Origin of the sequence: Acinetobacter lwoffii (assembly GCF_024129435.1) — a bacterium.
GTDB lineage: Bacteria > Pseudomonadota > Gammaproteobacteria > Pseudomonadales > Moraxellaceae > Acinetobacter > Acinetobacter lwoffii_F.
The window spans coordinates 1-115,343 of record NZ_JAMXXN010000008.1 but is presented as its reverse complement, the minus strand read 5'-3'; the positions used below and the strand labels follow the sequence as shown (position 1 = coordinate 115,343).

Sequence of the window (115,343 nt, the reverse complement as noted above, 5' to 3'; positions counted from 1 at the left end):
TGCGCTGGCCGGACTGTTTGGTTTTATAACGTTCAGCATAGCGTTGAATCAGATGGGCAATCGCCAGGTTATAAAAGTCACGAATCTGAACCTGGCGGTTATCAAAAATACGCTCTTGCGGCGCACGCTCGGTTTTAAATAGATAGGCATAGCTATAACGAATGCTTTTATCCAGCATAGTGAGCTGCTGATCCAGACATTTCTGGATATTCTGCTTGTGTTGTTGCTGTTTTTCCGGTGATCGGGTTTTGTTTAAAACACCTGTGTTGCATTCGGCAGACTTGGCATTTTGTAAGGAGTTGGCTAGATATAATTCACTTGCTGTAGAAAGCAATTGTTCATCTAAAATCTGGGGAATACTTTTCAGATCTTCCACACATTCTTCGGGCTGATCAATACAGATCTGAGCTTCACGACCTGTCATGGACAACACATTCAGACTGGCTTCGCTAAGCTTGTCGCGGGTCAAGATGCTGTCACGCTCATTGTTCAGCGTGACATTAATGGCCTGTTCCTTAACACTGACCACCTGACAGCCGCTGAGTACGCTGGTGATGAGTAAAGTGCACAGCATTAATCTTTTATTTATTTTTTCGTGCATAAAACTTTTCACTGAATTCAAGTTATAAAGCGGGATAATGTTTTGTATTTTACTAATTTTTTCCCATAAAAATAGACCGCCGTAGCAGTCTATTTGTAATCAAATTGAAGCGAATCTTGATTATGGGGTTACCGGTGCTGTTGCTGGGTCTGTAGCCGGAGCGGGTGTTGATGTTTGCAGAATTTGCCAAACATTCCAGCGGCCATTTTTTTCAATTTCCTGAATCAGACGGTCGGCTACTTCAGCTTCTTGCGGATATTTCACCTTATAGTTCGCCAAGGTTTGAGTGGCATTTTTTTTCTGTTCTAATGCAATATAGTTATTGGCTGCAGAAAGATAAGCCTCCTGAACCCCGGCTTTCATGGCTTTGTCCAGATAAGCGATGGCTTCACGTTGACCACCGCCTTCAGACAGACCAAAACCAAACCAGAAGTTGACTTCAGGATCATCCGGGTTAATTTTGAGAATGCGCTGGGCATAGGTCAGGGAATTGGTGGTATAAACTGAACCCAGATCCAGGTTACGTGCCATCACGCTGGCTTTAAAAGCACGCATCAACACATCAAAAGAGGCATTTGGACGGGCTGCTAAAGTATCCAGTTGTCGGGTGACTTCACGCAATTTGACTTCAAAGCCACGGCGTTCCTGACGATCGCTGAAACGTGGTGGATAATGACGTGCCTTACCTTCGACCATTTGCAGGAAATCGTCAATTTCGGTGATATCGATTTCATTTGAATTGGCAAGTGCTGCATAACGCATTGCACGGGTATTGCTATCTACCACTGGAATAATCAGTTTATTCACATCCAGGGTCAATTGCTTGGATGGATCATTAGGATCCGTCACCACCATCTTGGTTACAGGCTGGGCCGCAGCCTTTTTCAAATGCACTTCAAATTCAGGCGGTTCATTATAATTGAATGGATTTAAAGCATAAAATGGTGGGGACAGTTCAGGCTCTACAAAAACCACTTGGTCTACAGGTTTCTCAGCAGATTTCTGAGGAGTGATCGAACACGCAGTAATTGTGAATGCTAAGCAAGCAAGTGCCAAGGGCTTAAAGGTCATAATAGTCATCCATTCTGTTATTTTTAAAACATCTATTCAAAAATTGCATGATCGTCAGTCTATGAAAACTATAACCATCATGCAAGTAAACCCGTGTTACAGAGTGAAGTGTGATATTCAGGCCTTGGATTGGCTGGTTTGCGCTTCACATTCACGGCGCGCTTCTTCCAGAATCTCTAACTCTTTTTTACTCAAAGGCTGGCCATCCTGTTGCTGCTTGTTAAAGGTCGGATCTAACAAAGAAAGACGATTGCACAAGTTGTTCATGCGTTTTTCATTTTGCTGAATGCGATCCAGCAGAATCCGCATGCCTTCCAAAATCGGATCGGACTGGTCTTCAGTTGCGGCATAGGGCTGGAAACCGATACTTTCTGCATAGTCACGACGACGCGCTTCAGCATCATCTTTGGGTTTGTCTTTGGTGATAAAACGTGCCGGGTTGCCCACAGCTGTGGCGTTCTCAGGAACCGCTTTGGTGACGACCGCATTAGAACCGACTTTGGCATTTTTACCCACGGTAAATGGCCCTAGAATCTTGGCACCAGCACCGACCACCACGCCATCTTCTAGGGTCGGATGACGTTTACCTTTATTCCAGGTCGTTCCACCCAAAGTCACGCCGTGATAAAGCGTCACGTCATCGCCAATTTCAGCAGTTTCGCCAATTACGACACCCATACCGTGATCGATAAAGAAACGGCGGCCAATTTTTGCGCCGGGATGAATTTCAATGCCGGTGGCAAAGCGGCTAAACGAAGACAACGCACGCGCAGTTCCTTTACAGTCTTTGTTCCATAGCTCATGTGCCATGCGATGCATGATCAGCGCATGAATGCCAGGATAAGTGGTTAAGACTTCTAAGGTATTGCGTGCTGCAGGATCGCGCGCAAAGACAGCTTGTATATCTTCTTTGAGCTGTTTTAGCATTAGATTTGATCCTCGTCCTGTGATGATGTGTGTGAAGATTTTTTCCAGGTGCCGTTGTTCAATGCCTGAACACGGCTAAAAATACCACGAAGTAAGTGATATTCCATACGATCTAATTGTATACGTCCAAAGAGACGACGCAAGCGTAAAGGCAATAATCTTGGATTTTTTGGGTCCATAAATTCAATTTCTGCCAGCATTTTTTCCAAGTGCGGGTAGAACTGTTCCATCTGGGCATGGTTGACCAAAGGTTCATCCCATTCCATTTCAATGCCATCAATGACTTGCATGGTCGCTTTAGCATCACGTGGCTGTTCAATTTGACTCATCGTCGCCATGCGCATTTCATAGCAGATCACCTGAATCGCCTGAGCCACATTCAATACGCCATAGTCAGTATTTACAGGAATAGTCAGATGATAATTGGCCATCGCCAGTTCTTCATTGGTCAGACCACGGTCTTCACGGCCAAATAGAATCGCGACTTCCTGCTGATCTTGTACCACGGCGGTCATGGCTTTTTCAGCGGCAGGGCGCACATCTAACAGCGGCCAGGGAATGGTACGGCTGCGTGCGCTAGTACCGAATACAATCTGACAGTCTTTAATGGCATCTTCAAGTGTTTCTACAATCTCGATCTGCTCGATCAGGTCAGTTGCACCCGCGGCCAGCGCATCAATATCCGGATGTGGATAGGTTTTCGGTGCCACCAGAACCAGCTTAGACAAGCCCATGGTTTTCATGGCACGTAGGGCACTGCCGATATTGGCAGGTAAAGTGGTATTGACCATGACAATACGCACATGGGAGAGATGTGCTGAAACAGCAGCATTGTCAATTTGACTCATGAGGATTCCAATTTTAAGGTGTTTTAAAGATCAGGATTTATGAATATTGCGGCTGGGATTCAGCCTGATACAGTTTCAGTGCATCATCCATGCTCATGCCCACAGGCGGCGGAGGAATATCCACCGGCTTGGCCTGTTCATAGGACACGGCTTTGGCAGCTTTGGACTTGACCTGATACTCAATATGCAAGGCTTCTTTACCAAAATAATCACGCAATTTGGCTAGGAGCTCATCCAGTGGGGCGACTTTCCAGTTGAGACCCAGATGCAGTTCAGTCGTGGCATACGGGTAATCCAGATATAGAATCACCGGAATATGTGCCGACATATCGACATTGCAATAAGGAGTCAGAATCTGCTGCAAGTCACGGCTCAAGCTCTTGCTGAAATGCTCGGCTCTGAGGATAATCTTGATGCTATTGGCACGTTTCTGACGAATTTCATTCAGGCTAAATGCTTTGGTGAGACGTCCCATCGGACGGTCAAAGCCTTCACGCTCATAGATTTCGCCTTCAATCACCACCACTTTATCGAGCTGGATAATCTCTTTAAAGCGGTTGAAGCGTTCGTGATTGGCCGAAATCTCAATCCGTGCCGTACCATCATCCAGGGTCATCATCATTCGGTTCGGGAAATTGGCAATATCCACCACCAGTCCTGCAAACACGGTGGTCACGCCACGGCGGGTCGGCGTCAGCTCATTGATCTGACAAGGCACAAAGGCTTTCAGCTCATTGCGATACACATCAATCGGGTGGCCAGTCAGATACAGGCCAAGCGTGTCTTTTTCACCTTTCAGGCGAACTTCATCCGCCCATGGCTTGACCGGTTTAGATGGCTTGCGCTGAACTTCTTCAACTTCGCCAAACAGGTCCATGATGCCGGTTTCACGATTGGAACGTGCCTGTTCCGCAGCTTGAACCGCTTCAGGCAGTTGCGCCATCAGGTCGGCGCGGTCAATGCCTAAGCAATCCAGTGCGCCTGAACGAATCAGTGCTTCCAGAGTACGCTTATTGATTTTTTTCAGATCAATACGGTGACAGAAATCAAACAAGTCACGGAATGGACCTTCTTGCGCACGCGAGTCAATCACCGACTGCATCGCCGCTTCACCGACGCCTTTGATCGCACCCAGACCATAGACAATGGTTTGCTCATCGATAGCATGGAATTGATACAGCGACATATTCACTGACGGTGGTAAAACTTCCAGATTATTCTTGCGACAGTCATCAATCAGGAATACCACGTTATCGGTGTTCTGCATCTCCGAGGTCAATACCGCAGACAGGAATTCCGCCGGATAATGTGCTTTCAGCCATGCGGTCTGGTAGGCAACCAAAGCATAGGCAGCAGCATGCGATTTGTTAAAACCATAGCCGGCGAACTTTTCCATATAGTCGAAGATATGGTTGGCCGTGGCTTCATCAATGTCTTTTTTCGATGCACCTTCAATAAAGATCTGGCGCTGTTTGACCATTTCTTCCGGTTTTTTCTTACCCATGGCACGACGTAACAAGTCCGCGCCACCAAGGGTATAGCCGGCACAGTACTGTGCAGCCTGCATTACCTGTTCCTGATACACCATAATCCCGTACGTGGGTTCTAGCACGCCTTCAAGCAATGGATGCAGATATTCAAAATCGCCACCATGCATCCGGTGGATAAAGTCAGGAATCAGATCCATCGGGCCTGGACGGTATAGTGACACGAAGGCAATAATTTCTTCAAACTTGCTCGGGCGTGCCTCTTTCAGCATCTTCTTCATGCCCACGGATTCAAACTGGAATACCGCAGTAGTGTTGGCATTGGCGAAGACCAGATATGCGTCTTTATCTTCAAGCGGGATATAAGCAATATCTAAAGGTTTATCCGCTTTGATGCGTTTATTAATATTTTTAACCGCATCTTCAATCACGGTCAGGTTACGCAGACCCAAGAAGTCAAACTTCACCAGACCTGCAGATTCGACATCGTCTTTATCGAACTGTGCCACGCGTCCGGTACCATCGGCATCACACATGACCGCAGAGAAATCGGTAATTTTGGTTGGCGAGATCACCACACCACCAGCATGTTTACCGGTGTTTCGGGTAATACCTTCCAGTTTTAGTGCCATTTCCCAGATTTCGGCTGCATCGTCATGATCTGGATTGGATGGATTGGTGACGATATCTTTAAGCTGAGGTTCAGCTTCCAGCGACTCAAGCAGGCTTAGACCTAAAGGCTTGGTCGGGATCATTTTCGAAATACGATCCGCCAGACCATAAGATTTACCCAAAACGCGGGCAACATCACGAATCGCACCTTTGGCCGCCATGGTACCGAAGGTTGCAATCTGGGAGACCGCATCACGACCATAGGTACGTGCTACATAGTCAATTACGCGGTCACGGCCTGCGATACAGAAATCGACGTCAAAGTCGGGCATCGAGACACGTTCCGGGTTCAAGAAACGTTCAAACAGCAGTTCATAACGCAGCGGGTCAAGATCGGTAATTTTTAAGCTGTAGGCCACCAGTGAGCCTGCACCTGAACCACGCCCCGGACCTACCGGAACGCCGTTACTTTTCGACCACTGAATGAAGTCCATGACGATCAGGAAGTAGCCCGGGAATCCCATCGAGTTAATGATATTGATCTCGTATTCGATACGCTCATCATAAGGCTTGCGAATGTCCGGCCAGTCTTCATCACGTTGTTCAGGCGGATACAGGAAATTCAGGCGTTCTTCCAGACCTTCTTTGGATAAGTGTGCAAAGAAGGTGTCAATGGTATGACCTTCAGGAATTGGGTAATCTGGTAGGAAGTATTTACCCAGTTGCAGTGTCACATTACAGCGTTTGGCAATGTGATAGGTGTTCTCAATCGCAGATGGAATATCCGAGAACAGCGCCGTCATTTCTTCAGCAGATTTGAAATATTGTTCAGGTGAATAGGTTTTAGGGCGGCGGTTGTCACCGAGCACATAACCATCGGCAATACATACCCGTGCTTCATGCGCTTCATAATCTTCACGGGTCATGAAATGCACATCATTATGTGCGACCACACCGATATTATATTTTTTTGCCAGCTTAACGGCTTCCAGAATGAAGTTATCCTCATTCGGACGATTGGTACGGGTCAGGGCGAGATAAACACGATTGCCAAATTTTTCGACCCACTCTTCCAGCAGCGGTTCGGCTTTTTGCGGATTTGAACTCATCAGCATTTTGCCGACATCGGAGTGCATACCGAGCAGGGCAATCATGTCCTCAGGCTGATTTAAAATCCATTGTTTTTGAACGCAGGGGATATCCAGTTGCTGACCACTGATAAAGCCTTCAGATACCAGTTCAGTCAAATTACGCCAGCCGGTATTGGTCATGGCCAATAAGGTCATGCGATGTTCGGCATCATTCAGGCGAATTTCGGAACCCAGAATCGGCTTGATGCCTTTGCCCAGACATTTGCCATAGAACTTGACGGCAGCATGCAGGTTAGAAAGATCCGTGAGCGCAAGGGCAGGCATCTGTTCTTTTTCGGCAGCTTTGACCAAGTCAGGTATCCGTACGATGGATTCAGTAATCGAAAATTCTGTATGAATACCAAGATGAACAAAGTGCATAGATGAGTCCCTGCTAAAACCATTGAATAGTTTAACATGGGATTTATTGTTTCAGTTTGAAATTGAGGGGAAATGGCTAACTTTTAGGTCAAGTTTGAATTTGATTTTTTAAGCTGATTATTTAGTTAGTTGTTAGAAGATATTTTCTTTTACTTTTGACGGGACAAAAGTAACAAAACCCCTTTGTTGATCTGATGGCACTTCCATGTGCCACAAATCAACGGGCGACTTCCTGTCGCCGTGGCACGTATCAAATAGTTGCAGGACTTTACTTTGAAATAATGAGAAAGGGATCGTAAGTATTAAAAACAATAAAACCCTCTTTTTAGAGGGCTTTATTCATACATAAAAACTAGCTTAACGAAGTCGGGATAACCAGTCACCGAGGCTTTGTACAATCTGCACTAGAATCAGTAATACAATCACCGTCATGATGACTACAGAGGTATCAAAACGCTGATAACCATAAGAAATCGCTAAGTCACCAATACCACCCGCACCGACAGCACCGGCCATTGCCGTGGCACCAATCAAACTGATGGTGGCGGTGGTCAGGTTAAGAATCAGGGAACTACGCGCTTCCGGCAGAATAAACTTAAATATAATCTGCATTGGCGTCGCGCCCATGGCTTGGGCAGATTCGATAATACCTTCATTCACTTCGAGTAAAGATGTTTCAATCAGGCGACCAATGTATGGGCCGACATAAATGGTTAATGGAACAATCGCTGCCCATGTACCAATCGATGTACCAACGATTAACTTGGTCAGTGGAATGACTGCAATTAGCAGAATAATAAACGGCAGCGAACGCAGCGCATTCACAATCGGATTGAGACCGTGATAAATCACACGATTCGGCAGAATTCCATTCGGACGGGTCACCAGTAGAGTAATCGCCTGAATGAAGCCCCAGATACAGCCAAACAGCATCGCGAAGAACACCATATGAAAGGTTTCTTGCAATGCTGTCACAAACTGATCTATCGACAGGGAGCTTTTCCAGAACGGCGCAGTGATCGTTGTCAGCCACTGTACAATTAAATCTCTCATGCCTGTACTCCCGCCTGATCGACTTGTACGCCGTGTTGTTCAAGGAATTTTATTGCTGCTTGAATTTCTTGTGCATCACCCAGTAGCTGAATAAACATCTGGCCAATCACCGTGCCATTAATTTCGGTCATGTTTGCAAACAGAATATTTAAACTGATATCAAACTGTTTAATCACCGCTTGAATCACGGTTTCCTGTGCCGAGCTACCAAGGAATTTCAGGCAATAAATACTGTTGTGATTCTGGTTTTCCAGATTATTCAGAATATTGACTGGTAAATGCTGCTGTAATACGGTCTGAATAAAATTCTTGGTCGTCGGATGTTGCGGTTGGCTAAATATTTGTAAGGTGCTGCCGGTCTCAATTACGTCACCTTTTTCCATCACAGCGACATAATCACACAAGGTTTCAATTACATCCATTTCATGGGTAACCATAACAATGGTGATGCCTTGTTCTTCGTTAATTTTTTTAAGTAGCTGTAGAACAGATTTGGTGGTTTGTGGATCAAGTGCAGAAGTCGCTTCATCACAGAGTAAAATTTTTGGATGATTGGCAAGGGCACGAGCGATCCCGACACGCTGCTTTTGACCGCCAGACAATTCATCTGGAAATGCATGACGTTTATGTTTCAGGTCAATAAAGTCTAATAATTCTTCGAGGCGTTTTTCTCGTTCTGCCTTGCTCCAGCCCAGGAGTTTCATTGGCATTTCGATATTGGCTGCCACGGTTTTGGTTTGCATTAAATTGAAATGCTGGAAAATCATCCCGATGCTGGCACGTTCTTGACGCAATGCTTTGGCATCAAGTGCGGTAAAGTCTGTTCCGTTAATGATAATCCGGCCTGAGCTTGGGCGCTCAAGCAGGTTGATCAGACGGATGAGGGTGCTTTTACCGGCACCACTATAACCGATGATGCCAAAAATACTGCCGGTTGGAATCTGAAGATTAATCTGATTCAAGGCATGCAAGGTTTGACCCTTAAGCTCATACTGTTTTGAAATATCTTTAAATTCAATCATAGTGTCAAAAACTGCATCACGGATAAAAAAACAGGCAAGAAATCGTCCTTGCCTGTTCTAAAAGTCTATTATAGTACTATTTTGATTCAGTTAAATACGTCACCGGTTTGTTTACCGCAACTTTCGTACCACCAAAATGTTCATCAACATATGCTTTTACTGCTGGCGTATGATACAACGCACCTACTTTTTGCAGGACTGGATCGTTTTGACGGTCTGCTGCAACCGCTAATACGTTGACGTTCATTTTTGTGCTTTGATCAATTGGCTCATAGTAAATCGCATCTTTTAATACGTTTAAACCACCTTCCATTGCCAGGGTATTGCCCAGCACAATCGCATCCACTTCGTCTTTTACGCGTACTGCAGTCGCCATTTGAATCGGCTTAATCACGATTTGTTTTGCATTTTCGGTCACATCAGACGTTGTGCCTTTGACATTGTCAAAACCAGCTTTTAACTTAACCAGACCTGCCGATTGTAAAAGCAATAATGCACGTGATTCGTTTGCGCCGTCATTCGGAATGGCAATGGTCGCACCGGTTTTAAACTCGTTTAAAGATTTTACTTTGCTTGAGTAAATACCCATCGGCTCTAAATAAGTGGTAGATAGAGGTGCAATTTTGGCTGTGTTGGCATCGTTGTAAGCAACCATATAGGCATAAGACTGGAATGCATTCACATCGATTTCTTTGTTGGCTACTGCCGTGTTCATTGACACGTAGTCAGTGAAATTTTTCACATCAAGTTTGATGCCAGCTGCTTTGGTTTCAGGCAGTGTTGCGATATAACGCCATACGTCTGCATCTGAACCGGTCGACGCCATAGTTACAGTTTGAAGACCATTTGCATCTTTAGTTTGTGCTGCATCAGTAGCAGGCGCTTCCTGTTTACCACACCCAGTTAAACTCAATACAGAGGCACTCAAGATAACGCCAAGTAACTTTTTCATGAAATTGTCCTAATTCTATTCTTGCCTAGAGTATAAGCATTTTTAAATCGTGTTAAATAAGAGTTTTATTACGATCTAAGTAGATAGCTTGATCATGGTTGAAGAAAGCTTGAAGTCGAAAGCTGCAAGCGTGCAACACCAATTCTGGTGAACTTGATCAAGTCAGAGGCAGCCCAAATCTGATGTATTTAATCTATTTGGAGAGAGAAAATAGATATTTTATAAGTACATGGCAAGGTTTGAGTACTCTGAAGTTGCGGATATCATAGCAATAAATCTATATTCGATATACTGGATAAAAAAGCCTTGCTTATCTCTTTAGTCGAATATAAAAAAGATCTTTTAAACAAAATGTTAATTAAAACAATATATTATTTATATTGAAAATATAGTTTTAATGGATGTGTTTAAATAGTGATCTTTATAAGATTTTGTAAGATAGAAATATAAAAAATGCATATAGATAAATATAAAAAAATATCTGATTTTTTGGGAAATGAAGAAAATTTGATCATTAACGAGATAAATCTTTCCTTTATATTAACTAAGCGAGTCAGTATCTGATCTTGGTTTCCTCAGGTCATGATACTGCAAGCTTGTTTTAACAAAAGGGAATATACAGATAATCCGAACGCTGTTTTTCATAGAGTACGTGTCTACACAAGATATGATCGGCAGGTACAAGCGGATGGTCAAACTCTCCTACTTTTTCTAAGCCAATATTTTGCATGACACGTTCTGATGGTGTGTTGATGCAGGCAGTAAAAGAAATGACTTTCTCTAGGCGCAGGGTTCTAAAGGCATATTTCAGTACCGCTTTGGCTCCTTCAGTTGCATAGCCTTGGTTCCAGTATTGCGGTAACAAGCGCCAGCCAATTTCAGGGGCATCGGCAATTTTAAGCTCAGGTGGATGCACTTGTAAGCCAATAAAACCGATGAATTCGCCTGTAGCTTTGAGTTCTACGGCAAGGAGTCCCCAACCACGTGTATCAATAGCATTACGAATACGTTCAAGAAAAGCAGTTGCCTCAGCCGCATCGAGTTTTTTAGGGAAGTAGCGCATGACCTCGTCATCTGCACACATTTGGATAAATGGGGCAGTGTCGGAATCTTGCCATTGGCGTAGGATGAGGCGAGGGGTTTGAAGGTGAATAGTCATTAGGTATCTTAATTTGGTTACGATTTTTTAGTTTCGTTTAGGGATTTGCTCTTTAAACTCATTAAACTGTTTCGTTTTATAGTCCAAAGATATTATATCCTCGACTACGTCTAAAAATGTTTTTACCATTTCCTCTTCAGGTCTAAAGCCTCTATGGTTAGAAGCATTTCCACCCTCAATAATCGTATTTAATATTTCATATTGTGTCTTACTAATATGTTTGTCCTCTAACATTTTTTTGAGCTTTCTTTCAAATCCTCCTATATCGCCTACTTTTTTTACTAAGTATCTATCTATTAGAGTTCGAATTCCTGAAAGAGCTAAAATAAATAATCCTTTTTCGTAGGCTGAAATGACTTCAAAGAAGAGCAACAGATCATCTTTAGGTAGATCGAAAGACCATTTTTTTTCATGCAATAATGATTTGTTGAATCTGGGAAAACTCGTACTTGATATCTAATAAGATTCGCATTTCCCTAAGTTCTCTAAATCAGATTTTATTGAAGCCCATTTTTGGCTAGTGTTCTCATCAATATCTTTTACATGAAATGAGTCTAAATGTAATGATGGCGCATTACATTTTTGACATTGGGTGAACTGGTAGGCATCAATGCTGTAAGTCCATAGTGAGGTTGCTTGATCAGTCGTTATATTTTTTGAAAAACCTTCGATAACTCTTGGGTGGATTGTTAAATTCAATCTATTTTGTGGAGTATCGTGCTTACATTCCCAGCAATATTTCCAAATATACATATATTCAACTTCTTATTTTAGTGATGTGCAAAAGAGTAAATTATTTATAGGCGTATGAATAGTTCTGTGGATTGTATAAGCAAATAAAAAACCCCGAAAGAATCGGGGTTTTTTATACTTAAATAAAATTAAGCATTTTCACGCGCAATCGCACGGTAACCAATGTCTTTACGATATTGAACGCCGTCGAACGTTACTTTTTGGCAAAGTTCTAAAGCTTTTGCTTGTGCTTCACCAATGGTATTACCCAGTGCAGTCACGCAAAGTACACGACCACCAGCAGTGACGATATCGCCATTTTCATTGGCTTTAGTACCTGCATGGAACACTTTCGCATCAGTCATTTCAGTGTCTAAGCCTGAAATCACATCACCATTGCTTGAAGTTTCTGGGTAGCCTTTTGACGCTAAAACGATACCAACAGTCTTGCGCTCATCCCATTCAGCTTCAGCAGGTAAGTTACCTGCAATACCAGCTTCAACGAGATCCACCAAAGATGATTTTAAACGCATCATGATCGGTTGAGTTTCAGGGTCACCAAAACGACAGTTAAACTCGATTACTTTTGGTTGACCTTTGTCGTCAATCATCAAGCCAGCGTATAAGAAACCAGTGTAAACGTGACCGTCTTTTTTCATACCTTCAACGGTAGGACGCATCACTTCATTCATGGTTTTTTCAAACACATCAGCAGTCACAACAGGTGCAGGAGAGTAAGCACCCATACCGCCGGTGTTCGGACCTTGGTCGCCTTCAAAAATACGCTTATGGTCTTGCGATGTTGCCATTGGCAAGATGTTGTCGCCATCAATCATACAAATGAAAGATGCTTCTTCACCCGCAAGGAATTCTTCGATCACAACGCGAGAACCTGCATCGCCAAACTTGTTACCTGCAAGCATGTCATCAATTGCTGCAAATGCTTCTTGATTGGTCATGGCAACGATTACGCCTTTACCTGCAGCAAGACCATCAGCCTTGATCACGATTGGCGCACCATTTTTCTCAACAAATGCTTTCGCAGCATCTACTTCAGTAAATACGTCATAGAAAGCCGTTGGAATGTTATGGCGTTTAAGGAAGTGTTTAGCGAATGCTTTAGAGCCTTCAAGCTGCGCAGCAAATTGAGTTGGACCCCAAATTTTAACGCCAGCTTCACGGCATGCATCTACAACACCATTTACAAGTGGTGCTTCAGGACCAACAACCACTAAATCAACCGCATTGCTTTTTGCAAAGTCGATAATCGCAGCATTGTCTAAAATATTTAAGGCAACATTTTCGCATTTATTTTCTGTTGCTGTACCTGCATTACCCGGTGCTACAAATACTTTTGCGACTTTATCATCTTGCGCGATTTTCCATGCAAGTGCATGTTCACGACCGCCATTACCCAAAACTAAAATATTCATCGGTTCATACTCCATGAATCGAAAATGACATAAAGTCCTCAACCTGAAAATAGGAGAGGACTTTATGCAAGATTAGAAATCTATTTTACTCAGCATAATTAACTGAATATACATCATGAGCTTCGTCAAAACTTAGTGACGGAAGTGACGCATACCAGTGAAGACCATTGCAATACCCGCTTCATCAGCAGCCGCAATCGTTTCTTCATCACGCATAGAACCACCCGGTTGGATAATGCATTTGATACCCGCTTTCGCAGCGTTATCAATACCATCACGGAATGGGAAGAATGCGTCAGATGCCATTACCGCACCTTCAACTACTAAGCCAGCATGTTCAGCTTTGATTGCAGCAATACGAGCTGAGTTTACACGGCTCATTTGGCCAGCGCCGACACCAATGGTTTGACGGTTTTTAGCATACACAATCGCGTTAGATTTTACGTATTTCGCTACTTTCCAAGCGAAGATCATGTCATCGATTTCTTGTTCAGTCGGCGCACGTTTGGTGACTACTTTAAGATCATCTTTAGTGATCATGCCCAAGTCTTGATCTTGAACTAACAAACCACCGTTTACGCGTTTGTAGTCAAGTTGCGATTGACGCGCATCGATTGCTGGAAGTTCGCCACATACCAATACGCGTACGTTTTTCTTCGCGCCTGTTACTTCAAGAACGCCTTCAGCAACGCTCGGTGCAATGATCACTTCAACGAATTGACGATCTACAATCGCTTGTGCAGTTGCAACGTCTAATTCACGGTTGAATGCAATGATGCCACCGAAAGCAGATTCAGGATCTGTTGCGTATGCAAGATCATAAGCTGCTTGAATACCGTCTAGAGAAACTGCAACGCCACATGGGTTTGCGTGTTTAACGATCACACAGGCAGGCTTCGCAAATGATTTCACACATTCAAGTGCTGCATCAGTGTCTGCAATGTTGTTGTAAGAGAGTTCTTTACCTTGAAGCTGTTTCGCTGTTGAAACAGAAGCTTCAGTCGCTGTGTCTTCTACATAGAATGCAGCAGCTTGATGCGGGTTTTCACCGTAACGAAGGTCTTGAACTTTGTTCAATTGAGTATTGAAAGTACGTGCAAATTTGTCTGCCTGACCTTCTTCTTTACCTACGCGAGCGCCTAAGTAAGATGCGATCATGCCGTCATATTGAGCAGTATGTTCAAATGCTTTTACTGCTAGGTCAAAACGAGTTGCATGAGATAAAGCACCCTCAGCTTTAAGCTCGGCAACGACAGTTGCATAGTCAGAAGCATTTACGATGATACCTACAGATGCATGGTTTTTTGCTGCAGCACGAACCATGGTAGGACCACCGATGTCGATGTTTTCGATAGCATCAGCAAGTGAACAGTTTGGTTTTGCTACCGTTGCAGCAAATGGATAAAGGTTTACAACGACTAAATCAATAGCATCAATGTTGTGTTCAGCCATCACAGCTTCGTCTAGACCACGACGAGCCAGGATACCCCCATGAATTTTTGGATGTAGTGTTTTTACACGGCCGTCCATCATCTCTGGAAAACCTGTATGCTCCGAAACTTCAACTACAGCCACATTATTGTCTTTCAACAATTTGTAGGTACCACCTGTAGATAAAATTTCTACCCCTAGAGCAGCAAGTTCTTGTGCAAATTCAACAATACCAGTCTTGTCAGACACAGAGATTAAAGCGCGTTTAATAGTCATGATCTTCGTCACAGTTTTCAAGGAACAGAATAAAACAAAATCAGCAATTTACAGGTTAAAAAAAATGCCTGCGGAAGCCGCAAGCATTTTATCATTTATTCACTCATTAAACCGTGAGCTTTTAACTTTTTACGTAAAGTACCACGGTTGAGTCCGAGAATCTCGGCAGCACGTGTTTGGTTACCACGTGTATATTCTAGAACTACAGATAGAAGAGGTTTCTCCATTTCTGCTAGCACCATGTCGTATACCTGAGATGGTTGCTCGCCCTGCAGTTGTGCAAAATAGTGGCGAACTGCGCGATCTACGTGGATACGTAAAGCAACATCAGATTGTGCAGTAAAAATAGGAGATTTGCTATTCATGCGAATTAATCCGAAAAACAAATATCACTTGGGTAAAGTGATATATAAAAGTGGTCTAGAAATTGAAATGAACTCCATTTTAGATCCTAAAACGGAAGTTCTAAAACTTAGTCATTACATTGAGCCTGTAGCTTGACACATCTCTGCGATTTGGTCGAAAAATAAGCGTAACAATAGTTAAAGTTTTGTTACTGACCAAAATCAAAACAAAAAAATCTGCACGATACGCAATAAATTTTATAGCGCATTAGGCAAGACTGTATTTGTTGTGAAAAAGTCGCGAGGAGTTGCAGCACATAGCTTTCGTGGCGCGTATCATACCATTGTCTAAGCAAAAGTGAGCAAGAAAACTGCATTTTTTTTAACTTTTTTTAATTTTTTAATGCTTTCTCAGCAGATTAGGGGCGAATTATTTCCAAAGTATAGCGATCAAAGCTTTTACGATCGACTGGAAGCTTAAATTTGAATTTAAACGGGCTGTTTTTTGGGATACGCTGAATATTGACCAGACTTTCAATCAGGTACTCTTCGGAGGACAGGTTATAAGTTGCAATCACTTCACCGCGATGTTTCAGATTGATTCTTAAAATCGGTAAGGCTAGGCTACGGTCATGAAAGTTGATCAGCTCACCGCTAAACTCAGCTTCATTATTACCGGTTGCCTTGATTTTGACTTTATTGGCCTGAATTAGTGTGTAGTATTTTTCCAGATTGGAACAATTAAACACTTCACAGGCACTGTTAAAGGCCAGACTCATGACGTGACTGTTTTTGATGTATTGCGGATTGAACCAAAAAAATTGAAACAGCAGCAGGCTAAACAGCGACAGATTGAGTAAACTCCAGCCTATATAGTACATTGGCCCGCGCTTAGCCTGCTTTTCTGCCTGATCTTCCCAGTTCATGCTCGGTAGGACTGAAATCGGTTCGGTACTGAAATAATTCAAGTTATTTAAATAGGTTTCCAGATCAATATTGGAATGTTCAACTTTTTGGTCAAAAATCTGTAGCAGGCTATGACGATGCTGCTGATCCGTGTGATAAACACCTGGTCTATTTTGAGCATCAGTTTTGCTGAATTCGCTGGAGCTCGACTGAGCGTGAGACATTGAGGCGGTGACCGAATTCCGGGTTTCGGTCACCAAATGCGATAAGGCATTAAATGAGGTGGTACATTTGGGACAGCAAACCATACCCTGCGCAACGGTGAGTTGAGCAACTGTGACCTTATAGGTGGTGGAACAGGTAGGGCAATGGGTTCTTTTGTCACTCATGGATTATTTATAGGCTCATTCATTCTTATGGCGTTTACCCGAGATACGGCACCAGTGCTCATCTCGTTTTTCTACTTCTAATATATCAAAATAATTTGAGTAAATGCTAGTAACATCAGCAACTTGCTCTTCAATTACTCCGGCAAGTGCGAACTGTCCCTCAGATTTAATTAAAGTAGCGAACTCAGGAGCCAGCATCATCAGTGGTGCTGCCAGAATATTGGCAACAAATACGTCAGCTTTGGTATTGCCGAGTTCATCTCTAAATTCTTCTGGCAGTCCGACATAAAGCTTGTCCAGTACGCCATTCAGTTCAGCGTTTTGCTGGGTGGCCAGTACAGCTTGTGGATCGATATCCGTGGCATATGCTTTTTTCGCACCTAATAAGAGTGCAGCTACCGCGAGAATGCCTGAGCCACAGCCATAATCGATGACAATTTTATCTTTCACATCAATCTTGCCGAGCCATTGTAAGCACAGGAAAGTTGAAGCATGGTTGCCTGTTCCGAAAGCCAGACCTGGATCAAGCTTGATGTTTACCGCATCGGCATCAGGTGCTTCCATCCACTCCGGTACGATCCAGTATTTATCAGCAATCTGAATGGGCTCATAGGCATCCATCCAGGTACGTTCCCAAGCCTGATCTTCAATCAACTCATGACGGATCGGAGCATCTGGCATTTGTGCACGAATAAAGGTTTCTAGTGCGGTAACATCAATTTCTTCGCCTTCTTCCTGCGCATAAATACCAGTCACAATCACTTTATTCCAGAGTGGTGTTTCACCTGGAAGTGGTTCCAGCAAATCCTGGTTTTCAGCATCATCCAGAGTCACACTCACTGCGCCTAGCGAGCTGAGTAATGTCTCAGTAAAATCAACCTGAGCCTGTTCAACCGTAATATGAATTTGTAACCACTTCACAGAAATAACCTTTATACATTTTTCAAAAAGCTATTGTAACGGAAGTTCAGACTCAGCGCTGCTATCTTCTTGATCCATTCCCAAAATAAAAAGGATGCCTGAGGCATCCTTTAAATATCTTCAGATGTTGTCTAATCCAGATTTGTTAGGGGTGTTTGCGCCGGGAGTGGTGCAAGCCGATTCAACAAGCTGCCAAAAATTGCAGCAAAAATATACATAAAAATAGAATAAACCGCAGCCGGCATTGCCACAGCAGCACTGCCAATCACGGTCAGGGCAATAGTCATGGCGAGGGTACTGTTATGAATGCCAATCTCAAATGCGCTGGCACGGGCTTGAGCGCTATTAATATTCAGTAGTCGCGGAATCAGATAACCAATACTCAGACTTAGTATGCAGAACAAGGCAGTGGCCAGACCCACCTGGGTTAGATATTCACCGATATTTGTGCGTTCTTTAATAAGTGTGGCAATAATAATCAGCACCAAAAAGCCAATGGAAAAAATCCGCAGCGGCCGATTCAGTTTTGCGGTCACGCTTGGAGCATAGCGCCGAATTAACATGCCAATGCCCACTGGAATCAGGATGATCGCGAAGACTTGTAAAATCTTGCCGAATTGCAGGCCAACTTGCTGGCTATCCTGCATAAAATGCATGATCGAAAAATTAATAATTAAAGGTAGGGTAATCGCTGCAATGACTGAGTTGATAGCAGTCAGCGTGATATTGAGGGCTAAGTCACCTTTAAACAGGTAGCTAAACAGGTTGGCCGTTGCACCCCCTGGCGAAGCCGCCAAGAGCATCAATCCGACTGAGAGTAATGGGGTTAAAGCGAATAGCTTGCAAAGCAAAAAGGCAATGCCAACCAGAATAACCAGTTGGCAGAACAATGCTATAAATACGGCTTTGGGGTGACGAGTGACACGGCTAAAGTCCCGAGGTGTCAGTTCAAGGCCAAGTCCCATCATGATGATTGCAAGTGCCAGCGGCAGTAATATCGTTATAAGGCCAGAATCCATCTGTATGCTCCTTGTCGAAAATTGTTTTAATACTTCTGATTTTCTTTGGAAAAGCATACAGCCTTATAGCAAAATCAGCCAAATAAATTACAAATCTGATAAACGACTTTTATTACTATATACCACTTGCTGGCGGCTAATTAGCACACCGAAAATGGTCGCGAAACTGTACATGAAAATTGTATAAATGCCTGCTGGAATGGCCATCGTGACATTATTCAGAACCGAAATCGCAATGGTTAGGGCAATGGCTGTGTTATGAATGCCGATTTCAAAGGTACAAGCACGTGCCATTTTCTCTGGAATGCCCATGAGTAGAGGGATGCAATAGCCAATAAACAGGCTGGAAAAACATAAAATCGCAGTTGCTGTACCAATATTGGCAAAGTATTCGACCAAATTCGAACGTTCTCTGAAAATGGCGAATATGAATAGGATGGTTAGAAAACCGATAGAGAGTAAGCGCATGGGCCTGCTGACAGTAATCGACAGGTTTGGAAATTTGGCTCGAAGCAGCATACCCATGATCACGGGAATCAAGGTAATTAAAAACACTTGTACAATCTTTTCAACTGGAAAAGTCACGTTTGAGTCATGACTCATAAAGTAGTGTAAGGACAGATTGACAATAAAGGGCAAGGTAAAAATAGAGATGATGGTATTAATGGCGGTTAGAGTAATATTCAGTGCCACATCACCTTTATATATGTAGCTAAACAGGTTTGCGGTTGGACCACCGGGCGAGGCGGCCAGCAGCATCAGACCTACAGCAAGCAAAGCGGGCAAGTCCAAAATCAGACAAATAAAAAAAGCAATGCTGGGTAATAGGACTAACTGCGCAAATAAAGTAATAAAAATGACTTTAGGATAGCGACTTAAGCGCAGGAAATCTTTGATGGTGAGTTCTAGCCCCAGCCCCATCATCATAATTGCCAATGTAATTGGCAAAAAAACGCTAAAAAACCCCGAATCCATGAATTTGCCTTTTTATTATACATTTATAGGTATATTTCCAGTTTAGCCTAGATGAATAAATAAGCAATAAAAAACGGGCAAAATGCAGTCACTTTGCCCGTCAAAGCTTTTACTTGAAATCTAAACTATTTAGATATATATCGGCTACATACCTGGCTGGCCTTGCATTGGTGAATCAGGCTGTGCTGGCTGGTTCATCTGATGCTGCATAGGCTGGTTTTGCATATGTGGCTGCATAGGCTGACTTTGCATTTGCGGCTGCATTGGTTGGCTTTGCATCTGAGATTGTCCCTGAGGGCGTGGTGGCATAAAGCCTAATGCGCATTTACCTTTGACTTCGGCACCATTAATGGTGGCGGTGGTTGCACCACTGTTGCCGCTACAGGTACTCATGAGTTCGGCTTCATCGCCTTTGATTGAAGCGTTTTTGGATGAAGCAAAAAACTGCGGCTCACAGGTACCATTCCAGATAATGCCACGATAGGCAAAACTGACTTGTGCACCTTGGGATTTGCCTTTACAAACCTGTTGGTACTTTTGTGCATTATAAATGGTTTCGACCTTATCATTTGCTGATGCAGCAAATGGCGCAAAACATAAACCACATAGAACGGTTGAGAGGAAAATATTCTTATTCATCTTTTATACCTTTGTTTGTAATGTAACCAACATATAGATTAAAAAATGCGCGAGATTAAACAATGCAAATCGAGTAAATTTCTCAGCTTATATGTTTAATTTATATAGTTCCTCTGCAAAGTTAAATTACAGTGCTTTATTGTTATGCGAGTTAAGTGCGATTTATCTCAGGATAAATTCAACTGAATTTGTCTACTTTAGAGTGAAATTTGCTATAATGCTCAGCTATTCTTTTTTATCTCTCAATTACCACTATGCATTATCCTAAAGTATACGATGTCATTGTTATCGGTGGCGGTCACGCCGGTACGGAAGCGGCTCTGGCTGCAGCGCGTATGGGTCGACAGACTTTACTCTTAACTCATAACATTGAGACTTTAGGGCAGATGAGCTGTAACCCGGCCATCGGTGGTATTGGTAAATCGCATTTGGTGCGTGAAATTGATGCCTTGGGCGGTGCGATGGCACTGGCTGCCGATAAAGGCGGTATTCAATTCCGTATTTTGAACTCGCGTAAAGGTGCTGCAGTACGTGCAACACGTGCGCAGGCGGACCGTGTACGTTATAAAGCGGCTATTCGCGAAACATTAGAAAACCAAGCAAACCTTGATATTTTTCAGCAAGCCGCAGATGACCTGATTGTTGAAGGCGATACCGTTAAAGGTGTGGTTACCCAAATGGGTATCCGTTTTGATGCGAAAACTGTGGTGCTGACAGCAGGTACATTCTTAGGTGGTGTCATCCACGTTGGTCTGGAGAAATCTAGCGGTGGTCGTGCTGGTGATCCGCCATCTATTTCACTTGCACATCGTTTGCGTGAATTAAACTTGCCAGTAGGTCGTTTAAAAACAGGTACACCACCACGTATTGACGCGCGTTCAGTGGATTTCTCTGTGATGACACCACAGCCGGGTGATTTCCCATCTCCGATCATGTCATTCATGGGGGATGTGTCTATGCATCCTGAGCAGGTAAATTGCTATATCACGCATACCAATGAACGCACGCATGAAATCATTCGTGGCGGTTTAGACCGTTCACCGATGTACACGGGTGTGATCGAAGGTGTTGGACCACGTTATTGCCCATCGATTGAAGATAAGATTCACCGTTTTGCCGATAAAGATTCTCACCAAGTCTTCTTGGAGCCCGAAGGCTTGGATACACATGAGCTTTATCCAAATGGTATTTCGACTTCTTTACCGTTCGACGTTCAGTTTGAACTGGTTCGCTCGATCCGTGGTATGGAAAATGCGCACATTCTTCGTCCGGGCTATGCCATTGAATACGATTACTTCAACCCACAAGCGTTGAAATTTACCCTTGAAACCAAAGCAATTAATAACTTGTATTTCGCCGGTCAAATCAACGGCACAACCGGTTATGAAGAAGCGGGTGCGCAGGGTTTGCTTGCAGGCTTGAACGCTGCACGTCGTGCATGGGATCAAGAACAATGGACACCAAAACGTGATGAAGCATACATGGGCGTACTTGTGGATGACTTGATCACTTTAGGTACTAAAGAACCGTACCGTATGTTCACTTCACGTGCGGAATACCGTTTGATGTTGCGTGAAGATAATGCGGATCAGCGTTTAACACCAATCGGTCGTGAAATGGGTCTGGTTGATGACGAACGTTGGGCAGCTTACTGTGAAAAAATGGAAGCTGTAGAGAAAGAAACAGGTCGTTTGCAACACCTTTGGGCTGCACCAAACAATCCAATGGGTAAAAAATTCGTAGAAATGACGGGTGCGGATCTTTCTAAAGAATGTTCTGCAATTGATTTGTTAAAACGTCCAAACATCACCTTTGCTCAAATTGCAGAGCTCACAGGTTCTGAAGTTTCACCACAAGTGGGTGATCAAATTGAGATTGCGGTGAAATATGCGGGTTATATTAATCGTCAGCATGAAGACGTCGCACAAATGAAACGTCTTGAAGAAACCCGTATTCCTGCGGATTTTGATTATGACATCGTGTCGGGTCTTTCACGTGAAATTACCCTGAAACTGAAAGATGTTCGTCCTGAAACATTGGCGCAAGCCAGCCGTATTCCGGGTGTAACGCCTGCAGCAGTTCAACTGGTGATGATTACAATTCGTAAGAATGCACAAGCAAAGAAATCTGCTTAAGATTTTGAGCTAGAAAAGCCCGCGTTAAGCGGGCTTTTTATCGACTTATAGTTTTGTATAAGTTTTGACTATCGTTGAATTAAAAATAACTACTATTAAATTAAGTTGTTGATAAATATATATAATGAATATTATTAAGATGTATTAAGTCTAGAAATACAATCTTTTAAGTCTAATTTAGATGATATTTACACATGCTGATGTGCTTAAACCCGACTATTGTCGTGCTATTTCTCTATCAAGATTAGGTTAAGAATAATGCAACGGATCGTCAGACTATCAAACGGTTTGTGAATTATTGATGGAGATCAGTCATGGCACAGCCATATAGCGGAAAAGCCCAAAAAATATTAACGATATTCTTATGTTTCTGGGTCGCATTTTTTTAAGGTTTTGACCTTCAAGCTCCCGGGATTGCAGCGAAAGAAATTGCAACAAGCTTTGGTTTAGATCAAATCCAAATGGGCTATGTATTTAGTCTGGGTGTCTTTGGAATGCTGTTTGGTGCATTCTTTGGCGGACGTATCGCAGATTATCTAGGACAAAAGAAAGTCCTGATGCTCTCTGTGACTATTTTTGGTCTGTTCATGTCGTTGACTGCAATTGCGCCAAGCATCGAAGTTTTATATGCAGCGCGTTTCTTTACTGGTCTGGGTTTAGGTGCGGCAATGCCAACCATGATTTCAGTCGTCGGTGATGAAGCAACCGAAGCCAACCGTGGCAAGCTAAATAGTCTAATGTATTGTGGTTTACCGGTAGGTGCGATCTTTGTTGCCGGTCTGGCCATGTTGCTTCCAGAGATTCAATGGCAAACCTTGTTCCTGATTGGGGGATTAACGCCTTTAGTATTGATTCCATTGATGGCGTTTATTCTTAAAGATAAGCCTAAAGTGAATGCGGAGGTACAAGTCTCTGGCGAAGCTGTGCCGGGCATGGCTGAAGTTTTGTTCAAGCAGCGCCAGTATAAAAATACAGTACCTCTTTGGGTTGGTTTCTTTTTTACCTTGATGATTAATTATATTTTGATTAGCTGGTTGCCAAATTTACTTATGGAACAAGGTTTACAGAAACAACAGGCATTTCTGGTGATGTTGGTGTTCCAGGTGGGCGCTGTCATTGGAACCTTGAGTCTGGGTTATTTGCTGGACCGTTTAAAGCTCTGGCAAATGGCAACCATCATTTATAGTGGCTTGTTTGTTGCCTTGGTATTGTTATTCACCACAACTTCTATTCCGTTATTAATTTTGGCGGGAGTCATGGGTGGTATTTTCTCTACAGGTGGTCAATCTATTCTGTATGGGATCTCACCAATTTTTTATTCAGGCGCAGGCAAAGTGACAGGCGTGGGGAGTGCGATCTCTCTAGGGCGTTTAGGAGCGATGACTGGACCATTATTAACTGGAAAAATTCTGGCATTAGGTTTGGGAACGACGGGCATTCTTGTAGCAAGTTTGCCAGCAGTGGTCGTATCGGTAGCTGTCACCGCACTATCACGTTATAAGGCTACTCATAAGTAATAGATTATTGAGATCTATCAATACAAAAAGGGAATCTGAAAATTCCCTTTTTTATCGTCGAGACTTTTAATTGAATAAAGTCAGTCCATAAAATTTGCTAAAATATACGAATAGCAAACAGATTGATTTTTATATGGCTTATCAACTTATTCCACTCTCGATTCAGGCCACCGATAATATTGCTTGTCCGCATTGTCAGCACAACGTGATTGATTGGGCAGAAGAGCAATATGTGCAACCTTGTGAACATACCCTGTTTATTGCCATGGATATTGGCTTTGAATATATGACCGATGAATTCGAGCACAGCATGCCGCGTTCTGTAGATGATCTGCATGCCAATGATGATCAGGTGAATATGCTGGATGAAATCACCCAAGCGACTTATTCAAATTATGTGATCTATAAGTCTGATCTGGGCATAGATGGGTATTTCCGCTATGTGGGTTTTACTGCATAAATTATCATTAACAAAAAAGCGCCAATCGGCGCTTTTTTATATGGAAAGATTAACTTTCTATTTCTTCTTCGATTTCATCATCCGTAGTATCCATGCCCAATTCTTTAAGCTTGCGCGTTAAAGTGTTGCGACCCCAACCTAAAAGTTCTGCGGCATGACGTTTACGGCCACGGGTTTGTTGCAAGGCTGCATTGATCAAGGTGCGTTCAAACATCGGCGTCGCAACATCCAGAAGTTTCATTTCACCATTTTTGAGTTTCTGCATCGCCCATTGACCCAGCAATTCATCCCAGTGATGCGGTGCGATCTGGTTCAGCGTTGGAATTGGCGCACCCGGATCCTGCTGATGAATTGGAATCTGTTTCAGCTCAGGTGGCAAGTCTTCAGGATAGACTTCACGACCTGTGATCATGACAGTCAGCCAGCGACAGGTATTTTCAAGTTGACGCACATTACCTTGCCATGGCAATTTCTGCATATATTCTTGGGTTTCAGGACGCAGAATCTTTGGATTGACCCCAAGTTCCTTCCCGGCACGTGCCAGAAAATGCTGCGCCAACATCGGAATATCTTCACTGCGATGTGCCAGTTTTGGAATATGAATACGAATTACATTCAGTCGATGATACAAGTCTTCACGGAAGCGACCATCATGAACCAGTTTTTCCAGATCCTGATGTGTCGCAGCCACGATACGCACATCGACTTTAACCGGAATATGACCGCCAACTCGGTAGAACTCACCGTCTGCGAGTACACGCAATAAACGGGTCTGGGTTTCAAATGGCATATCGCCAATTTCATCTAAAAACAGCGTGCCGCCATTGGCCTGTTCAAAACGACCTTGGCGCTGAGTGTTAGCGCCGGTAAATGCACCTTTCTCATGGCCGAAAAGTTCAGTTTCGATCAGGTCTTTTGGAATCGCCGCCATATTCAGTGCAATAAAAGGTTTTGAACTGCGTGGTGAATGACGATGCAGGGCATGTGCAACCAGTTCCTTGCCTGTACCAGACTCACCATTAATCAACACGGTAATATGTGATTGTGATAAACGGCCAATGGCACGAAACACTTCCTGCATTGCAGGCGACTCACCAATAATCTCGGTGGATTGAATTGGTGGAACCGCTTTTGCCGATTCTTGTTGCTGTAGTTTGGTGATATGTAAAATCGCACGATTTACCAGCGCCAGTGCTTCATCAATATCAAAAGGCTTAGGTAAATATTCAAAAGCACCGGTTTGATAACTGGATACAGCCGACTCTAAGTCTGAATGTGCCGTCATAATAATCACAGGCAAGTCAGGATAATTGTGTTTGACCTTGCCCAGGAAAGTAAGACCATCAATTCCTGGCATACGGATGTCGGTCAGAATCACATCGGGTGCTTCCAGACTCAGTTGATCCAGTGCAGATTGTGCTTCTTCAAAACTGGTGACGTCCAGACCTTCTTCTTTAAAGGTTTTTTCCAGTACCCAGCGCATGGCGCGATCGTCATCAATCACCCATATTTTATTTCGCGACATGATTCGACTCCCAAGGTAAATATAAGCTAAAGACGGTTTTTCCAGCTACAGACTGGCACTCGATCATGCCGTTGTGCTGATGAATAATATTTTGAGCAATACTGAGGCCCAGTCCGGTCCCTTTGGCACGGCTGGTGACCAGCGGATAAAACACCGATTCGATAATCTCTTCTGGAACCCCTGGGCCATTGTCTTCAATATCAATCCGTACCACAGAGCGGTGAATCACCCCGTTAATGGTAAAAAGACGCTGAATCCGGGTTCTTAAAATCAGTTCCGGTTGATGTTCGACAAAGAACTCCTTGTTCTCAGTCATGGCCTGTACGGCATTGGCGCAAATATTCAAAATGACTTGAATTAATTGGTCGCGGTCTGCCAGAACTTCCGGTAAGGACAGGTCGTAATCCCGTGTAATCTTGATTTTCTTTTTGGTCTGATTGGCAATCAGTGAACGCACCCGTTCCAGAGGTTCATGCACATTGACCAGTTCATAGCTCGGAAGCTGGCGTGAGCCGAGCATGGTATCGGCCAGATTTCTCAGTCGATCCACTTCGCTAATAATAATGTCGGTAAATTCTTTGTATTGTGGATCATTCAAACTGCGTGCCAGGAGTTGAGTCGCCCCGCGAATACCACCGAGTGGATTCTTGATTTCATGCGCAACACCGCGAATCAGTTGACGCGCTACTTGATGCTGTTGCAGCAGATTTTCTTCACGCGAGATTTTTAACATACGATCGCGAGGATTGAGTTCAATGAGCAGCAACGGATGATAAGGTTTGCCGAGGTTCAATTGAGAAACGGTGTAGTCGACATGAATGTCTTTAAAGTTGACCAGAATAGTGGCTTCGCGGCGTGTATAAGGTTGTCCCGTAGTTAAAGTATTATTCAGGGCTTCTTCGGTATTGAACTCATCTGTCGGGTTTTGCAAAATATTGAGCACAGATGTGCCGCTCGCGCGGAATAAGCTCACATCAAATAAGGCTTCACAGGCAGAATTCAGATAATAAATATTAAGATCGCGGTCTATCAATAAGATACACGTGGTCATATTGTCCACTAAAGCACGATAGTCGATCGGAATAATTTGATCCATTCGCGGGTTTGTTCCTGTATTAAAATGGCGCAATGGCATCTTCATAAAGCAATTTAATCAATTTTAAGTTCTGATTTGATGCAAGATGCACGCCAACTTTTATGAGTAGAGTTTATTTATTGCGATGAAATGTAGAAATGTGACAGAGCAACACAATTCATCTTAGATATAGCGGATTAAATTGAGGCTGTAAATCTAAAATGGTTCATTTTGGTGCATTGGTGAGTATGTTGAATATTTTATGGCAATATTTTAGTGCATGATGCAAAGAGTCAGGTTTTCAACTATTTTTATGATGCGAAAAGACATACAATACGCGCATTCTAGTAGAGCGAAAATTCATGAAGTCCCCCAAAGTCGGTTTTGTATCTTTAGGTTGTCCTAAGGCATTGGTAGATTCTGAACGTATTTTAACCCAGTTAAAGACTGAAGGTTATGACGTCGCTTCGGATTATGACGGTGCTGATTTAGTTGTAGTAAATACCTGTGGTTTTATTGAATCCGCAGTGCAAGAATCGCTAGATGCGATTGGTGAGGCGATGAGCGCGAATGGTCGCGTGATCGTAACAGGTTGTCTAGGTAAAGACGAAGACAAGATTCGCCAGATGCATCCGAATGTCCTGAAAGTGACAGGTGCAGCGGCATATAAAGAAGTTATGGATGCGGTTCATCAATACGTGCCTGAGCCGCCAAAACACAATCCATTTATTGATCTGGTTCCAGAGCAAGGCATCCGCCTGACGCCAAAACACTATGCTTATCTGAAAATATCTGAAGGCTGCAACCATCGTTGTACTTTCTGTATTATTCCAAGCATGCGTGGCGATCTGGTTTCACGTCCAGTTGGTTCTGTGCTTGAAGAAGCTGCAGCGCTGAAACGTGCCGGTGTAAAAGAAGTACTCGTCATCTCCCAGGATACTTCTGCTTATGGCCTGGACACGAAATACAAGCTGGATTTCTGGAATGGCCAGCCGGTTAAAACCAAATTCTATGATATGTGTGAAGCATTAGGGCAGTTGGGAATCTGGGTACGTTTGCACTATGTTTACCCATATCCGCATGTGGATGCTGTGATTGACCTGATGGCACAAGGCAAAATCCTGCCTTATCTGGATATTCCATTCCAGCACGCGAGTCCAAAAATTCTCAAACTGATGAAACGACCTGCGCACAGTGAAAATACACTGGAGCGTTTGAAAATCTGGCGCGAGAAATGTCCTGATCTGGTGTTGCGTTCAACATTTGTGGTGGGCTTCCCGGGCGAAACTGAAGAAGACTTCCAGATGTTACTGGACTGGCTGAAAGAAGCCCAGCTGGATCGTGTGGGATGTTTTACCTATTCGCCAGTTGAAGGTGCGACAGCAAATGATTTGCCAGATCACGTTCCTGAAGAAATTAAACAAGAGCGTTATGAGCGTTTCATGCAGGTTCAGCAAGAAATCTCGGCAGCCAAACTCCAAAAACGTATCGGTCAGATCATGACTGTGCTGGTAGATGACCTGGAAGATGAATTCCCGGTAGCGGTTGCGCGTTCTTATGCAGATGCACCTGAAATTGATGGTAATGTTTTTGTTGAAGATATCGATAAAAGCGTCATCAAGGCGGGGGATTTACTTGAAGTCGAAATTACTGATGCAGATGAATACGATCTGTATGCAAAACTCATTTCAGTCAAGTCTGCTTAAGATTTTGAATTAAAAAAATTTAAATTGAATACTTTGGAGTTTGATGATGTTGGATTCTAAAAAGCCACGCTTTGGTCGCATCCTGTTAAAGCTTTCTGGTGAAGCGCTGGCAGGCAATAAAGACATGGGGATCGATGCACAAGTGCTCGATCAGATGTCACTTTCTATTGCGCACCTCGTGGGTTTAGGCGTACAAGTAGGTATTGTTGTGGGTGGTGGTAACCTGTATCGCGGTAGCCAGCTACAAAAAGATGGTCTAGTTGGTCGTGTAACTGGCGACCAGATGGGTATGCTAGCAACAGTCATGAACGGTTTGGCACTTCGCGACGCTTTGGTGCGCCGTAATATTAAAACCCGTTTAATGTCTGCATTGCCAATTGGTGCCGTGGTTGAGTCTTACTCAAGCCGTGATGCAATCCGTCACCTGACTCAGGGTGAAGTGTGTGTATTCGTGGCAGGTACAGGTAATCCGTTCTTTACGACAGATACAGCTGCCTGTTTACGTGGTATTGAAATCGAATCAGACTTGATCTTGAAAGCGACCAAAGTTGATGGCGTATATAATAAAGATCCAAGCAAATATGATGATGCGGTTAAATATGACACATTGACTTTTGACCAAGTTCTGGACGAAAAGCTGGGTGTGATGGACTTAACTGCAATCTGTTTATGTCGTGATCACAATGTGCCGCTACAAGTATTCGATATGAATAAATCTGGCGCATTGCTTTCCGTTGTGATGGGTGAAAAAGAAGGGACTCACGTTACCAATTAATGACGTGAGCACCAAAGCACTTTATACTACACGCTAATTTAGTAATAACCTCTTTTCAAGAATTAAGTAAGGAAGATCATATGATTAACGATCTTAAAAAAGACAGCGAAGACCGTATGAACAAAACTCTAGAATCTCTAGAGCATGGTTTTGCAAAAGTTCGTACCGGTCGTGCGCATCCATCAATTTTAAATAACGTGATGGTTTCTTACTATGGTTCAGACGTTCCATTGAACCAGGTGGCAAACGTAGGTGTTGAAGATTCACGTACTTTGTTAATCCAGCCTTTCGAACGTTCAATGGTTTCTGCAATTGATAAAGCGATTCGTGAATCTGATTTGGGTCTAAACCCAATTACAGCAGATGCGATTCGTGTACCGATGGCTGCGTTGACTGAAGAAACGCGTCGTGACATGCAAAAAGTTGCGCGTAATGAAGCAGAAAATGCCAAAGTAGCGATCCGTAACATTCGTCGTGATGTATTGGGCGATATCAAAGCTTTGTTGAAAGAAAAAGAAATTTCTGAAGATGAAGAGCGTCGTGCTGCTGACGAAATCCAGAAAATTACCGACAAATTTGTTGCTGAAGTTGACAAGCGCTTGGCTGCGAAAGAAGCTGAATTGATGAAGGTCTAATTCATCGATGACCGTTGCTGAAGAAAATCCACGTCTTCCGAAACATGTTGCCATCATCATGGATGGCAACAATCGTTTTGCCAAAAAAAATCAGATGCAAAAAGGTGATGGACACCGTGAAGGAAAAACGGTTCTGGATCCGATTGTTGAACACTGTAAAAAAAGAAATATCCAGGCTTTAACTGTATTTGCCTTTTCAAGTGAAAACTGGAATCGTCCACAGTTTGAAGTTGAATTGCTCATGAAATTGCTGGTTGATACCATTCATGAACAATTGCCCCGCATGGAAAAATTCAATATTGCTTTACGCTTTATCGGTGATCGCAGCCGTTTGTCCCCAGAATTACAGGGACTTATGTTGCATGCCGAAGAAAGGACTGCTAATTTCAATAGTATGACACTCACTATTGCAATCAGTTATGGTGGTATGTGGGATATGGCACAAGCTGCACAGCGAATTGCCAGCGATGTTTTAACAAATAAATTAGATCTTGATGCAATTAATACTGATGTATTTGGTCAATATGTCAGCCTCGGTGATTTACCTGCAGTTGATCTGCTGATTCGTACGGGTGGAGATTTCCGTCTTTCGAATTTCCTGTTATGGCAGGCAGCCTATGCAGAGCTTTATTTCACTGAGACGCTATGGCCAGAATTTACCGTTGAAGAACTTGATGATGCACTTGCCGTATTTGGTGGGCGTGAACGTCGTTTTGGTAAAACATCAGAACAGATTCATCAGGAAAAACTTGAGAATTAATACATGTTTGAGCGGATTATAACCGCATTGGTGTTGGTAGCAGTTGTACTGAGCTGTATGTTTGCTACTGAATCACATTATCCAATGTTTGTATTGATGGTTCTTGCTGCTGGGGTGGCCGGTTATGAGTGGTTTAAACTCATGCCGCGAAAATTTAAATATGTCATCAAACCTGTTGCTTGGGGATATGGAGTGCTCACTGCAGCACTTTCAGCTTTGGCATTGTATTTTGCCGAAGTTGCCTTATTGTTATGGGTAGCTTCTATAATTACTTGGTTGCTCAGCATTTACTGGGTTAAAACCTATCCTGAATATGATGGCTGGTACAACGCCAGCCTGCACGGAATCGGCGTAGTTCTGATCTCTGCTGCGGTTACTGCAATTTTCTCTGTCTGGCAAAGTTCACCGTGGTGGCTGATGTACCTGTTTTTACTGGTATGGGGCGCAGATAGTGGTGCGTATTTTGTGGGTCGTAAATTTGGCAAGAAAAAGTTGGCGCCGAATGTTAGTCCTAATAAATCTGTGGAAGGGCTGTATGGTGGTATTGTTACTTCAATGCTGATTGTAACGGCAGTTGCCTTACTTTATCTGGATATGACCTGGCCAGAACTGATTTTATTCCTGATTCTCTCTGTGGTTACAGTATTTAGTTCGGTACTGGGTGACCTGTTTGAATCCATGATCAAACGTCGTGCCGGTATTAAGGATTCAGGTCGAATTTTGCCAGGACATGGCGGAGTACTGGATCGTATTGATTCTTTGCTTGCTGCAGCTCCAATCTTTGCAGCAGGTATGGCTGTTTTAAAACTTATTGGTGTAGATTTATAAATGTCACAAGCAGTTTGTATACTGGGTGCTACAGGTTCCATTGGTCAAAGTACTTTAAAAATCTTGCAGCGACATCCTGAAGCATACTCGGTTTTTGCTGTGACCGCGCAAAGTCGTATCGAGGAGCTGGTTGAAATTTGCCGGCAATACCGTCCTAAAGTGGCGGTGGTGCCGGCTGAAAAAGTAGATGAACTCTCAAAACGACTCCAGCAACATCATTTGGCTAATATTGAAATTCTGCAAGATGAAGCCGGTTTAATTGCTGTGGCTGAACACGCTGATGTTGATATTGTGATGGCAGCAATCGTTGGTGCTGCAGGCTTGTTGCCGACATTGGCTGCAGTGAAAGCGGGTAAACGCGTACTGCTGGCCAATAAAGAAGCCTTGGTGATGTCAGGTGACATCATGATGCAGGCAGCGCGCGATCATGGTGCCTTATTGCTTCCCGTTGACTCCGAACATAACGCGATTTTCCAATGTCTGCCACCGCATTATTTTGAGGCAGAGCGTCATGGCAAGCCCAAACTGGGTGTATCCCAGATTCTGCTGACCGCGTCGGGTGGGCCGTTTCTGAACCACAGCATACAGCAACTTGAAGAGGTCACACCTGCCCAAGCTTGCAAGCATCCTAACTGGTCCATGGGTCAAAAAATTTCAGTCGATTCTGCTACCTTGATGAATAAAGGCTTAGAATTGATCGAAGCCTGTCATTTGTTTGCAGTTCAAGAACAATTTGTTACAGTTGTTGTGCATCCACAGAGTATTATTCACTCCATGGTTCAATACGTTGATGGTTCGACTTTGGCACAAATGGGTAATCCGGATATGGGCACGCCTATTGCACATGCTTTGGCATGGCCTGAGCGTATTAGTACGCATGTGGCGCCACTGGATCTGTTTATGCATTCACAACTTAATTTTCAAGAACCGGATATGCTCCGTTTCCCTGCATTAAAATTGGCCCGTCAGGCCATGCAGAGTGGCGGAATTGCACCGACAATTTTAAATGCGGCCAATGAAATTGCAGTTGCTGCATTTTTAAATCAACAGATCAGATTTACCCAAATTCCTCAGGTAGTTGAGCACGTCCTAAATCAGATGGACAATCAACCCGCACATGATCTGGAGGCTATCTTGCAAGCAGATCAAATGGCGCGAGGTTTATCACAGCAATATGTTGTGAATAAAGGAACTTAAGATATGAATGCCTTGTTTATGATTGCCGCTGCAATTCTCTTACTCGGTCCCTTAATTGCGATTCATGAGTTCGGTCACTATATTGTGGCGCGTAAACTGGGCGTTAAAGTATTGGTCTATTCCATTGGATTTGGGCCAACATTATTAAAATGGACCTCGAGAAAATCCGGAATTCAGTATCAATTGTCTGCCTTGCCTTTGGGTGGCTATGTCAAGATGCTGGATGAACGTGAAGGCAATGTTGCTGAAGAAGACTTACCCAAAGCCTTCAATCGTCAGCATCCGTGGAAACGGATCGCCATCGTGGCAGCAGGCCCATTAATTAACCTGATTTTTGCAGTTCTTCTATTCTGGGTGTTATTTTTACCGGCACAAGAACAGCTCAATACCCGGGTGGGCAAAGTTTTACCAAATACACCTGCTGCCACCGTACAAATGCAGCCGGGCGACAAAATTGTGGCCGTGGATGGTACTCAGGTGGAAACTTGGGAAAAACTCAGTTATGCCTTGGTAGATCGTGTTGGTGAAACTGGCGTGGTTTCTATTCAGGCAGATCGCGCTGGTGAAAACAAACTGTTTCAGTTGCCGATTCAAAACTATTTAAAAGATCAAAGTCAATCGCCACTGGAAAGTCTGGGTTTCTTACCTTATCGACCGGAAATTCCGGCAGTGATCAGCAAACTGAGTGAAGATGGTGCAGCCATCCGTCAAGGTCTGAAAGAAGGTGACAAGATTCTGGCTATTGACGGCGTTCAGATGAAAGACTGGTTTGATGTGGTGCAGGTGGTACAGGCATCTCCAGAAAAATTACTCAAAATGGATGTTCTACGCGCAAATCAGGTGGTTCAGCTAGAAGTCATGCCACAAGGTAAACGTGACAATATGGGCAATGTGACCGGTATGCTGGGTGTACAAAGTGATCCGGGTAAAATGACCATTCCTGCAGAATATAAACAGACCATTCATTACTCGCCAGGCGAAGCACTGGTAATGGCATTTGATAAAACAGCACATTTATCTTCGATGATTCTGAACTCGATTGTCAAAATGGTACGTGGCTTGATTGGCCTGGATAATTTATCAGGTCCAATTACCATTGCCAAAGTAGCAGGACAGAGTGCGGAAATGGGTTGGGAAACTTTTATTTCCTTTATGGCGCTAATGAGTGTAAGTTTAGGAATATTAAATCTACTGCCTATTCCAATGCTTGATGGCGGACATCTGGTTTACTATTTTGTTGAATTAATTCGTGGTAAACCTGTTTCCGAACAAATACAATTGGTTGGACTAAAAATTGGTATGGTACTGCTCGGCAGTATGATGCTTCTGGCATTATTTAATGATTTTATGCGTTTATAACAACGTAAATGGAATAAATTAACAGCGGAAAAGACTGGCATGCAGCACACACATTTATTTATGCCTCTGGCACTCGTTAGTGCAATGGCAGTAGCACAACAAGTATATGCAGCAGATGAATTCATTGTACAAGATATAAAATTTGATGGATTAGTACGTTTAACTCCTGACAATGTGTATGGCCTAGTGCCAATTAACAGTGGTGATCGGGTCAATGATCCAATCATTGCCAATGCAATTCGTAGCATGTATGCATCAGGCCTGTTTGATGACATTAAAGCCGTTCAGCAGGGCAATACCTTGGTTTTTCAAGTTGTTGAACGCCCGATTATTTCGAAAATCGAATTGAAAGGCAATAAGCTGATTCCTAAGGAAGCGCTTGAGGAAGGCCTGAAAAAAATGGGTTTGGCTGAAGGTGAAGTGCTGAAAAAATCAGCGCTGCAAACCATTGAAACTGAACTTGAGCAGCAATACATGCAGCAAGGTCGTTATGATGCTGATATTACGGTCACTACCACGCCTCGACCAAATAACCGTGTTGAATTGCTGATTGATTTTATTGAAGGTAAAGCGGCCAAAGTTTTTGATATTAATATTATCGGGAATACTGTATTTAAAGAATCTGATATCAAGCAGGCCTTTGCAGTAAAAGAAAGTGGCTGGAGTTCAGTCATTTCGCGTAATGACCGTTATGCACGTGAAAAGATGGCGGCAAGTCTTGAAGCTTTGCGTGCCATGTATCTGAATCGCGGTTACATCAACTTTAATATTACCAATTCCAGTCTGAACTTGAGTGAAGATAAAAAGAATGTCTTCATCGAAGTATCTGTGGATGAAGGTGAGCAATTTAAATTTGGTCAAACCAAATATTTAGGTGACGCGCTTTATAAGACTGAAGAATTACAGGCTTTACAAATTTTCAAAGAAGGCGAAATTTATTCGCAGGAAAAAGTCAACGCGGTTAAGCAGTTATTGCAGCGTAAGTATGGTAATGCAGGTTATTACTATGCAGAAGTCAATATTGTTCCTCAAATTAACAACGAAACCAAACTGGTTGATCTAAATTATTATATTAATCCGGGTCAGCAAGTCACGGTGCGACGTATTAATTTCACTGGTAATACGAAAACTGCAGATGAAGTACTACGTCGTGAAATGCGCCAAATGGAAGGTGCACTTGCTAGTAATGAAAAGATTGACCTGTCTAAGGTCCGTCTGGAGCGTACCGGGTTCTTTAAAACTGTCGATATCAAACCTGCACGTATTCCAGGTGCACCAGATCAGGTGGACTTGAATGTTGCCGTTGAAGAGCAGCATTCAGGGACCAGTACTCTTGCAGTTGGTTTCTCACAAAGCGGTGGTGTAACTTTCCAGGCAGGTTTAAGTCAGACCAACTTCCTGGGTACAGGTAATAGTGTTTCAATCGATTTGTCGCGTTCTGAAACCCAAGATTATTATAACTTGAGCGTGATGGACCCGTACTTCACCATTGATGGTGTGCGTCGCGGCTATAACATGTATTACCGTAAAACCAAGCTGGATGATGATTATAACGTCAATAACTATGTGACAGACAGTTTCGGTGGTGGGATTAACTTTGGTTATCCAATTGATGAAAACCAGAGTGTTAGCCTAGGCCTGAACATTGATCAGACCGATGTGACCACTGGTCCATATGTGTCGACTTATGTTGCTGATTATTTGGAACGTAATGGCGGAAAAGAAACAAAAAGTGGTGAGTATTGTCCTCAAGCATTAGTTCCAATTAAAGATTCTGCTGGGAATGTTACTGGTTACCAGCCTTGCCCTAATCCAGTTCCATATGGTCAAGAATTCCAGGGTGATTTTTTGACTTATAACCTTAATTTAGGTTGGTCTTATAATACCTTAAATAGACCGATGTTCCCGACAACGGGTATGTCACATCGTGTCAATGCTGAAATTGCCTTGCCAGGTAGTGATGTCGAGTATCAAAAAGTCACTTATGACGCTCAGGCATTTTTCCCATTAGGCAAAGATTTTGTCCTGCGCGGTTATGGTAAGTTGGGTTATGGTAATGACTTGCCATTCTACAAGAATTTCTATGCAGGTGGTTTTGGTTCGGTTCGTGGTTATGAAAATAGTACATTAGGTCCTAAATATCCAGGTGTATATTTCTCTGATACAGGTCAAACGGATCCTTCTCCTGAGGAAGTAGGTGGTAATGCACTAATTCAATTTGGTACCGAATTAGTGCTTCCAGTACCATTTAAAGGGGATTGGGCACGTCAGGTTCGTCCAGTCATCTTTGCTGAAGGTGCACAAGTGTTTGATACCCAATGTGATGTATCAAATGAAAATATTTTCGTTAATGGCACTTCAGTAAATGGAAAGCAGTACTGTAAAGATAACTTCGGTTTCGATGCAGATAATATGCGCTATAGCGTGGGTGCAGGTTTCACCTGGATCACTATGATTGGACCATTATCACTTAGCTATGCTTATCCGTTGAATAAAAAAGACGGTGATGATACTAAAAACATCCAGTTCGAAATTGGACGTACTTTCTAAAATCGTTTTGACCTAGAAACTAAATTTTGCTCATAAAGCCTGCAGGTTTTGTGAGCAAATTTTTTTGAATGAGTAATAATATGAAAAAAATGATTATGGCAATGAGCCTGGCTTTGGCAAGTGTTGCTCCTTTGACTCAAGCGGCTAGTATGGGGGTAATTGACTTGGAGCGTGTGGTTGAAGGTAGTACTTATCTGAAACAACAAAACACGATATTCCAGCAAAAAATTCAGCCACAAACCACTAAGATTGAGCAACTCAGCAAAGAGCTGGAAACTTTGCAGCAACGTGCTCAATCCAATACCAAGCTCAGTGAGACTGAAAAACAGAAAATGTCTGCGCAATATCAGGCTAAGTTGCAAGAATTGAATCAGTTACAGCAATCTGTACAGACGAATGTCCAAAGCTCGATTCAGCAGATCCGAATTGTATTTGATGCACGGGTAAAGCAAATTGCTGAACAATTGCGTAGAGAAAACAACCTGGATGTGGTTTTAAATAAAAATTCAGCGCTTGCTTATGATGCTAAATATGATTTAACTGATAAAATGATTCAAAAGGTTAATGCAATTAAATAATCAATGAATCATCAACAGCTTCAGTTAGCTGATCTCGCTCGCCTGGTTCAGGGCGAGTGCATAGGTCAGACAGATTTACGTTTGAGCGCTTTGGCCAGTCTTGAACAGGCAACTTCACACGATCTGGCATTTGTGAATGCCGATAAATATGTAGAGCAGGCCAATCAAAGTCAGGCAGGTGCTTTAATTGTCACGGCTGAACTAAAACAACAGATAACTTCACATCAAAACTTTATTGTTGTGGCAAATCCCTATCTGGCTTTTGCGATTCTGACGCATGTCTTTGAGAAAAAACATCGCCAGCGTGGCATTGAGAGTACTGCTCAAATTCACCCGTCGGCAGTGATTGCGGACGATGCTTATATTGGTCATTACGCGGTGATTGGTGAGCATTGTGTCGTAGGTGCGAATACGATTGTTCAGGCGCATGTGCAGATCGATGATGATGTCGAGATCGGTCAGGACTGTTTTATTGACTCACATGTGACCCTCACCGGCGCAGCAAAAATTGGTAATCGGGTGCGCATTCATGCCAATAGCGTGATTGGTAGCGAAGGGTTTGGTTTTGCACCTTATCAGGGTAAATGGCACCGTATTGCGCAATTAGGTTCTGTATGCATTGAGGATGATGTGCGTATTGGGTCAAATTGTAGCGTAGACCGTGGTGCACTGGATGATACGATTTTGCAACAGGGTGTGATCATTGATAATCTTGTGCAAATCGCGCATAACGTTAAAATTGGTGCACATACCGCGATTGCTGCAAAAACTGCCGTTGCAGGAAGTGTTTCAATTGGCAAAAACTGTATCATTGGTGGAGCCTCTGCGATTTCTGGACACTTGAATATTGCCGATAATGTGACGTTGACCGGAATGTCAATGGTGACAAATAATATTTCTGAAGCTGGAAAATATTCATCCGGGATTGGTCTGTTTGAAAACCAGAAATGGAAACGTACCGTGGTTCGCCTCAGACAATTAGCAGATGTGCCATTGACCCAGGTGATCAAACGACTAGATCATATGCAATCTCAGATTGAGTCCATTGAATCAACATTTAAGTTGCGTAAATAATTATGATGACAGAGTCGAATTTGCCTACATTCACGAAGCCTGAATTGCCAATGAATATTCAAAAGATTCGTGAATATTTGCCCCATCGCTATCCATTTTTATTGGTTGATCGCGTCGTCGAAATTACCGATAATGGCATTGTTGGTTATAAAAACGTCTCAATTAATGAAGAGTTTTTACAAGGCCATTTTCCGAATTATCCAATTATGCCAGGTGTACTGATTGTTGAGGCACTGGCACAAATCTCTGGAATTCTGGGTTTTGTGATGAATAACGAAGTACCAAGTGAAGGTTCTTTGTTCCTGTTTGCCGGTGCGGAAAAAGTTAGATTTAAAAAACAGGTGGTTGCAGGTGACCAATTGGTTTTAAAATCTGAATTAGTGATGCAAAAGCGGGGCATTTACAAATATAATTGTATTGCCACTGTAGATGGCGTCGTCGCAACAACCGCGGAAATTATGGTTTCGCATCAAAAAGTCGAGCAGGCATGAGCAATAATCCCCTTATTCATCCAACTGCCATTATTGACCCATCAGCAGTCATTGCTGCTGATGTAGAAATTGGCCCATATTGTATTATCGGGCCAAATGTCACTATTGGTGCGGGTAGCAAACTTCATTCACACGTGGTGGTGGGTGGCTATACGCGTATAGGTGAATATAATGAAATTTTCCAGTTCGCCAGTGTAGGTGAGGTGTGTCAGGATCTTAAGTATGCCGGTGAAGAAACCTGGCTTGAGATTGGCGATCACAACAAGATTCGTGAGCATTGCAGTCTGCATCGTGGCACGGTTCAGGACCAGAGCCTGACCAAGATCGGTAGTCATAACCTGCTCATGGTGAATACGCATATTGCACATGACTGTATGGTCGGAGATTACAATATCTTTGCTAATAACGTCGGTGTGGCTGGACATGTCCATGTCGGGGACTACGTCGTCATTGGCGGAAACTCGGGCATTCATCAGTTCTGTAAGATTGATTCTTATAGCATGATTGGTGGGGCATCACTGATTCTGAAAGATGTACCGGCCTATGTAATGGTTTCAGGTAATCCTGCGCATGCATTTGCTATGAACATTGAAGGTATGCGTCGTAAAGGCTGGTCAAAGACCGTAATCAGCGGTTTACGTGATGCCTTTAAACTGATTTATAAATCAGGTTTAACGACTCAGGAAGCAATCGAGCAGATCCGTACAGGAATTTTGCCTGAAGTGGCTGAGGTACAGCGTTTAATCGATTCTCTTGAACAGTCGAAACGTGGTATTGTGCGCTAAAAGTTTAATATAATAAAAAAGACACCTGAAGGTGTCTTTTTTATTTTGGGAATTTCTATTTTACTTAAGAAATTTAATTTCCTCAGCTTTCGGATAATTCTTCAATAGCTTTGTTTTGTATTGCGAAGCAAGCGTAGCATTCTTTTCAACATCTTTGCTGATGTTATAAAGCTGATACAGGGCAGTGGAGGCTTTCGCAGAATTTGGATAGCGGTCAACGACAATCAGATAATTGCGTTTCGCTTCATCAAATTTTGGTGGGTCAATCGCCAGATTGAATTCCGCTAACCAGAAATAAGCATTGCTGATATAAACGCTATTCGGATTGTTTTTAATAAAGTTTTGCATCGGTGCAATGGCTTTGGCTGCACCGCCATTTTTATAAGCATCTAAAGCCACGGTATAAGCTGCTTTTTCAAGATCAGCAGGTTGCTGTCCGCTGCTTGCTGTATTGACCTTATTTGTGTTTAGGCTGGGTGCAGTATCCTGTGGGTTTTCCTCCGTTGGATTGTCCTCAGCAGGTTCAATTTTTTGTTGCAATAGTTCAAGGCGCTGATCAAGATCGGCATAACGATTGGTCAGTTCATTTTTGAGCCGTTCAATCTCATTTTCCTGTTCTTCCATTTTACCGCGCAAAATCCGCAGGTCATTCTCGAGCTGCTGGTTCTTTTGCATGATTTGCCAGCTGGTATTGGTTTGAACGGCTGGAGTTGCACCAGCCGCAATTGCCGCTGGAGTATTCACTGCGGTCTGATTCGTAGCTTGGCTCAAGCCGCGCGATTCAATCGGAATATTGGCAAATAGAGGCATGGTAAAGAGTGCTGTCACTGCACACAATACGGTCTTTTTAAACATCATAAAATTTCCATAATTCTTTGTGAGATGCGGATCCGCTGCTCATCTTTTCAAAGTAGATCATTCATATACATTGCACACATTAAAAACGGCATTTTTAGAAAATGCAACAAGGTTTTACAAAGATCATGTGAATCTGAGTGTTGATGGATTGATTGTGAAGATCCCTTAAAAATCAGCAGAAATATCAATATTGTTTTTAAAATAATCAAACGGATAGCTTGAAGGATGATTTTAGGAAACAAGGCTTGCAACTTGATTAAAAATCTCTATACTCTGTTTTTGTAATGGTAGCCCTGCTGGTTACTTCGCAATTGTACTCTATGAACCCCGCCAGGACCGGAAGGTAGCAACGGTAATAGAACTATGATGTGCCGGAGCTTTGCTGGTAGGGTTGCCACCATATTCTTATTATTATAATAACAATGCGAATTCGCAGTTTTCTATTCTCAAATATCATTCCTTTTTCAATGTCATCAAACAGCACTATCTTATTATTTTAATGATTCAGATCATTATTATTTTATGTCGTGCTTTATTTTGCAGCTAATATTGAATTAAATATCCAATATGTTTATACGTGTATTAAGGCTTTCAAAGAATATAAGACTTAGTCTTCTGCTTTACGGTTAATCGCCTTGATAATCGCATCCATTTCAAAACCACGATACATTAAAAAACGGATCTGTTTGGCTTTGAGCTTGGGGTCTTTAGTAACTTCAGTCCCATATTTTTTGACTTTTAGTTCATAGGCTTGCTGCACCCAATCAGTTTCCTTGAGTTCTTCTGAAATCAGGGCAGCATCAATCTTTTTGCTCTTGAGTTTCATTTTAATTTGATTGGGACCTTTACCTTTACGCTTTTGACTCGACAACATGGTTTCCGCCACGCGCTGATCACTTTGATAGTTCTCACGGGACAGTTCTTCAACCAGGTTAATAACTTCATCACGATGCTCTGCATAGAGGGCTAGTTTCTCTATCAGTTCGGCTTTGGAATATTCCTTGCGCGTCAGTACGGCAAAGGCATAAGAACGTAAGCGTGAGCCTGTCAGTCCCGGTTTTTTCTCATCCTGAGTTGGGGTAGAGGAAAATAAACGCTCTTCGGGATCAAATTCAGGAGCGTCTTGGATCGCAGTTTTTGCAGGTTGAGCTTGATCTTCAGCATCACCAAATTGCTGTTTTAAAGTTTCATAATCGAGCAGTTTGCTGAATTTCACGTCTGACATGATTCTCTCGGATGTTACGTTCCCTATATAATAACAAAACGCCCCGGAGGGCGCTGTGTCTTGACGTTTAAAGATGACGCATCTAATAAGATCATGCATCTAAAAAGTCAGGTTCTTCCTTGCTATCGTCTTCTTCAACAACCACTGCTTTAGTCAGAAGCTGGTCGCGAATCAGTTTTTCAATCGTCTGAGCCATTTCTTTATGCTCTTCCAGATAACGGATGGTGTTGTTCTTACCTTGGCCAATTTTGTCGCCTTGATAAGAATACCACGCACCAGCTTTCTGCACGATTTCTTGCTGTACAGCAAGGTCGATCAATTCACCTAGATGGTTAACACCTTTGCCATAAAGAATCTGGAATAAAGCTTCTTTAAACGGAGGTGCCATTTTGTTTTTCACGACTTTGACTTTGGTTTCAGAACCAACAATCTCGTCACCTTCCTTCACTTGTCCAATACGACGAATATCCAGACGTACAGATGCATAGAATTTCAGTGCATTACCACCAGTCGTGGTTTCCGGGCTACCAAACATGACACCAATCTTCATACGAATCTGGTTAATGAAGATCACCATACAGTTTGAGCGTTTGGCATTACCAGTAATTTTACGCAGTGCCTGGCTCATCAAACGGGCTTGCAGACCCATATGCGAGTCACCCATTTCGCCTTCAATTTCGGCACGTGGTGTCAATGCAGCAACAGAATCGACAACGATCATGTCGATCGCGCCAGAACGTACCAGCATGTCTGCAATTTCAAGTGCCTGTTCACCGTGATCCGGTTGCGATACCAGTAGATTGTCGATATCTACACCCAGCTTGCGTGCATATTGAGGGTCAAGCGCGTGTTCGGCATCGATGAATGCACATGTACCGCCTGCTTTTTGACACTCTGCAATTGCTTGCAATGTCATTGTGGTTTTACCTGAAGATTCAGGACCATAGATCTCGACGATACGACCTTTAGGTAAACCACCAATACCGAGTGCAATATCCAGCGTTAAAGAGCCTGTAGACACAGCTTCAACTGCCTGAACGGTATTGTCACCAAGACGCATAACTGTATTTTTACCAAACTGTTTTTCAATCTGGCTTAAGGCAGCGTTGAGCGCCTTGTTTTTATTCTCATCCATCTTACAACCTCAATACGATGTCACTAAGTTAGTACTCAAGTGGATGTCTTAAATTAGAGCTTTGTTCCACAGGTGTATAGTGACAGAATTTTCCTTAGTGTTCTATAAAAGTCAGCGCATGTACGACATATTCTGACGCTTAAATTTAATCGTCATTATAGGACCATGACTGATCGAAATTCTGACTATTTTCATTTTTAAATCTACTGATATCACGACGATCCTTCTTGCTTGGACGATGGTCGGGACGAGCTAGATTATGCAACTTTCTTTGTGATGTAATCAATTCCCGGCGTGCAATACTGACTTCGGTTTCTTCATACAGTTTTTGTGCCACGGGTGCAGGTCCACGAACATCAGAAAGTTCCTTAACCAGCACGGTTTTTTTGTCGATGCCTTGCTGAATCGTCAGTTCCATACCAACACGGACTTCGCGCGATACCTTGACACGTTCACCATTGTGATGGACTTTGCCACCTTCAATCGCATGTTTGGCAATCGAGCGGGTTTTAAAAAACCGTGCTGCCCACAGCCATTTGTCTATACGCATGCCTACCGCATCTTCGGGTAAAGACGATTTACGCATATTTTTTTTCTACCTCAGCCTGATTTAAATGAGTGATTAAATCTGTTAATTGGTGCAGCATCGGGTAATTACAAGTCTGACGTGCTACTTTGGCTGAAGAGGGCTGCTGGATGCTGAACAGGTTCTGAATGCCATAGGCTTGAGCCCCATTCAGGACTTTTTCAGTATCATCAATAAAATAAGCATGTGCAGGATCAAATGGATGCAGTTCATTCAGGCCTTGCCAGAACTCGATAAATTCTTTGGCATGTCCGATCGTTTCTGAACTGACAATCACATCGAAATAATCTCTTAAATTCAAATGATCCAGTTTAAATGCTAGACCCGCACAGTCAGCATTGGTGGCCAGCCAGATGGGATAGCCATTATTTTTAAGATAATCGAGCAATTCGAGACAATGCGGGCGTAAGGCCACTTTATCTTTATGTTCAATTTGCATCGCCAGAACATCGACTTCGACTTTAGCCGTCCAGAAGCGTGAAGAGTACCAGTTTAAGGTATGATTATGTTCCTGATAGAATGCATAGAGTGTCGCCTGGCTGTGTTCCAGGCTACAGCCATGTGTGGCAGCATAACGCACAGGCAATAACTCGTTCCAGATGAAATCATCGTAGGCAAGATCAAGTAAAGTGCCATCCATATCGAAAATTATGGTAGGTTTTTCAGAGCATTTTGACATATTTAGGTTTTCTATGTTTAAAGCAACAGCAGCACCACAAGATCCAATGATTTTGCAGTTTGTGCCCATTTTGACACAAGCCTGTGAAATTTTGCGAGAAGAATATCAGCGTTATTGTTCTGGTGCAGCTTTTGATGTCATCAAAAAAAATGATAATTCTCCGGTGACTCAGGCAGATTTTCGGGTTAATACTTATCTGACCCAAGCTTTGGCAGAGATTTCCAGCTTGCCTTTACTGTCTGAAGAAGGACAGGAACATGAACGCCGCTCATGGTCAGAATTCTGGTTACTGGATCCGTTAGATGGCACTAAAGAGTTTTTGCACCAGCGCCCCGAATTTACCATTAATTTGAGTCTGGTCAGAGGCAGTTTGACCACTTTTGCCATATTGGCGGTTCCAGAGCAGCAACTGATTTATTTCTGTCCTGAGCAGGGCTTGCCTTATAAATATGATATTCAAACTAGAACATGGTTTGCTTATGCAATGTCTTCGACATCTAAAATGATTGCTGTGGGACTGAGCCAAAGTAGCCAGCAGAAACCAAAATATCTGGAGTATTTGCAAAGTTTGGCCAAGCTCACGCAATACACTGAATTTAAAGCGGGCAGTGCCTATAAATTTTGCATGATGCTAGAAGATCAGGTGGATATCTATCCACGGTTTCATCCGACCTCGGAATGGGATACCAGCGCTGGTCAATGTATGCTCGAACGGATTGGTGGTGGTCTGGTCGATTTAGAAGGTCGTCCATTTATTTATAATCATCGGGATACCTTGCTGAATGGCGGATTCATTGCTTATAAGAATAATGATATGAAAATTATTGCATTGCAGGCAGTGTCTGACATGCAGGCCGAGCATTGAGCAAAATTCTGAGCGTGTTATAGTGGTGCTTAACCTATTACCAATCCAGAGTTGGCTGTAACGTGTCCCTGAAACTGCTTCCACCGAGTATGTTGAGTGCAATTGATTTATTGCCCGATGTACAAACGCCTGTCACCTTATTCACACGGCATTCGATTCGTGAGGAGGTTCCGGGTCAAGGTTTGGCAGGCTATGATCTGCAACTGACCAATCAGGGACGGGATCTGGCGCAAGAGTGGGGTGCTTATCTGGCTGATCAAACTGATCGTGTGATTCATCACTGTATTTCAAGTCCGATTCAGCGTTGTATTGATACCGCTGCATTGATGATTGAGGGGGCAGATGCGGTTACCCCTGAGCAGAATACCCATCGTATTGAAATTATTGAACAGGGACTTCTAGTGGAGCCTGGCAGTTTTGTGCTGGATATTCAAAAAGCCGGGCCTTATTTTGCCAAGCAGGGTGCGCTCGGTTTCATTAACAGTTTTGTCAATAATGCCTTGCCAGGGATGAAACAGCCGATTCATGGTGTGGTGGATGTGCTGGAACTGATTTACAACACTCATCCGCAAAATAAATATGGATTGAGTCTGGCCGTCAGCCACGACACCATTTTGGCAGCAATGATTGCGGTGATGTCGGGACGTCAGGATGTCAGTCGGGAAGACTGGCCAAAAATGATGGAAGGTCTGTTTGTCTGGTTTGAAGGTGATGTATTTTTAGAATCCAAGCTGAAATGGATCTGGCGCGGACAGGTGCATGAACTGGATATTGCCGATTTTAAACGTTCCCAACTTTCTTAAATCAAATTGATCTATTCAAAACTCAATTGTTCGCAGCAATTGAGTTTTTTATTGGGGGGTAGAAATTATGAAGATCGTATGGCCTTTCATATTGATCATTCAATAAAAGTCAGGCTAAAACGATAAAAATAAGTTTTAAACTGCATCTTTTACATTTATAGGGTGAAAGTTCAATAATGTAAGTATAAAAATTATCTATGCTTAATAAATATAGAAATATTCATCTTGAGGAAAAACCATGAAAATTATTACAATTTTTAGCCTGATCGCGATTCTGGGTTTAACCGCATGTCAAAAGCGGGATTCTGACACTACGCAACAGGATAAAACTACTTCGCCATCCTCTATGGATAAAGATCAATAATCTAAAAGAGGCGGATTCAGGTTTTTATCTCATCGTATCGGCTATATGAGGGGCGTCTAAACGGATTATTTTTCTGAATGAATCGTTATATTTTTCTGATTTCTTTAAATTCAGGCACAAAAAAAGCCCTAAAAAGGGCTTTTTTCATTTGCGATTAGTTAGAAGCTAGTGCTTTAACTTGCGCGTTCAAGCGGCTCTTATGACGAGCTGCTTTGTTTTTATGGATGATGCCTTTGTCAGCCATACGGTCGATTACTGGAACAAGCGATTTGTACGCTTCAGTAGCAACAGCATAGTCATTAGTGCTGATAGCAGCTAATGTACGTTTAAGATAGGTACGAACCATAGAACGCAAGCTTGCGTTGTGTTTGCGTGCTTTAACGTTTTGACGAGCACGTTTTTTAGCTTGAGCAGAGTTTGCCACTCGTGCACTCCTTGAAATAGATTGGTCTGGGCGGGCTGAAACTCAACTGAAAACCAACATCAGAGGAATTATCACCAGCCCGTAAACAAGTGCCATATTTTGATTAAACTAAGCACCGAAGTCAAGTCTTGACATGCTTTGACAACATTTTAGATGCAGAAAAATTCTAAAGAAAACGTTAGATTAGTATTCCACCTAGGAGATCGTATAAAAAATGACTAAATCACTGACTCATCCCATCGTGATAGGTGCCACCGGCTTGGTGGGAAAACAACTGATAAAACGTTTGCAAGCTGAGCCGACTTGCCAGCAGATTACTGCAGTGGTCAGAAAACATCAAAATGATCTGGATGCTTTGGATAAAGTTCAACAACTGGTACTGGAAGATTTCCTGATGTTGAATGATCAGGATGTCAGCAAGCATAGCCATGGTTTTAGCTGCCTGGGCAGCACCATGAAAAAAGCCGGATCCAAACAGGCATTTTATAGTATTGATTATACCATAAATGCTCACTTTGCAGAGCTATTACAGCAAACCTCAGCCCATTATCTTTTGCTAAGCGCAATGGGTGCGGATTCCCAATCGCATTTTTACTATAATCGGGTCAAAGGTGAGCTGGAAGAATATGTGCAAACATTGTCCTTGGACAGAATCAGCCTGATTCGACCTTCATTACTCATTGGTGCACGTCCAGAGCAGCGCTTTTTGGAAGATATCGCGCAGCAGGTTTACCACAAAGTATCGCGTTTTATTCCAGATAGTTTTGCGTATAAGCCAGTGACAGCCGATCAGGTGGCTCATACTATGGTCGAGGCCGCGCTAACTCAGACGGTAAAATTTGAAATTTATGATAATTTACGCATACAAAAAATGAAATGAGGGGAAAACACCGTGTCTACAGCAGCATTTGTCACCTGTGACTTGTTAGATGATCATCCAGAACTAGAACTTCAGGTAGTTACACCTTGCCTGGACGGTAAATTTTTCAAGAGTTATGGGGCGCGCAAAACCTTTGGCGGTCAGATTGTGACAGTAAAGTGTTTTGAAGATAACTCACGGGTCAAAGAATTATTGGCCACAGATGGAACAGGCAAGGTCTTGGTCGTAGATGGCGGTGCATCCATGCGCTGTGCCTTGATGGGTGACCTGATTGCAGAATCAGCGGTAAAAAATCACTGGAATGGCGTAATTATTTATGGTTGCGTTCGTGATGTCGATGCGATTGCTGAACTTGATCTTGGTGTGCATGCATTGGCGGCTATTCCGCAAAAGAGCAACCGCAAGGGTGTGGGTGAAGTTGATATCTCTCTCTGTTTTGGTGGTGTCACGTTTAATGCAGGCGAGTATGTTTATGCAGACAATAATGGTATTGTGCTGTCTAAAACAGCATTAGTGGCTTAATCGGCTGAAATCTGCATTTCTGCATGCAAGAATAACAACAAAACTCATCTGTACCCTGAAAGACAGGATGCCTAGATTCTGTCTTTCATTCATATAAAAAAAAATAGGAAAATACTATGTTGAGTCATCAAATTAAAGTCGCACAAGCCTTAGCCTCTTCAGTCGCCCAAGGGGGACGTGGCATGGTCGGAACGCCATTTCCGAATCAGCCTGAAAAATCAATCAAGCTCTATGAATTTGAAGGTTCACCTTTTTGTCGTCGAGTGCGTGAAGTGCTGACCTTACTCAATCTGGATTATGAAGTCTATCCGTGCCCTAAGGGTGGTACGAAATATCGTCCGGCCGTAAAACAGTTGGGCGGCAAGACCCGCTTTCCATTTTTAGTAGATGAAAATACAGGCGATCAGATGTATGAGTCGCAGGATATTATCCATCATTTATTCAAGCATTATGGCAAAAGTGGCAAAACGCCAAAGAAATATGCAACTTATCCGAAAATTCCAGTCGCTGCTTTTGCCGGAACAATTATTAATGGTGCGCGCGGAGTCTGGATCAATAAACAGGTGCTTGATCGTCCGGCACCGGACCAGCTATTGGAATTATGGGGTTTTGAAGCCAGTCCTTTTGTTCGGGTGGTACGTGGTGTTCTCTCAGAGCTTGAAATTCCCTTTGTTTTTCATAATGTGGCCAAAGAACGTTGGCAGGATTATGGACCAGCCAAGTTGCGTTTAAAGCCGGGGAAATATGAACCGCTTGCGGGTGGTAAGCGTGAACAGCTGTTTAAGATGATGGGAAATACGATTCAGTTGCCTTATCTGATCGATCCAAATACAGGGGTGAGCATGTTTGAATCGGCGGAGATTGTGAAATATTTAAAACAGCAATATGGTACTGCTTAAAGTAGGAAGCTTGTATAACTTCAAATATTTTCTATCTAGAACTGCCATCTTATCAACGGATGGCATTTTTTTATTTGTGTTTAGTGCGAGAGAGATTATGTATCGCTAAGGAGCATAAAACCCAATCTTATAAATAAATGAAAAAAATCATGATTTTTAGATCTTTTTTGTTTATATTTTAATCTTCAAGGGGACATAACAATAAATATAAGGGGCGTGCTTATGACAGCACCAGAGGCAGTCTTGCCAGTACCTGTATTAATCGTTGAAGATGAATATGTCATTCAGCGCCGTTTAAAAATTATATTAACCAATCTGGGTTATAACGAAGACGTTCTGCTATTTGCCAATACGGTTAAAGAAGCATATTCCATAGTTCAGCAACAACCGATTGCACTGGCCTTAGTAGATTTGGGGTTGCCAGATGGAAGTGGGATTTCAATTATTGAAAAAATCCGCGAACAGGACGCACAAGCTCTGATTCTGGTGGTATCTGCCTGGAGTACCCAAGATAGTCTGTTTAGCGCAATTCAGGCTGGTGCGACCGGTTATGTGCTTAAAGAGCGGGATGATATTGAAGTCGCCTTGGCCATCCGCAGTATTTTGCGTGGCGGTGCACCGATTGATCCCTTTATTGCCCGTGAAATTTTAAAACAGATTTCTACTCCCACCATTTCAGCAACAGTAGAGCAGAACAGGTCAGCTGCGGATCAGGAAACGCTCACACACCGGGAGCAGGAAATCCTGTCCTTGGTTGCGCAAGGTCTGAGTAATCGTGAAATTGCCGAGCAGCTCTGTGTGTCACGCTATACCGTCGAAAGTCATATCAAGCATATTTACCGCAAACTCTCGGTCAGTAAACGTACTAAGGCGGTCAGTACCGCACGGCACTTGGGAATTCTGTAATGTCATCTGCCTGTTCTAGAAGCATCGAACGGCAGCGACTGAAATGGATCTGCATTTTTGTCCTATTTAGCTGGCTTTGCTTGTTCTGTAGGATGAGTCAGGCACAAAGCCATTTTCAGATTAATGATCTTTGTCAGGTGAAGATCGACTATATTCAGAAGGTTCAGGCTCAGGGTCCTACCGAGATGCCGAAATCGGGCTGGCAAAGCGTACGTTTGCCGGATAACTGGCAGAACAACTGGAAGAGTTATCATGGGGGTGCCTGGTACAAGATCGTCTGGCGCTGGTCATGTCAGGACAATATTCGTCTTGCAGAACCGGTTGCCTTTTCTATTGATTATATTAATTCAGCAGGTGCCGTGTTTTTGAATGGTGACTTGCTTTGGTCTGACCAGAACTTGCAAGAACCTTTATCGAAAAGCTGGAATATGCCGCGTTACTGGGTTTTCCCGATTAGTGGTTTGCGTAAAGACAGTAATGAAATCCTAATTTATGTAAATGGCTACAGTTTCCAAAGCGCGGGCCTAGGCAATATTCAATTTAATAATGTACTGGTCAATAGCCAGCAGTATCTAGGCAAAATCTGGGATCGTCGTACTGTATTCCAGATTAATATGATTTTCTCTGCCACGATTGGGCTGATCTGTTTCATTATCTGGTTATTCCGGCATTCAGAAACCACTTTTGGCTGGCTAGCACTCAGTTCACTGTTGTGGATTCTGTTTATTTCCAATGTGTTGACTACAGAAAATTTTCCATTTCGCTCCACGATTTCGGCAGCTAAAGCCAATATGCTTTTTTTCATTGCCTATATCCATTGTTTTTGTCTGTATCTGATCCGCTTTGTAAAACAGAAATTTAAGCAGCTAGAACGAGGATTTATTCTAGTCAGCGTTCTATCCAGCCTACTGGTTATGATCAGTCCCTTGGATTATCTGGAGCAGGTACTGGGCGGAGTGTTTATCATCTATGTATTGCTCTTTGTTAGTTGTACTGTGTATATCAGCTATCAGGCCATCAAAACCCGAAATGGAGAATATCTCTTCCTGACGTTATGTCTTTGGGGGATTCTGCTGTGTGTAGTTATCGACCTGATCATGTTGAGCCAAACCACGGTCAATGAGTTTTCACCTTTATCTCCCTATACCTCACCGATTATTACCTTGTTTGTCGTGCTCATTATGGGTACACGCTTAAATCGTAATGTCAGGAAAATCGAAAAATTTAATAGCCAGTTAGAACGTAAAGTCCAACAGGTCAGTGCCGACCTGAATAAAAGCCTGAGCGATAAACACCAACTGGAGCTGACGAATGTTCGTCTGCAAGAGCGGATTAATCTGTCTCATGAACTGCATGACGGGTTGGGAGGGTCTATTGTCCGATCTATGATTCTGGTGGATCAAAGTAGCGAAACAGTTTCTAAACAGCAGTTTCTATCCATGCTGAAATTGCTCAGAGATGATCTCAGGCAAATCATTGATAGTGGTTCATCTATTGAAAATAAAGTCCCACAAACGCCGGTACTCTGGATTGCACCGGTGCGCTATCGCTTTACCCAGCTGATGGAAGAAATGGAGATTGAAGTTGAATGGTCATTTCCAAAAGTCTGGCAGCGTGAACCGACTGCATTACAGTGTTTGACCTTGATCCGAGTAGTCGAAGAAAGTCTGACCAATATCATTAAGCACAGTCAGGCCAGTCAGGTGAAAGTCAGTCTGGAATATTCACAGCCGCATCAGCTTACCCTGAGTATTCAGGATAATGGCATCGGTTTCGATGCTGACATGGTGCAAAAAAATGGCCTGAGTATTGGAATGCGCAGCATGAAAATGCGGGTTGAGCGTATGGGAGGATTGTTCCAGATTGAATCTGAACAAGGAAATACGCTGATTCGTGTTGTATTAGAGCTGTATCAACCTTAAGTGCTTAGAATTCTATACTTTAAAAATAAAAAGAGGATCATGTGATCCTCTTAAAATTATCGCTTAAATAGACCTGTGAAAAGCTTACTCATCTTCTGCTGGTGGAACCAGCATCAACACGGCTTCATTTAATAATGCCGCAACATCTTCCAGAATCTCTTCATCAGTGAAGTCTTCACCGAAAAATAGCGCTTCACCATCTGCAAGCTGTTTGAGTTTTGCGGTAAATGCCTCCGAAATACAGACACCTTCACCATTGGCCCAGAACAAAACATCGCCGTCCGTTTCAGTATAAAGCAGGCGTGAAGCTGGCTCGAGCATCAGGCTATAGCCTTGATCCAGTGCTTCTTCCAGATCACCTGTACCGATTTCTTCTGCTTCAGGCAGGTTTTCAGGATATTTAGGTTCGGACATCAAGCTCATGATGGCATCTTCGAGAACATTCGAGTTATGCAGTTGCTGCATGATGTGTTCTTTCAGATATTCTAGCTCATTGCTGCGCACTTCACCGATAGTACCCACTTGATCTCGGATGATATCCAGCAGCGGGTTGCGTAGCGTTTCATTTTCAGAGAATTTATCCCCGACACGATCCATCATGTCACTGATATTCGGCATGCGGAAACCGAATGAATAAGTCAGGCAGTCATCTTCAGCTACGCCGTAGTGAGCCAGACCGGGCGGTACATAGAGCAAGTCGCCAGGTGCCAGCACTTCATCAAAGTGGACATCAATTTCAGGCAGTAACTTAAGCGGTTGGCCCGGAACGAAAGCGGTTTCAGCATCACACATTTGCCCGAGCTGCCAGCGACGATGACCATGGCCTTGTACCAGAAATACATCATAGAAATCGAAATGTTTGCCCACTGAGCCGCCTTGCGGTGCATAAGACACCATGATGTCATCGCGACGCCATTGTGGAATAAATGGGAGTTTTTTCCAAAGTGCCGATAGGTCAAATGAATAGTGATCTACAGCCTGAACCAAAAGCGTCCAGAGCTTGGGCATCTTCTGGAAATCGGCCTTAAGCAAAGGCGAAGATTTTACGCTCCACTGATTCGGATCACGGTCTTTTTGCTTGATGAGACGGGCAGTGACATGTTCTTCAAGCGCAAGCTCCATCACATCATTGGGTTCAAGCAAACTGGCGATTTCAGGCATCGCATTACGCACCAGTAAAGGTTTCTTTTGCCAGTATTCGCTAAGGAATTGTTCAGCGGTCATACCGCCTAATACGTCTAAAGGTTGAGACATAGAGTACAGCCTGAATTTAAAGGGAGAGATTAAGGAACCAAAATTTTTAATTCACGAAGAATATGACAGAGCTTGATCATCGGCATGCCCATCAGCGTAGTCTGATCTTGTCCGATCATTTCTTCAAACAGGCTGATACCGAGGCTTTCGCACTTAAAGCTGCCTGCACATTGCAAGGGTTGTTCAATTTCGATATAGCGCTCGATTTCGGCCTGAGACAGTTTGCGAAACTTGACTTTATAGTGTTCGACCAGACTTTGTTCAAAACCGGTCGATAGCTGCTGCACACTGAGCGCCGTACTGAAATAGACAATCTTGTCCGAGTTGGCTTGCAGCTGGCGAATAGCTTTTTCAGTCGTTAAGGGTTTGCCGATAAAAATATCCGGTGCACCTTCACGCCATGCCACCTGATCTGAGCCGATTACAATCGCTTCTGGATTTTGTTCGGCAATATATCTGGCTTTTTCGAAAGCCAGTCGTTGTGCCAGATCATCTGCGTGATTTTCCCCGCGAGGAGATTCATCAATATCCGGTACCATGGAAACGTAATCAATATGCAGACGATCCATCAGCGCTTTGCGGGTTTGACTGGATGATGCCAAAATAATCTGTACAGAACTCATTAGACAGCATATTCCTCAAGAATATTTAATGGTACATAAGCCAGAACAGCTTTGTGACAGGCTTGCAGCTTGATTGGAGGTGCTTGACCTGCTTCATAGGCTTCGACCCAGCGCGTCACACAGATACACCAGAAATCGCCCGGTTGCAGGCCCGGGAAGTCCAGCTCAGGCAAAGGCGTAATCAGGTCATTACCGACTTTTTGGGAAAAATTCAGAAATTCTGAAGTCATTTGCGCGCAAACCGTGTGCTGGCCCAGATCAGTGGTCGCAGTATGGCAAAAGCCATTGCGGAAATAACCGGTAATCGGATCGAAGCAACAGCTGGACAAAGGCTCACCTAACACGTTCAAACGGTTAAGATTTGGATCAGGATGTATCGACATAGGGACTGAATCTAAAAGAGGCTTTTTTCTATCATAACAAAACTTTGGCATTCATAATGTTTTCTGCAAAAGATGCTAACCTTTTTCTGCATAATCATTTAAAATCGCCTGGTTTTAATATCTATAAAGTGAGCTCTACATGAACTTTCAGCGTATGACTGACCTCGATTTAGCAGGTAAACGTGTTCTGATCCGTGAAGATTTAAACGTTCCTGTTAAAAATGGTGTGATCACCAGCGATGCGCGTCTTCGTGCAGCATTGCCAACGATTAAAGCAGCATTAGAAAAAGGCGCTGCAGTAATGGTGTATTCTCATCTGGGTCGTCCGGTTGAAGGTGAGCCTAAAGTTGAACAGTCACTTGCTCCTGTAGCGGCTTACTTGACTGAAGCTTTGGGTCAAGAAGTGAAACTGTTTACTGACTATTTAGATGGCGTTGATGTTCAGCCAGGCCAGGTGGTTCTGCTTGAAAACTGTCGTTTTAACGTCGGTGAGAAGAAAAATAATCCTGAACTTGCGGCAAAATATGCAGCGCTGTGTGATGTATTTGTAATGGATGCCTTTGGTACAGCGCACCGTGCTGAAGCCTCTACTGAAGGTGTAGCACGTTTAGCGAAAGTTGCAGCAGCAGGTCCTTTATTGGCAGCTGAACTTGATGCGCTTGGCCGTGCACTGAAAACTCCAGAAAAGCCGATGGTGGCAATTGTTGCGGGTTCTAAAGTTTCTACCAAACTTGACGTTTTGACTTCACTTTCTGATATCTGTGATCAATTGATCGTGGGTGGTGGTATTGCTAATACGTTCCTTGCTGCAGCAGGTTATAACGTGGGCAAATCACTGTGTGAAAAAGATCTGATCGATACAGCAAAAGCCATTGCTGCAAAAGTATCAGTTCCGCTTCCTACTGATGTTGTGGTTGCAGATGCCTCTGAAATCAACTTTGAAGATTTCCTGGGTTCATTGGCTGCTGCGAAAGCAACGGTGAAAAACGTTGCAGATGTTGCTGATAACGACATGATTCTAGACGTTGGTCCGGAAACTGCGAAAGCATTTGCAGAAATCCTGAAAACCTCTAAAACCATTCTTTGGAATGGCCCGGTAGGCGTATTTGAAGTAGATCAATTCGGTGAAGGGACTAAAACTTTATCTTTAGCGATTGCTGAATCGGAAGGTTTCTCGATCGCGGGTGGTGGTGACACGCTTGCTGCGATTGATAAATATGAAGTAGCTGACAAGATTGGCTATATCTCGACGGGTGGCGGTGCATTCCTTGAATTCGTTGAAGGCAAAACCCTGCCGGCGGTTGCAGTACTTCTAGAACGTGCTTAATTGCATGTCTTGAGCTAAAAAAGCTGGCCCAGTGCCAGCTTTTTTTTATGTCATTTTTTTGACAGTGAAAATTTACCCTTCATGGCTTCGTCATTAAAATGCAATAAATCTGTCATAAGATGCAGTCATTAAATCACCAAATGACGAGAATACGTGATGAAGAAACAGTTAACTCTAGCAGTATTATTAGCCGCATCTTTAGCCCTCACTGCTTGTGCCAAACAGGAAAGTGCACCAGAAGCTGAAGCAGAAAGCTCGGCAGCAGTGGCAGATCAGGCTGTAACTCCAGAACAGCAAGCCGCCATTGATGCCATTGACCAGCCAGTTTTAGATGAAAAGAATACCGATATTCCAGCTGAAATTGCCAATGCACCAGCAGATGCAGCCACTGCAGATGCGTCAGTTGCAGCGACTTCCGAGCCTGTAGCACCTTAATCCAGTCCATGTGACACAAAATCCCTGCAAAAGCAGGGATTTTTTTTAAATAGTGTTATTTGTTGCTGAATTGAAACCTTTGAACATGTAGAATATGTGGCATTCACTGGGAGGATATTATGGCTCTTATTTCATTGCGCCAGCTCTTGGATCACGCCGGCGAACATGCTTACGGCGTACCAGCATTTAACGTAAACAACTTAGAACAAATGCGTGCAATTATGCTTGCAGCAGATGCAACCAATTCACCTGTAATCGTACAAGCATCTGCGGGTGCGCGTAAATATGCAGGCGCTCCGTTCTTGCGTCACCTTATTCTGGCTGCAATTGAAGAATGGCCACATATTCCAGTGGTAATGCACCAAGATCACGGAACCAGCCCTGACATTTGCCAGCGTTCAATCCAGCTTGGTTTTTCATCAGTCATGATGGACGGCTCGCTTGGTGAAGATGGCAAAACCCCAACTTCATACGAATATAACGTTGATGTAACTCGCCGTACAGTTCAAATGGCACATGCGTGTGGCGTATCTGTTGAAGGTGAAATCGGTTGTTTGGGTAGCCTTGAAACAGGTATGGCGGGTGAAGAAGATGGCGTAGGCGCAGAAGGCGTACTGGATCATTCTCAACTCCTGACTTCAGTTGAAGAAGCGCGTAGCTTCGTTGCTGATACCAATGTTGATGCGCTTGCAATTGCAGTAGGTACTTCACACGGTGCGTACAAGTTCACGCGCCCACCTACAGGTGATATTCTGGCGATTGACCGCATTAAAGAAATTCACGCAGCACTTCCAAACACGCATCTTGTCATGCACGGTTCAAGCTCTGTGCCACAAGAATGGTTGGCAGTGATTAACCAGTATGGCGGCGATATCAAGGAAACTTATGGTGTTCCTGTTGAGCAGCTGGTTGAAGCGATCAAACACGGCGTGCGCAAGATCAACATCGATACTGACTTGCGTTTAGCATCTACCGGTGCAATGCGTCGTATGATGGCAGAAAAACCAAGCGAATTCGATCCACGTAAATTCTTCAGCGCAACTGTAGAAGCAATGAAGCAAATCTGTATCGATCGTTACGAAGCTTTTGGTACTGCAGGTAATGCAGACAAGATTCGCCCAATTTCTTTAGAGAAAATGGTGTCACACTATAAATAATTCCCAGTGAATCATTTATAAAAAAAGCCCACTGCAAATGTGGGCTTTTTTGTAGACTCATAAATATCAAGAATAAGAGCAGCATATGGAACTGATTTTCGCAGCAGCGCTATGCAGCGTTGCGGTCTCAATATTATTAAAAGTCGCCAAAAATAAGGGCTTGAGTCCGATACACATGATTAGCTGGAACTATATGACAGCCAGTCTCTTGTGTTTTTTCTGGTTTAAGCCTGATATTCAGCATATTTCAATGTCTCAGACGCCTTGGTTGCTTATTCTGGCTCTGGGTATTTTGCTTCCGAGCGTATTTCTGTTTTTGGCCAAGGCTTTGCAAACGGCTGGAATTTTAAAAACCGAAATTGCCCAGCGACTTTCTGTAGTTTTGTCACTGGCTGCAGCCTATTTCATTTTTCAGGAACAGTTTAATCAGCTGAAAATACTTGGGATCGCTTTAGGTATTGGAGCAGTGCTGTGCATCCTGTTTTCACATCGACAAAGTACAGGACAGGGCAGTCAGGGAATGTTGTATCTGGGCTTGGTCTGGGTCGGTTATGCACTGATTGATGTATTGTTGAAATATACAACCAGTCTGGGCCTCCAATTCGCGGTGGCGCTGAATCTAATGTTTGTTTGTGCCCTGATCATTTCGATGGGCTATCTGTTAATCAAATATAAAAGCTTGGGCTCGATGCAGAATATCGGCGCTGGTCTGTTATTGGGTTTCCTGAATTTTGCCAATATTGCTTTCTATGTCAAAGCCCATATGCTGCTTAAGGATTCACCTGCGATCGTCTTTGCTGGCATGAATATTCTGGTGGTGGTATTTGGTGTGATAGCAGGTCTGGTATTCTTTAAAGAACGGCTCAAACCTGCAAGTACTCTAGGATTACTGCTAGGCTTGACTAGTGTGATTTGCCTAGCTTATGCAATGTCTGCTTGACATAAGAGGATGCAAATTCAATCGGATGTCGGAGCAGGTCACCTGCTTCGGCCAGTCCAAGCAATAAACCGGACTGTTGGCAGTCTGGACAGTGCGGATAACGATGCTGTTGCTCTTTATAGTGCTGGAGATAAATTTTATCGCAATGATGGCATTCAAATTTCAGGGATTTGGATGTAAGGAGCGACATAGATGACCTCTATTGTTATTCTATTAGATGTAAATTAAATAAAGCAAAAAATAGGCCCGAATTGACATGGAAAGGGGCGCTTGACCCCTTTTATAGCATAAATTCCTTACAGTTTGGTGAAAATATCTTCAGCGGCAAGACGTGATTTAGGGAGTTTGGCATTGAAATCATTTTCACTGCGATAGCCTAAAGTCAGCAATACAGAAGGGATCAAACCCTGTTCTGCAAGTTGTAATTCTTCACTAATCATCTCTTCGTCAAAGCCGCCAATTGGTGTGGCATCAACCCCTTCAATTCCGGCAGCCAAGAGCATTTGACCGAGTGCAATGAAGGTCTGGTTTTCAGCCCAACGCTGAATATCACCTTTTTCATTACGATAATAATGAATATAACCTGCACGGGTATTTTTCTGACCTTCTTTGGCTGATTCATCTTTAAAACGGCCACTGAGATCATCGCGGTTCAATAAGTTTTCTAGATGCAACTCATTAATATCGGCTTTGGTGCAGAATAAAATGGTATGTGAAGAATCCAGAACTTTGGGTGCATTGTAGGCATAAGTACCAACCAAGGCTTTGGCAATGCGCTGTTTGGCGGCATCATGATCGGCAATAAAAAAATGCCAAGGCTGAATATTGATCGAAGAGGGTGCCAGACGCAAAATTTCTAACAAGCGTTCAAACTGTTCTGCTGGGATTTTCTTGCTAGGATCATAGGCTTTAGTGGTATAGCGGGTCTGTGTGATCTTGAGTAAATCCATCAATGGACTCCAATCTTTTTAAATAAACAGCGAGTAGAAGTTTTAAATATATACATTTTTCACATCCCCTGATTATTACAATAAAAAAGCATCAGGCAAAGCCTGTTCTGAAATGATCTTGAGCTGGATTCAAGCAAAACTTAGAGTTAAATCAGATTAAAACCCAGTTTTTGTCTATTGGCACTTTTAAGCGAGAAGCGTTTAATAAGAGACATCGCCGGCAACATGCAAATAGGTTAGCGGATGCAAGTCACCAATTACTTTAAACACAAACTGAAAACCCAGCAGCAAATCGGCTTATGGATTGGACTGGCCGATGCCTATGGAACCGAGATTGCGGCAAATGCAGGCTATGACTGGCTACTGATTGATGGTGAACATGCGCCTAGCGATTTGAGAACGACTTTGTCGCAACTGCAAAGTATTGCTGCTTATCCCTCGCAAGCAGTGGTACGACCGCCTATTGGCAGCGTGCAATTGATCAAGCAGCTCCTCGATATCGGTGCACAAACGCTGTTGATTCCGATGGTAGAAACCGTGGAACAGGCCGAACTTATGGTCAAGGCAGTCCGTTATCCGCCTGAAGGAATTCGTGGCGTTGGTGCTGCACTGGCACGTGCCACCCGCTGGAACAGCATTCCAAATTATTATCAGACGGCACATGAAGAAATCTGTTTATTAATCCAGATTGAATCGGTCACAGGACTTGAAAATCTGGATGCTATTCTTCAGATCGACGGGATTGATGGCGTGTTTATTGGCGCCGTTGATCTATCTGCCACTATGGGTTATCAAGGTGATCCGAATCATCCTGAAGTACAAAAAGCTGTAATTGATGCAATCCAGCGGATTCGTTCTGCAGGCAAAGCTGCAGGAATTCTGTCAACCCAGCATGAAGTGACGCAAAAATATATCGAACTTGGCACTGAGTTTGTAGCAGTGGGCGTAGATACCAGTGTTTTGATGAATTCCTTGCGTGATCTATTGGGGAAATATAAAAAGGATATCAATGTGATTAATCCGACTAGCGGTTATTAATCAACAAGAGATTCTGAATGAATAGCTTGCTTAGATTTTTAGTTTATTTTTAACCGGAAATTCTTTAGATGAGCTATTCATTCAGCCATAAGAAAATCATAATGAACCTTCAAGATGCAGAACAATTTTTACAAGAACAGCAGAACATCTTAGAGAACCAACGTCAGCAAAAAACTAGACGAGTGCAACAAGCCTTTTTTATGATTCACGTACTGTTTGTAGCCTTAAATGCTATTCTCTTGATCCTAAATTATCAAAAGACGGGAGAGTGGAACTTGCTGTACCTCGGGCTGAGTTTCATGTCTCTAATATTGATTTTAAGGTATTTAAAGACAGGTTTTGTTTATCAACGGAAATGAAGTAACGTTAAAATGAATTTTAGATCATAAAAATCAAAAGCCTAATAATTAACAAAGCATGAAAAAAGTTCTTAAAAATCCCATTCTATTGTCATTACAATGTAATTTTGCTTTTGCTGGATAAATAGCTTACACTGGTTGCACTTCAAGCAAGTACTGTTCTTGCTTCTATTATTATTTTAAGCTGATTGTGATGTACTTTTTAGTTCAAGTATTTGAACTCAAATAAGATCTACTAACCATAGAACTATTATGTAAACTAGGTTGTTATTAATCTCTCTCCATATAGTCACAAAAAGCTCATATCGTGTGAGTAAATATTTTGATCAAAATCAATGAATGGCATATTGCCACTGCCGCTGATGGCAATGAAATTAACGTGAAACTGGTTCCATTAAAGCGCAAGCAAAATACAATGGACGGTTTTATCTGGGTTGAGGTCGGTAAAATGATTCAATTGCCAACGGGTGAGGAATTTCAGTTCAATCTCGATGGTAAAAGTTTCTATACTGGGGTAAACCAGCTTTATCGTCTGTGTTAAGCAAATCAATATCGTAAAAAGTGGCTGATTAATATCGCCACTTTTTTAGTTTCAGGGTATCAAAACTTTGATCTTCCTGAATTTCCAGAATCTCTGCACTGTCTTCTTTCCAGTCGCCTAGTACAATTCTTCTTTTCTGGGCTAACTGATGAATGGCTGCGCGATGCGTATGACCATGGATCAGTACATCTACATCCTGTAATGCCAGCTCAACTGCATGTGGGTTGACGTCCATCACTTCATAGCTTTTAAACTGTTGTGCCTGATGGCTTTGTTGACGAAAGCGGTTGGCTAGTCTGGTTCGAAATGAGAGAGGGGTTTTTCTTAAGAAGCCAAGTAGCCAGGGATGACGAATAATCTTTTTAAAACGCTGATAGGAGACGTCATCGGTACATAGGGCATCGCCATGTTCCAGGCGAAAATGTGTTCCGGCAATGATTAGCTGATCGATTTCGGGAAGAAGCTGCCCGCCAAATCGAGCTAAAAATTTACTTCCTAAGACAAAATCCCGGTTGCCGGCCTGAAAATAGACTTGATTCCCAGCCTGAGTAAACTGTTTTAATCCAGTGACAATCTCGTCCAGCCACGGAGACGTATAATCATCACCAATCCAGGCATTGAACCAGTCACCCAAAATATACAGTTGGGTATTTTGATCTTGATACTCAGTTAATAAATCTAAAAACCCCCGAACAAGTCGAGGGTGATCAGGTGACAAATGTAAATCTGAGATAAACAGATAGATCACGAATCTTTCCCTTGTTTAATTTAATCCCTCCCGACCTCCCTTTGAAAAAGGGAGGAAAACCTTATTTTGATAAAAGGTGATTCCCTCCTTTATTAAAGGAGGGTTAGGGAGGATTTAAACTTATTCAGAAATGATTTTTGCAGATTCGATTACTACATTTTCTAGAGGAACGTCAGCGTGGTAGCCACGGTTGCCAGTACGTACGTTTTTGATTTCGTTCACAACGTCCATACCTTCAACCACTTTACCAAATACCGCATAACCCCAACCTTGAGCAGTTTTGCCAGAGTGGTTAAGGAATGAGTTGTTTTTCACGTTAATGAAGAACTGAGCAGAAGCAGAGTGCGGTGCCTGAGTACGCGCCATTGCAATCGTACCTTCGTCATTGGTCAAGCCGTTGTCTGCTTCGTTTTCGATTGCATCACGTGTTGCTTTTTCCTTGAAGTTTTCATCCATGCCGCCGCCTTGGATCATGAAACCATCAATAACACGGTGGAAAATTACGCCGTCATAAAAACCGTCACGTACGTATTCTAAAAAGTTAGCTACGGTTTTAGGTGCTTTTTCAGCATTGAGTTCTAGAACAATACGACCTTTATTGGTGTTTAATTCGACTTGAGGAAAACTCATTGTGTAATCTCCTGATCATGGACGAGTGCCATGGTTTTTTCTGAATGAGTGAAGCATAAGCAAACTACATTCGACAAGGCAAGTAAAAACATTATTTTCTTTGTTAAAAGCATAAAAATAATACCTTATTTATACGTTGATTTATCAAGGCATTTCAATTGCTGCCAGACAGGGCGTTATATTTCGGGTTAGGTACAAATTGAATCATTTTCCAGTTTCGTAAAGTGTTGATATTTTAGTTTTGGGCAGCTTGCTGTATTTTCACTTTTTAAAATGAGTGAATTGAAATCAAATACCGTAGTTAGCGGTTGAGAGATTAATCACCTATAGTTAAACTAAGGAACTTTGATAATGAATATACGTACAACTTGTACGATGAAATATTCGTTAATCCCTTTTTAACTTTAGAAGTGAATGATTGATCATGAAGCCAAATGATGTTGTGACATCTCTGCCCGAGAACCCGACCCAAAAGAACAATGCAGTCGATTCAGTGCAGCAGCAAGAACAACAACCAGGCTTGGACTTTGTACGTCAGGTCATTACTGATGATTTAGCCGCTGGTCGTACTCAACAGGTGGTGACGCGTTTTCCGCCTGAGCCGAATGGCTATTTACATATTGGCCATGTGAAAGCAATTTGCTTGAACTTTGGTATTGCTGAAGAATTTAAAGGTGTGTGTAACCTGCGTTTTGATGATACCAACCCAGATGCCGAAGAGCAGGAGTATGTGGATGGTATTGCCAATGATGTGAAATGGCTGGGTTTCCAGTGGGAAGGTGAGCCGCGTTATGCATCAAGCTATTTTGATCAACTTTATACCTGGGCAGTTCAGCTGATTGAGCAGGGCGATGCCTATGTGGATTTGCAAAGTCCGGAAGAGATTCGTTTAAACCGTGGTAATTTCGTTGAGCCAGGTAAAAACTCGCCACAACGCGATGCAACGGTTGCAGAAAACCTGGAGCGTTTTGAGAAAATGCGCAGCGGTGAATATGCAGAAGGTCAGGCAGTTTTACGTGCCAAGATCGATATGACTTCACCGAACGTGCATATGCGTGATCCGATTTTGTACCGTATCCTGCATTCAGCGCATCATCAGACTGGCGATAAATGGAAAATTTATCCAATGTATGACTATGCGCATCCACTTTCTGATGCGATTGAAGGCATTACGCATTCACTCTGTACTTTGGAATTCCAGGATCACCGTCCGTTCTATGATTGGGTAGTGGCAAAAGTTAAATCACCATCCGTGCCACGTCAGTACGAATCTAGCCGTTTAAATGTGGACTATACCATCACCTCAAAACGCAAATTGCGTAAGCTGGTTGAAGGTGGCTATGTTCAGGGCTGGGATGATCCACGTATGCCAACTGTAGTGGGTATGCGCCGTCGTGGTTTCACGCCTGAAGGTCTGCGTGATTTCTGTCAACGTGTTGGTGTATCGAAAGTTGATGGCAGTATCGTCGATGTAGCCATGCTGGAATACTGTATTCGCCAGTCTCTGGAAAATACCGCAGCTCGTGGTATGGCGGTGTTAAATCCATTAAAAGTGACTTTAACCAACTTGCCAGCCGATATGGACCTGACCCATTCACGTCATCCGAATGTCGATATGGGCGAGCGCGTTATTCCATTGACGACTGAGCTGTATATTGACCGTAAAGACTTTGAAGAAGAGCCACCAAAAGGCTTTAAACGTTTGATTCCAGGTGGTGAAGTCCGTTTACGTCATGCCTATGTGATCAAATGCGACGAAGTCATTAAAGATGAAAATGGCGAAGTGGTTGAGCTGAAATGTTCGATTGATCCTGAAACTTTGGGTAAAAATCCTGAAGGTCGTAAGGTCAAAGGTGTGATTCACTGGGTATCTGCGACAAAAGGCGTTCCTGCAGAAGTGCGTATTTACGACCGTCTGTTTACGGAGTCTGATCCAGAAGTGGGTGATGACTTCTTGGCAAACCTGAACCCTGAATCATTGAAGGTGGTTCAGGCCGTGATTGAGCCTGCATTAGCGCAAGCTCAGCCGGAGGATCGTTTCCAGTTTGAGCGTGAAGGTTATTTCGTGGCAGATCAATATGATCATTCCAGCGAAAAACCGGTATTTAACCGTATTCTGGATCTTAAGGACAGCTTTAAACCAGGCAAATAAGCTGGTTTAAGTCAGAATGTAAAAAGCCCAACTCTGGTTGGGCTTTTTCAATACAGCAGGGAAAATTGCATGATTGTGCGTGATAAGAATAATAGTTTGGGGTTACTGTTTGCCTGGCAGGGAACGATTCTGCCCAAGGTGCTGCCCGCATTAATCTTGGTGGTTTTTATTTCCGCTTTGCTGGTGTATTTGAGTCAGGCGCATTTCGTGAGCCTTCCTGCTGTCCCGGCAATTGGCTTTACCATCTTTGGTGTCATTCTCTCGATCTTTCTGAGTTTTAGAAATACGGCCTGCTATGATCGCTGGTGGGAAGGGCGCAAGCTTTGGGGTGCGTTGATTGCAACCACGCGTCATTTATGCCGTGACAGCCATGTGCTAGATGAGCAAACCCGTGAAATCTTATTGTATCGCATGATGCTGTTTACTTATCTATTGCGGGACCGGCTGAGACAGCAAACGCCTAGCATTCAGGCTTATAAAGCCACGACCGGTTTTGCACCCAAGTCATTTGAGCAATTGCCCATGCAAATCAATCCATCACAATGGGTGCTGGAACAGATGCAAAAAGAACTGGTACAGCAATATAAACAGGGCAAGATCAGCGATATTATTTATAATAACCTGAATCAGCATACTGTGGCCTTGGGAGATATTCAGGCCGGTTGTGACCGGATTTTGTCAACGCCATTACCATTTTCTTATTCGGTGCTGTTGCATCGTGCGGTTTATTCTTTTTGCTTTATCTTACCTTTCAGTTTACAGGCGAATTTGGGACTGTGGACACCAATTTTAGTGGGATTGATTGCTTATATGCTACTCGGGCTGGATGAGCTTAGTGCGGAGCTGGAAGAACCCTTTGGTCTACAAGACAATGATCTGCCGCTAGATTCAATTGTACGACTGGTAGAGCGGGAAACCCTAAGCTCTTTAGGCAAAGCACTACCTGAAGCGATTCAAGCCAAAAAAGGCTATTTAACCTAATTCCTTATCGACATCATCAAAATGTAAACACGGCCTCAACCTTTCCTGCTCATCATTTATCGGTAGACTAGGCTTTGAATTAACGATGTTTAAAATTAGTCAGGTCTGACACTTTAGTTTTAGCCTGATCTTGCAATTCACGGTATTGTTGCAAACGCAGATTGGCTTTATCTCTGAGCTTCTTCTTGATGTACAGCGCCAATGCGAAACTGGTGGTGGTCAGGGTCAGGAACATGCTGTTCATAAAACTCATCATCGAGCTGATATAACCAATCGTGGTCAGACGATTCATCATATAAATCACTTGCGGGCTGCTTTCTACGCCGGTAATGGCCCAGGTACACAAATGTTCGCAATTATTAATAATCAGATGATAGTTATTTTCATGCATTCTGGACCGCATGCGGCGCACCACTTTACGACCTTTATATTTTGCCGAGTCATAATGCTGCATATGAATCGGTTTGCCATGACTGAATTTTTCAATCGAGGTGATTTCAATGGGGCGTTTCTTGAATAAATGCGCAAAGCCGGAATAATGAATGACACGACCACGTCCGGCGTAAATCCCATGATGGGTATAACCGAAATGTTTAACCATAAGGTGTGCGCCTATGGGAAACCGTTTAGTCTGTTGCATATCAGAATTAAGCCATTTAAAAAGCATTGTCGTTTAATAGGAAGTGTACTGTGTTTTGCTAAATTAATCGATGCCTTGCCTGAGTTTCAGATCAGAATTGAAGAGTTATTAAGCCAAATTTAAAGGGATTTAAAGAAAGCAGAATTTAGAACATATTCTTCTGATAAAGGTTTTAAATAGCCTAAGCAAGCCTTAACATTTCTTCAAATCAAAGGGGATCAAATGAGTTGTTTAGAGTTTTCCTGCCTGATCTCTGAAGTTTTAAAGTTGGAGTTAATAAACTATGCTGAAATAGAGAAGACCAAACCCTTCAACTATAAACTTTCAAGCATAAAAAAAGCACCTGACTACGCAAGTGCTTTCTTTATACGGCTGTAACCTTGGCCGATTACTGCAATGGCAAGTGCTGAAGTTCATTCAGTTCTTTACGGCTATAGCCGCGAGATACCAGAACCTTTTTAATTCCGATGATGATTTCTTCATCAGTGGCTTTAGAAAGTGCTTCAAGAAGCTGTTCATTTGTCTTGCAAGAGCAATCATTTTCAACACAAGCAATTTGATTCTTGTGTTCATTGTGTTGTTCATTAGAAAACAACTTTTGCCAAAAACTCATAGAGCCTTCATACAACAACCTAACATAGAGTGAAATATAGCCAATTAAATAAATAAAGCAATAGGACCTATGTGATAAAAGCAGCAGTCAGGCTAGAAAATTTCCGATTGAAGCCCGAAGGTCTAACGATATTTCTTGCTGTACAAGTCAATATTCATTATTAAATACATGATTTGTAATATAAAAAATGGAGCTTCAAAAAGCTCCATTTTTGTAACAATATAATAAATTGAAACAAAGTCTTTATACTTTTTCCAATAAGACACCCGTCTCAACATGGTGCGTATACGGGAACTGGTCAAACATGGCGAACTTGCTGATTCTATGCGTTTGAGACAACTGTTTCAGATTGTCATATAAGGTATCTGGATTACAAGAAATGTAAATAATACGCTGGAAACGCTGTAACAGTTTCAAGGTTTCATCATCAATACCAGCACGCGGTGGATCGACAAATACCGTATCAAAATCATAAGTCGAAATGTCAATTTGTGCTTCCTGCAAACGACGGAAAACACGTTCGCCATTATAGGCTTGAGTGAATTCTTCGGCAGACAGACGCGCAACCTGAATATTTTCAATCTGGTTCTGCTCAATATTCCACTCAGCTGCATAAACTGAAGATTTGGCTAATTCAGTGGCCAAAACACGGCGGAATTTGGTCGAAAGCGGCAGGGTAAAGTTCCCATTGCCACAGTAGAGTTCCAGCAAATCTTTATCTGATTGTTCCGCTGCATCACATGCCCATTCCAGCATTTTTTGACAAACTTGTGCATTCGGCTGAGTGAAGCTGCTTTCGATCTGCTTGTATTTATAGCGACGATCAAAGACCGATAGCTCTTCCACCACATATTCATCAGTCAGGACGAATTTCTGGCCCCGGCTTCGGCCAATCAGTTTAATATTCAGTTTTTCCGCCAGTGCTTTTGCTGCAGGTTCCCAGCTTTCATCCAGCTTGCGGTGATAAATCAGGGATACCAGAACCTGACCACTTAACGTCGCCAGAAAATGGACTTCAAATAAACGATGACCCAGATTGGCATCTGCCTTGAATGCTGCCAGTAGTTGCGGCATCAAGTCATTAATACTGCGGTCTGCAATTGGAAACTCATCAATCCGAATCACTTTTTTATTGTTGTTCTCGTCACGTTCAAACATGGCATAAAACAGATCATCTTCAGTATGCCAGATCCGGAATTCAGCACGCATGCGGAAATATTTTTCAGGAGACTGGAATACTTCTAAAGCAGGTGGTTGATATTCGGCAAACTGAGCGCTGATGCGTTCAATTTTGGCTTCAAGTTGTTGCTGATAAGATGAAGTCATATGCAGTAAGAAATCGCAAATATTTTAAAGCGCAAATGGTAGCAAAAAATTGCCGATCTGCCTAAGCCTATTGTAGTTGAGTCGCTTTAAAAGCTACATAAAAAAGACCAAACCTTCTGAGGAGAGAGGTTTGGCCATCAAGAGGAAAGATTTAAGCTAAAAATGATGAGATGATTGGACTGATTTAGAGATTATCCATCGTCATCAAGCTGGCATTTCCGCCTGCCGCCGCCGTGTTGATACTGATCGCGCGTTCAATCACAAATCGCTCGACCGGAATATCATAGTTGCCCGAAGTTAAATGGGTGATACCAATAATTGGACCTTGGCGTGTTGCAATGCGTTTCTGCAAGTCAATCAGTTCAGTAGTGTCACCATGATGCAGGACGGCCTCAAATACACCTGTTTCAATATCCCGGACCACTTTAAATTGCTTGCTAACCGCGGCTGGCATGGTTGGTAAATATTTCAGAATAAAAGTATTGTTTGCCAGTACCGCAGGACGACTGCCAACCGATAAAATCGCCAGAATTTGCTGAATCTGGTCTTGATCCCTATGTGCTAAGGAGAGAACGCTTTCACGTGGCAAGATCATGTATTGATTTTCCTCGCCAGTTGGGCCTTGCAGGCTAAAGCTTTGACCAGTCGCAATTTGCATAGGCGCTTTTAAAGATAAAGTTGGGAAAGTTTTAGCTACCCAGGCTTTAAACTCCTGAACAAGTTTATGTTCAACAAGTGCTGGCTCAGCTTGAGCTGCATAAGGCTGAGCCAGTTTTTTCTCGGATACTTGATGCATTAAACGATAGATATACAACGGGCCACCCGCTTTCGGGCCGGTGCCGGACAGACCTTCACCACCAAAGGGCTGGACGCCCACGACCGCACCAACGATATTGCGGTTAATATACAGGTTGCCGACTTCGGCCTGTGCAATCACGGTTTGCATGGTTTCATCAATACGCGTATGCAAGCCCATGGTCAGGCCATAGCCTTTACTGTTGATCTGATCTAACAACTGTTCCAGTTCACCATATTTATAACTAATTAGATGCAGCACCGGACCAAATACTTCACGTTCTAGATCGTCCAGATTTGGCAGTTCAATCAGGGTCGGCGCAATGAATGTTCCTGGAGTTAATTCAGTCTGGTCCTGATTAAACATCAACTGATGAACTTTATGACCTTTGCTGCGCATCTGCTCAATATGCTTTTGGATATTTTGCTGGGCTTCTGCATCAATCACTGGACCAATATCGGTTTTAAGCAAAACCGGATTGCCAACGCGCAACTGTTGCATGGCACCTTTGAGCATATTGCGAACAGCCTCCAGATTATCTTCCTGAACACAGAGGACACGCAGGGCAGAACAACGTTGACCGGCACTGTCATAGGCAGAGCTCACCACATCCAGCACTACTTGTTCAGTCAGGGCGGATGAATCCACAATCATGGCATTTTGACCACCGGTTTCAGCAATCAGGGTGACGCTTTCTCCAAACTGGTTTATTCGTTCTGCCACGGTTTTTTGTAGAATTTGGGCGACCTCGGTGGAACCGGTAAACATGATGCCCTGAATACGTGGATCTGCACTGAGCTGTGCACCAATGGTTTCACCACGGCCCGGCAATAGCTGTAACACATCCTGCGGAATGCCGGCTTCCCATAAAATCTGTACGGCTTGTGCTGCAATGAGCGGTGTTTGTTCAGCCGGTTTGGCAATCACGGTATTGCCAGCGACCAGCGCTGCTGAAATCTGACCGGTAAAAATCGCCAGCGGGAAGTTCCATGGACTGATACATAGTACAGTACCTAAAGGCTGGATCTGTACATTGTCACTGAGATCCAAAACTTGAGCTGCATAGTAACGCAAGAAATCTACCGCCTCACGTACTTCGGCAATCGCATTGGCATAGGTTTTACCTGCTTCGCGAGAAAGAAGAACCATGAGCGGAAGCAAACGCTGTTCCATCAGTTCTGCGGCTTTATTCAGGCAGGCAGCACGCTCATTTTTTGGCAGATTGGCCCAGAAACTTTGTGCATTAACTGCTTGAGTGAGTGCAATTTCGGCCTGTTCAGAAGTTGCTTCATAGACCGTACCGACCACATCCTGATGGTGTGCTGGATTAATGATTTGCACTACGTTGCTTGTATCGATAACTGTAAACGCCGTTCCCATAGCAGCTGCCTGAAATTGCGTATTTGCCAGACTGGAGGCGACTTCATTTAAAACACGGAGTTCAGCATCATTGGCCAAATCGAGTCCTGAAGAGTTAATGCGTGCATCGGCATAAAGATCTTGCGGATATGGAATATGAGGATGCTTGGCTCCCAATACGTTTTCCTGTTTTGATGCCTTTAAAATCGTTTGTTGAGGATTTTCAATCAAATCCTCAATGTTTAAAGTCTTGTCGGCAATACGATTGACGAAGGAGGTATTAGCACCATTTTCCAGTAAACGGCGCACCAGATAAGCCAGCAAAGTTTCATGATTACCGACTGGCGCATAGATCCGGCAGGGTATACCCAGTTTATTTTTCGATGGATCGCCCACGACATTTTCATACAGCGGTTCGCCCATGCCATGCAGACATTGAAACTCATATTGACCGGCATAATACTGCTCAGGTTGCGCCAGTTGATAGATCGTCGCTACTGTTTGTGCATTGTGTGTGGCAAATTGCGGGTAGATATAATCCGGTTCAGCCAAAAGCTTACGCGCACAGGCAATATAAGACAGATCGGTATGCACCTTACGGGTAAATACTGGATAATCCGACATTCCATCAATCTGGGCTTTTTTGATTTCGCTATCCCAATATGCGCCTTTGACCAGACGAATCATCAGGCGTTTCTGGCTGCATTTCGCCAGATCAATGATGTAATCCACGACATAGAAGCAGCGTTTCTGATAGGCTTGAATCACAAAGCCAATGCCTTTCCAGTCCTGCAATTGCGGTTCAAAACACAGGCGTTCTAATAGTTCCAGCGAAATTTCAAGGCGATCGCTTTCTTCAGCATCGATATTTAAACCAATATTGTATTGCTTGGACAAGACCGCGAGTTTCAGTACTTTTGCATAGAGCTCATCATGCATGCGATCCATTTGTGAGCGCTGATAACGTGGATGCAGCGCAGAGAGTTTGATAGAAATGCCAGGCCCGTCATAAACATCCTTATCCTGCGAAGATTGACCAATGGCATGAATGGCTTGCTGATAATCCTGATAATAACGTTCAGCATCCGGATCGGTCAGTGCTGCTTCACCCAGCATGTCATAGGAATAGCGAAAGCCTTTTTCTTCCAACGGTTCGGCATTTTTCAGGGCTTCATCAATGGTTTCACCCGTGACAAACTGCTCGCCCATCATGCGCATGGCAACATCCACGGCCTTACGGATAATCCTGCGGCCACTGCGTGCCAAAAGACCAGTCAACAAGCTATACAGGCTCTTTTGCTGCGGGGTTTCCATCAGCTTGCCAGTCAGCATCAATCCCCAGGCGGCTGCATTTACAAACATCAGCTGGCTCTGGCCCAAATGTTCTTTCCAGTTACCTTGATTGATTTTGTCTCGGATCAGCAGGTCACGTGTGGCTTTGTCCGGAATCCGCAGCAAGGCTTCTGCCAGACACATCAGAGCAATGCCTTCCTGAGAAGATAAAGAAAATTCCTGCAATAAGCCCTGTACGATACCGGCTTTCCCAGTGGAACTTTTGCGCTCACGCAAGGAATGTGCGAGATCAAAGGCAAGCGCCTGAATCTTGTCACTCATCTCGGAAGAAATTTCACTATGGGCCAATAACTCTTCGACGCATTCAGTTTCAGCACGACGCCATGCCGTATTAATACGTTCTTCGTATTGGTTTTTATGTTTAAATTCAGTAATATAATTCGAGTGCTGGGCCGCATCTAAAATTGAATCGGGGCGGAGAGTGGTTGGCATAGTGACTTCCTGTACTGCGTCAATCAGTTCTTTGAGGTGAATGAGTTTTAATCTATAATCACAGAATATTTGACGAATATATCACTATAGTTTTCGCTTTTTTTAGAGAATAATTTTAATGCCAAGTCCTTATTTGAACCTTGACCGTATAGATATTCGTATACTGGGTTTATTGCAATCCGATGCCAAGCTCTCCAATATCAAACTGGCTGAACTGGTCAATCTGTCGCCTACGGCAGCCTTGGCGCGTGTACAAAAGCTGACCCGGGAAGGTTTTATTGTGGGCTATGAAGCGCGCCTCAATCCAATAATGTTGAATAATGGTTTTGTGGTCTTTGTTGAAATTTTACTGGATAAAACCACACCGAATGTTTTAGATGAATTTTCCCATGCAGTTCGGCAGATTCCTGAGATTATCGAGTGTCATATGATCAGTGGCGGTTTTGATTTTGTGGTGAAAATCCGCTGTGCCAATATGGACGAGTTCCGGAAAATTTCAGGTCAGATCTTGTGGCAATTGCCCGGAATTAAAGAAACGCGCAGTTATCCGGTGATGGAAGTAATTAAAGAAAGTCAGCAGATCCATCTGAAAATGCCGGGAAAAGCTAAATAATTCGCAACCGCTTCATCCGAAAAGATAAAAATATAAAAGGGACAATTCAGTCCCTTTTATATTCAAGTAAGAAGATGATTATTTTTCCATTTCTGCCATTTCTTTTTGATACTCGGCTTTAGCCATTTCAAAACGATGTACTACATCTTCACTAGGTGCTTTATCCAGCAGACTGACGATGATAATGCTGAGGGTAGCCAGAATAAAGCCCGGAATAATCTCATACAGACCGGTATCACCCATGTAATTTTTCCAGACAATTACAGTCACGGCACCGACCACCATACCGACAATCGCGCCGTTGAGGGTCATTCGTTTCCAGAATAGCGACAAGATAATCAGTGGGCCAAATGCGGCACCAAAACCTGCCCAGGCATAAGCCACCAGTCCTAAAACCTTACTATTCGGATTAATCGCCAGTGAAATGGCAATCAGGGCAATCACCAAGACCATGCCACGACCGACCCAGATCAGTTCTTTCTGTGAGGCATTTTTACGCAGGAAACTCTTATATAAATCTTCGGTCAAGGTCGTTGAACAGACTAGAAGCTGACAGCTTAAGGTACTCATGATTGCTGCCAGAATAGCAGCCAGAATGATTCCGGCAATCCACGGATTAAACAGGATTTTGGTCAACTCCATAAATACCGTTTCAGGGTTTTGATTCACCACCGAGGCCAATGTGGGATTGACACTGAAGTAGGCAATACCGATATAACCGGCAGCCACTGCACCGCCTAGGCATAGAATCATCCAGGTCATGCCAATACGGCGCGCAGCAGGAATGGTTTTGACCGAATCTGCTGCCATAAAACGCACCAGAATATGCGGCTGACCAAAATAACCCAAGCCCCAGGCCAGACTGGAAATAATCGCAACGGTGCTTAAACCTTCAAGCATACTGGAGGCATGTGGGCGAGCCGATTCAAGGATGACACTCACTTGCTGGCTGTTGTCGCCCAGGGCCAAGAAGGTAATGATCGGAGTCAGCAATAAGGCAAAAATCATCAAACCGGCCTGGAATGTATCGGTCCAGCTGATCGCCAAAAAGCCACCAATACAAACATAGAGAATCGTCGCCATCGCACCAATCACAAGCGCTGTGGTGTAATCCCAGCCAAACAGGCTTTCAAACAGACGTGCACCTGCGACCATGCCCGAAGCACAATAAATCGCAAAGAACACCAGAATCACCAAGGCAGACAAAACCCGTAAAATGCGTTTACGGTCGGAAAAACGGCTGGTGAAATAATCCGGTAAGGTTAGGGCATTGTTTTGATATTCAGTATGGGCACGCAGTCGACCTGCTACGAGTAACCAGTTCAGCCATGCACCGATAATCAAACCGATCGCAATCCAGACTTCTGACAGGCCAGACAGGTAAATGGCTCCCGGAAGACCCATCAACAGCCAGCCACTCATATCCGATGCGCCCGCCGAAAGTGCAGTAACGACACTGCCCAGACTCCGTCCACCTAGAATATATTCGTCAAAATTGGAGGTGACACGATAAGCATATAAACCGATTGCAATCATGGCGATAATATAAAACATGAAGGTAATCAGGGTGGGGTTTAAATAAGTCATAGGCAGGTCATCCTGTAAATATGGAAATCATCGTCCAAGATGATTTTTTGTACTGAGATTGCAAGGAGGTGATTCAAGCATGGTTTAAAAATTACACTCTGTAACAATTGCACAGCTTTTATGTGTGCTTATTGTAAACATAATGGTAATCCACTGAAATTGAATCAGGAATAACTTGAGCGGATAAAAGGCAATACGACGTCGGATTCAGGGGGAAAGTGGAAATTTTGAATAAATAATTAAAATATTTGAATTTTAGCCAGTTACTTACACAATTTTACAAAACTCACAGCTTTAGCGTATTGGTAATAAATCGTAGCAAATCTAGGTTAAAGTCTTTCTATTAGGCCTGTATTTGTTTGCTCATATTAATGTCACACCAAATACGGTGCATCGCCAAGAGTATTTTTTAGTGGACAATATGCTTCAAATCGAACCGACCCGCATTGAACGTGATTTATTGGGGGAAAAACAAATCTCGTTGCATAGCTATTATGGGATTCATACCTTACGTGCCATCGAAAATTTTAAGATTTCCGGATTGGCGGTGGGGCAACAAACGCATTTTATTCGTGCTTTGGCCCAAGTGAAAAAAGCCTCGGCACAGGCCAATCTACATTTTCAAAAACTGTCCGAGCAGACCAGTCATGCCATTCAAAATGCCTGTGATGAATTGATTCAGCATCCGGAAGCGTGGCAAGCGGCATTTCCACTCGATCCTTATCAGGGCGGTGCCGGAACCTCCATCAATATGAATGCCAATGAGGTGATCGCCAATATTACCCTTGAAATGTCGGGCCATCAGAAAGGTGATTATCACATTCTGCATCCAAATGATCATGTCAATACCTCGCAATCGACCAATGATGTCTATCCAACGGCTTTGCGTCTGTCGACCTATAGCAGTCTGGATGAATTATTGAGTGTGCTCAAGGCGCTGATAGATTGTATCGATCATAAAGCTGCCGAATTTGAATATGTCATCAAGATGGGACGTACCCAGTTACAAGATGCAGTTCCGATGACCATGGAACAGGAATTCCGGGCATTTGCCACCTTATTAAAAGAAGACCTGAAGCTGATTGGTCAGATGCGACAGTTATTGCTAGAAGTCAATTTAGGCGCCACTGCTATTGGGACCGGAGTGAATACACCGCCGGGCTATGCCAATCGGGTAGTGGAAATCTTGGCACACCTGACAGGTCTACCTTTAAAAGGAGCGGCAGATTATGTCGAGGCGACCAGCGATTGTGGCGTCTTTATTATTTTGTCGAGCAGTTTAAAACGTCTGGCAGTGAAACTGTCCAAAATCTGTAATGACTTGCGCTTGCTCAGCTCAGGGCCGCGTACAGGTCTGGCTGAAATCCGTTTACCTGAATTACAGGCAGGTTCTTCGATCATGCCGGCAAAAATCAATCCGGTGATTCCGGAAGTGGTCAATCAGATTGCCTTTCGGGTGATTGGTAATGATTTAACCATTACTATGGCTGCGGAAGCCGGGCAGTTACAATTGAATGTTATGGAGCCTGTGATTGCCGTGGCGATGAATGAATCGATTCAATTATTGACCCAAGGCATGCAAACCCTGAATCAGAAATGTATTGCTGGCATTCAGGCCAATGAACAGATTTGTTTAAGTTCGGTCATGCGCAGTGTCGGGATCGTAACCTTGCTTGAACCGATATTGGGACATGCCAAATGCGATGAAATCGGCAAACAATGTATGCGGGAAAATAAAACCGTGCCGCAAGTAGTATTAGAGTTGGGCTTATTGAGTGAAGCGCAATTAGAAGAGATTTTTGCATTTGAAAATCTGGTGTCTGAAATCCCTTCAGCAGAGAATCAGCTCGAACAGGTTTCTTAACAGAGCCAGAGACTTTAAATCGTCTGAAACAGCGAATCGCTGCTATTTTGATAATTTGCCTCAAGTTCAGGATGTGGATTTGAGGCATTTTCATCTAGACTAGAGCCTGAACTATATTTGGCTGGGTAAATGGCGATGTTTGATAAAATCAGTGCATTATTTAAAAGTAATAAACCGACTGCTGCACAGCTATATTTAGAAGAGCAGAATATTCAGTATGTAGAAGGTACAGGCTATATCGTCGATGGTATTCAACTCAATCAGGAATTAGGTGCACGATTAGAGTATTTGTCCAATCGCCGTTTAAAACAGTTTGATGATTTAAAAGCGTTATATGATACCGCGATGCTGATCAATGAAAAAATTGATCTGGAAATTGCCCATCAGCGTTTTAATGCGACTTTAGGCAATACCGAAGAGAACCTGCTGCAATTTAAAATGATCCTTAAGAAGTTAAATGATTATTATCGTAACTTTCTGCGCGATCAAAAATAAGCTGCAAAAGTGGCTTAAAATCGAAGTATATGGATGTGGCAAGACTGCATAAAAATAACAAAATATCCTGAGATCATCGTGCTAGTATAAGCCTCAGGTTATTTAGACTTTAAAGCTATATCCATGTTCCAGCAAGAAATTTCCCAACTCAATTTACCACAGCTCAAAGCAGGCGAGAAACGCTGGTTAGGCAATCTGCAAGGTTCCTCAACTGCATTATTGCTTAAAGAAATCGTGCAGCAGCAATCGCGCTTGTTCATCGTGATTGCACGTAATAATCAGCATTTGGGTCAACTGGAAAGTGAACTGGAATTTTATGGGATTAAACCCACGATTTTTCCGGATTGGGAAATCTTGCCTTATGATCGTCTCTCCCCACATCAGGATATTGTCTCGGAACGTCTGGCAATCTTATCCAATATGCCCAAAACTGGTGTACTGTTGTTGTCCGCCTCAACTTTGGCACAACGTGTGGCGCCAACCTCATGGATTCTGGGTGAGCATTTCGATATTCATGTCAGTCAGAAATTTGATCTGGAACAACAAAAGAAAAAGTTGATTCAGGCCGGTTATCATCTGGTCGATACCGTCTATGATCCAGGTGAATTCGCGGTACGCGGCAGTATCATGGATATCTACGCATCGGGACAGGAAGCACCGATTCGGATTGACCTGTTTGATGATGAAATTGAAAGCCTGAAATTTTTCGATGCCGAAACTCAGCGCACCACGCAAAGTTTGCAGCAGTTTACCGTATTGCCGGCACAGGAATTTCCGCTCAAGGAAGGTCGTGCCACTTTCCGTGACCGCTATGCCGAATTTTTCCCGACCGCGAATCCAAAGAAAAACCCGATCTATCAGGATGTGATGGATGGCATAGTCTCGCCGGGAATCGAGTTTTATTTGCCCTTGTTTTTCAGCGCTGAAGCAATGCAAGGCCAAAGTTCACTGATTTCGTACCTACCGAAGAATGGCATTGTCATTACAGATAAGGCTCTGGACGAAAGTCTCAGCCAGTTTTGGCAAGATGTGGTGCGCCGTTATGAAGATCGTCGCCACAATGTCGACCAACCGATCATGCCGCCTGAAAGCCTGTTTTTTCAGACCAATCAAGTGCTGGAGCAGCTGAACCAGTTTGCACGCATCATTGCCGCACAAACATCTTTTGATCAAAAAGCTGGGGTATTGAATCTTGATACCCAGTTGCCACCGCGTCTGCCCGTAGATCCGAAACGTGAAAAACCGTTTCATGAAGTCAAAAAATATATTGATCAGGCTAATCATCCGGTACTGCTGGTGGCTGAAAGTGCTGGACGCCGTGAAAGTCTTAAAGATGCATTAAGACCAAGTCTGGGTGATATCCCCACGGTTGAAAATTTTGATAGTTTTATTCAATCTCTGTATGCAATTGCCATTACCAATGCGCCTTTAGAGCGTGGTCTGGTATTGACCGATCGTGTCAGCGTAATTTCTGAAAATCAGCTGTATGAACATCGCGTGGTACAGCGCCGTCGCAAACGTCAACAGGAAGTTTCCGAAGAGTTTCTGATCCGAAGTCTAACTGAGCTGACCATGGGCGCGCCTGTGGTGCATATCGATTATGGGGTCGGACGTTATGCTGGTCTGGTCACCTTAAGTATTGATGATCAGGATCACGAATTTTTGCAGCTGGATTATGCGGATGCCGCCAAAGTGTATGTGCCGGTGACCAATCTGCATTTAATCAGCCGGTATAGTGGTGGTGATCCGGATCTGGCACCGTTACATAAGCTCGGTACAGATGCTTGGAATAAAGCCAAACGTAAAGCACTGGAACAGATTCACGATGTCGCGGCCGAATTGCTGCATATTCAGGCACGGCGTTCTTCCAAACCTGGAATCAGTTTTGAAGTCGATCAAAGCCTGTATATGCAATTTTCTAGTGGCTTTGCCTATGAAGAAACACTGGATCAGGCCAATGCGATTGAAGCCACACTGCATGACATGCAGCAGGCCAAGCCGATGGATCGACTGGTGTGTGGTGATGTGGGTTTCGGCAAGACAGAAGTCGCGATGCGTGCCGCATTTGTTGCAGTGCAGAATAATCGGCAGGTGGCGATTCTGGTACCAACCACCTTGCTGGCACAGCAGCATTATGATTCATTCAAAGACCGCTTTGCCGACTGGCCGGTCCGGATTGAAGTGCTGTCACGTTTCGGTTCTTCCAAAGCACATACTAAGACCATTGACGACCTCATTGAAGGTAAAGTCGATATTGTGATTGGTACACATAAGATTTTGCAGGAAAATGTCCAGTTTAAGAATCTCGGTCTGATGATTGTCGATGAAGAGCATCGTTTCGGTGTGCGCGACAAGGAGCGAATCAAGGCCATGCGTGCCGATGTTGATATGCTGACACTGACTGCGACTCCAATTCCACGTACGCTGAATATGGCCTTTAGTGGCATGCGTGATCTGTCGATTATCGCCACACCGCCGGCACGCCGTCTTGCGGTGAAAACCTTTGTGCAGGAACATACCGATGACACCATTAAAGAAGCGATTCTGCGTGAATTGCTGCGCGGTGGTCAGGTTTATTTTCTGCATAATGAAGTTGATACAATCGATCGTGCCGCCGAGCATATCCGTAAACTGGTGCCGGAAGCGCGGGTGATTGTGGCCCACGGACAGATGCGTGAACGTGAACTGGAGCAGGTGATGCAGCAGTTCTATCACAAGGAATACAATGTTCTGGTATGTTCGACCATTATTGAAACCGGGATTGATGTTCCGAATGCCAACACCATTCTGATTGAACGTGCCGACAAACTGGGCCTGGCGCAATTACATCAGCTACGCGGACGTGTAGGGCGCTCACATCATCAGGCTTATGCATATTTGATGGTACCGTCATTAAAAGCCTTAAAAGGTGATGCAGAAAAACGTCTGGATGCCATTCAGCGTGCTTCAACTTTGGGTGCCGGTTTTATGCTGGCAACTGAAGATCTGGAAATTCGCGGCGCAGGTGAATTACTCGGTGAACAGCAGAGTGGTTCGATGCAGGCGATTGGTTATAGCCTGTATATGGAAATGCTGGAAAAAGCCACCAAAGCCATTCAAAAAGGTAAAACGCCAAACTTCGACGCACCATTGTCATTGACTGCCGAAATTACCCTGCATATGCCAGCACTGATTCCGGATGAATATCTGGGTGATGTGCATCAACGTCTGTTGTTCTATAAACGCATCAGTAATACCGATACCCAGGAAAAGCTGGATAATATCCGGATGGAATTGATTGATCGTTTTGGTATACCGCCGCAACCGGTCAAACAGCTCTTTGCTGTACATCAGATTCGATTGAAAGCCGAGCAGCTTGGTATTACTAAAATTGATATCAGCAGTCAGGGTGGGCATATTGAATTTGCACCGGATACTCCGGTTCAAGCCATGACGATTATCCAGATGATGCAGAAACATCCGACCTATTTCCGGATGGATGGCGGTCAACGTCTAAAAGTCATGGTCATGCTGGAAGACTATCAAAAGCGGATTCAGTTTATACAGGATTTACTGGACAGTCTGCTTAAAGAATTGCACTGATTTTATTCGATTAAATCAGCCTGAAAATTCAGTTTGGATTTCATTTTCCAATGAAGTTTGCAGGAACAACAGGCTTGATTTTTTTAATGAATTGTTTACAGTAATTGTTGTGATGTGCTTCGCAACAAATCATGAGAATTTGTCTTTAAACACATTGCTTTCAATATTCAGCTTCAGTTGGATATGTTAGTATTAGCCATCATTCTAATTTTGCATCATTTATAAAGATATGTTTAGTTTGCATCCACAACTTGCTCAAGATACGTTTTTTGTAGGCGACTTTCCTTTGTCAACATGTCGTTTGATGAATGATATGCAATTTCCCTGGCTCATTCTGATTCCACGTGTGCCGGGTGTCTCTGAATTATATGAATTGAGCCAAGCTGACCAAGAGCAGTTTTTAAGAGAGTCAAGCTGGTTATCAAGCCAGCTGGCACGTGTTTTCCGTGCGGATAAAATGAATGTAGCAGCGCTGGGTAATATGGTGCCGCAATTGCATTTTCATCATGTAGTCCGTTATCAGAACGATGTTGCATGGCCGAAGCCGGTTTGGGGTACACCTGCTGTTCCTTATAGCAGTGAAGTACTGGCACATATGCGTCAAACCTTAATGCTGGCTTTGCGTGGTCAGGGCGATATGCCATTTGACTGGCGCATGGACTAATTAGCCAAGGCATTCCGAGAACCATGGACAGTTGCGGACTTCAGGGAGTGAGTGAGTGCAATTAGACGACTGGACTCAAAAAGAACCCCATCAGTTTGAATATTTCCATCGCATGATGGGATACATCATGCTGTCTCTGGTTCTGGTCGTCTTTCATTACACTGAACCAGATACCCAGTATCAGCTTTTTGTTCCATTTTTTCTGTTTCTGGTTTTGCTAATTACACCGAAACTATCTCGCTGGCTGATCTATCGTCATGATTATCACATTCGGCGTAATATTCTTTTCCTGATCGATGTCATTGTCATTTCGGTGGTTTTGGCGGCCGTGCATCTGGACTTGGTCTTGTCCTTGCTGGGTCTGATCGCAGTACTCTATACCGCGATCAGCAATAAAATTTCATTTATGATGGCCTGTCTGGCCAGCCTGATCGGGATTACGCTTTTTTATCTGGCCAATATTCTGGTCTTTGGGTTTAATAATTATTTCGAACCGACCAGCAGTGAGTTGACCGTTTTAGGCTTTATCTGTCTGATTACCTATTTTGGTGTCGGAAGTTTTTATCAAAGTGGTCGTGTGAAATACATGACCCAGAAAAAAGACCATTATTTCGAACAGATGAATCGTTATATGGAATTTGCCAATCAACTGAGTCGCTATGCGCCCGTGCAGTTATGGCAATCCATTATGAAAGGTGAATCTGAAGCCAAAATTGAATATAAACGTAAAAAGTTGACGATCTTTTTCTCTGATATTCAAGGCTTTACAGAGTTATCTGAAACCCTGATTCCAGATGATTTAGCATTCCTGTTGAATGACTATCTGCGGCATATGACCGAAATCGCTAAAAATTATGAAGCGACTGTTGATAAATTCATGGGTGATGCCATCTTGATTTTCTTTGGTGATCCGAACTCTGAAGGTGTGGAACGGGATGCCAAGAACTGCATGGAAATGGCATTGGCGATGCGTCAGCAAATGAAATTGCTGCGTGAGCGCTGGATTAAAATGGGTTATCCGCCACTGCATATTCGTATGGGGATTTCAACCGGTTATTGCCACGTAGGGAATTATGGGGCAACGCATCGTATGGCTTATACTATTGTGGGGCGTGATGCTAACCTGGCAGCACGTTTGCAAAGTGCGGCGGAAGTTGATGAAATCCTGATTTCAGAAGATACCCATAATCTGATCAAAGATGATTATCTTTGTGCACCGAAAAAGCCGATTTTCCTGAAAGGCATTAAAGCACCTGTAAGAACCTGGCAGGTCATGGAAAAATACGCGTCTCAGAAAGTCGAGTATCAGCGCTGGTTCGATTATGAATATAAGGGCTTTCATTTATTGCTGAATCTGGATGAAGTGCAAAACTTTGAATATCCTGAGCTGATTCATGTGCTGGAAAAAATGATTAAACGCATTGAAACTCAGCAGAAAATGACCAATTCACAAGGCATTGTCAAACTGAAGCTGGAAGATGAAGTGATTGAACATATTTAAAATTTATCTAAATTAACTCAAGCCAAATAAAAAAATTTGATTAAAAATGCTTATATTTAAATAGAAAAAACCACGCCTGAGCGTGGTTTTTTATTTTAGCCTGCAAGGAAAATCTTAGTGGTTTTCTGAAGCATGGTTAATCGTGTATTTTGGAATTTCGATTTCCAGATCTTCATCGTCCAGTTTAACCTGACAAGAAAGACGTGAATCAGGTTCTAGACCCCAAGCACGATCGAGTAAGTCAGCTTCAACATCATCCATTTCTTCCAGACTGTCAAAACCTTTGCGTACTACCACATGACAGGTCGTACACGCTGCTGACATATCGCAGGCATGTTCGATTTTAATGCCATTTTTCAGTAGGCTTTCACAAAGATTGGCATTTTGTTCGACTTCAAACTCAGCACCTTTGGGGCAAATCTGCGCATGTGGAAGAACTTTAATACGTGGCATAGTCGTTACCTTAAATTAGTTTGAGTTTGACCAGTCGTCGAGTTTAGTGCCCTTAAGAGCTGCATCAATATGTTGATTCATACGTGCTGCTGCAAAAGCATCACTATGTATTTTAAGCTGTTCAACGGCAGATTCAATCGCTTTGATATCTGAACCCTGAAGCTGAGTTTCAAGTTGTGCTTGCGCAGTTTGCAGTGCTGCAAGCTGTTCCTCAGTCAAAAGACCGGCATCCGCTTTGAGTGCCTGAACCAGTGCTTCCAGTTCACGCTGTGCTTCAACTTTGGTTTCATTCAAATGACGAAGATTCTTATCTTCTTCAGCGAATTTATAACCGTCTAGTAATAGGCGTTCAGTATCTTCACCAGACAAACCATAAGATGGTTTGATATCGATTTGAGCCGTCACGCCAGAGGTGGTTTCTTTCGCAGATACAGTCAGCAAGCCATCAGCATCGACCTGGAACGTTACTTCAATACGTGCCTGACCGGCAGTCATTGGCAGAATGCCATGCAGCACAAATCGGCCCAGACTACGGCAATGTTCAACCAGATCACGTTCACCTTGAACCACATGAATTAACATGGCAGTCTGGCCATCTTGATAAGTGGTAAATTCCTGACGACGAGCGACTGGAATCGCAGTATTACGCGAAATTAATCGTTCAACCAGTCCGCCCATGGTTTCAAGACCAAGAGACAGAGGCGTCACGTCTAATAACAATGAGCCATCAGTCGAGTTGCCAATCAATTGGTTCGCAGTAATTGATGCGCCAATCGCAACCACTTCATCCGGGTTAATGGTGCAAAGTGGTTCTTGGTTGAACACTTCACGCACGGCTTTTTGTACTGCATAAGAACGTGTCGAGCCACCGACCAAAACGACATTCTGAATGTCATTTAGTTCAAGCTTGGCATCACGCATCACACGCTTACATACGCTGATGGTTTTATCCAAAGCAACTTTAATGATCTCTTCAAATGTCGGACGGTCAAGCGTCAATACCTGATCAAGCAATTTGAGTTGAACTGAATCTGCATCAGACAAAGCTTCTTTGGCTTTGCGTGCCGCAACGACAAAATGTGCATATTCTGCATCATTCAAAGTGTCGATATTCAGCTGTTTCTTGGCCCATTTCAGGATCAAACGATCCAGGTCATCCCCACCGAGAGCGGTGTGGCCACCGGTTGCCAGAACTTCAAACACACCTTGAGAGAAGCGCAGGATCGAAACGTCAAAGGTACCGCCGCCCAAGTCATAAATTACATAGTTACGATCTGTACTCAGATTGCTTTCTTGGTCCAGACCATAGGCCACAGCAGCAGCGGTTGGCTCATTCAATAAACGTAGAACATTCAAACCGGCAAGCTGGGCAGCATCACGGGTTGCCTGACGCTGTGCTTCATCGAAGTACGCCGGAACTGTAATAACGGCACCATTGACCGGATTTTGCAGACTGGCTTCAGCGCGGTCTTTCAACTGCTTTAAAATTTCTGCAGAAATCTCAACCGGCGTCTTACGGCCTTGCGCAGTTTCAAAAGCTGGCATTTCATTGGCTTCACCAACCAAGGCATAAGGATGCTGGAATTTGATGTCAGCTTTCGAACGACCCATAAATCGTTTCACAGAAACGATGGTGTTTTTAGGGTCAGTAGTAATGAAAGGCGCAGCTTCATTGCCGTATTGAGTCTGTTGTTCTGCATAATGCACGATAGAAGGAAGTAGCACACGACCTTGTTCGTCATTAAGTACTTTGGCTTTACCTGAAAGAACCGTGGCAACCAAAGAGTGGGTGGTGCCTAAATCGATACCAATCGCAATGCGGTGTTCATGTGGTGCACTTGATTGACCTGGTTCTGCAATTTGCAAGAGAGCCATAGTGTTACATCCTTTGCACGTTAAATGTTAAATACTAAAAATTAGAAATCATCATCAAGATCAAAGCTGTCATCGTCCAGGAAGCGGTCTTCCGCTTTGTCGATATCGGCCATGACTTTAACGAAGAAGCGTAGTTTGCGCACTGTATCGCGTGCTTCGGCCCAGTCTTGATCCGCATAATCAATTTTGAACTCGCGAACCAAGCCTTCAATCCATTGCTGGACTTCGACTTTCAGTGAAGTTAAATCTTCAGCAGAAGTTGCATCGTCAAGTTGTTCACGAATTTCCAGAGCGTCCTGCAAGAATTCAAAATCACTGATCGACTGATCTAAGTGATAATCCTGTTTCTTGAGAGACAGTAAATACGCTGCACGGCTATCGACCGCTGACAAGGCTTTAAATGCCTGATTGATATCACTTGATTTAATCAGAGCCTGATCTTTGTCTTCAGCTTTATCTGGATGATATTGTTGCTGCAACTTTAAAAATTCAGTCTTTAAAGCCGCCAAATCAATATCGAGTGCTACAGGAAGGTTGAACAACTCAAAATGATTCATGGGAGATGGGATCCGCGATTAATGTGCAAAAATAACTGTATAAATGCAATTAAAACAGTGTGAAACACACTGTTTTAATGTCAAAAGAGAATAACTGCCGGGTTTATACAGTGAAGGATTCACCACAACCGCATTCGCCTTTTTTGTTGGGGTTGTTAAATTCGAAGCCTTCGTTCAAGCCGTTTTTAACATAGTCCATCTCCATACCTTCAAGATAAACCAGACTTTTCGGGTCAACGAATACTTTAACCCCAAACTGTTCAAAGGCTTGGTCATGTGCATCGACTTCATCGACGAACTCGAGCACATAGGCCAGACCAGAACAGCCTGAAGTTTTCACACCAACGCGAATGCCTTCACCCTTACCGCGATTTTTTAAATAATTGCTGATATGAGTTGCAGCATTTTCAGTTAAATGGATCATGAAAACTCCGTTAAAATTTCAAAACGTGGAACAATTAAGCTTTAACTTTCTTGCTACGGTAGTCTTCTACAGCTGCTTTGATTGCATCTTCAGCAAGAACAGAACAGTGTACTTTTACTGGTGGAAGTGCAAGTTCAGTCGCAATATCAATGTTCTTGATCGCTTGGGCTTGATCCAAAGTTTTACCTTTGAGCCATTCGGTCACAAGTGAACTTGATGCAATGGCAGAACCACAACCATAAGTTTTGAAACGTGCTTCTTCAATCACACCTTCGTCGTTTACCTGAATCTGTAAACGCATCACGTCACCACATGCTGGCGCACCAACCATACCAGTACCAACGTTTTCAGCATTTTTGTCTAAAACGCCAACATTACGAGGGTTTTCGTAATGATCAATTACTTTTTCGCTATAAGCCATGTTGCTTCTCCAAACCTCGGGGTCAGCCTTAGTATTAAATATGGGGGTAAAAAAACTTTTCTCAATGAGATAGCAACGGATTTGTCACTATCTCAGGATGAAAATTAGTGCTCAGCCCACTCAACTTTAGAAAGGTCAATACCTTCCTTATACATATCCCAAAGCGGAGAAAGTTCACGTAACTTCTCAACAGCAGCTTTAGTGATAGTCAATACGTGATCGATATCTTCTTCAGTGGTGTATTTACCAAAGCTGAAGCGAATCGAACTGTGTGCAAGTTCGTCTGAAAGACCCAATGCACGAAGTACATAAGATGGTTCAAGTGTTGCAGATGTACATGCCGAACCTGAAGATACCGCAGCATCTTTCAATGCCATCATCAATGATTCGCCTTCAACGAAGTTGAAGCTAATGTTTAGATAGTTCGCAACGTTTTGTGTTGGATGACCGTTCAGGAACACTTGTTCAAGACCTTGTAAGCCATTCCATAATTTGTCGCGAAGTACGCGTAGACGAGTCTGTTCAGCTTCCAGGTTTTTACCTGCAAGTTCAAATGCTTCACCCATACCGACAATCTGGTGAGTCGCAAGGGTACCTGAACGCATACCACGTTCATGACCGCCACCATGCATTTCAGCTTTAAGGCGTACACGTGGGCTACGACGTACAAACAGGGCGCCAATACCTTTAGGGCCATAGATTTTGTGCGCAGAGAAGCTCATCAAATCTACTTTTAAAGTTGAAAGATCAATTTCAACTTTACCCGCTGCCTGAGCTGCATCGACATGGAAGAAAATCTTGTTGGCGCGAGTGATTTCACCAATCGCTGCAACATCAGTCACAGTACCGATTTCATTGTTCACCATCATCAGGGAAACAAGAATTGTGTCTGGACGGATCGCTGCCTGTACCATTTCAGGCGTAATTAAACCGGTTTGAGGTTGAGGCTCAATATAGGTAATTTCAAAACCTTCAGACTCAAGCTCACGACAGGTATCTAAAACTGCCTTATGTTCGATTTTAGAGGTAACGATATGTTTACCTTTAGATGCATAGAAATGAGCCACACCTTTAAGCGCAAGGTTGTCTGACTCGGTTGCACCTGAAGTCCATACGATTTCACGTGGATCAGCTTTGATTAAATTCGCAACTTGCTCACGTGCATATTCAACTTTTTCTTCTGCTTGCCAACCATACGCGTGTGAACGAGATGCCGCATTACCAAAGGTACCATCGAATGTTAAGCATTCCATCATACGTTCAGCAACCTGAGGATCTACAGGAGTTGTAGCTGCATAATCAAGATAAATCGGACGTTTCATGTCAAATACCTGTAACCGATAAAAGGGCTGAATCTAAAGGTGCTGATTTTTGGCGTAATGACACAGTCTGGACGTTGTCACGTGCAACCAGATCAGCAAGCGAGATTTTTTCTAAATAATCGGCGATGTGATGGGAGAGTTCCTGCCATAAATCATGAGTCAAGCACATCGCGCCATTCTGGCAATTGCCTTTATGGTCACAGCGAGTCGCATCAACTGTTTCGTTTACAGCTTCAATAATTGCTAACACAGTAATTTCATCTGCATTACGTGCTAAATGGTAACCACCATTTGCGCCACGAACACTAGAAACTAAACCATGACGCTTGAGCTTCGCAAATAACTGCTCAAGATAAGCAACAGAAATAGTTTGACGTGCTGCAATTTCAGCGAGCGTTATCGTTTTTTCAGAAGGCTGCAAAGCTAGATCAAGTAGAGCAGTCACAGCGTAGCGACCGCGAGTGGTTAGGCGCATGATTCGATACACATGGTTAGACTAGATGTGTAGATTTTATGAATCCCGACTAAATTAGTCAAGTTATTTTTAGTAGACCTTAGTGGGATTTAATTTTTGGAGAATGAAAGATTTACATGCTCAGCCAATTATACACTAATAACATAATCAAAAGTACGCTGCTCAGGCCAAAAATGATATTAATACGCTTTTGACGGCGTTCGATCCGTTTCAGGCGGTTTTTATACTGTTTGACTTCCACTTGCAGGGTATTGATCTTGGAGCGCTGTTCTTCAATTTTCTTTAAAAGCGGTGCAATACGCTTTTTAGAAGCAATAATTTCCGCTTCATCCGTCGGCGCATCAGACAGCCAGTGTTTCCAGTCGGCTAGTACTTTTGGCAAGCTGAATACGGTTAACAGATCACGAAACTCATCTTTTAAAACCTGATGACCATCAATACGCATGCTACGAATGCTACGACGATTGCCAAAAATGAAAATTTTAATCAGATCGGGAAGTGTAGTGCGCACATCCAGGTCGACAATGCGGCCCGGTGCTTTATGGTCAAACAATAGTCCATTGGGGGTGAATTGCACATAAAAGTCGAAATACGGAATATAGCTATTGATTTTAATCGAGATGTTTTTATCTACAAACTTTTTGGCCTGTAATGCAACGACACGATCATGCTTGAGAATGAAGGTAAATATTGTCTCTAAAACAATTAACGTCATCGTAAGCAACAAATGCGGTTGATTTTGACTTTGTTGCGATTCGCTCATATACAACTAATCCTTACCTGAAATATAAAGTGAAAAAGCTTCCTGCTTGTGAAGAGATTTCAGGGTTAAATCAAATTAGACTTGAAATAAATTGCTTTGTAGAACAGTTTATCAAATCTATCAAGTACTAAATTTGCTATTATGCAGTGGTTTTGTAGAATAATTTATAATAATTGCGCAGAAAACAAACAGGAGCCGTGCACATGGACAAGTCAAAAACAGCACAAGACTCAGCTGAAGCTTCGAATGAGAAAACGCTGAGAACCAAGTCTAAATCTGCCTCGGAGCGCAAATCGGTTCTTGATTTTCGTAAATATACCAAACAAATCTGGTTGGCTGGACTGGGGGCATTTTCACGTGCAGAAGAAGAAGGTAACAAACTGTTTGACTCGCTGGTCAAGGTCGGGGAAGAGCTTGAATCTAAAACTGCAGATATTGCCGATCAAACTGTAGAGAAGGTTTCGGAAAAGGCCAAAGAGTCGGTTACAGACACCAAAGACAAAGTGGAAAAATTAATCGACAACTCTGTTCATCACTCATTGAATCGTATAGGATTAGTCACATTGAAGGATGTACAGTATTTGGAACGTTTAATCCTTCAGTTGCATGCCAAGGTTGATCAGTTGACTGCGGAACAAGAAAAAATGAAAGAAGAATTGTCGAAAAAACTTAAATAAAATGACTTTATTCATTATTCAATGTTTTTTTCGCATATTTTTTGAAAAAAAAGAGGTTCTTAAGTATTGCGTTTATACCTAAAGCATTGCTATAAAGGCGTTATGGCATGTTAAACCAATTCTTGAACCTTAAATAAACGATATTAAGAGGACGTAATCTTCATGAATAAATCAGAATTAATTGATGCAATTGCAGAAAAAGGGGGATTATCTAAGGCTGACGCAGGTAAAGCTTTAGATGCTACAATTGCTTCTGTTACTGAAGCTTTAAAATCGGGTGATACAGTAACTTTAGTGGGTTTTGGTACTTTTGGCGTGAAAGAACGCGCTGCACGTACTGGCCGTAACCCACAAACTGGTGCTACTCTTGAGATCAAAGCAAGCAAAGTACCTAGCTTCAAAGCAGGTAAAGGCTTAAAAGACGCTGTAGCTTAAGCTTACCCAGCGACGAAACGCGCCTTCTTTGGCGCGTTTTTTATTGATAAATTTAATTGTGATGATTAACACATTCATTCAATGGGTATTTTCGGTTAAAATCCTTTGCAAATAAAATATTGGAATACTTATGGAAGCTTTTCGTAAAGTTATTAAGGGTTGGTTGGGCAAAGTCTTGCTCGTTCTGTTTTTGACCCCGTTAGCACTTGTAGGTATTGAAGGATATTTTAGCAGCGGAAACTCTGATGCAGCAAAATCAGTGAACGGGACTGAAATATCTCAAAAAGAATTAGAGTCACTGACCAAATCATTTAAAGAACAATATCTCAGTTATGCCAATGGGGATGAAACTTTACTGAATCAAAGCTTCATTGACCAGAAAGCCATGGATACTCTGGTTGCACGTACTTTATTGCTGCAACAGGCTGAAGAATTAGGGATCAGTCTGAGTGACCAGCAAATTGAACAGATGATTGCTCAGCAGCCTACTTTCCAGCAAGATGGCAAGTTCTCGAATGCTTTATATGAAAATTATCTGAAATCAATTGGCATGACCAATCGCGCTTTGATTGAAAGTTTACGTAAAGATCATGCGCTGAAGATGCTGTCATCGACTTTCCTGGATTATCCACTGGTAAGCCCAGTCGAAATGCAGCAGATTGCTGATTTGCAAACTGAACAACGTCATATTCATATTTCCAGCATTAATCTGGACAGCTATAAAAAAGATGTCAAAGTGACGGATGCAGACATTGCTGCCTATTATGAAAAACACAAAACGCTATTCAAACAGCCGACTAGTGTAGATGTCGACTATGTGGTGTTAAAGCCAAGCGATATTCAGGTGCAGAGTTTGGCGGTTACCGATGCTGAACTTCAAGAAGCGTATACTGCCTTTGTTGCAACACAAAAACAGGCAGTTAAACCGGATGTGAAGCATATTTTAATTACGGCGGACAGTCGTAGTGATGCTGAAGCAAAAAAACTGGCGACCGAGATTGCAGCCAAAATTAAAGCCGGTACCACTTTTGCTCAAGCTGCAGCACAATATTCTGAAGACCCTGAATCTAAGTCTAAAGGTGGTGCGCTTGCTGTCTATGAAGAAGGTGTATTTGGTACTGTATTTGACCAGACGGTTAGTTCTTTAAAATCGGGTCAGGTCTCTGCACCGGTGAAAACAGATTATGGTTACCACATTATTTCTGTGCAAATGCAAGATGTGGCAGTTTCTTCTTTTGAATCACAAAAAGCACGTTTGTCTGAAGAAGCCTTGGCTGCTAAAAAATCCAATGCTTTCTCTGATACGGTCAATACGCTAAATGATATGGTGGTAGGAAGTGATTCTCTGGATGTCGTTACACAGGAAGTGAAAGGTGTACAAGTCCAGAAAGCCCAAGGGGTAACACTTTCGACCCGTGATCCAGTGCTGAGCGATGCTAACCTCAAGGTTAAACTGTTTAATAATGATGTTAAAAATGGTGATCGTAATGCTTCAACAAGCATTCAGTTAGCCAATGGTGATGTGGCCTGGATCAAGGTGCGTAATTATCATGCAGCTGGCGAACAAACACTGGCAGAAGCAAAACCGCGTGTTAAGGCTCAGTTGATTGAAGACAAAGCAGCTGCTCTGGCAAAAGCAAAAATTCAGAAAGCTCTGGATGAGTTCAAAACCAAGCCGGCTGCAGCAGTGGCGAAAGGTGATTTGATCTTTGAAGATGCTGGTGTTTACACACGTGCTGAAGGTTTGCTAAAACGTGATGTACAGCGTGCGGCTTTTAGTCTTCCGACACCAAAAGCAGGCCATTGGTCAGTGACAACAGCGAAAATGCCAAATGAGCTGGTTGTGGTTGCTGTATCAGAAGTGAAGAAGAACCCGGTAGATGTATTGAGTGCAGAACAACGCAGTGAGTTGGTGAAGTTATATCAACAACTTCGTGGTCAGCAGGAATTTGATGACTATACGCGTTACCTGAAATCTCAAGCAAAAATCAAATAAAATTGTTGTATAAAAAAACCAGCCTGCGGGCTGGTTTTTTATTTTCCAAAATTTATAATCTTATGGGAAATAATATTAAATATCTGATATATAATTATTTTGGGCTGTAATTCAGTCTATATCCATTCAGCATAAATAAAAAATGATAAGGCATATAATGAAAAAAATATCGTATTTTAATCCTGTTCCGCAGCATGCGCAGGTCGTTAAATCACCTCACTATCACCCACAACCAAATAAACCTGGAAAAGGTCATGAACCGAATAAACCGGGGAAAGGGTATGTTCGGGATGAAACAGCAATTATTCTCAAACCTTCTACGCCTGAGGTAACGGAGTTTGGTAGCCAAATTGTTGGTATAGCAGATCCGTTTGTTACTATTATTGCAACTTATAATGATCAGCAATATCAAACTAATGCTGATGCGCAGGGAAGTTGGTCACTGAATAATCCCATCTCAGGCGCTGGCTCAGTGACGATTGTTGCTGTAAATGCAAAAGGAATTGTTTCCTTAGAAATTGGACTAGCGCAAATAGCACCACTACCTCCGAGTATACCTGTGTTTTCTCAAGAGGGTGATTATCTAGTCGGTACGGCTGATCCACATGTGACGGTGGTGGTTAGGCATAATGGTGTTGAATATAACACCGAAGCTGATGTAAATGGGCAATGGACACTTCTAAATCCGATGGTGCCGGGTACTTTTATAGAAGTATTTGCCCGTAATGAACTTGGAGAAGAATCTCCATCTATTATTTCTGGTATGGCGCCACTTCCTGAAATTCCGGTATTTCCAGATTGGGCACCTATTACCCCAGTTATTTTAGAGCAGGGTGAATATCTATCAGGTAAAGCAACTCCTCATACGCAGATTATTGTGACGGCAAATGGTCATGAATATTCAACTAGTGTTGATGGTCAGGGGAATTGGTCGTTACTCAACCCAATTGCACAAGGAGGAACTTTAGAGATTTATGCAGTAAATGATTTAGGTATTAGATCTAATATCATTGCATTGGCGATTCCTGTGGTATTTCCTGAGCCAGAATTACCTGTTATAGAGCCAGAACAGCCGAGTTACATCTTGTTTGAGCTAGTTGTCCCTACTATTTTGGAAAATGGCGAACAGCTTGCTGGCGAGGCAATGCCTTACGGTAAAATTGTGATTCTTGCTAATAATCAGGAATATATGACTTATGCAAATGCGAATGGTGAGTGGAGTATAGAAAATCCAATTGCACAAGGTGGCTTTTTGACTTTATATTCGGAGAATGCAGCAGGCCAGCGTAGTGAAACTATTTCATTAGCAAAAATTAATTTTCCATTAAACGTGGAGCAACATGCTTCTATTGAGGATATTCTTACTACAGTGATTGAGCAAGATGAAGAATCTGCAAGTTTAGAAAATGATTCTCAAGATATTCAGGTTGATTTGACATTACTTCTACAAGATACAGAAACGCCGACTACATCAGTTGCACTCATTGAGCTGATTGTGCTGGAAGCACTAGAAGAAAGCTTCGAAGCCCCTTATTTTGCCGACCAGAATATTAATTCACAGCTTATACAACAGCAGCTATTTGATCAGATTAATATTATTGGATAAGAAAAAAGGGAGCAAATGCTCCCTTTTTTAATTATTCAGCACGAATAATCAGTTCATAACCGGTATATTTGCGCATATTAATTACGCCGGTATCCAGAATTAAATACTGACCCTTGATGCCTTGTAACTTGCCACGAATCACGGGAGTTTTATCCAGATTATGTGATTTAATCTTTTCCGGATATTGTTCTACCGGATAAATGAACTCTCGTGCGAATTCATCTTCCAATACTTCAATATTTTCATTAAATTCTAGATTCTGATTAAATTCTTCACGAATGCTTTGAATTTTAGGTGCGAATTCTTCTAGAAGTTGTTCACGCACTTCAATCAGATTCAATGGTTCTGCTTCACCTTTGAGCAGTTTGCGCCAATCAGTTTTATCAGCGACCTGCGTACCAAACATGACCTCAAGCTTTCCAGAAAGACGACGTGAGCCCACTTTCATAATCGGCAGGGCCTGGGTCGCACCCTGATCAAGCCAGCGGGTCGGCATTTGGCTGGTACGGGTGATACCGACCTTTAATGCGCTAGAATTGGCCAAATAGACAATATGTGGCTGAAAGCAGACATTCTGTGCAAACTCATCTTCGCGGCAAGTGCCTAAATGATAATGGCACGTCTCTGGCTTCATGATGCACATATCACATGAAGCATTGGTTTTAAAACATTTAAAACAGTGACCTTGCGAAAATGATTTGGAAGTTTTGTTGCCACAAGACACGCAGTAAATATTACCTGTCCATTCAATCTCGATTTCTTGGCCTAAATTAAACGGAAGATCAATTTCTGCACGATCTAAAATTAATTTATATTCAACATTTGCCCGCTGTATCTGTTGATCAGTTACACTAAGGTCCTTGAGGCCGACGTGCATTTTATGACAAATGCCCTGAAGTTCCATAAAAATTACTCACTTAAATCATAAGGATGCAGTTATGGCTGAGCAGAATGTCATTACTTCGATGCTAGACGATTTCGCACAGGAACAGCCAATTCATACTGCTATTTGTATTGGGCAGGACTTGAGCCAAGTCCAGTTTCAGCCAGGTATTCAATGGTCCTATTTTAGCGTATCTGACTTTTTAAATCTGCCTTTTCAGCAACGTTATGACTTGGCTGTAGTGATGCTGGATACTGCAGAAACAGAACATTTGTCGGAGCAGATCATGAGTCAAATTCTGGTGAAATTACGTGATTTGTTTGCCAAACGACTGGTGGTGATCAGCAAGCTGCAAGATGAAAAATTATTGAGAGCTTTGGGATTTACCCAGCTGATTGACAAGACCACACATGAAGCCGATTTTGCGCTGTGGCAGTTTAATATTTTAACCTATAAGCACGTGCCAGACTGGTTTAACTCCAAGTTTTGGGCTAATCCGGAAAACTGGGATAAATTTCGCTGGTAAGCCGAAAACCTGCTTAACTAAGATTGCAAATATTAACACAATCTTGCCTAGACAATATGAGGGCAGGCCGTATTCTGTAATTAAGATGCACATAGGATATAGGACATGACAAACCTGAGTAGTATTGTGGAAATATTAGCAAAGCAGGCATTGGGTGGCGGGCAGTCGCAGCAAAAGTCCTCACAACAAGGTGGCTTGGCAGATATCCTAGGGTCTGTGCTAGGGCATTTAAACCAGTCAAATCCTCAGCAAAATCAAAATCCTCAAAACCAGCAGAATCAAACCGGTCAGCAGAACCGACAAAATGGTCTGGGGGCAATTTTAGGTTCAGTACTAAGTCAGTTTGGTGGTGGTAGTACTCAAAGTACTGCCCAGCCTCGTTCAGGACTAAGTGGTTCTACCGGTAAAACCTTATTGATTGCAGTACTGCCTTTAGTACTGGCCTGGATTCAAAAACAGGGCGGTTTACAGGGTGCATTAGATAAGCTTAAAGGACAGGGGCTCAATAGTCAGGTCGATGATTGGGTGTCGACCGGTCCCGGTGAAAATGCCAATGTCGATCCGCAGCAAGTGCAGAACCTGTTTGATGAGCAGGAAGTTGAAGAAGTTGCACAGCAAACCCATGCACCGAAGCAGGATGTGTATAGTGCGATTTCACAGGTCTTACCGCAGATTATTGATTCGCTTACCCCGCAAGGTGAGCAAACCAGCAAGCAGGAAGCCAATAACGATATTCAAAATGTATTGAATATGGTTTCAGGACTTCTTAAAAAGTAAATCTAAACATTAAAAAAAATCCCGATATCTGTCGGGATTTTTAATGTCTATAAATGATTTCAAATTTAATCTAGATTCATGCTGAACAGCTGATTAGATTTACAGATTTTCTTGGCAACATAATGAGATTTTCTCATGCGAATCAGGATAATCTGCGACTGAAAACCGAGTTCACCAAACTCAGGTTCTACCTGTACATAATGCAGTTGTCCATACTCATCTCGCACCCGTGCTTGAGCAGAAAAACCGGGACGGGCATTGCCACTGGAAATCGTCGCCAAACGGCCGAGTAAATTGACATTGTTCTTTTTATATTTAGGTGGAATGACCTGATCCAGACAGTGAATCATAAAAATAGTAAAAAAAGTCGCAATGATCAAAGCTGGAATAATCAGATAATAGGCAGGCAGAAATTTAAATTCCTGAGAATAGATCAGGAACTGTAAAACATAGCCGGCAAAGCTAAAATTCATCAGGAAGAAAAACACAATCAAAGTTTTGGAGAATTTGACGTTTAGTAGATCCATCTGCTGAAAGTCATAAGGTGAAATTTTTTGCAGAAACTTGCTGGGTCTGAGTCCAAAATAGAAACCAATGGTTTTCACCACACCAAACAGAATAATCGCCAATAAACTCAGATGAAAAGGCATCAGGTTATAGTCTAGAAAAAATGCAGGCATGGTGAAGTCCGTTTTCGTCTTATTCTGAGAGGTAAATTCCACCATCAGAATGCACGGTAATCTCTACTTTTTCAAGTGCTTGACCTTGGCAAGGCCCGGAAATGCATTCACCGCTTTCTACCAGAAACAAGGCGCCATGCGTGGAGCATTCAATAAATTCCTGATCACGATCCAAAAACTGGTTTTCCAGAAATTCCAGTTCAACCTGCAAATGCGGACACAGGTTTTGATAGGCATAGAAGGCACCGTCACGCTGTGTGATAAAGATATTGTCTCCATCAGGAAGCTCAAAAGAGCGTGCTTCGCGCTCTGGAACGTCTTCGGTCATGCAGATTTTAAACATTAAGCACATTCCTTTTGAAAGTCTTGTAATAATGCCGCATAGTCTTCAACTGCCAGGCGCGGACCAAATTGTGAAACCACTTGGCTCGAAATGAGAATCGCCAGTTCAGCCGCAGCTTGAAGACCCAAATTAGCATTCAATCCGTACAGGAAAGCCCCGGCAAAAGCATCACCGGCACCGTTGGCATCTACTGCAGGCACTTTACGGCCAGGAACAGTAAATGTATTTTGATAATCCGAAATCAGTGCGCCTTCAGCTGACAATGTAATGACAACGTGCTGACTGATTGTTTTTAATTTAAGCAGGGCTGCCTCAAGATTATCTGTTTCTGTATACATCAGCGCTTCTTGCTGGTTACATAACAGCAAGTCTACACCATCTGCAATCATTTCATCCAAACCGGCACGCGCGTATTGCACCATGGCAGGATCAGATAAAGTTAGGGCAATTTTAACGCCATTGGCACGGGCAATATCACGTGCTTGTTGTACGGCATGACGTGCTGTGTCAGAAGTTGATAAATAACCTTCGAGATATAGCCATTTCGCGCTATTTAGTGCGCTGAAATCAATTTGTTGATCAGTCAGTTCGGCCGTAATACCCAGATAGGTATGCATGGTACGTTCAGAATCAGGGCTGACCAGAACCATACATGTCCCTGTTACGCCTTCACTGATCGATTGGGTGGTGGTCTTAATACCTGCATCATTCAAACCCTTCAGGTAGATGTGCCCCAGTTCGTCATTTCCGACACGACAGCCATAAAATGCAGAACCACCGAGCGCAGAAAATGCCACGGTAGTGTTGGCTGCTGAACCGCCTGAAGCCTGACCCTTATACACTTGAGTCGCTTGAAGATTTTGATAAAGAGTGGCCTGAGTCTCACCATCTGCAAGTTGCATGGTGCCTTTTTGCAAGTGATGTGCAGTTAAAAAGTCATCAGAAACTTTAAATTCTTGGTCAATCAGCGCATTACCAATCGCAAAAAGATCAACAGTTGCCATGTTCAAATATCACATTAAAAATGAAAGTCCTAAGTTTACACGATTGCTTGGGATTGCTGTAGTTTGTTGAATCATTTTCAAATATTTTTCAAAAATGCTGTATTTTGTTCAGCAGCTATCTTTGGTCTAAAAACTGACTTATTTTTGTGCACTGGTGCGCTGCAGCATTGATTTAAGGATCACATTTTATTTATAAAGAGATATCGCTCCTGGCATGATACTTTAAGTCGCTTGGCAACTGTCATTCTTCACAACAATTTCAAATAGTGTGCGTATATGAATATTAAAATTGTAACAGCCGAACAACTCCCGGATCAGATCGAAACACTGGCAACTCTGGCACGTAAAGAAGGCTATAATTTGGTAGATAAGTTAATAGAAGAATATCGCACCGGGAAAAACTGCTTTAGCCACGCCAATGAATATCTGGTGGTGGCGCATGATGGCAAGAAACTGGTTGCCTGTGGCGGCTTAAACCAGCAATGGGGAGATAATGGCATTGAAGACCGCATTGGTCGGGTACGCCGTTTCTATGTGCATCCGAAATATCGTCAGCATGGCGTAGGCAAACAGCTTTTGGCTTACCTAGAGCAATTGGCACGTCCGCATTATTCGGCTTTATGCTTACAAACAGATACCCGACTGGCCGCCAGTTTTTATCAAAAGCAGAATTATGTATTTGTGGAAAACAATCCAAGCTATAACTATTTTAAATATCTGATTTCTTAAGCTTGTAAATACTTATCTAGATGCAGGAAGTAAATTTGATGATTTAATTTTCAAATGATCAAGTTTACTTAATTCGATCAAAATCCTCGGTTTTCAACGTGAATAATTTAGATAACTAAAGCTATAATGCGCTTAGTTATTTTAATTAAAGCATTAGGAGATCGCATGACTGTAGATGTCACTGAAACCATTTCTCAAACTGTACATCCTGCGTTTCAGTTGGTACGTCAACAACATGTTGAAGCTTTAGACATTTTCGTGTCTGAATATAAACATAAAGTGACTGGCGCCACACATTATCATCTGGCGACCAATCACGACGAAAATGTCTTTCTGGTGGCGTTTCGTACCCAGCCGATGGATTCTAAAGGCGAAGCACATATTCTGGAACATACTGCGCTGTGTGGTTCAGAAAAATTCCCGGTGCGTGATCCATTCTTCCTGATGATTCGCCGTTCACTGAATACTTTCATGAATGCCTTTACTGCGGCGGACTGGACTGCGTACCCATTTGCGACGCAGAACAGCAAGGATTTCCAGAACCTGCTTGAAGTGTATATGGATGCAGCATTTGCTGCGAACCTCAATCCACTAGATTTTGCCCAGGAAGGCATTCGCATTGAGCTGGAAAATGGCGAGCCTGTCTATAAAGGCGTGGTCTTTAATGAAATGAAAGGTGCGATGAGTTCGCCTTCAGATCAGTTGTATCACACGCTGGCGCATCATTTATTCCCAAATACGACCTATCACTATAATTCGGGTGGTGATCCTAAAGATATTCCTGACCTGACTTACCAAGAGTTGGTTGATTTCTATAAGTCACATTATCATCCAAGTAATGCAGTCTTCATGACCTTTGGCAATAAAACGGCATTCGAACTGCAAGAGCAGTTTGAACATCTGGCATTGTCTAAATTTGAAAAAGGTCAGACCCTTTATCCAACACCTGAAACCCGTTTGACTGCACCATTGACGGTTACCGACAGCTATGCGGTTGATGCCGAAGATTTACAGGACAAGACCTATCATGTGCTGTCATGGTTATTGCCAGAAGCCAGTGACATTAAACTGCGTTTAGGTATGCGTTTAGTTGAAGGTATCTTGTTAGAAGATTCAGCATCACCACTGCGTCATTATCTGGAAACGTGTGGTTATGCAGATGCCACGGGTCCATTCATGGGCGTGGATGATTCTAATTTTGAAATGACTTTCTACTGTGCGGTACAGGGTTCAAATCCTGAACATGCAGAAGAATTTAAAAATGGTGTGTTTAAGGTTCTGGAAGATGTTGCCTCTAAACCAGTTGATCAGAGCATGGTCGATGCGATTCTGCATCAAATTGAATTGCATCAGCGTGAAATCAATGGTGATGGTACGCCGTATGGTCTGAGCCTGATTCTGAGCGGTTTGGGCAGCGCAATTCATCACCGTGATCCGGTCGAAGTTTGGGATGTGGACTCTGCGATTGCCGCAGTTAAGGAAGAACTGCAAGATCCAATGTGGCTTTCCAATCTGATCAAAGAGCATTTGCTGGATAATCCGCATCGTGTCCAATTGACACTGGTTCCGGATGCGACTAAATCTGCCAAAGAAGCAGCGGATGAAAAAGCGCGTCTGGCTGAAATTGGCAAGAATCTGACTGAAGAACAGAAAGCTGAAATTATTGCGCAGACTGAAGCATTGAATGTGCGTCAGGACACGCCGGATGACTTGAATTTATTGCCGAAAGTCGGTCTGGAAGATGTCCCTGCGGAATTGCAAATTGTTCAAGGCCAGTTGCGTGAGATTATCTGTAACCGTGTTGATACGCCGTTGAACCTGTATCATGCCGGCACCAATGGGATTTATTATCAACAGGTTCTGGTCAATATTCCGGATGAAGTGGTGCAGTCGCCTTACTTTAACCTACTGTCGATCCTGATGGGTGAAGTCGGTGCGGGTGAGTATGATTATCTTGAGTTCCAGCAACTGCAAACAGCGGTAAGTGGCGGTCTGGGCATGGGCGCATCTTTGCGTTCTAAAGTCGATGACAAAAACAAGATTACTGCCTGGTTGACGCTAACGACCAAATCTTTGGTGAATCATCTCGATGCGATCCGTCTGTTAAAGATCGGTTTTGAACAGCTTCGTTTTGATGAGAAAGACCGTATTATCGAGCTGTTACAACAGCGTAAAACGCGCTGGCAGTCACGTATTTCTGGTTCTGGACATAGCTATGCAATGCAAACGGCTTCACGTCAGCATAGTGCATTGGCTTTGCGTGATTATCACAATACCGGTTTGGGTGCATTGAACTGGCTGATCGAGCTGGTGTCTAAGATCGAAAAAGATCCGGCTGAATATGATCTGCTGATTGATGAATTAAAACGGATTCATCGGGTCTTGTTGCAAGCACCAAAGCAATTCCTGTTAGTCTGTGAAGAGCCGCAGTCTGAGCATCTGATCGAAGAAATTCAGAATGTCTGGGATAAACTTGAAGTTGATTCTGCACCAGTTTCATTAACTCAAGTCGAAAAAGTAACCCATGACCAGCACGAAGCCTGGTTGATTCAAGCCAATGTCCAGTTCTGTGCGGCTGCTTATCCAGCTGTTGAAGTTTCACATCCTGATGCTGCTGCATTGATGGTACTGGCGGGTTATTTGCGTAATGGCTTCCTGCACAGTGCCATCCGTGAAAAAGGCGGTGCCTATGGTGGTGGTGCCAGCTATGACGGGAATGCCTGTTCATTCCGTTTCTACAGCTATCGTGACCCACGTCTGGCAGAAACTTTCCAGGATTTTGATGCGAGTATTCAGTGGTTACTTAATGCACCACAACAGCCACACCAGTTGGAAGAAGCCATTCTGGGTCTGATTGCCAGCATGGATAAACCGGGTTCACCGGCAGGCGAAGCCATTACTGCATGTTATTCTTACTTGCATCAACGTACGCCAGCGTTCCGTAAAAAATTACGTGAACGTTTATTGAATGTCACACTGGATGATTTGCAGCGTGTTGCACAGACCTATCTGGTCGAGCAGCAGGCGACGAAAGCCATTGTAGCGCCAGTGGCAAAACGTGAAATGCTGGAGCAGCTTGGTTTTGTAATTCAACAAGTTCTATAAATAAAAAAAAGAGGATAAGGGATGGCGCTTAATTCGTTTAAGCGCTCAACTCTACAGCTGAGCGTGTTGCTGGGCTGTGCAGTTGGGACGCAAGTGAATGCGGAAGAAACAGTAGTCAACAGTCCCACGCCGGCAACGGCTGAAGCCTGTGCTGCACTGGAAATTAGTGCAGAGCGTCTGACCTGTTATGATACTTTATTTAAAATTCCGGTTACTGATAAGCCTGCAATCGTTTCTGAACGTCGTGCAGCAGCAGAAATTGCGCCTGAACCCGACAATTTAAAAGCGAAAATTGGTCAGACTGTTTCCAATATTTACGCTTCTGAAGGATCAAAGCTGACGCCGAATCTGTCTTTGCTGGATAGCCGCTGGGAACTCTCTCCGGAAAGTAAATTAGGCACCTGGAACATTCGTTCTTATCAGCCGGTGTATTTGATGCCAGGTTTCTGGACATCAAACAAGAATGAATTACCCGAGAGTGAAAATCCCAACAATATAGAGACAGAGAAACAGAATCTCACCTCAACTGAAGCTAAGTTTCAACTGTCTTTAAAGACCAAGGCGGTTGAAAATATCTTGGGAGATAATGGCGATCTCTGGCTTGGTTATACTCAGTCTTCGCGTTGGCAGGTGTATAACTCGGAAGAATCACGTCCGTTTCGTGAGACCAACTATGAACCCGAAGCCAGTTTGATTTTCCGTACCAATTATGATCTTTTGGGTCTGAATTGGCGTATGTTGGGATTGACCATCAATCATCAGTCCAATGGCCGTTCTGATCCGTTATCACGTAGCTGGAACCGGGTGATGCTGAATCTTGGTTTTGAAAAAGACAATTTTGCCTTGATGGTTCGTCCTTGGTATCGCTTTGAAGAGAAGCGAGAAGACGATAACAATCCCGAAATCAAAAACTATATTGGCCGTGGAGACATGACCGCATTTTATCGTTATAAGGAGCATGATTTTTCATTGATGCTGCGACATACCTTAAAAGGTGGAGATGAAAACCGTGGAGCCGTACAGTTCGACTGGTCATTCCCGATCAGTGGGCGTTTGCGTGGTCAATTCCAGCTATTTGATGGCTACGGAGAAAGCCTGATTGATTATAACCACCGTGCCACTTATGTCGGTTTAGGTGTTTCCTTGATGAACTGGTTCTAAGATTCCAAGTTTCGTCATCTTGGAATGAAAATAAAAAACCATGCTGCGGCATGGTTTTTTTATAGATAGATTAACCAATCTGGATTTCTGAAGGTGGATGTTTGAGACGACTCTTTTTCGGAGTCGCAATAAAATAAGCAAGCGTCAGTGGCCCTAGACGACCTGCGAACATTAACAACATCAGAATGATCAAACTGGCCGGTTGTAGCTCCTCTGTCACCCCTCGGGACAAGCCAACGGTACAGGCTGCAGACACAGCTTCAAATAACAGATCCAGAAAATCCTGCTCAGGTTCCAAGATTAATAAGCTCATAAAACCCATCATGATCAGCGCTGCAGTAATACACACGACGGCCAATGCTTTAAAAGTGGTTTTTTCAGGAATAGAGTGATTAAACAGCCGGATCTCATCTTCGCGTCTTAAAAAACTGATTACGCTGATGACCACAATAATAAACGTACCGACCTTAATGCCGCCCGCCGTACTTAAGGAACCTCCACCAATAAACATTAGAAATATGGTAACTAGAGTGGATGCATCACTCATTTGTTCCATTGGCAAGCTATGAAAACCTGAAGAGCGGGGAACGGTGGCATGGAACCAGGCATTCACGGCCTGATCGCCCAAACTCATGAGACCTAAGGTCTGTGGATTGGAAGCCTCCAATAGCCAAAGTACGATAAAAGCACTTAGGTTCAGACCCAGAATCGTTGAGAGGATTAGCTTGCTATTGGTACTTAACTTGCGCCAGCGTTTACGTTCCTTGACATCCATCAGCACCAAGAAACCGATACCGCCAATGATATACAGCATACTAATGGTAAATGTAATCAGATACTGTCCTGAAAAACTCATCAGACTGTTTGGAAAAAGCGAAAATCCACCATTATTAAAAGCGGAGACGCTATAAAAGGCTGCATAAAATAGTGCATCGCTAAACTGATATTCTTTGAGCCAAGCCAAAGTCAGAATCAGCGTACCGATTGCTTCAAAGAATAGAGAATATAAAAACACGGCTTTAATGGTAAAACTGACTTTTTTCAGGCTAGTTTGTCCAATGGACTCCTGTGCCATGACTTGTTGTTTTAGCCCCAGTTGCGGTGCCAGACTCATCACTGCCAGAATGGCAAAGGTCATAAAACCCAAGCCGCCGCATTGCAACAAAAACATAATCACGATTTGACCAAATACGGTATAGGCTTCACCGACATTCACCACCGATAGCCCGGTAATGGTCACAGCAGAAGTTGCTGTAAAAATCGCGTCTAGCCAGCTGATTTCTCCATGATGGGCGATAGGCAGCATCAGAAGTAATGAGCCGATCAGAATTAATCCGAGAAAACCCAAAGCCAGTAAGCTCGGAGGACTGAGGTTAATCGTCCTGTGTTGCTTTAAATCAGAACTTTTCATAGATGTTTAAAATATTTAGCAAGACGGCGCAAAGGTTCCAGCAATCCTTCAACCAGTAAAATATCGCCTTCTTGAAGAATCTGATCGGCATCTACGTGATATTGCAGTGTAGATCCGCGTTTATGTAATAAGGTGGTGATTTCAGGCACATGCTTCATCAACTGATTCAACGGTGTACCATGATGATCCGCATGAATTTCAATTTTGACAATATAATGATCATCTTCAAGCGCCATATAGCGACTGACCATCGGATAGCTTAAAGACTGGGCCACCCGAACGCCCATATCTTCTTCAGGATGAATGATTTTTTCAACATTGAGATGGGTCAGAATCATGTGATGAGATTTGGATTTGGCTTTCACCCAGATTTTCTTCACGCCCATATTTTTTAAGTGCAATACACACAGAATGCTGGCTTCAATATCCTCTCCAATCGCAACGACAACGGCATCACAGCGCTGAATGTTCAGCTCATCCAGTACATGTTCATCGGTTGCATCGGCAATCACGGCATGGGTCAGTTGATCGGAAATATTTTCGACATATTTTTTATTCAGATCGATCCCGATCACTTCATGCTTCAGACTGATGAGCTGTGTGGCCACGGTGGCACCGAAACTGCCAAGCCCGATGACTGCAAATAATGCCATGGATTGTCCTTCGTTATCTTTATGTCATTCGTTATATCCGCTATGGTAATGAGAAGGCGATTCCTCAGCTATAGTTTTTAGGTAAAAATAGTACAAATCTTTGAAGTATTTACGCTTCTTTTATCTGAAGTACAGATTGAAAATTTGGACAGTCAGACATAACCTGACGATGTGTATATAAGGTTCCATAACTGTTTTGGATGATGTATTCGAATTCATGATGATCATCCTTCATGATATTGAGTGTGGCTTGGCGTTTGAGTTGAGGATAAGTTTTTAAATTATCGATTGAGGCACAAGAAAAGCTTTTTACAAAAGCTGGAATTTTAGGATCTAATTTCACTTCTTTATAATGATCTAGAAAAATATAAACAACGAATTTGGGATATTGGTTGAGTATTTCTGAATGTGTCTCTACACCTGCGATGTTGCTGAGGTTATTTGCAGTTGCATTACTGGGAATATTTTTCATGCTTGTTCGAACACGATCTTCTTCTTGATTTAATTTGTATGCCGGATAGCCGTATAAATAGACAAGTAAAGTGGTGAGCAAAATAATAATAAAAGTGATTTTCATATCTTAAGATTCTGTTTTTGTAATTATTTTTAATTATAACAAGATTGGAAATTAATGGATAATTGGTGTTTTTATTGATAATGCACTTTTAAATCTGCATAGAATATCATCCTAAAAAAACCGCCTCGAAAGGCGGTTTATGTTTGAAAGAATTACTTCAAGAAACGTTGATAACCCAGATTATTGGTAATTTCCTGATAAGGATAGGTAATGGTTTCGAGAGTTTCGATCAAGCCATCCGGATTCTGTTGTGCATCAGTTGCTTCAAGACCCACTAGAACACGCCCTTCAGCAGCACCGTGGTTACGGTAGTGGAATAGGGTAATGTTATGGGTTGGGCCAAGACGTTCCAGGAACATCAGTAAAGCGCCAGGACGCTCCGGAAATTCCACGCGGAACAGGCGTTCATTTTCAATATCGGCATGACCACCGATCAGGTAACGAATATGCAGTTTGGCCACTTCATCATCAGACAGATCGTCAACGTCATACTGGAATTTTAAGGTCTCATAAATTTCCTGACGTTCTTTCTCGCCATTTTTCAGACTAATACCGACAAAGACCTGTGCCGCAGAAGCATCGCTGGCACGATAGTTAAATTCAGTAATATTACGACCTTGCAAAGCACGACAGAAGCTCAGGAATGAACCTTTCTGTTCTGGAATGGTCACGGCAAAAATCGCTTCTTTGCGTTCACCCAGTTCGGTACGTTCAGCGATATAACGTAAACGGTCGAAGTTCATGTTGGCGCCGCAGACAATCGACACCATGTTCTTCCCTTCGATGCCATGTTCAGCCACGTATTTTTTAATACCTGCCAGAGCCATTGCACCAGATGGTTCTACAATGCTACGGCATTCGTCATAAGTGTCTTTAATCGCTGCACAGACTTCATCCGTATTCACCAGCACCACATTCGGTTCCACGATTGGGCCAGAATTGTCCGATTTTTGCAGACGAATCACATCAAATGGTTTTTCACCAATTTGGGCTACAGCTGTACCATCAGCAAACAAGCCCACAGATGGGAGAATCACACGTTCATTTGCTTCTAAAGCAGCTTTTAAACAGGCAGATTCGTCGTATTCCACTGGAATGACTTTAACGTGGGGTGCGACATCACCTAAATACGCTGCAACACCTGCGATCAGGCCACCACCGCCAACTGCGACAAACACGTAATCCACATCGCGCCATTGGCGAAGAATTTCATTGGCAATGGTGCCTTGGCCAGCAATCACCAGTTCATCATCATAAGGCGGAATGAAAGTCATCCCATCTTCCTGGGCACGTTGAATCGCATATTTATTGGCAACATCAAATGAATCACCATGCAAAACCACTTCGCCACCCAGACGTTTAACCGCCTGTACCTTGATATCAGGTGTGGTTTTAGGCATCACAATAATCGCGCGAATACCCAGCTTTTTCCCTGAGAGTGCCACGCCCTGTGCATGGTTGCCCGCTGAAGCAGTAATAACGCCACGTTCCATTTGTGATTTCGGTAGTTGACTAATACGGTTATAGGCACCGCGTAGTTTGAATGAAAAAACCGGTTGTAAATCTTCACGTTTAAAGCGGATGTTATTATTGAGTCGTTCGCTAATTCGTGGCGCTGCTTCGAGTGGAGTTTCGATTGCAACATCGTAGACCGTTGCTTGTAAAATTTGTCGAACCAAACGAGACAGCATGTTAATTTTCCATCTAACAGTTTAAAATAGGGGCTTATTGTAACAAACCACACGGCTTTGCGGTTTAAAAAAGCTGCAAAAGTCCAAAATAGTTGAGTGAAGCCATGAGTCTATATGCAACCCAAGATGAGAAAAAACAAGCAGCAGCCAAAGCCGCTTTAAAACACTTGCCAAAAGGGGGCATTTTAGGCGTAGGTACAGGCAGTACTGTAAACTTTTTAATTGACTTATTACCTGAGCTGCAATTGGAAGCAGTAGTCGCCAGTTCAGAAGCAACTGCACAGCGTTTGAAAAAGCTCGGCATTGAAGTGGTGGATATGAACTCTGTCAGTGGTCTGGATGCTTATGTTGATGGCGCAGATGAAATTGATCGTCATATGCATATGATCAAAGGTGGCGGCGCAGCGCTCACACGTGAAAAAATTGTTGCCTCTATCGCGAAAAAATTCGTGTGTATCGTGGATGATTCAAAATGGGTGGGACAATTGGGCCGTGAATTCCCGCTTCCGGTAGAAGTGATTCCAATGGCGCGTTCTGCTGTTGCGCGTAAAATTGTATCTTTAGGTGGCGATCCTGCTTATCGTGAAGGTGTGGTAACTGACAACGGTAACGTGATTTTAGACGTATATAATCTGAATATTCTGAATGCGCTTGAACTGGAAAAAACCTTAAACGATATTCCGGGCGTGGTGTGTAACGGTATCTTTGCGATTAATAAAGCAGATATCGCCATTGTCGCGACTGATAACGGAATTGAAGAGCGTACTGCGGTTTAATTGAACTTTCTAGAAAAAATCCCTCTAAATCTCCCTGATCGAAGTTTTAAAGCATTGCTTTAAAACAAGTGCAAGAAGGGAGACTTTTAAAAGCCCTTCTTTGAAAAAGAGGGGTTTGGGGGAGATTAAAAAAACTATAATGACCTTATCCGATCTACCCGAAATTCAAATCACCCGAAATGTCCGTTCAACACGGTTACGTTTGCGTGTCGATGCGACCCAGATTCGCCTTACAGCCCCGGTTTTTTGCAGCAAAAAACAGATACGGCATTTTATTGAACAATCTGAAAGCTGGCTGATTAAAACCTGGCAATCCCAGCAAGAAAAAATCGAAAATATTGACCGGACGTTACCGATTGAGCTGCGGTTATTTAATCTAAAAGTACCTGTACAAATCTCTTATCACAGCCAGAAAAACAACTTTATTTTTAATGATGAAAATTTACAGCTTTGGATCAGTGACCGACATCCTGAAGAATATTTAAAAGCTTTCGTGATTGCCTACGCAAAAGAACAGCTTCCCTCATATTTAAATCTCGTCTCACAGCAATGTCATTTGCCTTTTAAAAACTGCAGTATTCGACAACCTAAAACCCGGTGGGGCAGTTGTTCGGCCAAACATGACATTATGTTGAACAGCGCGCTGGTATTATTCCCTGAACAAGTCACGCGTTATGTCACTGTCCATGAACTTGTACATACAAAGCATTTTGATCATAGTCCACGGTTTTGGGCAGAAGTTGCCAAGCATGATCAGCATTTCCAGCAGCATCGTATAACGCTGAAAAATACACCGTTGCCATATTGGTGGGGTGCCTAAAAGCATAATTAATAAGTCCATATAACCTTATTGAAATAGCCTAAGCAATCTAGGCATTTAATCCTCTAAACCGGCCTTATCCTGCGGATCAATTAAAAAACCAGCAAACCCCGGTGAAATGGTTTAGAAAACCTCAACTTCCTGTCATACTAGGCCTTATAAAGGAAACATTTATTTGAGGTAATCATCGTGATTTCAGTGGGTATTGTGGGTGGTACGGGTTATACAGGCGTTGAACTTTTGCGTCTTTTGCTACGACATTCAGATGTAAATGTAACAGCACTGACATCACGTACTGAAGCAGGTCGTCGTGTAGATGACATGTTCCCAAGCTTGCGCGGGCATACCGATCTTAAATTCTCTGATTTAAGTCTGGATTTATTAAAATCATGCGATGTGGTGTTCTTTGCAACACCGCATGGTGTCGCAATGAAACATGCCGAAGAGCTGGTCGCTGCAAATACCAAAGTGATCGACCTAGCTGCCGATTTCCGTTTACAAGATCTTGCACAGTTTGAAAAATGGTATGGCATGCAACATGCATGTCCAGAACTGTTAAAAGATTCTGTTTACGGTTTATCTGAATTGAATCGTGAAGACATTAAAAAAGCCAATGTGATCGGGAATCCGGGGTGTTATCCAACCACAGTTCAGCTGGGTCTGGCGCCAGTCTTAAAATCTGCTGAAGCATTGGTGAAACCTGAAAGTATTATTATTGATGCCAAGTCGGGTGTATCAGGTGCAGGACGTAAAGCCAGTCTGGGCATGATTTATTCTGAAAATGCTGATAACTTTAAGGCCTATGGTGTAGCGGGTCATCGCCATCATCCTGAAATTGTCGAAGCACTGGAAAATATTTCAGGTCAAAAAAATGTGTTTGATCATATTTTATTTGTACCGCATTTGGTGCCAATGATCCGTGGTATGTTGTCGACCATCTATATCGATTTAACTGAAGCAGGCCAATCAGCAGATTTACAAGCGCTATATGAGCAGTTCTATGCCAATGAAGCATTTGTCGATGTTATGCCGGCGGGTAGCTCACCCGAAACCCGTTCAGTGCGTGGAGCGAATCAGTTGCGTATTGCCTTGTATAAGCCACAACCAACGAAACTGGTTGTACTGGTTGCACAAGACAATCTGGTAAAAGGGGCAGCAGGTCAGGCTGTACAAAACATGAACCTGATGTTTGGTTTTGCTGAAGACGCTGGCTTAAATAATATTGGTTTATTACCATAAAAAACGTATTAGAACTTCACACACATTTAGATTTGCATTTAAATGTGTGTCTTGATTAAAGCAAACAAGAGATCAAAATGCCGAATAACGAGTCAAATACGACGCTTCCTCAGGAACCCGGTACTAAGAAACCATTCATGAAAGGCAATACCCCCTTAGCCATTGGTGCGGCTGTATTGATCTTAAGCAGTGGCGTACTCGGATATACCGTAGGACATCGTCAGGGTTTGACTGCGGCGGGTTATGATGCGGATGCAGAGCAACTGGTCGATGTGGTACAGACTCAGAAAGCCAGTCTGGAAACACTGAACAAGACGCTGAATACTGCGGTTCAGGAGCGTGATCTGGCTGTCAGTAATGCCAATGATCTGTATCTGGCCATGACCAAGGCACGTGATGAACAGGTTCAGGCCGAAAGTGTGGGAACCATTTATCGCGAGATCTTGCGTCAGCGTGGTGGTCTGGCATTGGCGGTTCAAAACCTGTCGATTAAACCATTACCCGAAAATGCCTTTGAATACCAGATTGATCTGGTTCAGGTCAGTCCAGGCAAAAGCCGTGCCTCAGGTAGTGTGGAATTGCGCCTGATTAAAGGTGCGGAAATTCTGGTGGTGCCACTGGAAGATAAAAACTTTAATTTTGAAAATTATGAGCGACTCACTGGCCGCTGGACCATGCCGAAAGGCTTTAAACCAGAATTTATTGAAGTGCGTCTCACCGGTGCCAAGCCTGTGATTCGTCGTTTTAGTTGGGAACAGGGCAAAGCAGTCGAAAATCAGTCTGCCACCTTGTCAGAAATTCCGAAAACCGAAGCAAATGCAAATTAAGTGTGAAATATAAATCTTATGCCAAGCAATAAACGTCAAATGTGTTTAAGTGATATTAAAAACTCTTTTAATGAGTCTGGAATTGTTGATTGGCATATCAGCCCACGTTTAGCAAATGAATCCTCTGAAGACGGTGATTCTGACCTAGCTGTACAAACTGCACCGCCAGAACTGAAACGTCCACCGTTGTATGCCGTTGTTTTATTAAATGACGACTATACGCCGATGGAGTTTGTAATTGAAATTTTACAACAATACTTTGCAATGAATCTTGACCAAGCTACACAAGTAATGCTAACTGTACATTATGAAGGAAAGGGTGTAGCTGGGGTCTATCCTCGAGACATTGCGGAGACCAAAGCGAACCAAGTCAATAATTATGCTCGATCACAAGGTCATCCGTTACTTTGCCAAATAGAGCCTAAAGATTAAGGGGGTTACATGCTCAGTCGTCAATTAGAAGTATCACTACGTTTGGCTGTCAGCATGGCTCGTCAAAAGAGACATGAGTTCCTGACCGTAGAACATTTATTGTTAGCCTTACTCGACAATGATTCTGCCGTAAATGCTCTCAAAGCATGTGGTGCCGACATCATCGTGTTGCGTAAGGAATTAGAAGAGTACGTAGAACAACATACCCCTAAACTTGGTGAAAATAGTGATCAGGCACCACACCCGACAGAAAGCTTCGACCGGATCTTGCAACGCGCGATTTTTCACGTGCAATCAAGCGGTGGTGATCGTACTGTAGAAGGTGCTGATATTCTGGTTGCCATGTATTCTGAGCGTGACTCATTTGCAGTCTATCTGCTGAAACGTCATCAAATTAACCGTCTGACCCTGACTCAGTACCTGTCTCATGGTACCCGTAAAGAAGATGTACAGTCTGAAGAAGAAATCGAAGATCTAGATGGCGAATCAGCATCTTCAGCAAGTTCAGGTCCACTTGAACTTTATACCACTAACCTGAATGTTGAAGCACAAAAAGGTAAGACCGATCCACTGATTGGTCGTGAAAAAGAAATCGAGCGTGCCGCGCAAATTCTTTGCCGCCGTCGTAAAAATAACCCACTCCTTGTCGGTGATCCAGGTGTCGGTAAAACCTCGATTGCTGAAGGGCTGGCTTGGTTAATTGTCAATGGTAAAGCGCCAAAACCACTGGAAAATGCTGAAATTTTCAGTCTGGACATTGGTGCTTTGGTGGCAGGAACCAAATACCGTGGCGACTTTGAAAAACGCTTGAAACAGCTTTTAAATGCGTTGAAAAAGAAACCTGAAGCAGTGCTGTTTATTGATGAAATTCACATGATTATTGGTGCAGGCTCGAGTATGGGCAGTACCATGGATGCATCGAATCTGATCAAACCGGCGTTGGCAAATGGTTCTTTACGTTGCATTGGCTCAACCACTTTCCAGGAATACCGCCAGGTCTTTGAGAAAGATCATGCTTTGTCACGTCGTTTCCAGAAAATTGATGTGAACGAGCCATCTATTTCTGAAACTATTGATATCCTACGTGGTCTGAAATCGAAGTTTGAAGATTTTCATCATGTGGAATATGACGATCAAGCTTTGGTGTCTGCGGTAGAACTTTCTGCAAAATTTATCAACGACCGTTTCTTGCCAGATAAGGCGATTGATGTCATTGATGAGGCCGGTGCTCAGCGCCGTTTAAAAGCGGAGCAAGACGACAGTTTGATTACTGTGGAAAATATTGAAGACATCGTCTCTAAAATTGCGCGTATTCCACCAAAAACTGTTTCTAAAGATGATAAGAGCGTGCTGGAAAATCTTGAGCGCGATCTGAAACGTGTGGTCTTTGGTCAGGATGAAGCGATTGAGGCCTTGGCATCTGCGATTAAACTGTCACGTGCCGGTTTGAAGTCTCCAGATAAGCCTGTAGGTAGTTTTGTCTTTGCGGGTCCTACAGGTGTTGGTAAAACCGAAGTGACCAAGCAGCTCGCGAAACAGATGGGTGTGGAACTGGTTCGTTTTGATATGTCGGAATATATGGAACGCCATGCAGTGTCTCGTTTAATCGGTGCACCTCCGGGCTATGTCGGTTTTGATCAAGGTGGCCTGCTCACCGATGCGATTCACAAAAATCCGCATTGTGTGCTGTTGCTAGACGAGATCGAAAAAGCGCACCCAGATGTGTTTAACCTGTTATTGCAGATTATGGATCATGGTTCATTGACTGATAACAACGGGCGTAAATCTGATTTCCGTAACGTGGTCTTGGTACTCACCACCAATATTGGTGCGGAAAGTATTTCACGTGTCAGCATTGGTTTTATGGAACAGGACAATAGTAACGATAATCAGGAAGCGATGAAGAAAGTTTTCTCGCCAGAATTCCGTAACCGTCTCGATGGCGTGATTCAGTTCAAGGCATTACCAAGCAGCATTATTGAAAATGTTGTAGATAAATTCCTGACTGAACTTCAAGCACAACTAGATGACAAAAAAGTCATGTTGGAAGTGGATCAGAGTGCACGTGAATGGATGTCAGAACATGGCTATGACCGTTTAATGGGCGCACGTCCAATGCAACGTTTGATTCAGGAACACCTGAAAAAACCGCTGGCTGAGATGATCCTGTTTGGTGAGCTGGCTGAAAATGGCGGCAATGTTGCAGTATCGGTGAAAAAAGAAAATGGTAAAGCGGTTGGCTTAAAACTTGAAGTTTTTGAAGACCAGACTGCTGAACCAGCTTAATTAATAAGAAGGATCAAACCCGTGCTTGCACGGGTTTTTTCATGGACTCATATTTTAAATTATCAAATTCATATCATTTAAAAGATAAATTATGGATATTCAAGTTACCAAGCTGTTCACGACATTTTTACTGTTTTTAGTCACGGCATTGATGGAAATTTTAGGTTGTTATTTTCCCTATCTGATTTTAAATCAGGGGAGAAGCCACTGGTTATGGATTCCGACAGCTCTGGCTTTGGCGGCTTTTGTCTGGCTGTTAACCTTGCATCCAGCTGCTTCAGGACGGATCTATGCCGCTTATGGCGGTATCTATATTTTTTCAGCACTGATGTGGTTGCGCTTCGTTGATCAAGTGACTCTATCGCGTTGGGATCTACTTGGTGGCATGGTGGTAATACTGGGCGCGTTGATTATTATTTTGCAGCCGCAAGGCTTGGTGCGTTAGCAAGATATAACAGTAAACCTTATTAAAAAAGGCAGCCACAGCTACCTTTTTTTGTTTTTGGATTTTTTAATTTCAAATCAAACTTGATGTCTTATTTAGTTAGATTATTTTAATTTACAATCTTTCTGGGAAATATCAGTTTTATAGGTTTGTGTCTGCGAGTTCAGGCTGAGTTCAACCTTGTATGGGTTCTCAATCTGATAGCGATGTTCAAAGAAAATTTCACAATTATTGAGCAGATTATTGCGAATGACTTTCATCACTTCTTTGCGCCCCAGGTCTTTTTCAAACTGGCTAAAATCGGGCGTGATGATCATGCCTTTCAGTGTGGTTTTATTGGCACTTAACTGTAATTGTTCAATAATCGTATTTTGATCAATCTGCAACGGTAAAGTTCTGGAATCTTCTGCACTGAGCACTGCGAGTAATTCATTCAGTTCAGCTTTTTTCTGAATTTTAAATTTGCTGTCAATAATATTTTTTTCTTGAAGATATTGGTCAAATTCAGAAGCATGCACCGGTAAGGCAGCACTGCTAAAACCAGTCAAGAGTGCCAAAGCCCAATATTTTTTTTGCATTGTATAAAATCACTTTTTATTCCATTTCAACAATGATTATAAGAGCTGAGACAAAAAAAGCACCAGAGATTGGTGCTTAATTTGTGAAGATTCATCTTAAAAAATTAGTCTTTTTTCAGATTTTCATTAATCAGAAATTCAACCAAGGCTTTTTGCGCGTGCAAGCGATTTTCCGCTTCATCCCAAACTACAGCATTTTTATGGTCAAGCAGATTTTCTGAAATCTCTTCACCACGATGTGCAGGCAAGCAGTGCATAAACAAGCAATCCGGATGTGCAAGATCCATCAGACGTTCATTTACCTGATAATCTGCAAAGGCTTTTTCACGGATCTTCTGTTCTTCTTCTTGGCCCATGCTTGCCCAAACGTCAGTCACTATCAGATCAGCATTCACCGCTGCATCTTCAGCAGAAGGAACCAGTTCCACACAATGCGCAAATTCAGACAGGAATTTTTCTTGTGGTTCATAGCCTTTTGGCGCTGCAATTTTCAGATTAAAGCCCCACATATGTGCAGCTTCAATATAAGAGTTACACATATTGTTGCCATCACCAATCCAGGCAACAGTTTTCCCTTCGATTGAGCCACGTTGCTCTACATAAGTCTGCATATCAGCAAGTAGCTGGCAAGGATGGTGGTCATCAGTCAACGCATTAATCACAGGAACTTTCGAATAAGATGCAAAACGCTCCACGATATCATGGCCGAAAGTACGGATCATCACAATATCCAGCATGCTTGAAATCACACGTGCAGAATCTTCAATCGGTTCACCACGACCTAACTGGGTATCGCGTGAAGACAGGAAAATCGCGCTACCACCAAATTGGCTCATGCCAGCTTCAAACGAAACACGCGTACGGGTACTGGATTTTTCAAAAATCATGCCCATCACTTTACCAACAAATGGTTGGAACACTTCATTGTTATGCTGTTTGCGCTTAAGCTCAATTGCGCGTTGCAAAATCTGGTTAAGTTCTAAAGTTGATAAATCGCGTAAGGTGAGAAAGTGACGGAGAGCCATTCGTTACTCCACAATAATTGCCGAAAAACTCGATCAACAATCAGTTGTTGGTTAGTTTAAGAAAAAAATAAGGAATCGGCTAATATACTATAAGCAATGAAAAATGCAAAAAAAACTAGGGTCTGTTGACATTTACTGTTCATAATTAACCCTATAAAGGTAGCCATAAAAATATACAGGCTAAAGCAACAGAACTTTGATA

Annotated in this window: 108 protein-coding genes, 1 other RNA gene and 1 pseudogene (1 of these 110 running past the window's edge); 54 read left to right on the top strand and 56 right to left on the bottom strand. The window is 43.0% G+C overall.

Annotation, left to right across the window (positions count from 1 at the left end; translation table 11 throughout):
- The 18 genes from NI455_RS07655 to NI455_RS07570 form a co-directional block, all read right to left on the bottom strand.
- Positions 1 to 601, bottom strand: partial view of an esterase/lipase family protein gene (locus NI455_RS07655; protein WP_253113406.1) — the 5' end (the start) only. It extends 1,406 nt beyond the left edge of the window; 601 of the gene's 2,007 nt are visible here — the first part of the coding sequence; the start codon lies at positions 599 to 601; the stop codon falls past the left edge of the window.
- A gap of 120 nt (positions 602 to 721) precedes the next feature.
- Positions 722 to 1,672 carry an ABUW_2363 family tetratricopeptide repeat lipoprotein gene (locus tag NI455_RS07650; RefSeq protein WP_253113404.1) on the bottom strand — a complete coding sequence of 317 codons (951 nt, stop codon included), beginning with the start codon at positions 1,670 to 1,672 and terminating at the stop codon, positions 722 to 724.
- 117 nt (positions 1,673 to 1,789) lie between these two features.
- On the bottom strand, positions 1,790 to 2,623 hold the full coding sequence (gene cysE, locus NI455_RS07645; RefSeq protein WP_228127940.1) for a serine O-acetyltransferase: 834 nt from the start codon (positions 2,621 to 2,623) through the stop codon (positions 1,790 to 1,792).
- Positions 2,599 to 3,447 (bottom strand): RNA methyltransferase, encoded by an 849-nt coding sequence (locus NI455_RS07640; RefSeq protein WP_004279927.1) that lies wholly within the window; start codon positions 3,445 to 3,447, stop codon positions 2,599 to 2,601. Before NI455_RS07640 ends, cysE begins: the two co-directional genes overlap by 25 nt.
- A 37-nt stretch (positions 3,448 to 3,484) precedes the next feature.
- A complete protein-coding gene (dnaE, locus tag NI455_RS07635) occupies positions 3,485 to 7,057 on the bottom strand; it encodes a DNA polymerase III subunit alpha (protein ID WP_253113402.1) in 3,573 nt (1,190 codons plus the stop codon).
- A gap of 357 nt (positions 7,058 to 7,414) precedes the next feature.
- Positions 7,415 to 8,110, bottom strand: a complete 696-nt coding sequence (locus NI455_RS07630) for a methionine ABC transporter permease (RefSeq protein ID WP_004279923.1) — start codon at positions 8,108 to 8,110, stop codon at positions 7,415 to 7,417.
- A complete protein-coding gene (locus NI455_RS07625) occupies positions 8,107 to 9,132 on the bottom strand; it encodes a methionine ABC transporter ATP-binding protein (RefSeq protein ID WP_253113400.1) in 1,026 nt (341 codons plus the stop codon). The genes NI455_RS07630 and NI455_RS07625 overlap by 4 nt, the downstream gene beginning before the upstream one ends.
- Positions 9,133 to 9,208: 76 nt before the next feature.
- Positions 9,209 to 10,084 (bottom strand): MetQ/NlpA family ABC transporter substrate-binding protein, encoded by an 876-nt coding sequence (locus NI455_RS07620; protein ID WP_253113398.1) that lies wholly within the window; start codon positions 10,082 to 10,084, stop codon positions 9,209 to 9,211.
- A 601-nt stretch (positions 10,085 to 10,685) separates the two neighbouring features.
- Positions 10,686 to 11,243 carry a GNAT family N-acetyltransferase gene (locus NI455_RS07615; protein WP_253113396.1) on the bottom strand — a complete coding sequence of 186 codons (558 nt, stop codon included), beginning with the start codon at positions 11,241 to 11,243 and terminating at the stop codon, positions 10,686 to 10,688.
- A gap of 27 nt (positions 11,244 to 11,270) precedes the next feature.
- Positions 11,271 to 11,660, bottom strand: coding sequence for a DUF4145 domain-containing protein (locus tag NI455_RS07610; protein ID WP_005263082.1), 390 nt, complete (start codon positions 11,658 to 11,660; stop codon positions 11,271 to 11,273).
- A 464-nt stretch (positions 11,661 to 12,124) separates the two neighbouring features.
- The gene (gene purD, locus NI455_RS07605) at positions 12,125 to 13,408 is read right to left on the bottom strand and encodes a phosphoribosylamine--glycine ligase (RefSeq protein ID WP_253113393.1); all 1,284 of its coding nucleotides are present in this window, start codon (positions 13,406 to 13,408) and stop codon (positions 12,125 to 12,127) included.
- A gap of 132 nt (positions 13,409 to 13,540) precedes the next feature.
- Positions 13,541 to 15,115, bottom strand: a complete 1,575-nt coding sequence (purH, locus tag NI455_RS07600) for a bifunctional phosphoribosylaminoimidazolecarboxamide formyltransferase/IMP cyclohydrolase (RefSeq protein ID WP_004646700.1) — start codon at positions 15,113 to 15,115, stop codon at positions 13,541 to 13,543.
- 95 nt (positions 15,116 to 15,210) lie between these two features.
- The gene (gene fis / locus NI455_RS07595) at positions 15,211 to 15,480 is read right to left on the bottom strand and encodes a DNA-binding transcriptional regulator Fis (RefSeq protein ID WP_001086304.1); all 270 of its coding nucleotides are present in this window, start codon (positions 15,478 to 15,480) and stop codon (positions 15,211 to 15,213) included.
- 398 nt (positions 15,481 to 15,878) lie between these two features.
- Positions 15,879 to 16,754 (bottom strand): MJ0042-type zinc finger domain-containing protein, encoded by an 876-nt coding sequence (locus NI455_RS07590; protein WP_253113391.1) that lies wholly within the window; start codon positions 16,752 to 16,754, stop codon positions 15,879 to 15,881.
- A 15-nt stretch (positions 16,755 to 16,769) separates the two neighbouring features.
- Positions 16,770 to 17,675 (bottom strand): 50S ribosomal protein L11 methyltransferase, encoded by a 906-nt coding sequence (gene prmA, locus NI455_RS07585; RefSeq protein ID WP_004646702.1) that lies wholly within the window; start codon positions 17,673 to 17,675, stop codon positions 16,770 to 16,772.
- Between the two features lie 131 nt (positions 17,676 to 17,806).
- Complete coding sequence (locus NI455_RS07580) at positions 17,807 to 18,694, bottom strand: bile acid:sodium symporter family protein (protein ID WP_005100863.1); 888 nt, start codon at positions 18,692 to 18,694, stop codon at positions 17,807 to 17,809.
- Between the two features lie 87 nt (positions 18,695 to 18,781).
- Positions 18,782 to 19,669, bottom strand: a complete 888-nt coding sequence (locus tag NI455_RS07575; RefSeq protein ID WP_005100861.1) for a bile acid:sodium symporter family protein — start codon at positions 19,667 to 19,669, stop codon at positions 18,782 to 18,784.
- A 144-nt stretch (positions 19,670 to 19,813) separates the two neighbouring features.
- A complete protein-coding gene (locus NI455_RS07570) occupies positions 19,814 to 20,308 on the bottom strand; it encodes a hypothetical protein (RefSeq protein WP_253113389.1) in 495 nt (164 codons plus the stop codon).
- A 254-nt stretch (positions 20,309 to 20,562) separates the two neighbouring features.
- On the opposite strand from NI455_RS07570, the gene mnmG reads away from it, so the two are divergent.
- From mnmG to NI455_RS07555, 3 genes and pseudogenes are all read left to right on the top strand, one after another.
- Positions 20,563 to 22,443: a tRNA uridine-5-carboxymethylaminomethyl(34) synthesis enzyme MnmG gene (mnmG, locus tag NI455_RS07565; RefSeq protein WP_253113387.1), complete on the top strand. Its 1,881-nt coding sequence runs from the start codon at positions 20,563 to 20,565 to the stop codon at positions 22,441 to 22,443.
- Positions 22,444 to 22,757: 314 nt separating this feature from the next.
- Positions 22,758 to 23,960: pseudogene (gene mhpT / locus NI455_RS07560) on the top strand (3-(3-hydroxy-phenyl)propionate transporter MhpT).
- A 133-nt stretch (positions 23,961 to 24,093) separates the two neighbouring features.
- Positions 24,094 to 24,420 (top strand): hypothetical protein, encoded by a 327-nt coding sequence (locus NI455_RS07555; protein WP_195724821.1) that lies wholly within the window; start codon positions 24,094 to 24,096, stop codon positions 24,418 to 24,420.
- A 49-nt stretch (positions 24,421 to 24,469) separates the two neighbouring features.
- Here the strand turns inward: NI455_RS07555 and glnG are convergent, their stop codons facing one another.
- Together glnG and glnL are read right to left on the bottom strand one after the other, a co-directional pair.
- Positions 24,470 to 25,945 carry a nitrogen regulation protein NR(I) gene (gene glnG, locus NI455_RS07550; RefSeq protein ID WP_253113383.1) on the bottom strand — a complete coding sequence of 492 codons (1,476 nt, stop codon included), beginning with the start codon at positions 25,943 to 25,945 and terminating at the stop codon, positions 24,470 to 24,472.
- A complete protein-coding gene (glnL, locus tag NI455_RS07545) occupies positions 25,932 to 27,041 on the bottom strand; it encodes a nitrogen regulation protein NR(II) (protein WP_005107202.1) in 1,110 nt (369 codons plus the stop codon). The genes glnG and glnL overlap by 14 nt, the downstream gene beginning before the upstream one ends.
- Before the next feature lie 341 nt (positions 27,042 to 27,382).
- Here glnL and rimO point away from each other — a divergent pair, with 341 nt between their 5' ends.
- The 12 genes from rimO (at position 27,383) to lpxA (ending at position 39,758) form a co-directional block, all read left to right on the top strand.
- Complete coding sequence (gene rimO / locus NI455_RS07540; protein WP_004279887.1) at positions 27,383 to 28,726, top strand: 30S ribosomal protein S12 methylthiotransferase RimO; 1,344 nt, start codon at positions 27,383 to 27,385, stop codon at positions 28,724 to 28,726.
- A 46-nt stretch (positions 28,727 to 28,772) separates the two neighbouring features.
- Complete coding sequence (gene pyrH / locus NI455_RS07535; RefSeq protein ID WP_004279886.1) at positions 28,773 to 29,501, top strand: UMP kinase; 729 nt, start codon at positions 28,773 to 28,775, stop codon at positions 29,499 to 29,501.
- Positions 29,502 to 29,581: 80 nt separating this feature from the next.
- Positions 29,582 to 30,136 (top strand): ribosome recycling factor, encoded by a 555-nt coding sequence (frr, locus tag NI455_RS07530; protein WP_004279885.1) that lies wholly within the window; start codon positions 29,582 to 29,584, stop codon positions 30,134 to 30,136.
- Between the two features lie 7 nt (positions 30,137 to 30,143).
- A complete protein-coding gene (uppS, locus tag NI455_RS07525) occupies positions 30,144 to 30,896 on the top strand; it encodes a polyprenyl diphosphate synthase (protein WP_004646714.1) in 753 nt (250 codons plus the stop codon).
- Between the two features lie 3 nt (positions 30,897 to 30,899).
- Complete coding sequence (locus NI455_RS07520) at positions 30,900 to 31,724, top strand: phosphatidate cytidylyltransferase (RefSeq protein WP_004646715.1); 825 nt, start codon at positions 30,900 to 30,902, stop codon at positions 31,722 to 31,724.
- Positions 31,725 to 32,921 carry a 1-deoxy-D-xylulose-5-phosphate reductoisomerase gene (ispC, locus tag NI455_RS07515; RefSeq protein WP_253113380.1) on the top strand — a complete coding sequence of 399 codons (1,197 nt, stop codon included), beginning with the start codon at positions 31,725 to 31,727 and terminating at the stop codon, positions 32,919 to 32,921.
- A gap of 3 nt (positions 32,922 to 32,924) precedes the next feature.
- A complete protein-coding gene (gene rseP, locus NI455_RS07510) occupies positions 32,925 to 34,280 on the top strand; it encodes an RIP metalloprotease RseP (protein ID WP_253113377.1) in 1,356 nt (451 codons plus the stop codon).
- Between the two features lie 39 nt (positions 34,281 to 34,319).
- Entirely contained in the window at positions 34,320 to 36,830 is a 2,511-nt protein-coding gene (gene bamA / locus NI455_RS07505) for an outer membrane protein assembly factor BamA (RefSeq protein ID WP_253113365.1), read from the top strand.
- A gap of 80 nt (positions 36,831 to 36,910) precedes the next feature.
- A complete protein-coding gene (locus NI455_RS07500; protein WP_005246628.1) occupies positions 36,911 to 37,408 on the top strand; it encodes an OmpH/Skp family outer membrane protein in 498 nt (165 codons plus the stop codon).
- A 3-nt stretch (positions 37,409 to 37,411) separates the two neighbouring features.
- Positions 37,412 to 38,482, top strand: coding sequence for a UDP-3-O-(3-hydroxymyristoyl)glucosamine N-acyltransferase (gene lpxD, locus NI455_RS07495; RefSeq protein ID WP_253113363.1), 1,071 nt, complete (start codon positions 37,412 to 37,414; stop codon positions 38,480 to 38,482).
- Between the two features lie 5 nt (positions 38,483 to 38,487).
- Positions 38,488 to 38,973, top strand: coding sequence for a 3-hydroxyacyl-ACP dehydratase FabZ (fabZ, locus tag NI455_RS07490; RefSeq protein WP_026055766.1), 486 nt, complete (start codon positions 38,488 to 38,490; stop codon positions 38,971 to 38,973).
- Positions 38,970 to 39,758 (top strand): acyl-ACP--UDP-N-acetylglucosamine O-acyltransferase, encoded by a 789-nt coding sequence (gene lpxA / locus NI455_RS07485; RefSeq protein WP_004279876.1) that lies wholly within the window; start codon positions 38,970 to 38,972, stop codon positions 39,756 to 39,758. Before fabZ ends, lpxA begins: the two co-directional genes overlap by 4 nt.
- A gap of 60 nt (positions 39,759 to 39,818) precedes the next feature.
- Here lpxA and NI455_RS07480 read toward each other — a convergent pair whose 3' ends face one another.
- Positions 39,819 to 40,616, bottom strand: coding sequence for a tol-pal system YbgF family protein (locus NI455_RS07480; protein ID WP_253113360.1), 798 nt, complete (start codon positions 40,614 to 40,616; stop codon positions 39,819 to 39,821).
- Between the two features lie 294 nt (positions 40,617 to 40,910).
- On the opposite strand from NI455_RS07480, the gene ffs reads away from it, so the two are divergent.
- Positions 40,911 to 41,007, top strand: an RNA gene (ffs, locus tag NI455_RS07475) — signal recognition particle sRNA small type.
- 216 nt (positions 41,008 to 41,223) lie between these two features.
- Here the strand turns inward: ffs and NI455_RS07470 are convergent.
- The 4 genes from NI455_RS07470 to NI455_RS07455 all read right to left on the bottom strand — a co-directional run bounded on the left by NI455_RS07470 (position 41,224) and on the right by NI455_RS07455 (position 44,241).
- On the bottom strand, positions 41,224 to 41,841 hold the full coding sequence (locus NI455_RS07470) for a regulatory protein RecX (protein WP_247143556.1): 618 nt from the start codon (positions 41,839 to 41,841) through the stop codon (positions 41,224 to 41,226).
- A 91-nt stretch (positions 41,842 to 41,932) separates the two neighbouring features.
- A complete protein-coding gene (gene recA, locus NI455_RS07465) occupies positions 41,933 to 42,976 on the bottom strand; it encodes a recombinase RecA (RefSeq protein ID WP_004279873.1) in 1,044 nt (347 codons plus the stop codon).
- A 145-nt stretch (positions 42,977 to 43,121) separates the two neighbouring features.
- Positions 43,122 to 43,562 carry an RNA-binding S4 domain-containing protein gene (locus NI455_RS07460; protein WP_004646726.1) on the bottom strand — a complete coding sequence of 147 codons (441 nt, stop codon included), beginning with the start codon at positions 43,560 to 43,562 and terminating at the stop codon, positions 43,122 to 43,124.
- On the bottom strand, positions 43,555 to 44,241 hold the full coding sequence (locus NI455_RS07455) for an HAD-IA family hydrolase (protein WP_004279871.1): 687 nt from the start codon (positions 44,239 to 44,241) through the stop codon (positions 43,555 to 43,557). The genes NI455_RS07460 and NI455_RS07455 overlap by 8 nt, the downstream gene beginning before the upstream one ends.
- Before the next feature lie 13 nt (positions 44,242 to 44,254).
- On the opposite strand from NI455_RS07455, the gene NI455_RS07450 reads away from it, so the two are divergent.
- The 3 genes from NI455_RS07450 to NI455_RS15490 all read left to right on the top strand — a co-directional run bounded on the left by NI455_RS07450 (position 44,255) and on the right by NI455_RS15490 (position 46,273).
- Positions 44,255 to 45,106 (top strand): 3'(2'),5'-bisphosphate nucleotidase CysQ family protein, encoded by an 852-nt coding sequence (locus NI455_RS07450; RefSeq protein ID WP_004279870.1) that lies wholly within the window; start codon positions 44,255 to 44,257, stop codon positions 45,104 to 45,106.
- Between the two features lie 62 nt (positions 45,107 to 45,168).
- On the top strand, positions 45,169 to 45,909 hold the full coding sequence (locus NI455_RS07445; RefSeq protein ID WP_004279869.1) for a histidine phosphatase family protein: 741 nt from the start codon (positions 45,169 to 45,171) through the stop codon (positions 45,907 to 45,909).
- Between the two features lie 238 nt (positions 45,910 to 46,147).
- Entirely contained in the window at positions 46,148 to 46,273 is a 126-nt protein-coding gene (locus NI455_RS15490; protein WP_005107186.1) for a hypothetical protein, read from the top strand.
- A gap of 154 nt (positions 46,274 to 46,427) precedes the next feature.
- On the opposite strand, the gene rpsT is transcribed toward NI455_RS15490, so the two are convergent.
- Complete coding sequence (gene rpsT, locus NI455_RS07440) at positions 46,428 to 46,697, bottom strand: 30S ribosomal protein S20 (protein WP_004279868.1); 270 nt, start codon at positions 46,695 to 46,697, stop codon at positions 46,428 to 46,430.
- 214 nt (positions 46,698 to 46,911) lie between these two features.
- Between rpsT and NI455_RS07435 the strand changes: the two genes are divergently transcribed.
- The 5 genes from NI455_RS07435 (at position 46,912) to NI455_RS07415 (ending at position 51,826) form a co-directional block, all read left to right on the top strand.
- Entirely contained in the window at positions 46,912 to 47,577 is a 666-nt protein-coding gene (locus NI455_RS07435) for an NAD(P)H-binding protein (RefSeq protein WP_253113357.1), read from the top strand.
- A 12-nt stretch (positions 47,578 to 47,589) separates the two neighbouring features.
- Entirely contained in the window at positions 47,590 to 48,099 is a 510-nt protein-coding gene (rraA, locus tag NI455_RS07430) for a ribonuclease E activity regulator RraA (RefSeq protein WP_253113355.1), read from the top strand.
- Positions 48,100 to 48,215: 116 nt separating this feature from the next.
- Positions 48,216 to 48,998 (top strand): glutathione S-transferase N-terminal domain-containing protein, encoded by a 783-nt coding sequence (locus tag NI455_RS07425; protein WP_253113352.1) that lies wholly within the window; start codon positions 48,216 to 48,218, stop codon positions 48,996 to 48,998.
- A 222-nt stretch (positions 48,999 to 49,220) separates the two neighbouring features.
- On the top strand, positions 49,221 to 49,904 hold the full coding sequence (locus NI455_RS07420) for a response regulator (protein WP_253113349.1): 684 nt from the start codon (positions 49,221 to 49,223) through the stop codon (positions 49,902 to 49,904).
- The gene (locus tag NI455_RS07415; RefSeq protein WP_253113346.1) at positions 49,904 to 51,826 is read left to right on the top strand and encodes an ATP-binding protein; all 1,923 of its coding nucleotides are present in this window, start codon (positions 49,904 to 49,906) and stop codon (positions 51,824 to 51,826) included. The genes NI455_RS07420 and NI455_RS07415 overlap by 1 nt, the downstream gene beginning before the upstream one ends.
- 84 nt (positions 51,827 to 51,910) lie before the next feature.
- On the opposite strand, the gene NI455_RS07410 is transcribed toward NI455_RS07415, so the two are convergent.
- The 3 genes from NI455_RS07410 to NI455_RS07400 are packed head-to-tail and all read right to left on the bottom strand — an operon-like array spanning position 51,911 to position 54,086.
- On the bottom strand, positions 51,911 to 53,080 hold the full coding sequence (locus NI455_RS07410; protein WP_253113343.1) for a ribosomal protein uL16 3-hydroxylase: 1,170 nt from the start codon (positions 53,078 to 53,080) through the stop codon (positions 51,911 to 51,913).
- 29 nt (positions 53,081 to 53,109) lie between these two features.
- The gene (locus NI455_RS07405; protein WP_005251601.1) at positions 53,110 to 53,703 is read right to left on the bottom strand and encodes a Maf family protein; all 594 of its coding nucleotides are present in this window, start codon (positions 53,701 to 53,703) and stop codon (positions 53,110 to 53,112) included.
- Positions 53,703 to 54,086 carry a DUF2237 family protein gene (locus tag NI455_RS07400; RefSeq protein ID WP_004279857.1) on the bottom strand — a complete coding sequence of 128 codons (384 nt, stop codon included), beginning with the start codon at positions 54,084 to 54,086 and terminating at the stop codon, positions 53,703 to 53,705. Before NI455_RS07400 ends, NI455_RS07405 begins: the two co-directional genes overlap by 1 nt.
- Before the next feature lie 139 nt (positions 54,087 to 54,225).
- On the opposite strand from NI455_RS07400, the gene NI455_RS07395 reads away from it, so the two are divergent.
- The 4 genes from NI455_RS07395 to NI455_RS07380 all read left to right on the top strand — a co-directional run bounded on the left by NI455_RS07395 (position 54,226) and on the right by NI455_RS07380 (position 57,945).
- Positions 54,226 to 55,413 carry a phosphoglycerate kinase gene (locus NI455_RS07395; protein ID WP_005251611.1) on the top strand — a complete coding sequence of 396 codons (1,188 nt, stop codon included), beginning with the start codon at positions 54,226 to 54,228 and terminating at the stop codon, positions 55,411 to 55,413.
- 156 nt (positions 55,414 to 55,569) lie between these two features.
- Positions 55,570 to 55,848, top strand: coding sequence for a hypothetical protein (locus tag NI455_RS07390; RefSeq protein ID WP_005251613.1), 279 nt, complete (start codon positions 55,570 to 55,572; stop codon positions 55,846 to 55,848).
- A gap of 119 nt (positions 55,849 to 55,967) precedes the next feature.
- Positions 55,968 to 57,005 carry a class II fructose-bisphosphate aldolase gene (fba, locus tag NI455_RS07385; protein ID WP_005251615.1) on the top strand — a complete coding sequence of 346 codons (1,038 nt, stop codon included), beginning with the start codon at positions 55,968 to 55,970 and terminating at the stop codon, positions 57,003 to 57,005.
- A gap of 85 nt (positions 57,006 to 57,090) precedes the next feature.
- The gene (locus NI455_RS07380; RefSeq protein ID WP_004729829.1) at positions 57,091 to 57,945 is read left to right on the top strand and encodes an EamA family transporter; all 855 of its coding nucleotides are present in this window, start codon (positions 57,091 to 57,093) and stop codon (positions 57,943 to 57,945) included.
- On the opposite strand, the gene NI455_RS07375 is transcribed toward NI455_RS07380, so the two are convergent.
- Both NI455_RS07375 and nfsB read right to left on the bottom strand, forming a co-directional pair.
- Positions 57,908 to 58,135, bottom strand: a complete 228-nt coding sequence (locus tag NI455_RS07375; protein ID WP_004646744.1) for a hypothetical protein — start codon at positions 58,133 to 58,135, stop codon at positions 57,908 to 57,910. The genes NI455_RS07380 and NI455_RS07375 overlap by 38 nt on opposite strands.
- A 106-nt stretch (positions 58,136 to 58,241) precedes the next feature.
- Positions 58,242 to 58,895: an oxygen-insensitive NAD(P)H nitroreductase gene (gene nfsB, locus NI455_RS07370; protein ID WP_039902155.1), complete on the bottom strand. Its 654-nt coding sequence runs from the start codon at positions 58,893 to 58,895 to the stop codon at positions 58,242 to 58,244.
- A 243-nt stretch (positions 58,896 to 59,138) separates the two neighbouring features.
- Here nfsB and hpaI point away from each other — a divergent pair, with 243 nt between their 5' ends.
- Both hpaI and NI455_RS07360 read left to right on the top strand, forming a co-directional pair.
- On the top strand, positions 59,139 to 59,933 hold the full coding sequence (gene hpaI / locus NI455_RS07365; protein ID WP_253113340.1) for a 4-hydroxy-2-oxoheptanedioate aldolase: 795 nt from the start codon (positions 59,139 to 59,141) through the stop codon (positions 59,931 to 59,933).
- Between the two features lie 681 nt (positions 59,934 to 60,614).
- Positions 60,615 to 60,833, top strand: coding sequence for a hypothetical protein (locus tag NI455_RS07360; protein ID WP_004279847.1), 219 nt, complete (start codon positions 60,615 to 60,617; stop codon positions 60,831 to 60,833).
- A gap of 28 nt (positions 60,834 to 60,861) precedes the next feature.
- Here NI455_RS07360 and NI455_RS07355 read toward each other — a convergent pair whose 3' ends face one another.
- On the bottom strand, positions 60,862 to 61,581 hold the full coding sequence (locus tag NI455_RS07355; protein ID WP_253113338.1) for a UDP-2,3-diacylglucosamine diphosphatase: 720 nt from the start codon (positions 61,579 to 61,581) through the stop codon (positions 60,862 to 60,864).
- Positions 61,582 to 61,701: 120 nt separating this feature from the next.
- A complete protein-coding gene (locus tag NI455_RS07350; protein WP_004279844.1) occupies positions 61,702 to 62,211 on the bottom strand; it encodes a peptidylprolyl isomerase in 510 nt (169 codons plus the stop codon).
- Positions 62,212 to 62,635: 424 nt separating this feature from the next.
- On the opposite strand from NI455_RS07350, the gene NI455_RS07345 reads away from it, so the two are divergent.
- Positions 62,636 to 64,363, top strand: a complete 1,728-nt coding sequence (locus NI455_RS07345) for a glutamine--tRNA ligase/YqeY domain fusion protein (protein WP_253113335.1) — start codon at positions 62,636 to 62,638, stop codon at positions 64,361 to 64,363.
- Between the two features lie 69 nt (positions 64,364 to 64,432).
- Entirely contained in the window at positions 64,433 to 65,344 is a 912-nt protein-coding gene (locus NI455_RS07340) for a bestrophin family protein (protein WP_253113331.1), read from the top strand.
- A gap of 79 nt (positions 65,345 to 65,423) precedes the next feature.
- On the opposite strand, the gene NI455_RS07335 is transcribed toward NI455_RS07340, so the two are convergent.
- The 4 genes from NI455_RS07335 to putA all read right to left on the bottom strand — a co-directional run bounded on the left by NI455_RS07335 (position 65,424) and on the right by putA (position 71,863).
- Complete coding sequence (locus NI455_RS07335; RefSeq protein WP_004279839.1) at positions 65,424 to 65,984, bottom strand: lecithin retinol acyltransferase family protein; 561 nt, start codon at positions 65,982 to 65,984, stop codon at positions 65,424 to 65,426.
- Between the two features lie 388 nt (positions 65,985 to 66,372).
- Positions 66,373 to 66,597, bottom strand: coding sequence for a hypothetical protein (locus NI455_RS07330; RefSeq protein WP_034436106.1), 225 nt, complete (start codon positions 66,595 to 66,597; stop codon positions 66,373 to 66,375).
- 243 nt (positions 66,598 to 66,840) lie between these two features.
- Positions 66,841 to 67,923, bottom strand: coding sequence for a tRNA (uridine(54)-C5)-methyltransferase TrmA (trmA, locus tag NI455_RS07325; RefSeq protein ID WP_005246572.1), 1,083 nt, complete (start codon positions 67,921 to 67,923; stop codon positions 66,841 to 66,843).
- Between the two features lie 184 nt (positions 67,924 to 68,107).
- Positions 68,108 to 71,863: a trifunctional transcriptional regulator/proline dehydrogenase/L-glutamate gamma-semialdehyde dehydrogenase gene (gene putA, locus NI455_RS07320; protein WP_253113328.1), complete on the bottom strand. Its 3,756-nt coding sequence runs from the start codon at positions 71,861 to 71,863 to the stop codon at positions 68,108 to 68,110.
- A gap of 118 nt (positions 71,864 to 71,981) precedes the next feature.
- On the opposite strand from putA, the gene NI455_RS07315 reads away from it, so the two are divergent.
- Positions 71,982 to 72,476, top strand: coding sequence for an Lrp/AsnC ligand binding domain-containing protein (locus NI455_RS07315; RefSeq protein ID WP_253113326.1), 495 nt, complete (start codon positions 71,982 to 71,984; stop codon positions 72,474 to 72,476).
- A gap of 78 nt (positions 72,477 to 72,554) precedes the next feature.
- On the opposite strand, the gene putP is transcribed toward NI455_RS07315, so the two are convergent.
- Positions 72,555 to 74,063: a sodium/proline symporter PutP gene (gene putP / locus NI455_RS07310; protein WP_253113322.1), complete on the bottom strand. Its 1,509-nt coding sequence runs from the start codon at positions 74,061 to 74,063 to the stop codon at positions 72,555 to 72,557.
- Between the two features lie 421 nt (positions 74,064 to 74,484).
- Between putP and NI455_RS07305 the strand changes: the two genes are divergently transcribed.
- The 5 genes from NI455_RS07305 (at position 74,485) to NI455_RS07285 (ending at position 82,169) form a co-directional block, all read left to right on the top strand.
- A complete protein-coding gene (locus NI455_RS07305) occupies positions 74,485 to 75,927 on the top strand; it encodes an aspartate ammonia-lyase (RefSeq protein WP_253113420.1) in 1,443 nt (480 codons plus the stop codon).
- A gap of 129 nt (positions 75,928 to 76,056) precedes the next feature.
- Positions 76,057 to 76,422, top strand: a complete 366-nt coding sequence (locus tag NI455_RS07300) for a hypothetical protein (protein WP_180038716.1) — start codon at positions 76,057 to 76,059, stop codon at positions 76,420 to 76,422.
- A gap of 123 nt (positions 76,423 to 76,545) precedes the next feature.
- A complete protein-coding gene (gene mfd / locus NI455_RS07295) occupies positions 76,546 to 80,004 on the top strand; it encodes a transcription-repair coupling factor (protein ID WP_253113320.1) in 3,459 nt (1,152 codons plus the stop codon).
- A 229-nt stretch (positions 80,005 to 80,233) separates the two neighbouring features.
- Positions 80,234 to 80,668 (top strand): HIT domain-containing protein, encoded by a 435-nt coding sequence (locus NI455_RS07290; protein WP_004646760.1) that lies wholly within the window; start codon positions 80,234 to 80,236, stop codon positions 80,666 to 80,668.
- 55 nt (positions 80,669 to 80,723) lie between these two features.
- Positions 80,724 to 82,169 carry an adenylate/guanylate cyclase domain-containing protein gene (locus NI455_RS07285; RefSeq protein WP_253113318.1) on the top strand — a complete coding sequence of 482 codons (1,446 nt, stop codon included), beginning with the start codon at positions 80,724 to 80,726 and terminating at the stop codon, positions 82,167 to 82,169.
- Positions 82,170 to 82,283: 114 nt separating this feature from the next.
- Here the strand turns inward: NI455_RS07285 and fdx are convergent, their stop codons facing one another.
- From fdx to NI455_RS07245, 8 genes are all read right to left on the bottom strand, one after another.
- Positions 82,284 to 82,622, bottom strand: a complete 339-nt coding sequence (fdx, locus tag NI455_RS07280; RefSeq protein ID WP_253113316.1) for an ISC system 2Fe-2S type ferredoxin — start codon at positions 82,620 to 82,622, stop codon at positions 82,284 to 82,286.
- 15 nt (positions 82,623 to 82,637) lie between these two features.
- Positions 82,638 to 84,497, bottom strand: coding sequence for a Fe-S protein assembly chaperone HscA (gene hscA / locus NI455_RS07275; RefSeq protein ID WP_253113314.1), 1,860 nt, complete (start codon positions 84,495 to 84,497; stop codon positions 82,638 to 82,640).
- A gap of 41 nt (positions 84,498 to 84,538) precedes the next feature.
- Positions 84,539 to 85,054: a Fe-S protein assembly co-chaperone HscB gene (hscB, locus tag NI455_RS07270; protein ID WP_253113311.1), complete on the bottom strand. Its 516-nt coding sequence runs from the start codon at positions 85,052 to 85,054 to the stop codon at positions 84,539 to 84,541.
- A gap of 103 nt (positions 85,055 to 85,157) precedes the next feature.
- The gene (gene iscA, locus NI455_RS07265; protein ID WP_005107159.1) at positions 85,158 to 85,478 is read right to left on the bottom strand and encodes an iron-sulfur cluster assembly protein IscA; all 321 of its coding nucleotides are present in this window, start codon (positions 85,476 to 85,478) and stop codon (positions 85,158 to 85,160) included.
- Positions 85,479 to 85,512: 34 nt separating this feature from the next.
- Positions 85,513 to 85,899 carry a Fe-S cluster assembly scaffold IscU gene (gene iscU / locus NI455_RS07260; protein ID WP_004279815.1) on the bottom strand — a complete coding sequence of 129 codons (387 nt, stop codon included), beginning with the start codon at positions 85,897 to 85,899 and terminating at the stop codon, positions 85,513 to 85,515.
- Positions 85,900 to 86,003: 104 nt separating this feature from the next.
- A complete protein-coding gene (locus NI455_RS07255) occupies positions 86,004 to 87,221 on the bottom strand; it encodes an IscS subfamily cysteine desulfurase (protein WP_004279813.1) in 1,218 nt (405 codons plus the stop codon).
- A gap of 1 nt (position 87,222) precedes the next feature.
- Positions 87,223 to 87,696 (bottom strand): Rrf2 family transcriptional regulator, encoded by a 474-nt coding sequence (locus tag NI455_RS07250; RefSeq protein WP_004279811.1) that lies wholly within the window; start codon positions 87,694 to 87,696, stop codon positions 87,223 to 87,225.
- A 112-nt stretch (positions 87,697 to 87,808) separates the two neighbouring features.
- Positions 87,809 to 88,459: a hypothetical protein gene (locus NI455_RS07245; RefSeq protein WP_253113308.1), complete on the bottom strand. Its 651-nt coding sequence runs from the start codon at positions 88,457 to 88,459 to the stop codon at positions 87,809 to 87,811.
- A 203-nt stretch (positions 88,460 to 88,662) separates the two neighbouring features.
- Here NI455_RS07245 and NI455_RS07240 point away from each other — a divergent pair, with 203 nt between their 5' ends.
- The 4 genes from NI455_RS07240 to NI455_RS07225 all read left to right on the top strand — a co-directional run bounded on the left by NI455_RS07240 (position 88,663) and on the right by NI455_RS07225 (position 93,173).
- Positions 88,663 to 89,136: a phasin family protein gene (locus NI455_RS07240; protein WP_243474677.1), complete on the top strand. Its 474-nt coding sequence runs from the start codon at positions 88,663 to 88,665 to the stop codon at positions 89,134 to 89,136.
- Positions 89,137 to 89,298: 162 nt separating this feature from the next.
- Complete coding sequence (locus NI455_RS07235; protein ID WP_004279807.1) at positions 89,299 to 89,571, top strand: HU family DNA-binding protein; 273 nt, start codon at positions 89,299 to 89,301, stop codon at positions 89,569 to 89,571.
- A 130-nt stretch (positions 89,572 to 89,701) separates the two neighbouring features.
- On the top strand, positions 89,702 to 91,567 hold the full coding sequence (locus NI455_RS07230; RefSeq protein WP_253113306.1) for a SurA N-terminal domain-containing protein: 1,866 nt from the start codon (positions 89,702 to 89,704) through the stop codon (positions 91,565 to 91,567).
- 157 nt (positions 91,568 to 91,724) lie between these two features.
- Positions 91,725 to 93,173: a hypothetical protein gene (locus NI455_RS07225; protein WP_253113304.1), complete on the top strand. Its 1,449-nt coding sequence runs from the start codon at positions 91,725 to 91,727 to the stop codon at positions 93,171 to 93,173.
- A gap of 31 nt (positions 93,174 to 93,204) precedes the next feature.
- On the opposite strand, the gene NI455_RS07220 is transcribed toward NI455_RS07225, so the two are convergent.
- On the bottom strand, positions 93,205 to 94,077 hold the full coding sequence (locus NI455_RS07220) for a DUF2797 domain-containing protein (protein ID WP_005246559.1): 873 nt from the start codon (positions 94,075 to 94,077) through the stop codon (positions 93,205 to 93,207).
- Positions 94,078 to 94,111: 34 nt separating this feature from the next.
- On the opposite strand from NI455_RS07220, the gene NI455_RS07215 reads away from it, so the two are divergent.
- On the top strand, positions 94,112 to 94,582 hold the full coding sequence (locus tag NI455_RS07215; RefSeq protein WP_253113303.1) for a DUF6231 family protein: 471 nt from the start codon (positions 94,112 to 94,114) through the stop codon (positions 94,580 to 94,582).
- 105 nt (positions 94,583 to 94,687) lie between these two features.
- Positions 94,688 to 95,359, top strand: coding sequence for a YidB family protein (locus tag NI455_RS07210; protein ID WP_253113301.1), 672 nt, complete (start codon positions 94,688 to 94,690; stop codon positions 95,357 to 95,359).
- A 65-nt stretch (positions 95,360 to 95,424) separates the two neighbouring features.
- Here NI455_RS07210 and NI455_RS07205 read toward each other — a convergent pair whose 3' ends face one another.
- Genes NI455_RS07205 through NI455_RS07195 form a run of 3 tightly spaced genes read right to left on the bottom strand, consistent with a single transcriptional unit; the run spans position 95,425 to position 97,386 of the window.
- Positions 95,425 to 96,039 carry an OB-fold-containig protein gene (locus NI455_RS07205; protein WP_004279798.1) on the bottom strand — a complete coding sequence of 205 codons (615 nt, stop codon included), beginning with the start codon at positions 96,037 to 96,039 and terminating at the stop codon, positions 95,425 to 95,427.
- 19 nt (positions 96,040 to 96,058) lie between these two features.
- Positions 96,059 to 96,367, bottom strand: a complete 309-nt coding sequence (locus NI455_RS07200; RefSeq protein ID WP_004279797.1) for a Rieske (2Fe-2S) protein — start codon at positions 96,365 to 96,367, stop codon at positions 96,059 to 96,061.
- A gap of 14 nt (positions 96,368 to 96,381) precedes the next feature.
- Positions 96,382 to 97,386: an adenosine kinase gene (locus tag NI455_RS07195; protein ID WP_004646774.1), complete on the bottom strand. Its 1,005-nt coding sequence runs from the start codon at positions 97,384 to 97,386 to the stop codon at positions 96,382 to 96,384.
- Positions 97,387 to 97,662: 276 nt separating this feature from the next.
- Here NI455_RS07195 and NI455_RS07190 point away from each other — a divergent pair, with 276 nt between their 5' ends.
- The 3 genes from NI455_RS07190 to NI455_RS07180 all read left to right on the top strand — a co-directional run bounded on the left by NI455_RS07190 (position 97,663) and on the right by NI455_RS07180 (position 102,381).
- The gene (locus tag NI455_RS07190; protein WP_005107150.1) at positions 97,663 to 98,115 is read left to right on the top strand and encodes a GNAT family N-acetyltransferase; all 453 of its coding nucleotides are present in this window, start codon (positions 97,663 to 97,665) and stop codon (positions 98,113 to 98,115) included.
- Positions 98,116 to 98,280: 165 nt separating this feature from the next.
- Positions 98,281 to 101,220: an insulinase family protein gene (locus NI455_RS07185; protein WP_253113299.1), complete on the top strand. Its 2,940-nt coding sequence runs from the start codon at positions 98,281 to 98,283 to the stop codon at positions 101,218 to 101,220.
- 21 nt (positions 101,221 to 101,241) lie between these two features.
- On the top strand, positions 101,242 to 102,381 hold the full coding sequence (locus NI455_RS07180) for a phospholipase A (protein WP_253113298.1): 1,140 nt from the start codon (positions 101,242 to 101,244) through the stop codon (positions 102,379 to 102,381).
- A 70-nt stretch (positions 102,382 to 102,451) separates the two neighbouring features.
- On the opposite strand, the gene NI455_RS07175 is transcribed toward NI455_RS07180, so the two are convergent.
- The 4 genes from NI455_RS07175 to ilvA form a co-directional block, all read right to left on the bottom strand.
- A complete protein-coding gene (locus NI455_RS07175; protein WP_253113297.1) occupies positions 102,452 to 103,792 on the bottom strand; it encodes a TrkH family potassium uptake protein in 1,341 nt (446 codons plus the stop codon).
- Positions 103,789 to 104,445, bottom strand: coding sequence for a potassium channel family protein (locus tag NI455_RS07170; protein ID WP_253113296.1), 657 nt, complete (start codon positions 104,443 to 104,445; stop codon positions 103,789 to 103,791). The genes NI455_RS07175 and NI455_RS07170 overlap by 4 nt, the downstream gene beginning before the upstream one ends.
- A gap of 109 nt (positions 104,446 to 104,554) precedes the next feature.
- A complete protein-coding gene (locus tag NI455_RS07165; RefSeq protein ID WP_253113295.1) occupies positions 104,555 to 105,022 on the bottom strand; it encodes a hypothetical protein in 468 nt (155 codons plus the stop codon).
- A 152-nt stretch (positions 105,023 to 105,174) separates the two neighbouring features.
- A complete protein-coding gene (ilvA, locus tag NI455_RS07160) occupies positions 105,175 to 106,713 on the bottom strand; it encodes a threonine ammonia-lyase, biosynthetic (protein WP_004646781.1) in 1,539 nt (512 codons plus the stop codon).
- Positions 106,714 to 106,817: 104 nt separating this feature from the next.
- On the opposite strand from ilvA, the gene rpiA reads away from it, so the two are divergent.
- From rpiA to NI455_RS07125, 7 genes are all read left to right on the top strand, one after another.
- Positions 106,818 to 107,489, top strand: a complete 672-nt coding sequence (rpiA, locus tag NI455_RS07155; RefSeq protein WP_253113293.1) for a ribose-5-phosphate isomerase RpiA — start codon at positions 106,818 to 106,820, stop codon at positions 107,487 to 107,489.
- 139 nt (positions 107,490 to 107,628) lie between these two features.
- Complete coding sequence (locus tag NI455_RS07150) at positions 107,629 to 108,309, top strand: M48 family metallopeptidase (RefSeq protein ID WP_253113292.1); 681 nt, start codon at positions 107,629 to 107,631, stop codon at positions 108,307 to 108,309.
- A gap of 183 nt (positions 108,310 to 108,492) precedes the next feature.
- The gene (argC, locus tag NI455_RS07145) at positions 108,493 to 109,548 is read left to right on the top strand and encodes an N-acetyl-gamma-glutamyl-phosphate reductase (RefSeq protein WP_253113418.1); all 1,056 of its coding nucleotides are present in this window, start codon (positions 108,493 to 108,495) and stop codon (positions 109,546 to 109,548) included.
- Positions 109,549 to 109,625: 77 nt separating this feature from the next.
- Positions 109,626 to 110,375 carry a DUF6776 family protein gene (locus tag NI455_RS07140; protein WP_180038696.1) on the top strand — a complete coding sequence of 250 codons (750 nt, stop codon included), beginning with the start codon at positions 109,626 to 109,628 and terminating at the stop codon, positions 110,373 to 110,375.
- A gap of 18 nt (positions 110,376 to 110,393) precedes the next feature.
- A complete protein-coding gene (gene clpS, locus NI455_RS07135) occupies positions 110,394 to 110,807 on the top strand; it encodes an ATP-dependent Clp protease adapter ClpS (RefSeq protein WP_253113290.1) in 414 nt (137 codons plus the stop codon).
- 9 nt (positions 110,808 to 110,816) lie between these two features.
- Positions 110,817 to 113,093 (top strand): ATP-dependent Clp protease ATP-binding subunit ClpA, encoded by a 2,277-nt coding sequence (clpA, locus tag NI455_RS07130; protein WP_005107138.1) that lies wholly within the window; start codon positions 110,817 to 110,819, stop codon positions 113,091 to 113,093.
- A 91-nt stretch (positions 113,094 to 113,184) separates the two neighbouring features.
- Entirely contained in the window at positions 113,185 to 113,538 is a 354-nt protein-coding gene (locus tag NI455_RS07125) for a YnfA family protein (RefSeq protein ID WP_004646786.1), read from the top strand.
- A gap of 104 nt (positions 113,539 to 113,642) precedes the next feature.
- On the opposite strand, the gene NI455_RS07120 is transcribed toward NI455_RS07125, so the two are convergent.
- On the bottom strand, positions 113,643 to 114,116 hold the full coding sequence (locus NI455_RS07120; RefSeq protein ID WP_180087304.1) for a hypothetical protein: 474 nt from the start codon (positions 114,114 to 114,116) through the stop codon (positions 113,643 to 113,645).
- Positions 114,117 to 114,220: 104 nt separating this feature from the next.
- Positions 114,221 to 115,141, bottom strand: a complete 921-nt coding sequence (gene argF / locus NI455_RS07115) for an ornithine carbamoyltransferase (RefSeq protein ID WP_004280178.1) — start codon at positions 115,139 to 115,141, stop codon at positions 114,221 to 114,223.
- Positions 115,142 to 115,343: the final 202 nt, after the last annotated feature.

Coding starts and splice junctions, on each gene's coding strand:
- NI455_RS07650 (WP_253113404.1), bottom strand. CDS start 1,672: ATGACCTTTAAGCCCTTGGCACTTGCTTGCTTAGCATTCACAATTACT.
- NI455_RS07640 (WP_004279927.1), bottom strand. CDS start 3,447: ATGAGTCAAATTGACAATGCTGCTGTTTCAGCACATCTCTCCCATGTG.
- dnaE (WP_253113402.1), bottom strand. CDS start 7,057: ATGCACTTTGTTCATCTTGGTATTCATACAGAATTTTCGATTACTGAA.
- NI455_RS07630 (WP_004279923.1), bottom strand. CDS start 8,110: ATGAGAGATTTAATTGTACAGTGGCTGACAACGATCACTGCGCCGTTC.
- NI455_RS07625 (WP_253113400.1), bottom strand. CDS start 9,132: ATGATTGAATTTAAAGATATTTCAAAACAGTATGAGCTTAAGGGTCAA.
- NI455_RS07620 (WP_253113398.1), bottom strand. CDS start 10,084: ATGAAAAAGTTACTTGGCGTTATCTTGAGTGCCTCTGTATTGAGTTTA.
- NI455_RS07615 (WP_253113396.1), bottom strand. CDS start 11,243: ATGACTATTCACCTTCAAACCCCTCGCCTCATCCTACGCCAATGGCAA.
- purD (WP_253113393.1), bottom strand. CDS start 13,408: ATGAATATTTTAGTTTTGGGTAATGGCGGTCGTGAACATGCACTTGCA.
- purH (WP_004646700.1), bottom strand. CDS start 15,115: ATGACTATTAAACGCGCTTTAATCTCTGTGTCTGACAAGACTGGTATT.
- fis (WP_001086304.1), bottom strand. CDS start 15,480: ATGAATAGCAAATCTCCTATTTTTACTGCACAATCTGATGTTGCTTTA.
- NI455_RS07590 (WP_253113391.1), bottom strand. CDS start 16,754: ATGAGTGACAAAAGAACCCATTGCCCTACCTGTTCCACCACCTATAAG.
- NI455_RS07580 (WP_005100863.1), bottom strand. CDS start 18,694: ATGGATTCTGGCCTTATAACGATATTACTGCCGCTGGCACTTGCAATC.
- NI455_RS07575 (WP_005100861.1), bottom strand. CDS start 19,669: ATGGATTCGGGGTTTTTTAGCGTTTTTTTGCCAATTACATTGGCAATT.
- NI455_RS07570 (WP_253113389.1), bottom strand. CDS start 20,308: ATGAATAAGAATATTTTCCTCTCAACCGTTCTATGTGGTTTATGTTTT.
- mnmG (WP_253113387.1), top strand. CDS start 20,563: ATGCATTATCCTAAAGTATACGATGTCATTGTTATCGGTGGCGGTCAC.
- NI455_RS07555 (WP_195724821.1), top strand. CDS start 24,094: ATGGCTTATCAACTTATTCCACTCTCGATTCAGGCCACCGATAATATT.
- glnG (WP_253113383.1), bottom strand. CDS start 25,945: ATGTCGCGAAATAAAATATGGGTGATTGATGACGATCGCGCCATGCGC.
- glnL (WP_005107202.1), bottom strand. CDS start 27,041: ATGGATCAAATTATTCCGATCGACTATCGTGCTTTAGTGGACAATATG.
- rimO (WP_004279887.1), top strand. CDS start 27,383: ATGAAGTCCCCCAAAGTCGGTTTTGTATCTTTAGGTTGTCCTAAGGCA.
- pyrH (WP_004279886.1), top strand. CDS start 28,773: ATGTTGGATTCTAAAAAGCCACGCTTTGGTCGCATCCTGTTAAAGCTT.
- frr (WP_004279885.1), top strand. CDS start 29,582: ATGATTAACGATCTTAAAAAAGACAGCGAAGACCGTATGAACAAAACT.
- uppS (WP_004646714.1), top strand. CDS start 30,144: ATGACCGTTGCTGAAGAAAATCCACGTCTTCCGAAACATGTTGCCATC.
- NI455_RS07520 (WP_004646715.1), top strand. CDS start 30,900: ATGTTTGAGCGGATTATAACCGCATTGGTGTTGGTAGCAGTTGTACTG.
- ispC (WP_253113380.1), top strand. CDS start 31,725: ATGTCACAAGCAGTTTGTATACTGGGTGCTACAGGTTCCATTGGTCAA.
- rseP (WP_253113377.1), top strand. CDS start 32,925: ATGAATGCCTTGTTTATGATTGCCGCTGCAATTCTCTTACTCGGTCCC.
- bamA (WP_253113365.1), top strand. CDS start 34,320: ATGCAGCACACACATTTATTTATGCCTCTGGCACTCGTTAGTGCAATG.
- NI455_RS07500 (WP_005246628.1), top strand. CDS start 36,911: ATGAAAAAAATGATTATGGCAATGAGCCTGGCTTTGGCAAGTGTTGCT.
- lpxD (WP_253113363.1), top strand. CDS start 37,412: ATGAATCATCAACAGCTTCAGTTAGCTGATCTCGCTCGCCTGGTTCAG.
- fabZ (WP_026055766.1), top strand. CDS start 38,488: ATGACAGAGTCGAATTTGCCTACATTCACGAAGCCTGAATTGCCAATG.
- lpxA (WP_004279876.1), top strand. CDS start 38,970: ATGAGCAATAATCCCCTTATTCATCCAACTGCCATTATTGACCCATCA.
- NI455_RS07480 (WP_253113360.1), bottom strand. CDS start 40,616: ATGATGTTTAAAAAGACCGTATTGTGTGCAGTGACAGCACTCTTTACC.
- NI455_RS07470 (WP_247143556.1), bottom strand. CDS start 41,841: ATGTCAGACGTGAAATTCAGCAAACTGCTCGATTATGAAACTTTAAAA.
- recA (WP_004279873.1), bottom strand. CDS start 42,976: ATGGATGAGAATAAAAACAAGGCGCTCAACGCTGCCTTAAGCCAGATT.
- NI455_RS07460 (WP_004646726.1), bottom strand. CDS start 43,562: ATGCGTAAATCGTCTTTACCCGAAGATGCGGTAGGCATGCGTATAGAC.
- NI455_RS07455 (WP_004279871.1), bottom strand. CDS start 44,241: ATGTCAAAATGCTCTGAAAAACCTACCATAATTTTCGATATGGATGGC.
- NI455_RS07450 (WP_004279870.1), top strand. CDS start 44,255: ATGTTTAAAGCAACAGCAGCACCACAAGATCCAATGATTTTGCAGTTT.
- NI455_RS15490 (WP_005107186.1), top strand. CDS start 46,148: ATGAAAATTATTACAATTTTTAGCCTGATCGCGATTCTGGGTTTAACC.
- NI455_RS07435 (WP_253113357.1), top strand. CDS start 46,912: ATGACTAAATCACTGACTCATCCCATCGTGATAGGTGCCACCGGCTTG.
- NI455_RS07425 (WP_253113352.1), top strand. CDS start 48,216: ATGTTGAGTCATCAAATTAAAGTCGCACAAGCCTTAGCCTCTTCAGTC.
- NI455_RS07420 (WP_253113349.1), top strand. CDS start 49,221: ATGACAGCACCAGAGGCAGTCTTGCCAGTACCTGTATTAATCGTTGAA.
- NI455_RS07415 (WP_253113346.1), top strand. CDS start 49,904: ATGTCATCTGCCTGTTCTAGAAGCATCGAACGGCAGCGACTGAAATGG.
- NI455_RS07410 (WP_253113343.1), bottom strand. CDS start 53,080: ATGTCTCAACCTTTAGACGTATTAGGCGGTATGACCGCTGAACAATTC.
- NI455_RS07405 (WP_005251601.1), bottom strand. CDS start 53,703: ATGAGTTCTGTACAGATTATTTTGGCATCATCCAGTCAAACCCGCAAA.
- NI455_RS07400 (WP_004279857.1), bottom strand. CDS start 54,086: ATGTCGATACATCCTGATCCAAATCTTAACCGTTTGAACGTGTTAGGT.
- NI455_RS07395 (WP_005251611.1), top strand. CDS start 54,226: ATGAACTTTCAGCGTATGACTGACCTCGATTTAGCAGGTAAACGTGTT.
- NI455_RS07390 (WP_005251613.1), top strand. CDS start 55,570: ATGAAGAAACAGTTAACTCTAGCAGTATTATTAGCCGCATCTTTAGCC.
- fba (WP_005251615.1), top strand. CDS start 55,968: ATGGCTCTTATTTCATTGCGCCAGCTCTTGGATCACGCCGGCGAACAT.
- NI455_RS07380 (WP_004729829.1), top strand. CDS start 57,091: ATGGAACTGATTTTCGCAGCAGCGCTATGCAGCGTTGCGGTCTCAATA.
- NI455_RS07375 (WP_004646744.1), bottom strand. CDS start 58,135: ATGTCGCTCCTTACATCCAAATCCCTGAAATTTGAATGCCATCATTGC.
- nfsB (WP_039902155.1), bottom strand. CDS start 58,895: ATGGATTTACTCAAGATCACACAGACCCGCTATACCACTAAAGCCTAT.
- hpaI (WP_253113340.1), top strand. CDS start 59,139: ATGCAAGTCACCAATTACTTTAAACACAAACTGAAAACCCAGCAGCAA.
- NI455_RS07350 (WP_004279844.1), bottom strand. CDS start 62,211: ATGAGTTTTCCTCAAGTCGAATTAAACACCAATAAAGGTCGTATTGTT.
- NI455_RS07345 (WP_253113335.1), top strand. CDS start 62,636: ATGAAGCCAAATGATGTTGTGACATCTCTGCCCGAGAACCCGACCCAA.
- NI455_RS07340 (WP_253113331.1), top strand. CDS start 64,433: ATGATTGTGCGTGATAAGAATAATAGTTTGGGGTTACTGTTTGCCTGG.
- NI455_RS07335 (WP_004279839.1), bottom strand. CDS start 65,984: ATGCAACAGACTAAACGGTTTCCCATAGGCGCACACCTTATGGTTAAA.
- NI455_RS07330 (WP_034436106.1), bottom strand. CDS start 66,597: ATGAGTTTTTGGCAAAAGTTGTTTTCTAATGAACAACACAATGAACAC.
- trmA (WP_005246572.1), bottom strand. CDS start 67,923: ATGACTTCATCTTATCAGCAACAACTTGAAGCCAAAATTGAACGCATC.
- putA (WP_253113328.1), bottom strand. CDS start 71,863: ATGCCAACCACTCTCCGCCCCGATTCAATTTTAGATGCGGCCCAGCAC.
- NI455_RS07315 (WP_253113326.1), top strand. CDS start 71,982: ATGCCAAGTCCTTATTTGAACCTTGACCGTATAGATATTCGTATACTG.
- putP (WP_253113322.1), bottom strand. CDS start 74,063: ATGACTTATTTAAACCCCACCCTGATTACCTTCATGTTTTATATTATC.
- NI455_RS07305 (WP_253113420.1), top strand. CDS start 74,485: ATGCTTCAAATCGAACCGACCCGCATTGAACGTGATTTATTGGGGGAA.
- NI455_RS07300 (WP_180038716.1), top strand. CDS start 76,057: ATGGCGATGTTTGATAAAATCAGTGCATTATTTAAAAGTAATAAACCG.
- mfd (WP_253113320.1), top strand. CDS start 76,546: ATGTTCCAGCAAGAAATTTCCCAACTCAATTTACCACAGCTCAAAGCA.
- NI455_RS07290 (WP_004646760.1), top strand. CDS start 80,234: ATGTTTAGTTTGCATCCACAACTTGCTCAAGATACGTTTTTTGTAGGC.
- fdx (WP_253113316.1), bottom strand. CDS start 82,622: ATGCCACGTATTAAAGTTCTTCCACATGCGCAGATTTGCCCCAAAGGT.
- hscA (WP_253113314.1), bottom strand. CDS start 84,497: ATGGCTCTCTTGCAAATTGCAGAACCAGGTCAATCAAGTGCACCACAT.
- hscB (WP_253113311.1), bottom strand. CDS start 85,054: ATGAATCATTTTGAGTTGTTCAACCTTCCTGTAGCACTCGATATTGAT.
- iscA (WP_005107159.1), bottom strand. CDS start 85,478: ATGATCCATTTAACTGAAAATGCTGCAACTCATATCAGCAATTATTTA.
- iscU (WP_004279815.1), bottom strand. CDS start 85,899: ATGGCTTATAGCGAAAAAGTAATTGATCATTACGAAAACCCTCGTAAT.
- NI455_RS07255 (WP_004279813.1), bottom strand. CDS start 87,221: ATGAAACGTCCGATTTATCTTGATTATGCAGCTACAACTCCTGTAGAT.
- NI455_RS07250 (WP_004279811.1), bottom strand. CDS start 87,696: ATGCGCCTAACCACTCGCGGTCGCTACGCTGTGACTGCTCTACTTGAT.
- NI455_RS07245 (WP_253113308.1), bottom strand. CDS start 88,459: ATGAGCGAATCGCAACAAAGTCAAAATCAACCGCATTTGTTGCTTACG.
- NI455_RS07240 (WP_243474677.1), top strand. CDS start 88,663: ATGGACAAGTCAAAAACAGCACAAGACTCAGCTGAAGCTTCGAATGAG.
- NI455_RS07235 (WP_004279807.1), top strand. CDS start 89,299: ATGAATAAATCAGAATTAATTGATGCAATTGCAGAAAAAGGGGGATTA.
- NI455_RS07230 (WP_253113306.1), top strand. CDS start 89,702: ATGGAAGCTTTTCGTAAAGTTATTAAGGGTTGGTTGGGCAAAGTCTTG.
- NI455_RS07225 (WP_253113304.1), top strand. CDS start 91,725: ATGAAAAAAATATCGTATTTTAATCCTGTTCCGCAGCATGCGCAGGTC.
- NI455_RS07220 (WP_005246559.1), bottom strand. CDS start 94,077: ATGGAACTTCAGGGCATTTGTCATAAAATGCACGTCGGCCTCAAGGAC.
- NI455_RS07215 (WP_253113303.1), top strand. CDS start 94,112: ATGGCTGAGCAGAATGTCATTACTTCGATGCTAGACGATTTCGCACAG.
- NI455_RS07210 (WP_253113301.1), top strand. CDS start 94,688: ATGACAAACCTGAGTAGTATTGTGGAAATATTAGCAAAGCAGGCATTG.
- NI455_RS07205 (WP_004279798.1), bottom strand. CDS start 96,039: ATGCCTGCATTTTTTCTAGACTATAACCTGATGCCTTTTCATCTGAGT.
- NI455_RS07200 (WP_004279797.1), bottom strand. CDS start 96,367: ATGACCGAAGACGTTCCAGAGCGCGAAGCACGCTCTTTTGAGCTTCCT.
- NI455_RS07195 (WP_004646774.1), bottom strand. CDS start 97,386: ATGGCAACTGTTGATCTTTTTGCGATTGGTAATGCGCTGATTGACCAA.
- NI455_RS07190 (WP_005107150.1), top strand. CDS start 97,663: ATGAATATTAAAATTGTAACAGCCGAACAACTCCCGGATCAGATCGAA.
- NI455_RS07185 (WP_253113299.1), top strand. CDS start 98,281: ATGACTGTAGATGTCACTGAAACCATTTCTCAAACTGTACATCCTGCG.
- NI455_RS07180 (WP_253113298.1), top strand. CDS start 101,242: ATGGCGCTTAATTCGTTTAAGCGCTCAACTCTACAGCTGAGCGTGTTG.
- NI455_RS07175 (WP_253113297.1), bottom strand. CDS start 103,792: ATGAAAAGTTCTGATTTAAAGCAACACAGGACGATTAACCTCAGTCCT.
- NI455_RS07170 (WP_253113296.1), bottom strand. CDS start 104,445: ATGGCATTATTTGCAGTCATCGGGCTTGGCAGTTTCGGTGCCACCGTG.
- NI455_RS07165 (WP_253113295.1), bottom strand. CDS start 105,022: ATGAAAATCACTTTTATTATTATTTTGCTCACCACTTTACTTGTCTAT.
- ilvA (WP_004646781.1), bottom strand. CDS start 106,713: ATGCTGTCTCGTTTGGTTCGACAAATTTTACAAGCAACGGTCTACGAT.
- rpiA (WP_253113293.1), top strand. CDS start 106,818: ATGAGTCTATATGCAACCCAAGATGAGAAAAAACAAGCAGCAGCCAAA.
- NI455_RS07150 (WP_253113292.1), top strand. CDS start 107,629: ATGACCTTATCCGATCTACCCGAAATTCAAATCACCCGAAATGTCCGT.
- NI455_RS07140 (WP_180038696.1), top strand. CDS start 109,626: ATGCCGAATAACGAGTCAAATACGACGCTTCCTCAGGAACCCGGTACT.
- clpS (WP_253113290.1), top strand. CDS start 110,394: ATGCCAAGCAATAAACGTCAAATGTGTTTAAGTGATATTAAAAACTCT.
- clpA (WP_005107138.1), top strand. CDS start 110,817: ATGCTCAGTCGTCAATTAGAAGTATCACTACGTTTGGCTGTCAGCATG.
- NI455_RS07125 (WP_004646786.1), top strand. CDS start 113,185: ATGGATATTCAAGTTACCAAGCTGTTCACGACATTTTTACTGTTTTTA.
- NI455_RS07120 (WP_180087304.1), bottom strand. CDS start 114,116: ATGCAAAAAAAATATTGGGCTTTGGCACTCTTGACTGGTTTTAGCAGT.
- argF (WP_004280178.1), bottom strand. CDS start 115,141: ATGGCTCTCCGTCACTTTCTCACCTTACGCGATTTATCAACTTTAGAA.